Origin of the sequence: Sphingomonas gei (assembly GCF_004792685.1) — a bacterium.
Classification (GTDB): Bacteria; Pseudomonadota; Alphaproteobacteria; order Sphingomonadales; family Sphingomonadaceae; genus Sphingomonas; species Sphingomonas gei.
In genome coordinates, this window is sequence record NZ_SRXT01000002.1 from 620,792 (window position 1) to 716,497 (window position 95,706).

Genomic DNA, 95,706 nt, shown 5'->3' on the forward strand with positions numbered 1-95,706 from the left:
CTCGCCAAAGCGGTGGCACCGAGAAGTCGGCTGGTTTTCATGTCTAAGGGCCCCTGGGGCTTAATGCCCGATTGGTCCCATGACGCCCCAAGCGGGCCTCTCTGCGCAAGGCAGTTTGTGAACTACAGATTAATTACCGGCGCGCCTGTTGCAGATATGCTACAGCTGTTTGCCTATTGTTGCGTCGTGTTGCGACGCAACGCAATTTTGTAATATTAGTGACTAACCGTACCAGCACAGCGCATCACCCTCGTCCGCGACTTTGCGACGAACGCCGGAAAAATCGCGATCAGACGTCAGCGCTCGATGCAGATCGCGATGCCCATGCCGCCGCCGATGCACAAAGTGGCGAGGCCTTTCTTGGCATCGCGCCTCTGCATTTCGTAGAGCAGGGTGGTGAGCACCCGCGCGCCCGACGCGCCGATCGGATGGCCGATCGCGATCGCGCCGCCGTTGACGTTCACCTTGTCGGCGTCCCAGCCCATATCCTTGCCGACGGCGAGAGCCTGTGCTGCGAACGCTTCATTGGCTTCGATCAAGTCGAGATCCTCGACCTTCCAGCCGGCCTTCTCGAGTGCCTTGCGGCTGGCGGGGACCGGGCCGATGCCCATGATCGACGGATCGACGCCGACGCTCGCCCAGCTGGCGATTCGCGCGAGGATCGGCGCGCCGCGCTTCTCGGCTTCCTCGCGGCTCATGAGGACCAGAGCCGCGGCGCCGTCGTTGAGGCCCGAGGCGTTGGCGGCAGTGACGCTGCCATCCTTCTTGAAGGCGGGACGCAGCCCGGCGATGCCCTCGACGGTGGCGCCGGCGCGGATATATTCGTCGTCCGCGACGATCGTGTCGCCCTTGCGTCCCTTGATCGTGACCGGCGCGATCTCGTCCTTGAAGCGGCCTTCGGCGCGCGCCTTCTCGGCGAGGTTCTGCGAGCGGACGGCGAAATTGTCCTGGTCGCTGCGCGTCACCTGATATTGTTCGGCAAGATTCTCGGCGGTGATGCCCATGTGGTAGCCGTTGAACACGTCGGTCAGGCCGTCCTTGATCATCGTGTCGACCAGACTGAGATCGCCCATCTTGGTGCCCGGCCGCAGCGACTGGGCGTGCGGGCTCATCGACATGCTCTCCTGGCCGCCGGCGACGACGATCGTCGCGTCGCCGGTCTTGATCGCCTGATAAGCAAGCGTGACCGCGCGCAGGCCCGAACCGCAAACCTGCTGGACACCCCAGGCCGGTACTTCCTTGGGCAAGCCCGCTGCCATCGAGGCCTGGCGCGCCGGGTTTTGGCCCTGCGCCGCGGTGAGCACCTGGCCGAGAATGACTTCGCTGACTTCCTCGCCCTTCACGCCGGCCTGCGCGAGCGCGGCCTCGATCGCGATTCGGCCGAGCTCATGCGCGGGCGTCGCGGCGAAAGCGCCGAGGAAGCTGCCGACCGGCGTACGCTTGGCGGCGGTGATGACGACGTCGGTCATGGGGAAGGCTCCTGCGCAGATATTTTGTCGTTGCGCGCTATCTAGGGGCGGGAAGGGCGGTTAGCCAGTCCGCAAGCGGCTGCCACAGCGCAGCGCGTGCGCGGCCGCCGACGATCATCCCGACATGCCCCATCGCAAGCTCGTGCACCGTGCCGATCCGCGCGGCGCTGGCGGCGGGGACGATGCGATCGGTGGTCGAGACGAACGAGAGGACTGGGACGCCGAGCTTCTCCGGTTCGACGTGCTTTCCGGCAATCTGCCAGCCGCCGCTGCCGGGCAGGTCGGCGACGAAGAAGTCGTCGAACATCTGGCGCCCCGCGCCGAAGCTGAGCGGCGCGCCGCCATTGGCCCAGTCCTCGAGCGTCACGAAGGCGCGCGCCTCTGCGCTGTCGGGTTCGAGGCGCGCGAAGCGCTCGAACTTGGCGACGGTGCGTTTGGGATCGAGCTGCCAGAAGCCCGATTGCAGCACTTCCATCGGCACCAGGCCCAATTGCTCGCAGGTCGCATGCGCCTCGTCCCACAATGCCGAGATCGGATCGAGCGCGTCGCCGTAGCCGGCGAAGTTCCACGGGGCGGCGATGGTCGCGAGCCCGGCGATCTCGGCGACGGCGGCCGCGGCGGTCGCCATCGTGCCGCCTAGGCAATAACCGACCAGCGCCGGCCGCCGATCGAGCGTGGCGAGCAGCGGGAGCAGCATCTGCTCGATATGCGCCGTCACGTCCTGCGCGCGATCGTCGGGAGTCGGCGTGCCCCAGTCGACGAGCAACGGGCGCAGGCCTCGCCTCGCGAGCCAGCGCAGCAGCGAGTTCTCCTGGGCAAGATCGAGCACGAGGGGCGGGTTGATCAGCGACGGCACGAATACGACCGGCAGGCCCCCGCCGCCATAATCGCGCAGCACCGCGCGGCCCGCGCTGGCCACCACCGGCATCGGCGCCCGGGCAGCGGGCCGCGAGGCTTCCTGATATGCGCGCAGCCCGGCAAGTGCTGCGGCGCGTCGCTCGGGTGATGCTGCAGTCTCGCTGCGCAACAGTTCGAGAAACAACGGCAGCGGCCGAGGCCCTTGTTGCGATGCGGCAAAGGATGTTAGGGTATCATCATTCACGCGCGGGGGTGTCCATGAAGAAAGCTGCTGCGGGCTCGGGTCCGGTGATCATCAAGAAGTACGCCAATCGCCGGCTCTACAACACCGAAACCTCGTCCTATATCACGCTCGATCATCTCGCTGCGATGACGCGCGAGGGCCGGGACTTCAAGGTGGTCGATGCCAAAAGCGACGAGGACATCACCCACAACGTCCTCACGCAGATCATCATGGAAGAGGAATCGCGCGGCACCTCGATGCTGCCGGTCAACTTCCTCCGTCAGCTGATCTCGCTCTACGGCGATTCGATGCAGGCGATGGTGCCGGGTTATCTGGAGGCGTCGATGGACAGCTTCCGGCGCAATCAGGAGCAGTTCAAATCAGCGGTCGAGGGCGCGTTCGCCAACTCGCCGTTCGCCGAGATCGCCAAGCGCAACCTGGCGATGTTCGAGGCGGCGGCGGAAGCGTTCAAGCCCGGCGCGGCCGGCGGCATCGCGCCTGCGGCGCCGGCACCAGCGCCCGCGCAAGAAGGCGGCGACGACGTCTCGGCGCTTAAGGCCGAGCTGGCGCGGCTGCAGGACAAGATCGAGAAATTGGGGAAGTGATCGTCGCTCCCCTCCCTGCAAGGGAGGGGCCGGGGGTGGGTGCGAGCGGAGTGAGCCCTTCGAGACGGCTGAGAAAATAGAAAGGGCCGGGCGTCGAGCCCGGCCTTTCTATACCCACCCTTAACCCCTCCCTTGCAGGGAGGGGATCACGCTTGTTCGCTAGATGCGCTTGCGCGTCCCGAATCCCCCGAGCGCGGCCTGGATCTCTTCCATGCTGATCATCTTCTGCTCGATCACGCAGCGCAGCCCCAACCCGTCGAAGTCGTGATAGCTGGCGGCGGTGGCGAAGGCGATCGTCGTGTCGGCGCGCGCCTCGGCGCCGCGGACGGCTTTGGCCGGCAGCGCGATCGTCTCGCCGAAGCGCGTGCCCGATGAGTCGGCGACGATTCGCGCGGCCTGGTCGATGATCGAAATGCGGGTGCGCGCCCACTCCTTCTCGCCGAACAGCGAGCGATCCGAGATTATTGCCGGAATGCGCTCTTCCCAGTCGAATTCGACGTAGAAGACCCCGGCGGGACGGCCCTCGCTACCGCGCGCGCGGATGCCGGTGACAAATACCAGCACTGCGCGATGATCGGACCACGGATTCTGCCAGACTTCGTCGGTGAACCATTGATCGTGATGCGCGCTGCCCATCGCCTTGAGGAATTGCGCGGCGTTGGCGACATTGGTCTGGCGGACGCGGGCGTGCGGGTTGGAGCAGATGATGATGCGGCCGTCGCGGTCGGCGACGAAGGCGTTGAGATAATAAGGCGATGTCTCGGTAAATACCGCGAGCCGCGCCTGTGCGGCGGCGACCTTCTCGGGCGTCGGATCCAGCGTGGCGGCGATCACTTCCGAGTCGGAGGCCATCAGCCGCAGGTCGACGCTGCGGCCGTAAAGATGCCGCGTGACGTTCTGGATCAAGGCCTGGGCGAGCTCGACGAGGCGGGTGCCTTCGATCTCGCCGACCATCTCGTCGGCGATCCCGGCGCCCATTGCCAGTCGCTCGCGGACTTCGGAGCGGAATTCGCTGCTGGCGTGACGCGCCTGCTGGGCGAGCGCCTTCACTTCCTGCGCGACCACCGAGAAACCGCGACCCGCTTCGCCCGAGCGGGCGGCTTCGATCGCTGCGTTGAGCGCAAGCAGATTGGTGCGCGCGGCGATTTCCTCGCTCGTGCTGGCGAAGCTGTCGACCTCGTCGCGAAGGACGGAGAGCAGGGAGCGGATCCGGCGTGGCACGGATCCGATTGCTATAGACGATTGGTTAATGGAGCGTGGAGGCTTCGCTACCGCAGCGATAAAATGTTCAGGGCTTCCTGAACTTTAGCGTCATCCGGTCGCTCTCGCCGATCGCCGCATATTTGGCGCGGTCGACGTCCTTGAGCTGGTAAGTCGGCGGCAGCGTCCAGACGCCGTTCGCCCACTCGGTGGTGTCCTTGGGATTGGCGTTGACTTCGGACGAGGCGACGAACTTGAAGCCTGCTTGCTCGGCAAGACGACGCACAGTGGACACCTTGATGTAGCCGCTGCTCTTCTCGCGCTCGGCGCTGGCGCTCTCTGGCAGGCGATGATCCTCGATGCCGAGCACCCCGCCGGGTTTGAGCATCGCGAACATCTGGGCGAACGCCTTCGGCGAATAATCGCCTTCCTGATTGCCCATCCGCCAATTGTGGACATTGCGGAAGGTGAGCACGACATCGGCGCTGCCGTCGGGCACCTTGGGCTGGCCTTCGGACCAGGGGAAAGCGGCGAACTTCACATGGCCATAGGCCTTGGCGTCCTTCGCCTGAAGGGCCTGCACGCCTTTGACGCCATTGGGCAGGGGCACCGCCGCCCAGAGCGCTCCCTTGCCCGCAGTGAGCGGGCCGAGAATCTCGGTATACCAGCCGCCGCCGGGCCAGATCTCGACCACCGTGTCTCCGGGCTTCACTCCAAAGAAGCTCAGCGTTTCGAGCGGATGGCGATATTCGTCGCGGGCGACGTTGGACGGGGTGCGCGTGGCGGCGGACACCGCGTCCTGGAGCGCATGGCGCTGGGTTCGCGGCTCGCCCGCGGCGACGCTGGCGACTGCAATTGCAGTGGTGAGAAGGCCGAGCACGGTCAGGGTCTGGCGCATCACATTTCCTTGCCTAGATGCGATCGGCATGTGGGAGTTTTTCGAGTCGATGCAACAACAATTATGGGGCGGCGCGGCGGTTGCGATCCTGCTCGCGATCGGCAGCGGCCTGGGCGAGCATCGCCGTCGTCGTCGTCGCGAGATGGACCAGGTGGGATTCATGCCGTGGACGTTGATTCAAGTGCTGGCGATGCTGATCGCCCTGATCCTGGCGAGCGTGGCGCTCAACCTGCGCTAGGATCGGGCTGGTGCGTGTGGCATCCCTCCGTTCGGCCTGAGCTTGTCGAAGGCCCCCTCTCACAGGCGATACGTTGCGGATAGCAGCCCTTCGACAAGCTCAGGGCGAACGGATGTGAGCGAACCCGGCTGAGACCGTTCTAATAGAAATCGCTGAGAGCAAGGCTGCGCTCGCTGCCGTCGCAAAGCTCCAATCGGACGACTCGGCCGGGCGCCCCGATCGTCCATTCGATCACGCCGTCCTTCGCGTCGTCGGGCACTGGAATGCCGTCGGCGGAGCAGATCTGCTCGCCGGCCCGCCACCCCCCGGTCGCCGCGGGGGAGCCGCGCATGACGTGGACGATGCGCAGCGCGGTTCCGGTGAACTCGACGAGCAGGCCGCTGGTCGAGCGCGGGATCGGAACCGCGAGCGCCTTGCCCGGCTGGAGGATCATCCGGCCCGCGCGCGGATCGAGCAGGACGCGATATCCGCGGAGCAGGCCGTTGCCGAGCCGTCCGGCTGCGCCTACCGACGCCGAGAAGCCACCTTCGCCTTCGATCCGCATTTCGGCCTCGCGCGGCCCCATGCCGGCGATCCACAGCGAAGGCACGACCAGCGTGTCGGTGACCACGGGTCCCCCCATGCCCCAGCCCAGGGTGGTCGTGATCCGCGCTGCGCGATAGCCGGTGGAGGCCCAGGCGGTGCGGCTGAGCGTCAGCGCGCCGCCGTCGCCGGTGTCGACGATGATCGGCTTGAGCAGCTTGCCGGCGACGCTGATTTCCGATTGGTAGACGCCGTTCGGGCTTTTGCGCCGCAGTGATGCGGTGCTGCCGGTGAACGGCATCCGGCCGCTGGAAAGGATGCGGAAGCGGCGCGCGTCATAGTCCAGGTCGAGCGCGCAGCAGCTGAGGACGTCGGCGCCGACCAATATGTCCGCACCGAAATGCATGCCCCCCGCCGGATCGGCGATGCCGACGCGTCCGTGACTGCGAGTGAGGCCACCAAAGCGGATCGAAGCGACGTCGGCCCAGCCGACCTCGACTCCGCCGCCGATGGCGAGCGCCTGCTGGCGCCGTGCCGCGATCAGCCCCGCGGCGCGCGCGAACCGGCTGGTGACGATCGTGTCGCTTAGGCCGGTGTCGAGGATAGCCCAGCTGGAATGGCCGTCGAGCTCGATCGGAAAGCGGATCTGGTTGTAGGCAGTGAGCTCGAAATCGACCCAGTGCGCCTCGGTATCGGGCGCGAGCGTGGTCGCGGGCTGCAGCTGGGCAAAAGCGAGGATCGGGGCGAGCAGAGCGAGCACGTACGCAGCCTTACCGCCGAAACCTTGGGCGCCGCCAGCAAAGCGTCAGAGGCACGCCTCGAGCATCGCATGGTCGAAGCCGTATTGGCGAGCCTTGTCGAGCGTGTAAGGGCGCAGCCCCATCGAGCGATACTCGCCGATGATCTTGCCGTCGGCGGACTCGTCCAAATACTCGAACTTGAACAGCTCCTGGGTGACGATCACCGGGCCTTCCATGCCGATCACTTCGGTGATGTTGGTCACGCGGCGCGAACCGTCGCGCAGGCGCTTGACCTGGATGATCAGGTCGACCGAGTCCGCGATCTGGCGCGAGATCGCTTCCTTGGGGACCTTGATGTCCGACATCATCACCATGTTCTCCATACGCGCCAGCGCCTCGCGCGGGGAGTTGGAGTGGAGCGTGCACATCGAGCCGTCATGGCCCGTGTTCATGGCGGAGAGCATGTCGAAACACTCGCTGCCACGAATTTCGCCCAGGATGATGCGATCCGGGCGCATACGCAGCGCGTTCTTGACCAGGTCGCGGATCGAGATTTCACCCTGACCCTCGAGGTTCGGCGGGCGGGTCTCCAACGGCAGCCAGTGCGGCTGCTGGAGGCGAAGCTCGGCGGCGTCCTCGATCGTCAGCACGCGCTCGCCCGGGTCGATCATCTTCGAGATCGCGTTGAGCATCGTCGTCTTGCCCGAGCCGGTGCCGCCCGAGATGACGATGTTGAAGCGGCTGGCGCCGGCGATCTTGAGCGCGGTGGCCATTTTCTGGCTCATCGAGCCGCCATTCGCCATCATGTCGAGCGTGATCGGCTTGGCCGAGAATTTACGAATCGAGATCGCGGTGCCACGCAGGCTCAGCGGCGGGACGATCACGTTGACGCGGCTGCCGTCCTTGAGACGGGCGTCGGCGAGCGGGGTGGTCTGGTCGACCCGGCGGCCGACCGAATTGCAGATCCGCTGCGCGATCTGGAACAGATGTTCCTCGTCGCGGAACTGGATGTTGGCGAGCTCGAGCTTTCCCTTGCGTTCGATATAGGTCTGCTCGGGGCCGTTGACCATGATGTCCGAGATCGCCGGATCCGACAACAATTCCTCGAGCGGCCCGAGCCCGAGCAATTCGTCGACCAGCACTTTCTCGAGCGCAAACTGCTCGCGGCGGTTGAGCGTGAGCTTCAGTTCGGCGAGCACTTCGCCGATGATCGGGCGGAATTCCTCGGCGAGTTCGTCCTTGGTCAGCGTCGCCGCGGCTTCGGGATCGACGCGTTCGAGCAGGCGCGGCAGCACCTGTTCCTTGATCCGGTGGATCGAGGCCTCGAAGCCTTCGACGCGCGAATTACCGGCCTCGCCCGAGGTTGCCTGGCGATCGGCAAGGCGCTGCATCGCCTCGCTATTGGCCGGATTGCCGCCGGCCGGATCGCGCTGCTCCATCGCATCGGGCGCGGAGGCCGCACCGGGAAGCGGCACGCTGTCCAGCGGCGGAAACTGTTCGCCGCCCACCGGCATCGGATCGGAGGGACGCGGTGCCGGGCCGGGGCCCTGCATCGGCCGCGCGACGCCGAAAGCCGGCCGCCCGCCCGTTGCCCCGCCACCCAATCCGTTGCGTCGTCCGAAAGCGCTCATCGGTAAACCTGTAATCCCCGCGATTGGGCAGGCTTAACCGGCAAGGCTTTAGAATTGCCTAACCAAATCAGCGGAGGCGAGGTTCGCGGCGGATCCGTCGGACTGCAATGGCGCGAATCAAACCGTCATCCCAGCGAAAGCCGGGATCTCAGGCCGCGTGCGGGATGCGCACGAGATCCCGGCGTTCGCCGGGGACGACGGCCTATTCGGCCTTTTCGGCGAGCACGGTGAGGCCGCGCTCGTTGACTTCGGCGAAGCCGCCTTCGATGCGGATCGTCTCGGGCGTCGTGGCGCCGGTCTTGTAGATTTCGAGATTGCCGTCGCGGATCGTCGACATCAAAGGCGCATGCCCTTCGAGCACGCCGAAATCGCCCTCGGTGCCGGGGACGACGACCATGTGTACGTCCTCGGAGCGGACGAGACGTTCAGGCGTGACGAGTTCGAAGTGCAGCATTTCATAAAACTCCACCCCTCCCTTCCAGGGAGGGGCAAGGGGTGGGTCCAGCGGCGGCGGGGGCTCGATGCCCCCGATGTCGCTTTTTGGGGATGGCGTAGGAGAGCTCGCTGCGCTCGCACCCACCCCCAGCCCCTCCCTTACAGGGAGGGGAGCAGTCCAGTTTTACGCCTCGTCGGCGAGCTTCTTGGCCTTCGCGACCGCCTGATCGATGCCGCCGACCATGTAGAAGGCGCTCTCGGGCAGGTGATCGTAATCGCCGTTCACCACCGCCTTGAACGACTTGATGGTGTCCTCGATCTGCACGAACGCGCCGGGGATGCCGGTGAACACTTCGGCGACGTGGAACGGCTGGCTGAGGAAGCGCTGGATCTTGCGCGCACGCGACACGGTGAGCTTATCCTCCTCGGAAAGCTCGTCCATGCCGAGGATCGCGATGATGTCCTGCAGCGACTTGTACTTCTGCAGGATCGCCTGGACGGCGCGTGCGGTCTCGTAATGCTCCTGGCCGACGACGCGCGGCTCGAGCACGCGCGAGGTCGAGTCGAGCGGATCGACTGCCGGGTAGATGCCCAGCTCCGAAATCGCGCGGTTGAGCACGGTCGTCGCGTCCAGATGGGCGAACGAAGTTGCCGGTGCCGGATCGGTGAGATCGTCGGCGGGGACGTAGACGGCCTGGACCGACGTGATCGAGCCCTTGTTGGTCGACGTGATCCGCTCCTGCAGCGCGCCCATGTCGGTCGACAGAGTCGGCTGATAGCCCACCGCCGAAGGAATACGGCCGAGCAGTGCCGACACTTCGGCGCCCGCCTGGGTGAAGCGGAAGATGTTGTCGACGAAGAACAGAACGTCCTGGCCTTCGACGTCGCGGAAATATTCGGCGATGGTCAGGCCCGACAGCGCGACGCGGGCGCGGGCGCCCGGCGGCTCGTTCATCTGGCCATAGACCAATGCGACCTTCGAGCCTTCGGACTGCGCGTTGCCGTCGGCATCCTTGGCGATGACGCCTGCGTCGAGGAACTCGTGATAGAGATCATTGCCCTCGCGGGTACGCTCGCCGACGCCGGCGAACACCGAAGTGCCGCCATGACCCTTGGCGATGTTGTTGATCAGTTCCTGGATGAGCACGGTCTTGCCGACGCCGGCGCCGCCGAACAGCCCGATCTTGCCACCCTTGGCATAGGGCGCGAGCAAGTCGATCACCTTGATGCCGGTGACGAGGATCGAGCTTTCGGTCGACTGGTCGACGAACAGCGGCGCGGGCGCGTGGATCGGCATGGTCAGCTCGGCATCGACCGGGCCGCGCTCGTCGATCGGCTCGCCGATGACGTTGAGGATGCGGCCGAGCGTCTTCGGGCCGACGGGGACGCGGATCTGCGAGCCGGTGTCGGTGACCTTCTGGCCGCGGGTCAGGCCCTCGGTGGCGTCCATCGCGATCGTGCGAACCGTGTTCTCGCCGAGATGCTGGGCGACCTCGAGCACGAGGCGATTGCCGTTATTGTCGGTCTCGAGCGCCGAGAGGATCGACGGCAGCACGCCGCCGTCGAACGACACGTCGACGACGGCGCCGATGACCTGCGAGATGCGGCCTACGTTATTGGTGCCCGTGGCGGGGCGGTCGAGTGCGGCGGTTGCCATCGTCTGCTTCCTTGCTTCTGATTCGACTTAGAGCGCTTCGGCGCCCGAAATAATTTCCACCAGCTCGGTGGTGATCGCGGCCTGGCGGGCGCGGTTATACTGGATCGACAGCCGCTTGATCAGATCGCCCGCGTTGCGCGTGGCGTTGTCCATCGCGGTCATCTTGCTGCCCTGCTCCGACGCGGCATTCTCGCGCATCGCGCGGAACAGCTGGATCGCGACGTTGCGCGGCAACAGGTCGGCGAGGATCGCTTCCTCGTCGGGCTCGTAGATCACCGCGGCAGGGGCGGCGGTGCTGGGCACCGTGCCCTCGGGCACCGAGCTCGGCGCCACCGGAATGATCTGCTGCTCGGTCGGCTCTTGCGTCAGCACCGACTTGAAGTGCGAATAGAAGAGGTGTGCGACGTCGAATTCGCCAGCTTCGTAGCGCGCAACCAGATCCTCGGCATAGCCGCGCGCGTCGGCGAAGGCGAGCTTGCCCAGGTCGCCGGGCTCGATCGAGTGGACGAAGCTCTTGGGGAACAGCCGGTTGAGCACCGCGCGGCCCTTGCGGCCGATCGTGTAGAACTTCACCGTCTTGCCCTCGGCGATCATCTCCTGCGCGCGGCGGCGGGCGAGACGGGCGATGTTGGTGTTGAACGCGCCGGCGAGGCCCTTGTCCGACGTCGCGACGACGAACAGATGGACCTGGTCCTTGCCGGTGCCGGCGATGAGCTTGGGGCTCGATTCGCTCACCGTCACCTTCGAGGCGAGGCTCGCGACCACGCTCTCGAGCCGCTGGGCATAGGGGCGCCCGGCTTCCGCCGCCTCCTGCGCGCGGCGCAGCTTGGCGGCGGCGACCATCTTCATCGCCTTGGTGATCTTCTGGGTCGACTTGACCGAGTTGATCCGGACCTTGAGTGCCTTGAGGCTCGCCATCCTGGTTTCTTTACTTCCTTAATCCGTCATCCCGGCGGAGGCCGGGATCCAGAGCCACGAGCCAATGCGCTTTTGGCTCTGGGCCCCGGCCTTCGCCGGGGTGACGGCTATTGGTTTGCTCGTCAGTGCTTACGCGAACGTCTTGCCGAACTCGGTCAGCGCAGACTTGAGCTGGTCGCGGACGTCGTCCTTGAGGTCCTTGCTGTCGCGGATCGCGGTCAGCACGCCGGCATGCTTCGAGCGCATCTCGGCGAGCATCGCAGCCTCGTAGCGCACCACGTCCTGCGTCGCGACCGAATCGAGGAAGCCCTGCGTGCCGGCGAAGATCGACACGGTCTGCTCCTCGAACGGCAGCGGGCTGAACTGCGGCTGCTTGAGCAATTCGGTCAGACGAGCACCACGATTCAGCAGCTTCTGGGTCGATGCGTCCAGGTCCGAGCCGAACTGCGCGAACGCCGCCATCTCGCGATACTGGGCGAGCTCGAGCTTGATCGAGCCGGCGACCTTCTTCATCGCCTTGGTCTGCGCGGCCGAGCCGACGCGGCTCACCGACAGGCCGACGTTGATCGCCGGGCGGATGCCCGCGAAGAACAGGTCGGTCTCGAGGAAGATCTGGCCGTCGGTGATCGAGATCACGTTGGTCGGGATGTAGGCCGAAACGTCGCCCGCCTGCGTCTCGATGATCGGCAGCGCGGTGAGCGAGCCCCCACCCTTGGCGTCCGACATCTTGGCGGCGCGCTCGAGCAGGCGGCTGTGGAGATAGAAGACGTCGCCGGGATAGGCTTCGCGGCCCGGCGGGCGGCGCAGCAGCAGCGACATCTGCCGATAGGCGACTGCCTGCTTCGAAAGATCGTCGAACACGATCAGTGCGTGCATACCGTTGTCGCGGAAATATTCGCCCATCGCAGTGCCGGTATAAGGCGCGAGGAACTGCAGCGGGGCGGGCTCCGAAGCGGTCGCGGCGACCACGATCGAATAGTCCATCGCGCCGTTCTCGGTCAGCGTCTTGACCAGCTGCGCGACGGTCGAGCGCTTCTGGCCGACCGCGACATAGACGCAATAGAGCTTCTTGCTTTCGTCGTCGCCGGCGTTGACTCCCTTCTGGTTGATGAAGGCGTCGATCGCGACGGCGGACTTGCCGGTCTGACGATCGCCGATGATCAGCTCGCGCTGGCCGCGGCCGACGGGGACGAGCGCGTCGATCGCCTTGAGGCCGGTCTGCATCGGCTCGCTGACCGACTGGCGCGGGATGATGCCGGGGGCCTTCACTTCCACGCGCGAGCGCTGGTCGGTGACGATCGGGCCCTTGCCGTCGATCGGATTGCCGAGGCCATCGACGACGCGGCCGAGCAGGCCCTTGCCGATCGGCACGTCGACGATCGTGCCGGTACGCTTGACGACGTCGCCTTCCTTGATCTCGGCGTCCGAGCCGAAGATCACGACGCCGACATTGTCGGCCTCGAGGTTGAGCGCCATGCCCTGGATGCCGTTGGCGAACTCGACCATCTCGCCGGCCTGGACATTGTCCAGCCCGTGGATGCGCGCGATGCCGTCACCGACGCTGAGCACCTGGCCGGTCTCGGAGACCTCGGCATCGGTGCCGAAGCTCGAGATCTGATCCTTGATGACCTTGGAAATTTCTGCGGCGCGGATATCCATCGTGTTAGCCTTCAGCCTTTCATCGCGTGCGCGAGGGAGTTCAGACGGGTCTTGATCGACGAATCGATCATCTGGCTGCCGATCTTCACGACCAGCCCGCCAAGGAGCGAGGGATCGACCGAAAGGTCGACAGAGACGTCGCGGCCGAGGCGCTGGCGCAGCTGCTGCTTCAGCGCGTCGACCTGTTCGGCATCGAGCGGATGCGCCGAGGTGACTTCGGCCGTGGTCTCGCCGCGATGGTTCGCCGCCAGCAGGCGGAATGCGCGGATGATCGCGGGCAGCTGGCTGAGCCGGCGGTTCTGCGCGAGCACGCCGAGGAAATTGGCGGTGGTCGCGTCGAGCTGCATCTCTGCCGCCACGGCCGCGACTGCCTTGGTGGCATCGCCGCGGCTGACCACCGGGCTCGCGACGAGCAGCCGAAAGGTCGGCGATTCGTCGAGCGCCTGGCGCACGCCGCCGAGGCTCGCCTCGATCTGAGGCAAGGTCTTCGAATCACGCGCAAGCTCGAACAGGGCGGTTGCATAGCGTCCGCTGAGACTGGCCTGGATACCGCCGGAATTCTCCACGCGTGTCGGTTCCTCTTGGAGGGTTCGGAATTGGCCCCATGCAAAAAAGGGGCACGCCGAGTGGGCGCCCCGATGGGTCGCGGCGCGGTTAGCATCGGTGTCACGGGGATGCAACCCGACTCCTCTGGACAACTGCGTTCGGAGATGATGCTCTACGGCTGGGGAATGCAAGCAGGGGGGAAGAAATGAAGCGAAGGGCGTTGCTCGTGGCCTCGGTGCTGGCGTGGGCCGGCGTCGCGCAGGCCGAGGTGCTGGAGATCACCGGGGAGTTCCCCGCAAACAATCGCGAGGCCAGTTTTCTCGAATCGATATCGGTCGATCGCTTCGGCGGCGGCGACGGCGCGGCGCTCCAGATCGCGATCGAGCGCGCGCTGGGCGGAAGCCAGTTTCAATTGCTCGCCGGGCGCACTGGGCGCGACACCGCCGAGGGCTCGATTTCGGGAAGCGTGTCCTCCGGAGTGGATGAAAGCAGCTTCACCAAGAAGGAAAAGCAGTGCGTCTCGAAGGACGGCGACGGCAAATGCACCAAGGAGGAGCAGGTCGAGATCCGGTGCAAGCGCCGGATCATCGACATCAAGGCCGACATCCGGATCGTCCGCAACACCGACGGCCGCATCGTCTATTCGCAGCCCAAGCCGTTCCGCGAGGAAGTGAGCTGGTGCCCGGGCGGCAATGCCGGCCGGACTGCGGAGGACGTGATCGAAGGCGCGATCCGCGACATCGCCGGATCGCTGCGCGGCGATCTCGTTCCACATGTCGACACCTACAAGATCCGCGTGCGCGAAAGCACCAAGGGGCTTTCGAAGGAGACGGCAAATCGATTCAAGGGATTGGTCAAGCTGACCAAGCGCGATCCGCGCGGCGCCTGCGCCGGCTGGGAAGCGATGCAGTCCGAGGCGCCGGGATATCCGTCGCTGCTGTTCAACCTCGGGCTCTGCGCCGAGCAGCGCGGCGAGTATGAGCAGGCGCTAAGCTTGTATCAGGATGCGGCGCAGGCCGGCGCGAATGAAGGCCGTGTCGGCTTCGAGCGCGCGACGCGGCTGGTCGAGGGCCGCGCCGACGCGCAGGAGCGGGCAAAGCGGCGGCGGGGGTAGGCGGCCAACGGCCCAGCCACCCGTTCGCCCTGAGCTTGTCGAAGGGCCGTTCTGCTTACTGCCCGTGCAGGCAAGTACAGGGCTTCGACAAGCTCAGCCCGAACGGGAGGGAATAGTCCGCAAAACGAGAGCGGGCGGCGGTGCATGATAGCGCCGCCGCCCGCTCCCGCTCGCTTCAGCGAAGCTTAGCGCCCGCGGCCGCCGGCACCCGCCGGACGCGCCGGGCGGGCGTGGAACTTGCCCTGGGGACGCGCATAGTTGCGGGGGGCGTCACCGGCGGGTCGATCGCCGCGCGGCGCATCGTTGCGGCGCTGCTCGCCCGAACGCTCGCCACCCTGTGCCGGACGACGCTCGCCCGAGGGCTGACCCTCGCGGCGCTGGCCCTGGCCCTGGCCGGGACGCTGGCCGCCGCCGGAGCGGCCGCCATGCTGCATCGCGCGGCCGTTGCGGCCGTTGGTTTCGTCGCGGCCCGCCGGCATCGGCGAGCGAGTCGACTTGATCTTGTTCGATTCGTTGATGAAGTCGGCCGGCAGCGGCTGGATCGCCAGCTTCTGGCGGGTCAGCTTCTCGATGTCCTTGAGGTACGGACGCTCGTCATCGGCGCAATAGCTGATCGCGAGCCCGGTCGCCCCGGCGCGCGCGGTGCGGCCGATGCGGTGGACATACTGATCGGGCACGTTGGGCAGCTCGTAGTTGAACACATGGCTGACGCCCGAGACGTCGATGCCGCGGGCCGCGATGTCGGTCGCGATCAGGATCTTGACCTTGCCGCTGCGGAACTCGCCGAGCGCGCGTTCGCGCTGTGGCTGGCTCTTGTTGCCGTGGATCGCGTTGGCGGCGACGCCGTTGCCTGCCAGCAGGCGGACGACGCGGTCGGCGCCATGCTTGGTGCGCGTGAAGATCAACGCGCGATCGACAGCCGGATCGCGCAGAGCGATCGTCAGCAGCGCCTGCTTCTCGGCCTGCGCCACGAAAGTGACGTGCTGCTCGACGCGCTCGGCGGTGGTCGCCTCCGGCGTGACCTTCACTTCGATCGGGTTCTTGATGAACTGGCCGGCGAGCTCGCGGATCGTCTTGGGCATCGTCGCCGAGAAGAACAGGGTCTGGCGCTTGGCGGGAAGCTCACGGACGATGCGCTTGAGGGCGTGGATGAAGCCCAGATCCATCATCTGGTCGGCTTCGTCGAGCACGAGGATCTCGATGCCGAGCAGGATCGCATAATGCTGATCGAGCAAGTCGACGAGGCGGCCCGGCGTGGCGACGACGATGTCCATGCCGCGCGCCAGATCGGTCTTGTTCTTGTGGATCGAAGTGCCGCCGAAGATGGTGCAGACCGAAAGCTTCGAGCCCTTCGAATATTCGCGGGCGCTTTCGGCGATCTGGCTGGCGAGCTCGCGCGTCGGCGCCAGGACGAGCATCCGGCAGCCGCGCGGCTGGGCGCGCTTGCCGCTGGCGATCAGGCGGTCGATCGAGGGAAGCATGAACGCGGCGGTCTTGCCGGTGCCGGTCTGGGCGATGCCGAGAAGATCGCGGCCTTCGAGCAGCGACGGGATAGACTGGGCCTGGATCGGCGTCGCCTCGGTGTAACCCTTGGTGGCAAGCGCAGCGAGAACGGTCTCCGAGAGACCGAGTTGATTGAATTGCATTATGGACCTTAAGAATACGGCCGGCGGGCGCGCACGGAAAATGGGCGCACGGAGGCGGGGTCAAAAAATTGACGACCCGCGTGACTAGGGAAGCCGTGGTTTAACCGAGGCAGAGCCGGGGCGACGACCCATGGGCCGTCGTCCGATCACGCTGCATGATGCCTCGCTGGCCGCCATATGGCAGCGAGACTGACCAAAGTCAATGCGCGCTGGCTCCGCCGGCTCCGGCTAAGGTACTTGCCTGCGGGTGCGGCGGAGGACTCTATCGGCAACGAGCACGAAGTTGCCATCGATCACTGCCACAGCAGCACGCCCGCGCGTGCGAGGATCGCCAGCGACACGAGCGCGAGCAGGAGCCTGGCGAGTCCAGTGAGGGCCACGAAATATCTCCTGACGGTTGAGGCTGCACTGCCCGGGGGCGAGGTCGTTCCGAGCGAAGGAAATCACTGGAGACGACAGTATTTCGGTTCCGCCAGATGATTCGGTTTCACCGGTGGAAACCCGGAAACGAAAGGAATTCTTAACCAATTGCCGCGTAGCCCGAACATTCCGATTATTGGGGAATTGGACTGTGCTCGTCGCGCGTCTGGAAGTGCTGGGGGAAGTCGATCCGCGTGGCGCGATCCGCTTTCATGTGGCCAGCGAGAGTACCCTGCGTGGTGCCGATGGACGGCCGATCGAAGTGCTGGTCGATAATTTCTCGCGCACCGGCTTCCTGTTCGTCGCCGACGAGGAGTTTCCGTCCGGTACTCTGATTGCAATCGGCCTGTCGGGGGCGGGATCGCGCGAGGCGCAAGTGGTGTGGCGCGAAGGCCGCCGCCATGGCTGCGAGTTCCTCGTGCCATTGCCGCAATCGAAGATGGCGCGCGCCTTCGAGGGGCAGGCCGATGTGCTCGCCAACCTCGAGGCCGAGCTTCGCAAGCGGCTGCCGCGGGCGGAGCCAGCAACCGTCCCGCCGCCGGCGACGACGCTACGCCCCGCGCCGGAGACCGCACCCGCGCGCAGCGCCCGCAAGAAAAAGCTGGTCGACGCCATCCGACAGTTCCTCGATAATTAAGCGCGGACTTTGACCGCAAGCCGCGGGATGTAGCGCCGGCCGGCCACGGCTATATCGGCTACATGAGCAATCAGCACACCATCAGCGACGACACCGCCTGGGCGGCATTCGACGCGCGTGACCGCGCCTATGACGGGCGCGTGATCGGCGCGGTGACCACCACGCGGATCTATTGCAAGCCGAGCTGCCCGGCGCGGCGGCCCAGGCGCGAGCATGTCGTCTTCTATCCGGATGCCGATGCCGCACGCGCCGCCGGCTACCGCGCCTGCCTGCGCTGCAAGCCCGATGAAGTCGGACGTGATCGAGTCGCTGTCGCCGAGGCGGTAGCGCTGATCGAGGCGGCCGAGGAGCCGCTGGGGCTCGAGGGGCTGGCGGCGCGGGTAGGTTATGCTCCGCACCATTTCCAGCGGCTGTTCAAGCGCGCGACCGGTGTGACTCCGGCCGCTTATGCCCGGGGGCTGCGCGCGCGCCGTGCCGCCGCCGCACTGACCGAGGAGGATCGCGTGACCGATGCCATCTACGAGGCGGGCTATGCCGCGCCGAGCCGTTTCTACGAGACCGCTAACGCGCGGCTCGGCATGACCCCGAGCGTATGGAAACGCGGCGGCGCGGGAGCGACCATTCGTTGGACCGCCGCGGAGACCAGCCTCGGCCCGCTGCTGATCGCGGCGACCGACAAGGGGCTGTGCCGCGTCGCTTTCGACGAGGACCAGTTCGCGCTCGCCCGGCGCTTCCCCGCCGCCGAGATCGCCCCCGGCGGCGCGGCGCTGGCGGAACTCGCAGCGCGAGTAGTGGGCGAAGTCGAGACGCCGGGACGCGACATGGACTTGCCGCTCGACGTTCAGGGCACGGCGTTTCAGGAAGCGGTGTGGCAGGCGCTGCGGGCGATCCCGCCCGGCGAGACGCGCAGCTATGCCCAGCTCGCCGCCGAAGCCGGAAATCCGCGGGCGGTGCGTGCGGCGGGAACGGCGTGCGGCGCCAACCATGTCGCGGTGCTGATCCCGTGCCACCGTGCCCAGCGCACCGACGGCAGCATGGGCGGTTACGCCTATGGCCTCGATCGCAAGCGGGTGCTGCGCAAGCGCGAAGGCGTAACCGAGGGGGAAAACAAATGAGCTATCGAATCCAGGGGCTGGATGCCCAACTTTTCCGCCACCTTTTCGGCCAATCGGATGCGGCGCTCGCTGCGCAGGGGGTGGTGCGGGTTCGCGCCGATGCCAAGCCGGGCTTTCCGTGTCGTATCACGCTCGAGGATGCCGAGCCCGGCGAAACGCTGCTGCTGCTGAACCATACGGATCACGCAGTCGCGACGCCCTATCGCAACAGCTATGCGATCTATGTCCGCGAAAATCCCGGCGATGCAGCCGCGCTCGCGGACAGTCTGCCGCCCGTGTTGCAAGGCCGGCCGATCGCGCTGCGCGGCTACGATTCCGCCGGCATGCTGCGTGGAGCCATGTTGAAGATCGGCGACGTCGAAGCAGGCATCGAAGAGCTCTTCGCCCGGTCCGAGATTGCCTATATCCATGCGCATAATGCGGCCTATGGCTGCTTCGCGGCCCGCATCGAGAGGGGCTGAAGCGGTTGCCGAGACGCGGGCGCCGTTGAGGACGAGAGCACCGGAGCCTGCGTCTCGGCAACCGCTTCGCGACCGGCAGTTACGGTCTGATGACGATTATTGCTCTTCTGCGGCCGGGGGCGGGCCCGATGCGGCCGGGCTGCAGCTGTAGACGAGCTTCTCGTTATAGAGCGGCGGCAGCGCCGCGCGGAGCAATTGCTGCTGGGTGGCGAGGTTGGCGCGCGCCGCCTGGTCGGCCGAGCAGGATTTGAGCGGCACGCCGGTGCGAAGCTGGCGCGCCTTCGTCATCTGGGCGGACGACAGCAAATAGCGCGTATTGGTATAGGTTCGCGTCGCCGGATCGTAGTCGAGCACAGAGACCGACTGTTCCTGCCCGGGAACGAGGATCCGCTGCCAGTGCGTGCCCGATTCGGCATATTGGGTGCGGCCGTTGATGCAGCCGTCGGCACCGATGTCGAGATCGACCTTGTCGATCGCAGTGACCGTGACTCGGCTGCGTTCGGGAATGAGCTTGCACACCATCCGCCCGAGCGCGGCCTGGTTGGGTACGGCCGCCAAAGCGCTCGCCTGCGGCACCGAAACGATCTTCGACTCGTCGAAATCGGGCCGGCTGAGGAACAGCGCCACTGCGCCGAGCATCAGCACCCCGCCGCCCGCCGCCATCCAGATCGCCTCGCGGCGACGATCGCGCGAAAGCAACAGCCCGGCTCCGCCGAGCGCCAGCGCACCGAGCACGAGCAGCACCGCCGCGCCCGCCATGTAATTCTCCCGCGCGACCACGTTGCGGGCACGCGCCTGGGAGATCGCATCCTCGCGCGCGCTGGCATTCTTCGCGGCGTCGGTGCGGGCCAGCGCCTCGGCGTCGAGCCGCGCTTTCTCCTCGGCGCTGCGCTCCTGCGCCATCTGCTCCTCGACGCTGGTGCACGGGACGCTCACGCTCGCGAACGGCTGCCGTGCGCCCTGCAGGAACGCCGCCAGCTCGCGCCCCGCAATCGCGAAGGCAAAGCTCGAATCGCCTTCGTCGCCGCGGGTGATCGCCGAATTGACGCCGAGCACGCGGCCGCAGCGATCGAGCAAAGGACCGCCCGAATTGCCGCGCGCGATGCTGGCGGTGTGGAGCAGCACGTTGACGCCCTGCAGCGTGCGGTTGCCGGCGAAGCCACCCTGCGAGCGCACCGGCGATTGCGGCGTGATGAAGTCCGCCGCCGAGCGCGCCGTCGCCAGATCGACATTGCCGGGATAGCCCAAGGCGATCAGCGCCTCGCCGTCGCCGGGCGCGCCGGTGAACAATGTCAGTGGCGCGAGTCGCAAGCCGCTGAACTCGATCAGTGCGAGATCGCGCTGCTGGTCGATCGCGATCAGCTTGCCCTGATAGGATTTGTCGCCTTCGGACGGCACGATGCCGATGACGACGTTGCCCGGATAGCGATCGGCGAGCTCGACGACATGCGCGTTGGTGACGATGCGGTTGGGCGCTACCGCGAAGCCGCTGCCATGGCCGAAGCCGACGACTTCGTCGTCTACCACGGCGATCGTGACGATCCGCACCACGCCGCGCGCCGACGCCGAGATGTCATCGGCGCGCGCCGCCTGCGGAAACGCCGCGAGCAGCAACAGAAACAGCCAGAACCGCGTCATCACCCTGCTCTCCGGCTCGCGCCGATCCATTGTCCCGTCGTGGCATAGGCACAGCGGGTCGCCGATGGAAAGAGTGTGCCGGCCCCGGGGCACCGCCGGCGCCGAACTATTTCGCCGCTTCGCCCTCGCTCCCGGCGCCGTCGGGCTTGGCATCGAGCGTTCCGAGCGCCTTGTCGATATCGCCCTTGTCGATCATCGCGATCAGCTCGGCAGCGACCTTCGCAAGGCCCTCTCCATGCGGCTGATAGGCGAGCGGCGCGAGCATCTCGCGCGCAATCGCCTTGTCACCGTGGCGCAGCACGATCGCGGCGGCATTGAACCGCAAGCCGGGATCCTGCGGCGCCAGCTCGAAAGCGCGCATCAGACCGCTTTTGGCATTTTCGGTCGGCGGGGTTCCGCTTTCGACGAAGCTGCGGAAATAGAGCATCAGCGGCTCGGGATCTTCGGGATCGATCTTGTTTCCCGTCGCGATGATCTTGCGGATGCGCGTCCAGGTCTTGGCAGTCGTGTCACCCGCCTTTGCAGCAACCGCCATCTGCGACATCGCCTTGTAGACATAGCCGTCGACTGCCTTCGGATCCGCGGCGAGCGCCCGGTCCGCCGCGGCTTCCGATGCCGCATAGTCGCCGGCGTCGTACGCCGCCTCGGCGAGGACCAACTGCGCACCGCGATCGTTCGGATACGGCGCCGCAGCTTTTTTGGCCCGCTCATAGGTGCCCGGCGCGGTCTTGGCATTGACCCCGACCTTGGAGCGGACGCGGACGTCCATCGTCGCGGCTTCCCCCGCGCTGAGCTTGCGGAGCGTCACCGCGCCGCTCGGTACCTTGCCCGCAGGGATTCGCGCGCCCCTGAACTTGCCCGTCTTGTACTTTTCCAGTTCGCGGTCGAGCTGCTTGAGGTCGCCGAATGCGGCCGCCGCCTCGTGCGCCGATTTCCCTTCGTTCAGCGCATTCAAATAGCGCGTCAGTTGGTCCGCGCGTTGCCCGGAGAACAGCAGATAATGCGACAGTAGCCAGCCGCGGCCGTAAAGCCCTTCACGCTGTTCGTTGGTCAGCTTGAGCGTGTCGGCGATCATCAGCTTGTCGACCGGCAGCCAGTTGCCGCTGAGCAACCCGTAGCCGCGATATTGCGGGGGATTGCCGAGCACGATCGCGCCGTCCTGCTCGAACTTGACGGTGGCGAGCGCCTCGGCAAATCCTTCGATGTACCAGGAGGGATAGACGGTGTTCGGCGAGAAGCTCCACATCAGATGGTGGGTATATTCGTGGAGCAGAATTGCCTGCGGACTGAGATCGTTGACGCTGGTCGATCGGCTCCTGCGCGGCACGATCGCGAGCGAGCCGCCGGCGCGCGGCACGTAGAAGCCGGCGACAAAGCTGTCCGACACCAGCTTGGCGACATCCTCGCGATCGTCGACCATGTAGATGGTGACTCGGTTGGCGGGGCCGATCGGCTCATCGGGGACTTTGCGCAGCAGCCGCATCGTGCCGTCGAAGCGCTCGAGCTTGTCGGCGAAATCCTTGAGCTTGTCGGGGTCGAGTTCGGAATAGACGACGAAGTGCCTGGTGCCCGCCTCGTACCACTCGGCGCTCGCAGGCGCGGCGGCCACGAGCAGCAGCAGCAATCCCAGCAGCATGCGAACCATCCCCAGCCCCCCTTTGCCACGCGATCCTATCGCGCTTTCCCGCGCCACATAGAATGGAATCGACATTTCATTGTCGATCTCCTGCTGGAATCGGGCCCCGGCCAACCGTTCGCCCTGAGCCTGTCGAAGGGCGCCATCCGGGGGCATACCGCCTGCGGCACAATGCCCTTCGACAAGCTCAGGGCGAACGGATTGGCTCAACCTGAGTGAAATCGACCCTACAGGAAGCTGTACGGATCGACGTCCACCGCGACGCGCACCTTGGCGCTCCATTCGAGCGCGCCCAGCCAGTCGCGGATCATGTCCTGGACGTCGAAGGCGCGGCGGGCGTGGACGAGCAGGCGGAAGCGGTGACGCCCACGCAGCATCGCCAGCGGCGCGGGCGCGGGGCCGTAGACGTGCATCTCGTCGCGTTGCGGCGCGGTGCGGCCGATCATCCGCGCGGTTTCCTCCGCCGCGGCCTTGTCCTCGCTCGACACGATGATCGCGGCATAGCGGCCATAAGGCGGCGCGCCGGCCTCGCGCCGTGCTTCGGTCTCGGCTTCGTAGAAGGCGGCGCTGTCGCCCGAGACCAAAGCCTGCATCACCCGCGCCTCGGGGGCGTGGGTCTGGATGAACACCTTGCCCGGCTTCTCGCCGCGCCCGGCGCGCCCCGATACCTGCATGATCTGCTGGAAGGTGCGCTCCGCCGCGCGCAGGTCGCCGCCGTCGAGCCCGAGATCGGCGTCGACCACGCCGACCACGGTCAGGTTGGGGAAGTGATAGCCCTTGGTGACGAGCTGGGTACCGACGACGATGTCGATGTCGCCGTGCTCCATCCGGTGGACGAACTCGGCCGCCTTGGCGGGCGACCACATCGTGTCGGACGTGACGATCGCGATCTTGGCGTTCGGCCACAGCAACGCCGCTTCGTCGGCGATCCGCTCGACTCCGGGGCCGCAGGCGACGAGGCTGTCGGCCTCCTCGCATTCCGGGCAGATCTCGGGGGTCGGTACGGTATGCCCGCAATGGTGGCAGGCGAGGCGGCGGATCAGCCGGTGCTCGACCATCCACGCGGTGCAGTTCGGACATTGGAAGCGATGCCCGCAATGCCGGCACAGCGTCAGCGGGGCATAGCCGCGCCGGTTGAGGAACAGCAAGGATTGCTCGCCGCGCTCGAGCGCCGCATCGATCGCGAGGATCAGCCGCGGGCTCAGCCAGCGCCCGCGATCGGGCGGCTCCTGGATAAGGTCGATCGCCTCGATGTCGGGGAGCTCGGCGAGGCCGAAGCGGCCGGGCAGCTTGAGTTCCTCATAGCGACCGAGCTCGACCTGGTGGCGGCTCTCGATCGCCGGGGTCGCCGAGGCGAGGATCACCGGGCAGTTTTCGAACCGTCCGCGCATCACCGCAACGTCGCGCGCGTGATAATGGACGCCTTCTTCCTGCTTGAAAGTGGTCTCGTGCGCCTCGTCGACGACGATCAGCCCCAGCTTGGGGTAGGGGAGGAACAATGCCGAGCGCGCGCCGACGGTGACCAGGGCCTCGCCGCTGGCGATTGCGCGCCACGCGCGGCGGCGCTGCGAGGTGCGTAGCCCCGAATGCCAGGCGACCGGCTCGCAGCCGAAGCGCGCGGCGAAGCGCGTGAGGAAGGGCTCGGTCAGCGCGATCTCGGGGAGCAACACGATCGTCTGCTGGCCCGCGGAAATCGCCGCGGCAATCGCCTCGAAATAGACTTCGGTCTTGCCCGATCCGGTGACGCCGTCGAGCAGGAAGGGCTGAAAGCGCGCCGCCTCCACCGACTGGCGCAGGATGCCCGCCACATCGGCCTGTTCGCGGCTGAGCTCGGGCGGGCCGAAAGCCGGATTTGGAAGCGGGTAGGGGCTGTCGGTATCGACCGTCACCGCTTCGATCGCGCCGACCTTGCACAGCCCGCGGATCACCCCTTCGGAGACGTCGGCGATCGTCGCGAGCTCGCGCACCAGTCCCTGCCGTTCGCCGATCCGCTCGAGCGCCTGCGCGCGCTGCGGAGTCAGCCGCTCGGGCACCACCCCGGTCGCGCGATATTCGGTGATCGTCGGCGCGCTCTCGAACGCCGCTGAGGTACGTACCGCCATCGCCAGCACGGCGGAGGGCGGGCTCAGATAATAATCCGCGGTCCATTCGACGAGGCGGCGCACCGGTTCGGGGATCGGCGGCGCGTCGGCGACCGCGATCAGATTGCGCAGTCGATTGTCGCCGATCTCCTCTTTCTCGGACGGCAGCCGCTCTGGCTCCCACACCACGCCGGGATATTGCCGCGGTCCGATCGGCACGACAACGATCGATCCCGGCTCGACCTGCATGCCCTGCGGCACGCGATAATCGAGCGGGCCGAGCGCGGGGTGGAGGACGAGAATGCGGGCGCGAGACGACATCGCGCCTCATGTAGGACCGGCTTCGGCGACGCGATAGCCTGCGCCTAGGGTCGATTTAATTCAGGTTGAACGCGCCCAACCGTTCGCCCTGAGCTTGTCGAAGGGCGGCTATCCGCGCGCGGATCGCTTGGGCAACGCGCCCTTCGACAGGCTCAGGGCGAACGGAAAAGAAAAGCGACTCCGTCAATCAAAGATCGACTCTAATCCCCGCTGCCGCCGATGCTCGCGACGTTGAACGACAGCGTAAAGGTGGCGGCGTGGTCCATCTGGTCGCGGCGGCCATCGCGGCCGAAGCGGTATTGGTTGAGATAGCCGACCTCGCCGCGCAGCTTGCCGCCGAGCCCGATCGACAGGCCGGCAGCGTTGCGCATCCGCTCATAGCCGCCTTGCTGGCCCCAGCCGGTGGTGTTGAGGTTGAGGAAATGCTCCTGCGTGGCGAAGAGCTTCAGGCCCTTGTCGTTGAGCGGCGTATCGAAGCCGAGCCGCGGGCGCAGCCGCACCCCGATTTCGCTGCCGCTGCTGTTGAACCGCTCTTCGAGCCGCAGCCGGCCCGAAAAGCCACTGCCCAGCGGCATCAGCACCATCTGCCGCAATCGCTCTTCGTTCGGCAACGCCACGCCGCGATTCCAGTCCGCGACATGCCGATAGCCGATCGACAGTTCGATCCCGCCCGCCGTCGTGTGGGTGAACAATGCGCCTGCCTCGGCGTGCGAGAAACCCTCGGCACGATCGCTGAACCGGCCGATCCCCTCCAGCGTGACCTTCTCGCGGCTGCCGATGGTGACGGTGCCGTTGGTCTGCAGCCAGAGCTGTCGGTCGACCTGCTGGGCATGCGCCAGCGTGGGGACGAGCAGCAGGGTTGCCGATAGAAGCGATAGGCGCAGCACGTCGATATCCCGCAGACGAATCCAGTCCCGGCGGCTCCTAGCAATATTGCAGCAACACTGTCACGGCTTCGCATCGGCCGCGATTGCCACGCGTCTGCGGTCCGCTTATGTTCCCCGCGGTCGGCAGGGGCCGGCAAGGGGGGGAATTGGCCATGTTGCTGACCGCGCTCGCACTGTCGCTCGCCACGCAAAGCTGCAGATCCTATGACACCGCGCTGCCGAGGTCGCTGCGCGGCTGGACGCGATCTGGGCGCGTGCTCGATACCGGCCATGCAGTGACGTTGCCGCGAACCGGCGATTCGATCCGCACCCTTCTGCGCATCCGCAAGGCGGGCACCTTCGGCATCGCGCTCAGCGAGCCGGGCTGGATCGATGTGTCGCCCGAACGCGGCAAGCCGCTCGACTCGGTCGCGCACGGGCATGGCCCGCAATGCTCGACGATCCGCAAGATCGTCCGCTACAAGCTCCGCCCGGGGACCTATCGCGTCACGGTCAACAAGCTTAAGGCGACCCGCGCACGGCTGATGCTCGTCAGCTACTGATTCGCCTGGGGACTGCCATGAAATTCTTCGCCGACACCGCCGACACTGCCGACATCCGCGACCTCGCCGATACCGGCCTGCTCGACGGCGTCACCACCAATCCGTCGCTGATCCACAAGGCCGGCCGCGACTTCCTCGAAGTGGTCGCGGAGATCTGCCAGATCGTGCCGGGCAAGCCGGTGTCGGCCGAAGTCGTCGCGCTCGATTTCGAAGGCATGATGCGCGAGGCGGAGATCGTCCGGAAGATCGCCGACAATATCGCGGTCAAGGTGCCGCTGACGATCGACGGGCTCAAGACCTGCAAGGCGCTCACCGACGACGGCACGATGGTCAACGTGACCCTGTGCTTCTCGGCGAACCAGGCGCTGCTCGCCGCCAAGGCGGGCGCGACCTTCGTCTCGCCGTTCGTCGGCCGCCACGACGATAATGGCTTCGACGGCATGGCACTGATCAGCGACATCCGGCTGATCTACGACAATTATGATTTCGCCACCGAGATCCTCGTCGCCAGCGTGCGCCATCCGATCCACGTGCTCGAGGCCGCGCGCATCGGCGCCGACGTGATGACTGCGCCGCCCGCGGTGATCCGCCAATTGGTCAAGCATCCGCTGACCGACAAGGGAATCGAAGGCTTCCTCGCCGATTGGGCGAAGACCGGCCAGAAGATCGGCTGATCGGCCGAGCGTGCCGGCCCGGTGGAGTTCACCGGACCGGCGCTGACGGTCAGGCGGCGAGCGTCACCTGGACATCGACATTGCCGCGCGTCGCGTTGCTATAGGGGCAAGTGCGGTGCGCGGCGGCGAGCAGCGCCTCGGCGGCTTCGCGCTCGATCCCGGGGATGGCCGCTTCGAGCGACACGGTGAGGGCGAAGCCTTCGCCCTTGCCCGGATCGATCGGGCCGATACCCACCTTTGCAGTGACCGTCGCCTCGTCGGCGATCGCCACCTTCTGCTGTCCAGCGACGAACTTGAGCGCGCTCAGGAAGCACGCCGCATAGCCGGCGGCGAACAGCTGCTCGGGGTTGGTGCCCGCGTCGCCCTGGCCACCCATTTCGCGCGGCATCGCCAGCGTGACGGTCAGCGCGCCGTCGTCGCTGCGGGCAGTGCCGGTGCGGCCGCCGGTGGCCGTCGCGCTCGTGGCATAAAGCGTTTTCATCGTCTTTCTCCTTGGTTCGATGGAAGGATATATCGCGCACGATATAATCGCACAAGACCTTAAATTCTGCCTGGGATACCCTATGTCGATGCGATGACACGCCAGGACCCCGCCAGCGCGCTGCTCGCGCTCGACAATCAGCTTTGTTTCGCGGTCTATTCGGCGGCGCATGCGCTCAATCGCGCCTACAAGCCGCTGCTCGCCCAATTGGGGCTGACCTATCCGCAATATCTGGCGCTGCTAATCCTGTGGGAGCGCGACGGGCAACGTGTCGGCGAGATCGGCGCCAGGCTGATGCTCGACACCAACACGCTGACGCCATTGCTCAAGCGGCTCGAGGCGATGGGGCTGGTCGCACGCCGCCGCAGCGCCGAGGACGAGCGCCAGGTGCTGATCTCGCTGACCGAAAAGGGCAGTGCGATGCGTGCGCGCGCGGCGGCGGTCCCGCCCGAGATCTTCGCCGCGACCGGCTGCTCGCTCGACGACATCGTGCGGCTGCGCACCGAATTGGCGGCGCTGCGCGAGCGGCTCGACGCAGGGAGCGACGCGCGCTGATGGCCGATCCGCCGCTTCCGCTCCTCTACGGCCAGCACCTTGCGCGCGACCGCCGCCGCTCGGTACACACCGTGCGCGCCTATGAAGCGACCGCGGTGCGGTTGATCGGCTTCCTCCAGTCGCATTGGGGCGAAGCGGTCACCGCCGAGCGGCTGGCGCGAGTCGAGACTGCGGATCTCCGCGCGTTCCTGGCGCATCGCCGCAACGACGGGCTGTCCAACGCCTCCGCCGCGCGCGAACTTTCGGCAGTGCGCGGTTTCCTCAAATTCGCCGCGGGCGACGGCGCCGAACTCCCCCGGCTGCGCGGCCCCCGCGTCAAGAAGGGGCTGCCGCGCCCGATCGCGCCGCACGAGGCGGTGGCGCTTGCCGAAACCGTCGCCGAGGAAGCCCGCGAGCCGTGGATCGGCGCGCGCGACTGGGCGGTGCTGCTGCTGCTCTACGGCGCGGGGCTGCGCATCGGCGAGGCGGTGGGCTTGACCGGCGCGGTGCTGCCGCTCGGGCCGACGATGCGCGTCACCGGCAAGCGCGCCAAGACGCGCACCGTCCCGCTGCTGCCGCAGGTCCGCGCGGCGATCGAGGCCTATGCGGCGCTCTGTCCCTACGGCGTGTCGCGCGACGCGCCGCTGTTTCGCGGCGCCAAGGGCGGGCCGCTGCCGCCGGGGATGATCCGCAAGGCCGTACGCTCGGCGCGAACCGGACTGGGCCTGTCCGAACGGACGACCCCGCACGCGCTGCGCCACAGCTTCGCGACGCACCTGCTCGGCCGCGGCGCCGATCTGCGCGCGCTGCAGGAACTGCTCGGCCATGCCAGCCTCAGCTCGACTCAGATCTACACTGCGGTCGATGCCGCGCATCTGCTCGACGTCTATCGCAACGCCCATCCGCGCGCTTAGGGTGTATTTCGGTCAGGTTTGAACCACCGTTCGCCCTGAGCTTGTCGAAGGGCACGCCCCAGGCGGTACGCTCTTGGATGGCCGCCCTTCGACAGGCTCAGGGCGAACGGATATTGAGCGCTCCGCAATAGAAATCGACGCTAGCGCTTGGCGCGGGGCTTCCACGTCGCGACGCGCCAAAGATAGCCGGCGGATGCGAGCGCGACCAGCGCGACGACTCCGGGCGCGATCCAGTGATCGATCGTCTCGAAGGTCGTGCCGAGCCAGAAGCCCACGCCGACCAGGATCGCGTTCCACACCAGGCTGCCGCCGGTGGTGTAGGCCACGAATCGCCAGAACGGCATGTGCATCAGCCCGGCGGGGATCGAAATCACCGTGCGCCCGATCGGCATGAAGCGGAACAGGAACACCGTCACCCCGCCCCAGCGATCGAAGAAGCGGCGCAGTCTCTCGACATCCTCCCATTCCATCGTCAGCCAGCGGCCCCAGCGATCGACCATCGGCTTGAGCCGTTGATAGCCGAAGCGCCGGCCGATTTCCCACCAGAACAGATTGCCCACCGTGCAGCCGAGCGTGCCGACCAGCACCAGCAGCGCGAAGTTCATCTTGCCCTGGCCCGCGGCGATCCCGCCGACCCCCATGATCACTTCGGACGGGACCGGAGGGATCACGTTCTCCAGCACCATCAGCAGGAAGACGCCGAGATAGCTCCAGTCGAGCCAGTTGATCATCCGCTCAGCCGGCGCGTTGGGCGACGCGGCGCTCGATCGCCTGCCAGATCAGCGCGCCGGTATCGGTACCGTTGAACTTGTCGATCGCGACGATTCCGGTGGGCGACGTGACGTTGATCTCGGTCAGCCATTCGCCGCCGATCACGTCGATCCCGACGAACAGCAGCCCGCGCTTCTTGAGCTCGGGGGCGAGCGCGGCGCAGATCGCCTTTTCGCGCTCGGTGAGCTCGGTCTTCGCCGCCGATCCGCCGACCGCGAGGTTCGAGCGGATCTCGCCTTCGCCCGGAATGCGGTTGATCGCGCCCGCGATCTCGCCGTCGACCAGCACGATCCGCTTGTCGCCCTGCGCCACCGAGGGGAGGAACGCCTGCACCATGTGCGGCTCGCGCCACGCGGTGTTGAACACTTCGATCAGCGCGGAAAGGTTGGCACCGTCGCTGCCGACCTTGAAGATCGCCTTGCCGCCATTGCCGTGGAGCGGCTTGATGACGATCTCTCCATGCTTCGCCAGGAATGCCCGCGCCTCGTCGAGGCTGCGGGTGATCAGCGTCGGAGGCATGAACTCGGCATAATCGAGCACGAACACTTTCTCGGGCGCGTTGCGGACGTTCGCCGGGTCGTTCACCACCACGGTGCGATCGGCGATCCGCTCGAGCAGATGCGTCGCGGTGATGTAGCCGAGGTCGAACGGCGGATCCTGCCGCATCAGCACGACATCGGCCTCGTCGCCCAGATCGAGGCTGACCGGATTCTCGAAGCGGAAATGATTGCCCTCGACGCGCTGGACGCTTACCGGATGCGCCGTGGTCCAGACCCGTCCGTCCGAATAATTGAGGTCCTCGGGCGCGTAATGGAACAGCCGGTGCCCGCGCGCCTGCGCCGACAGCATCAGCGCGAAGGTCGAATCCCCGGCGATGTTGATCGCATCGAGCGGGTCCATCTGCACGGCAACAACAAGCGACATTCGGCCTCCTCGAGACGCGATGTAGGTGACTTATAGAGATAAGTCACCCCATCCAGGCGTTCTCGATATGGCGAGGGAGCTTGCCGGGGGCAATGAGGATCACGTCGACGCGGATGTCTTCGCCCGGCCCGGCATAACGCGGCATCAGATATTCCGCGGCCGCCGCCACGCGGGCGAGCCGCCGCTCGTCGATCGCGAAATCGAGCTCGGCGGCGGTGGCGCGGGTCTTCACTTCGACGAACGCGACCAGATTGCCCTTGCGCACGACGATGTCGACTTCGCCCGCCGGGGTGCGCACGCGGCGATCGAGGATTCGCCAACCGCGCAGCCACAGCCACCACGCGGCGCGGCGCTCGCCTTGCCGACCCGCCGCTTCGGCGGCCTGGCGACTCAGCCGGCGGGGCACTTGATCAGCTTGCCGCGCGCGGGCGCCAGGATGCGCAGCGCATTTTTCCCGACGCGTACGAAGCGCATGACCTGCGGCTTGCCGCGCAGTGCCGGATCCCCGGTCCCGCCCGGCGAGAGCATCGTCTCGATCAGCCGATCGCCCTCGATGCGCCAATAGCCGCGCTCGTCCATGAAATTGTAGCTGCCATCGCGATCATAGGTCGCGTCGTGGTCGGAGCCACAATCGGTCCCGCGCTCGCCGGGGTTCTGCCAACCCCATGTCCCGACCATCCACGACGGGTGGGCATGGTCGGGAGCCGATGTGGCGAGCAAGGACGCGAGCAGCAGCAACATCGGCGTTTCTCCCTTCGGCGACTGTAGCCCGACTTCGCGTTGCGGCCAAAATCCGGCTGCAACGGCAGATTTGCGCGGTTTAGCGGGCGTCTGTCGTGCTGCGAGGCCGCTTCATCTGCACAAGGTCTCCCAAGGGGTTGGCGCCTGTGGATAACTTTGGTTAGTCTGCGCCATTCCGACTCAGAAGAAGCCGGGTCGCTGTCGTCACCGGGGGGTGCCGAGGACTATGGAATCGAACGAAAGCTATTACCGGCGTCGCGCCATCCAGGAGATCGTGGCAGCGCGAAATGCGATCACGGCCGACGCCAAGGCGCGCCGGCAATCGCTCGCCGAGAGCTATGTCCGGCGCCTTTCGGAACTGACCGGCACCGACGCGAGCTTCATGCTCAAGGCCAACCCGGCCCGCCTGCACGAAATCGCCTAGGGGTCGGCTCCTTTACCACGGATCCGTTCCCCTGCGAAAGCAGGGGTCCAGGGTCACAAGCGGTGCGCTCTGGGCTCTGGGCCCCTGCTTTCGCAGGGGAACGGGCTTTGTTCAACGCGAGCCGAACTAGCTCCCCGCGGCAAGCTGCCAAGATTGGATGCCGGTTCTGCCTAAGTCTTGAGCGTCATGGCGCGGGCGTACAGCGCCTTGCGATCCAGCCCGAGTTTCTTCGCCACTTCGCCCGCCGCCTTGGAGGCTGGCAATCGAGTCAGCGCCTCGGCCAGTGCCGCGTCGCCATCTTCGATGCTGGCGGGCGGCGCTTCGCCGGGCGGGGCGACTACCACCACGATCTCGCCCCTCGGCGGCGCATCGGCATAACGCGCGGCGAGTTCGCCGAGCGTTCCGGTCACGCATTCCTCGAAGCGCTTGGTGATCTCGCGCGCAACCGCCGTCTCGCGATTCCCCAGCCCCTCGGCCAATGCCGCGAGGCAGGCGGAGAGGCGCGGGCCCGATTCGTACAGCACCAGGGTCGCGCGGATCGCGGCGACTTCGGCAATGGCTTCGGCGCGCGCCTGTTGCTTTGCCGGCAGGAAGCCGAGGAAGAAGAAGCGATCGGTCGGCAGCCCGGCAAGGGTAAGCGCGGCGATCGCGGCACAAGGGCCGGGAATCGTCGTCACGACATGCCCGGCGGCCCGCGCGTCACGGACCAGCTTGAAGCCCGGATCGGAAATCAGCGGCGTGCCGGCATCGGAAACCAGCGCCACCGCCTCGGTCGCCATCCGCGCGATCAGCCCGGGGCGGACGGCATCGGCATTGTGATCGTGATAGGGCAGCATCCTGCCCTTGGTGCCGAGATGGCGGAACAGCCCGGCTGTCACACGCGAGTCTTCAACCGCAACCACATCGGCTCTGGTCAGTATTTGTGCAGCGCGTGGAGTGAGATCGCCGAGATTGCCGATCGGCGTCGCGACGATGTAGAGGCCGGGCGAGAGTATCAGATCATCCATCGGGGAGAGTCATGGCAGACGCCAGAGCAACAGCGCAACCTGGGCTGACAAACATGCCGCGCGCCGCCGCGCTCGGCGTGACGTTGTTTCTCGCCGCGTGCGCCAGCGGTCCGCGGATCGTGCCCGAGGCCGAGCGCCCGGTGCCGACCGCGCGCCCGACGCCGGTTGCTCCCCGCCCGATCCAGCCCGGGCTGCCGCAGGACGTCCAGCGCCACCGCATCGCGTTGCTGGTGCCGCTCAGCGGTCCCAATGCCGGCGTCGGACGTTCGCTCCAGAACGCCACCCAGCTCGCCGTGCTCGACACAAAGAGCGACGCGCTGCGGATCACCACCTATGATACCGCCGCACCCGGCGGTGCGGCCGCTGCGGCGGCGCAGGCGATCAGCGACGGCAACCGGCTGATCCTGGGACCGCTGCTCGCCGAGGAGGCGCGCGAAGTCGCGCCGATCGCGCGGCGCGCGCGTGTGCCGGTGCTGAGCTTCTCGAACGATGCCGGGGTGGCGGGCAACGGCACCTATATCCTCGGCTATGTCCCGGCCCAGTCGATCGAGCGCGTGGTCAATTACGCCAAGCGTTCGGGGATCACCGAATTTGCCGGCCTCATCCCCAGCGGCCTGTATGGCGAGCGGGCGTCGACGGCGTTCCTCCGCTCGGTCGAAGATGCCGGCGGGAAGGTCAATGCGCTCGAAACCTATGACGGCCGTCCCGGGTCGGTGGCCACTGCGGTCGCCAAGATCGGCCGTTCGCCGTTCCAGGCAGTCCTCGTCGCGGGGAGCGCCGACGGCGCCGTCGTTGCCGCGCCGCTGATCCGCCGCCAGGCCAGCGGCAAGGCCGCGCGGCTGCTCGGCACCGAATTGTGGAACACCGATTCGGCGATCGGCGGCAGGACGGCGCTGTCGGGCGCGTGGTTCGCCAGCGTGCCGGACAATTATTACCGCCAGTACGCGACCAAATATCGCGCCCGCTTCGGCGCCGCGCCGTATCGGCTGTCGACCCTGGGTTATGACGCCGTGCTGCTCACCGTGCGGATCGTGCGCGATTGGAAGCCGGGCGACGAATTCCCCGAGCGCCGGCTGGTCGAGCGCGAAGGCTTTGCCGGGCTCGACGGCGCGTTCCGCTTCGGCCGCGACGGCGTCGCCGAGCGGGCGCTGGAGGTGCAGGAGATCCGCGGCGGCACGGCTGCCACGGTCTCCCCCGCGCCGCCGAATTTCAACGCGAATTGAGCCTCTCAGAGGAAAACGCGCCTTTTACCCGTCACCCCCGCGAAAGCGGGGGCCCATCTCCGGTAGGTGCCAGGCATACCGCCGCTGTCGTCTGCGGATCGCGTGCAGGAGATGGGCCCCCGCTTTCGCGGGGGTGACAAAGGGGGATCAAGCAACCACCAACGCGCGCAAGATCGCCTCGAGCACCGGCATGCCCGTGTCGGTGACGCGCAGCCTGCCGGCGTCCACGACGATCAATCCCTGATCGCGCAGACCCGTAAGCGCGCTGGGCTCCAGCGGCGCTTCGCCTCCGGCAAGCGCAGCGACGCGCGCGAGATCGACGCCCTCGGGCAGTCGCAGTCCCATCACCAGCGCCTCCACCGCGCGCTCGTGGCCGGTCAACGCCTCCTCGATCTGGAGGCCGTTGCCGTTGCGCGCCACCGCGCCGATCCAGTTTTCGGGCTTCTTGTGGCGCACCGTGGCGAGCCCGCCGCGCCGGCCATGCGCGCCGGGGCCGATCCCGGCATAGTCGCCATAGCGCCAATAGGTCAGGTTATGGCGGCTCTCGGCGCCGGGACGGGCATGGTTGGAGATTTCATATGCCGGCAGCCCCGCCGCGGCGGTGATCGCGCGCGTCGCTTCGAACAGGTCGGCCCCCGCGTCGGGGTCGAACGCAGCGAGCTCGCCTTTCTCGAACAAGGTGGCGAAGCGCGTGCCCGGCTCGATGGTCAGCTGATAGAGCGAGAGATGCTCGGTGCCGAAGCCGATCGCGCGGCGGAGCTCGGCTTCCCACGCGGCGAGGCCCTGGTCGGGACGGGCATAGATCAAGTCGAAGCTCACACGCTCGAACACCGATTGCGCCGTCTCCAGCGCGGCCAGGCCTTCCGCCACGCCATGCGCGCGGCCGAGGAAGCGCAAGGCGTCGTCGTCGAGCGCCTGGAGCCCGAGCGAGACGCGGTTGACTCCGGCGGCGGCGAGATCGGCGAATCGCGCCGCCTCGACCGAGGACGGATTGGCCTCCAGCGTGATCTCCACGTCGGGCGCGAAACCCCAATGCCGCCCGGCCGCGTCGATCACCGCGGCGACGGTCTCGGGCGGCATCAGCGAAGGCGTGCCGCCGCCGAAGAAGATCGAGCCGAGGCGGCGCCCGGGCAGCTGCGCCACTTCATGCGCCAGATCGGCGAGCATCGCGCTGCGCCACGCCGCCTGGTCGACGCTTTCGCGGACATGGCTGTTGAAGTCGCAATAGGGGCATTTCGACACGCAGAACGGCCAGTGCACATACAGTGCGAGCGGGGGGGTGTCGTTGGTCATGCGCTTGGGCGGCTTGGAGCGGGTAACGGGAATCGAACCCCGCGCGTAGCCCCTCGGGGCGTAGCGCCACGAGAAACACGGGTTCGCAGGACGTGGCTTGGAGCGGGTAACGGGAATCGAACCCGTGTATTCAGCTTGGAAGGCTGCTGTACTACCATTGTACTATACCCGCGAGCCGGCTGCGCGCCTGCCACAACCCGCGGCTATCGGTCAACCTTCTCCCACAAGGAAGCCCTGTTTTCGGCGAAAGCCGTCAGCGGCGGATCCCCGCGACGGGGTTGTTCCCCCATAATTGCTCGTACTTCCACCCCGACAGGTCCTCGACGATCGCGCGCGCCTCGGGGGTGGGCGCACTGGTGTCACCCGCCTTGAGCCGGTCGATCTCGGCCATCAGCACGTCGTGCGTCGCCGAACTCAGCCGGAAGCGCAGCGAGACGAGGATGCCGCAGAACAATACCACGATCGTGCCGATGCCGAGCACCGATGCGATGGTGTGGATCGCCTCGGGGCTCTGCGTCTTGGCGCCCGAGACGAAGCCACCCCAGCTCATGATCGCGCCGACGCCGGCGACCGCGGCGGCCTGGGTGAGCTTACGGACGAAGGTCATCACCCCGGCGAACGCGCCTTCGCGGCGGCGCCCGGTGACGATCTCGTCGACATCGGCCATGTAATTATAGGTCGCCCAGGGGATGTAGTTGAGCGCGCCGCGGCCCAGCCCGGCGAACACGATCGGCACCCACAGCAAGGCATCGCCCGAGCGCACGCCGGCGTTCCACATCAGCAGCAGGGTGATCACCCCGATCGCGAAGCTCACCGCCGCGAACTGATAGGCGCGCGCCGGCGAATTGCGCAGCGCGACGTTGATCGCGATCATCACTGCGATGAACTGGACGATGTACATCGTGCCGAGCAGAGTCGAGGCGACGCTGATCGAGCCGAGCAACGCGAACACCACGAAGAACGTGAATGCCGCGTTGAACACGTCCTGGCTGATATAGCCGCCCAGATACATTCCGAGATGCAGCCGGAACGCGCGGATGCGGAAGGTCGAGAACAGGTTCCGATAAAGGTTGCGGATCGCCGAGCCCACCGTCGGCTTGGCATCTCCCTTTGGCCGCAGCGCCGCGACTTCGGAAGGCGACCGTTCCCAGCTGAACAGATAGAGGAAGGTCGCGGTCAGCATGAACAGGATCGAGAACAGGATCCCCATGTAGAGGAAGGTGTCGGGACTGTCCTTGCCCAGCCATTCGATCAGCCATTTGGGCAGGAAACCGGCGAGGATCGCGCTGGCCTGGGCGAAGAGGATGCGAACGCCGGCGAACTTGGCCTTGGTCTTGTAGTCCTTGCCCATCTCGGCGGCGAGCGTCTCGTACGGGATGATCACCGCCGCATAGACGAGTTCGAACGCCACGTAGGTGACGAGATAATACCAGAAGCTCTGCCCGGCGACCCACATGATCGCGAAGCTCGGCAGCAAGGGGATCGCCGCGAGGATGAAGAAGCGCCGCCGGCCGAAGCGCCGGCCGATCGCGGTATCCCCCATATTGTCCGAGATGTGCCCGATCACCGGCGAGGCGATCGCGTCGAGCACCCGCGCGACCATGAAGATCAACGCCGCCTGCCATGCCTCCAGCCCGCAAAACTGCGTGTAGAAGATCATCACCCAGCCCGAGATCACCGCCATCGAGCCCGCGCCGAGCACGTCGTTCGACCCGTAAGCGAGATAATTGATCAGGCGGACGGGGCGCGGCTGGGAGATCGGCGCAGTGGCCATGCAGGTTCCTCTCGGACGACAGGCCAAGCCTGTTCTTTACTCCATATTTTGAACGGCTATCATGATATGTGGAACGACATCAAGTCGGCGGGAGAGAGAGGATGCGGCTGGGACACGCAATTTGCCAGAGCCTTGCGGCGCTGTCGCTGGTACTGGCGCCGGCCGCGATGGCCGACCCTGCGGCGCAGTGGGTCGACCCGCTGACCGGGCACAAGGTGATCCGGATCAGCCGCGAGGCGGGGACCGCGAGCCTCTATTTCCACCAGAACAGCTATACGCCGCAGGGCGACAAGATGGTGCTCTCGGTGCCCGGCGGCATCTCGGTGGTCGATCTCAAGACGTGGACGGTGAGTCCCCTGGTCAGGGAGAAGGGCGCCGTCCTGCTGTTCACCGGGCGCAAGACACGTACGGCCTATTACCAGCGGCGCGGGCCCGATGGCGGGCCTTCGGCGATCTTCGCCGTCGATATCGACAGCGGCAAGGCTCGGAAAATCGCCGAGATCAAGGAGGGGTTCATCGGCTCGATCAACGCCGACGAGACCTTGCTGCTCGGCCAATGGGCGGAGACCGACAAGCCGCTCCAGCCCGGCGCGAAGCCCGCGGACAGCAACAAGTTCGGCCAGGCGCAATATGCCGCCAACTGGCCCGATGGCCGGCCGATGACCTATGCCGAGGCCAAGGAAGTGCGGCTCGACGAACGGCTCGAGGCCAAGATCCCGATGGAGATCTTCACGATCGACGTGAAGACCGGCGCGCGCAAGGTGGTCACTGCCTCGACCGACTGGCTCAACCATATCCAGTTCTCGCCCACCGACCCGCAGCAGATCCTCTATTGCCACGAGGGCCCGTGGCACAAGGTCGACCGGATCTGGACGATCCGCGCCGACGGCACCGGGAAACAACAAATCCACAATCGCACGATGAACATGGAAATCGCCGGCCACGAGTTCTTCGGCCCCGACGGCAAGACGATCTGGTACGATCTGCAGACTCCGCGCGGCGAAGTGTTCTGGCTGGCGGGCTACGATTTCGCGTCGGGCAAGCGCCGCTGGTACAATGTCGAGCGCAACGAATGGTCGGTGCACTTCAACCAGTCGCCCGACGGCACGCGGTTCTCGGGCGACGGCGGCGACAGCGAGATGGTCGCGCACGCGCCCGACGGCAAATATCTCTATCTCTTCACCCCGAAGGACATTCCCGATGTTGCGGGAATCCATGCGCCCGGTGCCGACGACCTGATCGCGCCGGGAACGCTCGACGCCGAAAAGCTCGTCGACATGCGCAAACACGATTATCGGCTCGAACCCAACATGACCTTCACGCCGGACGGCAAATGGATTGTGTTCCGCGCCAATTTCGAAGGCGCCAACCATGTCTATGCCGTCGAGCTGGCCAAGGCGGCCGTCAAATGATCCGCGCCGCGTTCGCGCTGGCGCTGGCCTGCTGGGCGGTCCCCGCTGTCGCCCAGCCGACCGAGCGCATGTCGCTCGACCGCGACTGGCGCCTGGCGATCGGCGACCGGGCCGATGGCATGGCGCCCGCGCTCGACGACAGCGGCTGGAAGCAAATCGACGTCCCGCACGACTGGGCGATTGCCGGTCCGTTCGAAGAAAAGGCGCGCGCCACCGGCTCGGGCGGCTGGCTGCCGACGGGCGTAGCCTGGTACCGCAAGCATTTCGCGCTGCCTGACAGCGCACGCGGACGTCGCGTCTTCGTCGAGCTCGACGGCGTGATGGACCGCGCCGGGGTGTGGATCAACGGCCGCCATGTCGGTTATCGCCCCAACGGCTATTCGAGCGTCCGCTACGAGCTGACTCCGTTCCTCAGCGCCGACGGCGACAATGTCCTCGCGGTGCGCGCCGACACCTCGGCACAGCCTGCTTCGCGCTGGTATGCCGGCGGCGGCATCTACCGCCACGTGCGTCTCGCGATCAGCGGCGACGTCCATTTCGAGCAATGGGGAGTCGCCATGCGGCCCTCGAAAGTGACGCGCGAAGGCGCCGAGGTTGCGATCAGCGCCAGCATCCGCAACGCCGCCGACAAGGACGCACGCGGGCGCCTCCTAGTCGCCATCCGCGATCCCGACGGTCGCATCGTCGCGCGCGGCGAGAGCAAGGCGGGGGCGCTCGCCGGCGCCGCCACCGGCGAACTCGAAGCGCAGCTTCGCGTCGCCAATCCGCGCCTGTGGGACACCGGGGATCCGGCGCTCTATACTGCCGAAGTCACCCTCGCTGCCCCCGACGGCACGGTGCTCGACCGCCGGACCGAGGCCTTCGGCATCCGTGACGCGCGCTTCGAGGCGGCGACCGGCTTCTGGCTCAACGGCCGCAATTTGAAGCTCAAGGGAGTCGCGATCCACGCCGATGGCGGCGCGTTCGGCATGGCGGTGCCGCTCGCGATGACCGAGCGGCGGCTGCGCGGGCTGATGAAGCTGGGGGTCAACGCGATCCGCACCGCGCATCATCCCTTCGCGCCTGAATTTCTCGATCTGTGCGACCGGCTCGGGCTGATCGTGATGAACGAGGCGTTCGACATGTGGACGGTCGCCAAGAATCCCGAGGACTATCACTTGTTCTTCACCGACTGGTCGTCGCTCGACGCGCGCGATTTTGCTCGTCGCGACCGCAACCATCCCAGCGTGGTGATCTGGTCGATCGGCAACGAGATCCACGACACGCCCTATCCCCTGGTCGCCAAGTCGATCGTCGCGCGGCTGATGAAGATCTTCCACGAAGAGGATCCGACCCGCCCGGTGACGATGGCGCTGTTTCGCCCCAACACCACCAGGGATTACGAGAACGGCCTCGCCGACATGCTCGACGTGGTCGGCCAGAATTACCGCGAGAACGAGCTGGCCAAGGCGCATGCCGACAAGCCGAGCCGGAAGATCCTCGGCACCGAGAACAGCAAGAACCGCGGCGGCTGGCTGATCGTGCGCGACGATCCGGCCTACGCCGGCATGTTCCTGTGGACCGGAGTCGATTATCTCGGCGAGGCCGACCGTGCCGGCTGGCCGGTGATCGGCAATCCGTCGGGACTCGTCGACCGCAGCGATTTCGTCAAACCGATCGGCTGGGAACGCGCGAGCTGGTGGGCAGAGAAACCCGTGGTGAAGATCGCGCGCCGGGTGACCGACGTGATCGACACCAGCGAGCTGCCGACGATGGTCGGCGTGGCGATGCCGCAGCCGCGCGGGCCCGGCGCGCTGATGGACTGGTCGCCGGAGAACCGCGCGCCGCACCGGGAGGCAGTCGAGATCTACAGCAACGCCGCGAGCGTCGAGCTCCTGCTCAACGGCCGCTCGTTGGGCACCAAGTCGCGCCCGGCCGACGACAGCGCGCGCCGCTGGGACGCGCCGTTCGCGGCGGGCACGATCCGCGCGGTAGCGCGCGATGCCGGCGGCAGGACCGTCGCGACCGACGAGCTGCGCACCGCCGGCAGACCCGCGGCGATCCGGCTCATCGCCGAGGCACCCGCAATGGGCAGCGACTTCGACCATGTCGGCTTCGTCCGCGTAGAAGTGGTCGACGCCAAGGGTGTCGTCGTGCCCGGCGCGGCGAACCGGGTTCGCATCGCCGTCGAAGGGCCGGGCAGGCTGGTCGCCTATGACAATGGCTCGCCGACCGAGCACATTCCGTTCGCCGCGGCCGAGCGGCCGGTATTCGGCGGGCACGCGGTGGCGATGCTGCGCGGGACCGGGCCGGGGACCGTCCGCGTCCGCGCGTCAGCGGCAGGGCTAAGGGCCGGAGCAACGACGATCGTGGTGCGCTGATCTCCCGTTGCGATAGGGCCGATCGTCGATTGCAATGTAGGATTTCGCGTGTTTGCCTCGCGCGGTCGGCTTGCCGCTCGCTCTTTGATTCGTCCGATCGATCTCTCACCGTTCGCGGCAAGGCCGGCGCGTTGGCGCCGCGTTGGCGCCGCGTTGGCGCCGCGTTGGCGCCGCGTTGGCGCCGCGCCGATGCCGCGTAGGTGCCGCGCCACCGCCGCGTAACCGGCGCCTCGGGTCAGGCTAGCTCGGCACGAATGTCATTAAATCAAAGGGTTGCTGATTTTGACTCGGCGACGAAACTGGAATCAAGTCAAGCAAGTCAAGCAAGTCAAGCGGGCGGCTTTCCATGCAGGCGGCAAAGCCGGCTTGCGGGTCGCGCCGCCCGCAGCATCAGATATAGGTTCGCAGAAACTCGCCCAATGCGCAGATCGCGAGGCTCTGGCCATAAGGCATCGAAGTCAGGCGGATGTCCTTGTAGAATTGCAGCGTGTCGCCCATCGCGGTGCCGAAGCTGACTTGCTGGAGCTCGCCGCTCGCGTCGATATTGTCGAGCACGCCGCGCACTGCCTTGATCCCCACCGCCTCATATTCCCGCGGCAGATAGCCCTTCCGCACCCCCTTCAGGATGCCATAGGCGAAGCCCGCGGTCGCCGACGCTTCGAGGTACGAGGTCGGATCCATGATCAGCGTGTGCCAAAGCCCGGTCTCGGCATCCTGCGTCTCGGCTAGCGTCTTGACCTGCGCCGCCAGCGTGTCGACCAGGAATGCCCGGAACGCATCGCCCTCGGGCAAATCGAGAATCTCGATGATCTCGGGGATCGCGATCGTCACCCAGCAATTGCCGCGCGCCCAGAGCGCTTCGGCGAAATTATGCCGCCCGTTGAAATCCCAGCCGTGGAACCAGAGCCCGGTCTTCTTGTCGAACAGATATTTGATGTGGACGAGGAACTGGCGCTTGGCCTCCTCGACATAATGCGGCCGGTTCAGCAGCAGCCCGATCTTGGCGAGCGGCAGCACCGACATCATCAATGTGTCGTCCCACATCTCGCCGGGATTCTCGTCGTTGAAGACGATGTGCTGGAAGCCGCCTTCCTCGGTCTTGGGCAGACCGTCGGGCGCCATCAGCCATTCGGCCCAGGTGTCGAGATAGGGCAGGTAACGCGGATCGGGCTCGTGCTCGTAGAGATAGGCCAGTGTGATGAACGGCGCCATCGTGTTGATGTTCTTGGTCGGCGTGCCTTCGGCGAAGCGATCCTCGAACCATTGCTTGATGATGTGCAGTGCCTGTTCGTCGCCGGTCTGCTCGTAATAGCGCCACATCCCGAACAGCCCGACGCCATGGGTCCATTCCCAGCCGGCCCAGCCCTTGGTGTCGATGACTCGGCCGTCCTCGAGATGGAGCAGGAACTCGCCGGTCTCGTCCTTGATGTTGACCAGATTGTCCATCAGCAGGTCGATCTTGCCGGTGATCGCGCTGCGCGGGATGTCGTGGGTGAGGGCGGCCATTAATCTACCTGTTTGAGTTCGGAAGGAGTGGAAGGCGCGGCGACCATGCGGACGCGAATCCCGCCGCGGACGTTTCGAAGCGTGACGAGCTTCACTTGTTCCAGCGCGTTACCGCGGACACCGTCGGCTGTCACCGCGAGCGCGATATGGTTGCGGCCGCGATGGTTGAGGATGCCCTCGGGGATCGGGAAGACGCGCTGCGGGCCGACATGCGCGATGAACTGGCCCATGTTCCAGCCATTGACGAAGATCAGCACCCGATAGGCGACCGGCGAACGCGGCTTGCTCCTGTCGCCGAATGCGAGGCCGATCGTCGCGTCCTGACCCTTCGGCACCGCAAGGTCGAAGCCCGCGCGATACCAGAGCGTACCGGACGGCGCCTGCGATCCCGGAACGGTGCCCGCCTTCCAGCCGCGATCGTCGAAGCCGGGCAAATGCCAGCCGCGGCGCTCTCCGTCGAGACCGCCATTGTTCGCTACGCCGCGCACCGGATCGGCTAGGTCCTCGCCCCCGGCGCGGCCCTGGATCTTCCAGGCGATCGGCACCGAGAAGCTCGGCCCGGCAACAGGCTCGACCGAGGCCGAGACGAGCCCGCGCGCTTCCTTGTGGAAGTCGTCGGCGTCCAGATCCCAATTATGGCCGTTGTTGCGCACCATCACCGACAGGACATGCTCGCCCGGCGCCCGCGCGGCGTCGGGAAGCGCAAAGCTCGGCGCACCGGTGGTGATCGGGCGCGGCAGCCCGGCGGGGATCTCGTCCTGGCCGACCAGATTGCCGTCGAGGAACACCTGCACCAGCCCCGCGCCTCCGGCGCCATAATGGAGCCGCAGCCGCTGCGCGTCGGGGGTTCCGCCGAAGCGCCCGCGATACCAGACATCGCCTTCGTGGAAGCCATAGGCGTCCATCAGCATGTTGGGCTGGCCATCGGCGCGCGCGGTGATGCTCGCATACGGACGGTTGTCGATCTTCGCCCAGTCCCGGTCGTCATAGCCGGGATTGGCCTCGGGCGAACCCGGCGCGACGCGCCAGTCGGTCAGCGCGGGCAGGGGGAAGTCGGCCGGGCCGGGAAGGCTGGCGCCAGCGCTCACTTTGACTCCATTCCAGGTGATGTTCCGAACGCTGGCCGGTGCCCAGATTTCGAGCGGCGTCGCCTCGCGGGTGTCGCCGGTGAGCGCGAGCGAACTGCCCTTGATCTTCGCACTACGCACCAAAGCCGGCCCACGCACCAGCACCTCGCCGACATGCCAGAACCTGGCGCCCGCGGCTTCGTCGCCGATCAACAGCAGCAGGTCCGGCCGACCGCCACCGCTGATCCGCACACGCGTCAGCCCGCGATGCGCGTAACTGAGCTTGAGGTCGCCCTTGGCCGCATCGAACGCCGAAGTCGCGCCGCCTTCGAGCACGGTCACCTTGGGCGCGCTGGCATAGCGCAGCACGGTCTCGCCCGCTTCGCTATCGCGGCCGTAGACCAGTGCAATGTCGCGCCCGTCCTGCTTGAGAATGGCCTGCAGTTCGGAGGTCGAATAGACCAGCCGCTGCCCACCCAGATTGACCCCCGCGACCAGCCACTTAGCATCGAACCCGTCGAGCTGCATCGGCAGCGTGTAGCGCCCGTCGGGCAAGTCCGCAGTGAAGCTGAAGCGATCACTGGTCTGGCCGTTAGAGGGCTTGTGCGTGACGAGCAGGAAGCGCGCGTCGGTCTCGGGGCTCTTGTTGTGATACACCTGCACCTTGTCGCTCGAGATCTGCACCGGCCCCGCCGGCACCATTCCGGCAAGGTCCGGCACAGCCGCGATCAGCCCGCCGAGCTGCTTGAGCTCCTCGGCCTTGGGCCGCAATTCGCGCGTTTCGGACAGCGCCGCGCCATAATCATAGCTGGTGAACACCACCGGCGCCGGCAGCCAGCCCCAGCTCGTGCCGCCATAGCCCATGTAGAAGCTCTGGATATGGATGCCGTTGGCCAGATTGGTGCCGTAGAACACCCGCTGGAAGCGCTTGCCGCGCTGGATCGCGTTGCATTCGTATCCGCCGTTCGAGCCCCAATAATCGAACCAGCCGCCACCGAACTCGGCGAGGAAGCCCGGCGTATTGGGCGAGGCCGAAGCGCCGCCCTTGGCGCCACCCGGGCCGTAATAGCCCCAGTCCGGCGCCGCCGAGCCGCGCGTCGGCTTGCCGTTCACGGTGCAGGTGCCACCGGGATAGCCGTCGAACGCGTACATGTCGTTGGGGCCAGGCACGGTCTTCTCGACCTTGCTATCCTCCGGTACCCAATAGCCGTTGCGGCCCTGATCGTTGTGGAACAGCGGCACGGTGATGCCGTCGGCGCGCGCCTTGGCGTAGAGATGGTCCATATAGCGGCGCTGTGCCGGCGTGGTCAGCGCCAGCTCGTTTTCGATCTGGTGGAGGATGACATTGCCTTGATGGCCCTTGCCGTCGCCGTTGATCTGGTGGCGCGCGATGATCGCATTGATCCGGGTCAGCCACTCGTCCGATGCGGCGAGATATTCGGGGTCGTCGGTCCGCGCGCGGCCGCGCTGGTTGACCAGCCATCCGGGGAAGCCGCCCCGGGTCAGCTCGGCATTCACATAAGGCCCGGCACGAGTGATGACCCACAGGCCTTCTTCCTCGGCCATCGTCAGCAGCCGGTCCACGTCGCGGATGCCGCTGAAATCGTAGACGCCTTGTTTGGGGCTGTGGAAGCCCCAGTCGAAATAGAAAGCGACGGTGTTGAACCCGCTCGCCTTCATCTTCTGCAATATATCGCGCCACAGATCGGGCGAGGGCAGGCGGAAGGCATGCATCTCGCTCGACCAGATGATCGTGCGCTTGCCGTCGATCATCAGCGAGCGCGCGTCGTACGAGACGCGGCCGAAGCTCTTGACCGGCGCGCTGAAATTGGCGGTCTGCCGTGCTTCCTGCGCGGCGGCGGGGACGGCGAGCAGCGCGGCGGCGACCACGAGCGCGGCGCGCATCACACCTCCCCCGTTCGCCCTGAGCTTGTCGAAGGGCGCCGTGCCGCGGGCGCCCGGCATCGTGGAGAGGCGTGCTTCGACAAGCTCAGCACGAACGGATTTAAGAGCGCGGACTAGGATCATGCTAGGTAAAACACCGGCTCGAGCGCCCATTCCTTCGGCTTGTTGCCCGGTTCGACGTGCATCAGCGGCGCCATGTAATTCCACCATTTCTGCATCACCGGATGCTTGGAAAGCGTCTCGTGGCTATTGTCGTCGGTGAGCTTGAGCACTGCGAACAACGAGAGCGTCTCCTCGTCGAGGAAGATCGAATAGTCGCGGATGCCGCTATGGTGGAGCAGTTCGGCGAGCTCGGGCCAAATCGCGTCGTGGCGCGCTTTATATTCGTCCATGGCGCCGGGCTTCAGCTGCATCCGGAATGCGTGAATCCTCGTCATGCCCTCTCCTGGCACCCATTATATGGGATTGTAGTGCATTATTTGGATAGTCGACGGATGCTGCTGCGTCAAACCGCGTTAGGCCAATATTGCGCATCTTCGGCCCGCGCGTGGGCGTCGTCGAGCAGTACGGGCGGGCGAGGATCGCCACTTTCGCGCGACAGCCGCAGTTTGTGGACCCCGAGCCCGATCACGTGCCGCGCCCAGAATCCCCAGGCTGGCGTCGGCCCGAACATGCTCGGCTCGGGATAGGCGTCGGCAAGCTCCGGTCGGTCCGTCGGCAGGACTTCCGAAAAGCCGCCCCGGAACGACAAATCGATATCGCGCAACTGCACGCATTCGATCAGGTGATTGGGCAGCCCCGCGAGGATCGCGGCGAAGCGCGGATCGATTCCGGTCGCCTTCAACCCGCGCACTTCGATATTGCGCATCGCCCCGATTTTCGTGCCTTCCGGCCCGCGCAGCCGCGCGCCGAGGCGAAGGAACAACGGCGCGGTGGTCACCTCCACCATCTCGATATTCTCGGCAAGAACGTCCTCGATCGTCCCGCCGTCGACCGTTTCGATCGCCAACCCGCGACTGCGCTCGAACTGGCAATTGGCGATGCGAATGCGACGGAAGTCGCCGTTGCTCTCGGTGCCGAGTTTGATCCGCCCGGTGACGCGGTCGCGGTCGGGCGACAGCTCCTGGGTTTGCTGGCGCGAGCCGTCAAGCATCGTGCCGAGATCGAAGCCCGAAACGGTGCAGTCGCGGATCGTGATGTCCTCGCACGACGAACGCCTGCCCAGCCCGAGGCTGGTCTTGAGCACGATGGCGTCGTCATTGGGCGTGTTCACCCGACAGCGCTCGACTCGCGCATTGCGGACGCAATCCAGGTCGATCCCGTCGCGATTGGTGTCGATGTCGAGGTTGGTGATGCCGAGCCCGTCGACTTCGCTGGCCAAAACCGCGAAATGCCCGCCCTTGAAAATGCTGAAGCCGTCGAGCTTCACGCGCTTGCAATGTGCCAGCGCGATCGCCTTGTTGCCCATGCCCTGCATCGCCGCATGGCTGCGCTCGAGCTTGCCGATATCGGCCGCAGGCATTACGGCCATCGATAGCGGACGCTCGCCCGCCTGCTTGCTCCACGGCGTACCGGGACCGTTGCGGGTGAGGCCGAGGCCGAGGATCCGGCCCTTGCCGACGATCGCGACATCCTCGGCATGCTCGGCCCAGATCAGGCTGTTATGCCAATGGCTATGGCCGAAATCCTGATAGAGCTGCGGGCCGCGTTCCTCGGGCAGATCATAGCTGCCGAGCGGTCCTTTCTCGGCGGCGATCAGAGTGGCGTCTCGTTCGAGTACCAGCGTCACGCGGCTCTTCAGGCGAAGCGAGAAGCTGAGATACTTGCCCGGCGGCAGGACGACCATCCCGCCGCCCGCCGCCTCGGCCGCGAGGATCGCGGCATTGATCGCAGGGGAGTCGAGCGCCACGCCGTCGCCGCGTGCACCGTGATCGCGAACGTCGAAGGTGGCGCCGGTGCGCATTCAGTTCCTTGCCGGCCGAACGTCGCTCTCGGCGAGGCTCGTTGCGATCAGGCCTTCGGCGAGATCCGGGTTCGCTGCGTCGAAACGCCGCGCCGCGGGCTTGAGATGCGCCGCCAGCGCCGGCACCTTCGCGGCGATCTCGGCCGCGACTGCGCGGGCGAGGAACCATGCGCCGGGATTATTATGATGCGTCCGGTCCTTGCCGCCGTCGTTGAACAGCTTCGCGGCCTCGGTCTCGCCGAGTGCCTCGTACAAGGTGACCGTCCGCTCCTGCAGGTCGAGCACCGGCAAATTCTCCTCGCGCGCAACCTTGCGCACCGCCTCGCCATATTCGGCCAGCGTCCGCCGCACCTTGCCGCCCTCGTAATTGCGCCGCTCGGGCGACGTCACCAGCACCGGATACGCCCCGCACCGCCGCGCCTCGGCGACATAGGTGCGCAGCCAGGCGGGGTAGGTGATTGCGGGATCGGCATAGGTCTGCGGCCAGTTCGTCTTCTGATCGTTATGCCCGAACTGGATCAGCAACCAGTCGCCGGCCTTGATCTGCGACAGCAATTTGTCCAGCCGCAATTCGGTGACGAACGACTTCAACGTCTCGCCCGATTCCGCATGGTTTGCGACCGCCACGTCCGGACCGAATAAGGCCGGCAGCATCTGGCCCCAGCTCGCGGCCGGCTCCGAACGTTGGTCGGTCACCGTCGAATCGCCGGTGAGGAATATCGTCGGCAGCTCGACCCGCTCGATATCGATCGAAGCGACGCGCGGGTCGCCAAGGAATTCGAGCGTGAGCTTGTCGTCCCACGTGTAGCTCCCCGCCTCACGGCTCTTGAGCTTCACCCGGCTTCCACCCGGCGCATTGGCGGGGGGCGGAGCGAGTTGGGCGTTGCGGACATTCACGACGAAGCTCGCGGTGACGTATTGGCCCGGCTTCGTGGTGATGTCGCGCAGCATTAGCCGGCGCGATTCGGCTTTTACCGTCACCCGTCCGCCGAGACGGACGGTCACCCGATAATTGCCCTCGGGCACCGCGGCGGAGAACAGGAATTCCTTGCCGCGCCGCTGGGGCTCGTAACCGTACCCGCCCGCTTCGAACGCCTTGTCCGCCGCCACGGAGACGCGCCCACTGGCGCGCTTCGGCGGTTCCAGGTCGAAGCGCAGCACCGTGCTCGTCGCCATCAGCATCGCGGCCAGCAGCATCGTCTCACTTCGCCCCGACGAAGTAGGACGTGTGCGGCGGCTGGTTGTACGCTGTATTCTGCCATGCCACCCCCAGACGATAAACCGGGTCATGCATCAGCGTCACGATGCGTTCGCCAGTCGGGATCGGCGTCGCATAGATACGCAACTCGCGGCTACCCGCGCTCGGCACAACCAGTTCCTCGCGCCAGTCGCCGAAGATATCGGCGGAGAGCGACGGGTTGGCCTTGGTGCCGTTGTTCGAGACGACGCCTGCGGGATCGAGCAGCATCTGCTCGGCGCCGTTGTTCCAGTCCCATTTGGAAATCCGCTTGCCGTCGAGCAACTCGCGCAGCCGATCGCCATCCCACCAGATGCCGAAATTGGCCGCGCGCGGATGTCCCCCGGGGATGACATTGCCCTTCGCGTCGTAGAGGTCGCGCGAATTCGAGGCCCAGGCTTCGGCGCCGGGATGACGCGGGTCGATGTCGATCGCGATACCGCGCCCGGTGTCCTTGTCGGCCTGCGTCGACCACAGGATCGCGCCGGTCCTCGCGTCGAGCATCGCGGCGCCGCGATTGCCGCTCATCCGCATATTCTCATGGACGCCGAACTTCTCCAGCCCTGGCCGGGTCGGGTCGAGGTCCGAAAGGTGCATCGCGTCGCCATGGCCGAGCCCCGACGACCACAGCCCTTGGCCGGTGTCGTCGATCACCATCGATCCATAGAACACCTCGTCGCGGCCGTCGCCGTCGACGACCGAGAGCTGGTGATTGCCTTGGCCGCCGAACTTCTCGTTGCCGGGCGTCGCGCTGTCGAACAGCCAGCGCATGCTGAGCTTGCCGCCCCGATAGTCCCATGCCGCCACGGTCGAGCGCGCATAATATCCGCGCCCGAAGATCAGACTTGGTCGATGCCCATCTAGATAGGCGACACCGCCAAGGTAGCGTTCGGAGCGGTTGCCATAGCCGTCGCCCCAGACTGCCTTCATCTGGTCGTCGCTTGGGTCGTTTCCGCCTGGATCGCGGGAGGGAGCATAGGGTGCGGTTGCCAGCGCCCGGCCGGTTCTGCCGTCGAACACAGTGAGGTACTCGGGGCCTTTCAGGATGCGTCCCTTGAGCTCGGAGACCTTCTTTCCGTTGGGCAGCACCTTGGCGCCGGTCCGGTCGTCGATATCGACTTCGCCCTCTCGGCTCACCCAACTGGCGTGCGAGTCGCCGATCATCCGGTTGGTGCCGTCGACCGTTCCGTCGGCGGTCTTCATCGCGATCTCGGCCTTTCCGTCGCCGTCGAGGTCATAGACCATGAACTGGGCGTAATGCGCGCCCGAGCGGACATTGGGCCCGAGGTCGATCCGCCACAGTTTCCTGCCCTCCAGCGTATAGGCATCGATCAGCGTCGTGCCGCTATAGCCGGAGAACGCATTGTCCTCGGCGATCGTCGGAACCCATTTGACGATCAGCTCGTAGCGTCCGTCGCCATCGAGATCGCCGACCGAGGCGTCGTTGGCGGCGTAGCTATAGCGCTCGCCGTCCGTAGTCCGCCCATCCGCAGGCCTGTCGAGCGGGATCGGAAGATAGCCGTCGGTCCAGGCAGTCGCGCCTGGGCTGCGCGCCGTGAGCGAATAGCGTGAAGTCGCGGTCCCGGTTCGATCGAGATAGCTCGTCGCCTGATTGCCCGTGACCCGGGCGAGGGCCTTGCCGCCGCGGTACAGCGTGAAGCGAATGTTTCTGGCGTCGGTGGCGAGCAGGCGCCACGAGACGTGGTTGCCGCCGGCTGCGGCGGGGACTGCGATCAGCGCCCGGTCGAGACGTTCGACTTGCCGTCCTGCGACGATCGGTGCCGCCTGCGCCGAGATCGCGGATGCAGTGATGAATGCCGCCAGCATGAACCTCTCCCGCGATTCTTTTACGACGAAGCTGCTCCCGGAGGCGACCGAGTCAAATTGTTCCCCAAATAATGGGATGATCGTTTACATTCCGGTATATCGCTTGCGGCCGCTGGGTGTTGTCCGCGCAAGATGTGGGTCGCCGCGAACGGCGACCCACAAGCGCGGCAGGCCTCAGAACTGCGCGTTGAGGCCGAAGGTAAAGGTCCGGCCGATGCGCGTCTGGAACAGCGTGTCCTGGCGAACGCTGTCGACGTAGAGCGTGTTGCGCGCATCGGTGATGTTCTGCGCTTCGAGGATCAGCTTGAAGTTCTCGGTGATCTTGTACGAGGCCGATGCATCCACGAAAGTGTTCGACTGATTCGCACGGATATCGCTGCCGTTCGCCGCGATGATGGCGCGGGTGTAGCGGTCGCGATAGCTGGCCGTGCCGCGGATGCTGAAGCGATCGTCTTCGTAATAGAGCGTGCCGCTTGCCGAATTCTTCGAAAGGTCGATCAGGTCCGAAGTGAAGATCCCGCCGGTGCCCGTGACATAGTCGATCTTCGACGTGACATGGGTGTAGCTTCCCAGCGCGCCGAAGTGCGAGAGGAAGCTCGGCAGGAAGTCGAACTGGATCTGGGCATTGACCTCGAAGCCCTTGAGCGGGCCGCCAGGCGTGTTGACCGGGCGACGCACGGTGAAGATCTCGGTCGGCGTGGTGTTGGTACCGGCCAGCAATGCGTCCGGCAGGCCGAGCTGGTTGAACGGGATCTGCTCGCTCTTGCTCTGGATGTAGGTTTCGATGTTCTTGTAGAAATAAGCGACCGACAGCAGCGATCCGGGCCGGAAATACCATTCCAGCGCCAGATCGAGTGTGTTGGCGCGGATCGGGTCGAGGAAGGGATTGTTGGTGCTCGCGTTGCGGGTCGTCGCCGTGATCGTCGGCGAACCCGGAATCATGACGCCGAGTTCGGGCCGAGACATGACTCGCGCGACCGACGCGCGCACAAGGAGATCCGGCGAGATCTCACCGACGACGTTCGCGGACGGCAGGAAGTCCTCATAATCGCGATCGACCGTGTTGGCCGTCGCCGTCACACCGGTGGGGCTGCTGGCCAGCGCGCTGGTGATGAAGCCCACTGCGCGCATGTCGGTCTTGATATAGCGCACGCCGGCATCGCCGCGCAGCGTGAAGGGGAGTGTTGTCGAAGTGTCGAAATTGACCATCAGATAGCCGCTGGTGATCCGCTCGCGGATCCGCGAGGTGCCGACGCCACACGACGCCTCGGTGCAGAAGTCGAATGCGTCCGGAAAGTTGAACGTCTGGCGCCACTTGTCCGGATCGATCGCCGCCCAGCTCGCCGGCGCGCCGTTGCCGAAGATCTCGTCGACGCCGGTGATCTGGCGGGTGATGCTGGCCAGGCTGGTGCCGGCGGGCAGTGCCTTGGTCACGTTCTGCCCGGTATATTGCGTGGCGCCGCGCGCGCTATAATCGCTCTCGCGGAACTGGCCGCCCGTCTTGACCGTGAAGCCGGGCGTCACGTCCCATTTGGTGTTGAGCTCGAAGGTCTTGTTCCTGGTCTCGTTGCGCGACGGTTTGCCCTGGGTGCTGAAGCCGCCGAGGAAGGTCACCCCGCCGTCGGGGCTGGGCGCATAGGAAAAATTGGCGGGGTTGGAGACGTCGATGCCGTAGCCGATCTTCGGATTATAGCCCCCGTCGCGGAAGTCGATCGTCACTCCGTCCGCGTCGATCGCGTCGATAAACGTCTGCAGCCGCTCGCGGCCGTCCCACAAAGAGTTCGAGACACCGGCCAGACCGGAAATCTCGAAGCTGTCGGAGAAGCGGTGACGGAAGTTGAAATTGGCCTGCTTGAAGGTCGATACGAAGGTATCGACCAGGCCCTCCGAGCGGATGTCGACCCCGTCGAACAGCCCGTAGACGAGCGAGCCGTTCTTATCGAACTCGATATCGCGCACCGAAACCATCGGCTGGCCGTTGTTGCTGATCGAGCGGCCGAACGAGAGCAATGCGATGTAATTGTCGCGGCGCTCGACCTTGAAGCGCGAATAGAGGCCATCGATCGAGATGTCGGTATCCTCGGTCGGCTTCCATTGGATGGTGGCCGTGGCGCCCAGGCGTTCATTGTCCTGCTCGGAGTTCACGTAGCGCGGGATACGCGGGAAGAACGCGCCGCTGCCCGGCGTGTTGGGCGCAGCCGGGCTGCGCAGCGCCAGGATCGTATTGTACGCGGCGATCGTGCCGGTGCGGGGATTGCCGGTGCTGCACATCGTCGCCGTGGCGCCGCGGTTGGCATTGGCGACGGGCGAGGGGCTGATCGGCGTGAAGCCGATCGGCGTGCAGAATGGCTGCGCGGCGGCGCCGGTGCCGAGCTGGTTGCCGCCCAGGGTCGACGACAGGATGTCGACTGCCGAATAGCCGGCCTCGCGCATGTGACGCTTCTGATAGGCGATCGAACCGAGCACGCCGAAGGTGCCGTCGGCGAATTGCTTCGAGACGATCGCGGAAGCGCGCGGGTCGAGCTTCTTGCTGACTTCGTTGTACACGCCGCGGGCGGTCGCGCTCAGCACGAAGTCCTTTTTATAGTCGAGCGGATGTGGCGCCTTGAGATCGACGGTGGCGCCCAGCGAACCCTCTTCGACATCGGCCGAAGGCGTCTTGCGCACCGCGAGCGACGAGAAGATTTCGGTCGGGAAGGCATTGAAGTCGAAGCTGCGGCCGGAGTTGCCGGCGCCATAGATGTCCGACGAGCCGGTCTGCGAGGTGCCCTCCATCCCGTTGATGCGGACGCGCGTGAATCCGGCGCCAAGGCCGCGCACCGAGATGTTGCGCCCTTCGCCGCCATCACCGCGCGACAGCGCCACGCCGGGCACGCGCTGCATCGATTCGGCGAGGTTGGAATCGGGGAACTTGCCGATGTCCTCGGCGACGATCGAATCGACTGCGGCAGTCTCCTCGCGCTTCTGGTTGAGTGCGGTGTTCAGCGATGCGCGGAAGCCCTGGACGACAATCTCGCCTTCGTCGGTCGTCTCGGCAGTCTGCTGGCCGGCCGGATCGCCGCTGGGCGCGTTCTGGGCCATTGCTACCGGTGTCCATGCCAGCGCCAATATCAGCGCCGCGCTCGAAAACCCGATGCCCTGGGCACGCGAATACGTCGAAGCCTTCATGCTCATCCCCTCCTCTGATGCCACCCGACCACGCTTTGCGCGTTGATCGGTCTCATTTCTTGTTCTGATTTCCCAATATATATGACGCAACGAAGGCGTCTCGCCAATCCCCCTTTTGGGATTAGCCCGGGCATGTGGGGTTTCAGTCACACTTCAGACACAAGCGGCAGTCGGGCACAGCAAAACGCCGCCGCGCGCCGCTGCATCCGACGGCGGTCGAGCCTGTCCACCGGTGTCAGTTCAGTGGCAGGCAGAGCTGCCGAGCGGCTTGTGGCGAGTCAGGTCGGGACGATCGGCGAGGACCTTTTCGGCGACGGGCAACTTCAGCCCCTTGAGTTCCTGCGCCACCAGATTGGCCATGGCGCGCGCGCCGAGTTCGCTGAAATGGGTGTCGTCGGCGATGCCTTGCGGGAAGGCGGCAAGCTTGTCGAAGGGTGTATAATGGAGATAATATTTCTTCGATCCCGCCTCGCCGGCACGGCTGACCAGATCGAGCGAGCGCGCCTCCAGATCGATCAGCGGGGTGTTGGTGCTTACGACGAGTTCGCGCTCCACTTGTGAATATGCCGCAAAGTCGGCCTTCGCACGGGGTCCGTCGAATGAGCGGCGGGCAGGGGGCGTGACCAGTACCGGGATCAGCCCGCGGCCGCGCGACTCCCAGATCATCCGTAACAGATTGTCGCGATAGAGCGTAGCGGCGGGCGCATAGCGTTCGGGGCGCGACACGCTGGCGTCGTTGTGGCCGAACTGGATCAGCACCACGTCACCGGGCGTCGCTTCGGCAAGCAAAGCATCCCATTTGCCCTCCGAGAGGAACGTGCGCGTGCTGCGTCCGCCCACGGCTCGGTTGATCACCTCGACGTCGGGCGCCAGGCCGCACTTCAGCATCATCCCCCAGCCGGTCTGCGGATATCTGTCCGCGCCGTAATTGGCGGCGGTCGAATCGCTGGCGATCAGGATGCGCTGCGCGAAAGCGGGCGGAGCGATGGCGAGAAGCGCCACACTCGCCCCAAGCAGCGCTCTCATTGCAGGTTAACGAAGGCGCCGCCGTCGACCAGCAACGCCGCGCCGGTGACATAGGCAGCCATGTCCGAGGCGAGAAAGACGATCGGGCCGGCGAGATCCTCCGCCTGGCCGAGCCGGCCGAGCGGGATGCGGCCTTCCATGTACTTGCGCTTTGCCTCGTCGGCGAGATCGTCCTTGTTGATCTCGGTGAGGATCGTGCCGGGGAGCACCGAATTGCAGCGGATATTGTATTTGCCGAGCGCGATCGCAGTCGACTGCATCAGCGAATGGAGCCCCGCCTTGGTCGGGGTATAGTGCGTCTGATATTCGCCGCCGACCAAAGCCGAGATCGACGAGACTGCGATCAGCGCGCCGCCATGGCCCTGCGCGACCATCTGGTTGGCGGCCGCCTGGCACATGAAATAGCCGCCGAGCAGATTGACCTGCATGGTCCGCTGGACAGTCTCGACCGGCATGTCGAGAAAGCTGTGGAACGGGCAGATCCCGGCGTTGGAGACCATCACGTCGACCTTGCCGAACGCCTCGACCGCCTTGGCCACGAATTCGGTCGCAGTCTCGGGCGCGGCGACGTCGCCCTTGATTGCCAGCCCGCGCTGGCCGGCGGCTTCGATCTCGGCGATGCAGGCCGCGGCGTCGTCGTCGCGGCTGTGATAGTTGATCACGACGTCCGCGCCGGCTTTCGCTGCGCCCACCGCGGCGGCGCGTCCGATGCCCGTCGATGCGCCCGTGACGAGCACGGTCTTGCCATCCAACAACTTCACTTGGCTCTCCTGAGGCTATCTGCGCGAGCGGCGCAGCGGCCGCACGTCGGGGCTCCAGCCCAGATCGGTGCTGATCTTCTGCGCGGTTTCGCGGACTTCGGCGCTCAGCGACTCCATCCGCGCGTCGTCCATATATTGCGCGGCGCTCGATACGCTGATCGCCGCGACGATTTTGCCCGAAACGTCGCGCACCGGGGCGGCGACGCAGCGGATCTGGTCCTCATTCTCCTCGAGGTCATAGGCATGGCCGGCATCCGCATAGCTCCGCATCCGCTCGAACCATGTCTCGCGGTTCGCGCGCGGCGCGCCATGCGCCTGGTCGGCCTCGAACAGCCGGGTCCACTCGGCTTCGCTGCTGTCGACCAGCAGCGCCTTGCCGAGCCCGGTCGACGTCAGCGGCTGGCGGTCGCCGATCCGGCTCGAGATCTCCACTCGGCGCCGGCCCGGAATCTTGTCGAGATAGAGCGCGAGATCGCCGTCCATCCGGCCGAGATGCACCGTGTCCTCGGAGGCGGCGGCCAGCTCTTCCATTCGCGGGCGCGCGATCTGGACGATGTCGGCTTGACTCTGCGCGAGGAAACCCAGCTGGATCAGCTTCGGACCGAGCTGATAGCCGTCGCGCGGCAGGTAGGTGAGGAAGCCCCGGTCGATCAGCGCGTTGGCCAGCCGGTGCGTAGTCGAACGGGTAAGGCTCATCCGCGCCGATAGCTCGGCAAGCTTGACCGGGCCGTCGATCACCTTGTCGAGCATGTCGAGCCCACGGATCAGCGTCTGGCTGCCCTGCACCTTGGGGCCCGCCTTCTTGGCCGCAGGTTCCGATTCAGCGTTTGACGTGTCGCGTCTCATCTCGTAACATCCTATCCCATAAAGTGAGAAAGTAAAGCATCAGGAGGGGTGCGCAGCGGCGGAGCATTTGAGCTCCCGGCAGACCCTTTCAACAGGCATAGCGGCGAAACGTATCACATGCTGGTATGTCTTGCTCGCGATTTTTCACATTATCGGGTCACGTGTCCAGATGTGGTATGGGCGCGGCAAAGAGGATCAGAGACGTGGCGGCAGCCGGCCTTTCCAAGATCAAGCACGTCCGTGCCTTCACCGTCCGCGGCGGTGGTGCCGATTATCACGATCAGGGCGAAGGCCATTGGATCGACAATCACATCGCCACCCCGATGGCGCGCTATCCCGAATATCGCCAGTCGCGCCAGAGCTTCGGCATCAATGTGCTCGGCACGCTGATCGTCGAGATCGAGGCGGAGGACGGCACGATCGGCTTCGCGGTAACCACCGGCGGCGAGCCGGCCGCGTTCATCGTCGAGAAGCACCTCGCGCGCTTCCTAGAGGGGCGCGACCCGCGCGAAGTCGAGAAGATCTGGGATCAGATGTATTTCTCGACTCAATATTATGGCCGCAAGGGCCTCGTCGTGAACGCGATTTCGGGCGTCGATCTCGCTTTGTGGGACCTGCTCGGCAAATTGCGCGGCGAGCCGGTCTATCAGATGCTCGGCGGCGCGGTGCGCGACGAACTGCAATTCTACGCGACGGGCGCGCGTCCGGACGTCGCCAAGGAGCTCGGCTTCATCGGCGGCAAGCTGCCGCTGCATCATGGCCCGGCCGAGGGCCTTGAAGGCCTGCACCAGAACATCGCCGAGCTGGCGGACATGCGTGCCAAGGTCGGCGACGATTTCTGGCTGATGCTCGATTGCTGGATGAGCCTCGATCTCGACTATGCAACGCGGCTCGCCCACCGCGCCTATCAGGAATGCGGGCTCAAATGGATCGAGGAGGCGCTCAGCCCCGACGATTACTGGGCCTATGCCGCGCTCAAGAAGAACGCCCCCAAGGGCCTGCTCGTCACCACCGGCGAGCATGAGGCCACGCGCTGGGGCTTCCGCATGCTGATGGACATGGAATGCTGCGACATCATCCAGCCGGATGTGGGCTGGTGCGGCGGCGTCACCGAGCTGATCAAGATTGCCAATTACGCCGACAGCAAGGGCGTGATGATGATCCCGCACGGCTCCAGCGTGTACAGCTATCACTTCGTCATAACCCGGCATAACAGCCCGTTCGCCGAGTTTCTGATGATGCATCCGGGGCCGACCGAAGTCGTGCCCATGTTCCACCCGCAATTGATCGGCGAGCCGGTGCCCGTAAACGGGCGCCTGCACGTGAGCGCGCTCGACAAGCCCGGCTTCGGAGTCGAGCTCAACCGCGAGCTGCCGATGCACCGCCCCTACCCGCATTGAGAACGAGAGACCTGATCCCATGAAACTCTGCCGTTTTGGACCCGCCGGTAGCGAACGCCCCGGCCTGATCGATGCCGACGGCGCGATCCGCGACTTGTCGGGCGTCATCGCCGATGTCGGCCCCGCCGAAATCTCGCCCGAGGGGCTGGCCAAGCTCGCCGCGATCGACCCGGCCTCGCTGCCCAAGGTGGATGGCAATCCGCGCTACGGCGCCTGCGTCACCGGCACGCGCCAGTTCGTCGCGATCGGCCTCAACTTCGCCGATCACGCGGCCGAATCGAACCTGCCGATTCCCGAGGAGCCGGTGGTCTTCCAGAAATGGGTGACCTGCATCCAGGGGCCGAACGACCCGGTGACGATCCCCAGAGATTCGAAGAAGACCGATTGGGAAGTCGAGCTCGGCGTGATCATCGGCAAGCGCGCTTCCTATGTCGAGGAGGCCGACGCGCTGAACCACGTCGCCGGCTATTGCGTGGTCGACGACGTTTCCGAGCGCCACTGGCAGACCGAGCGGGGCATGACCTGGGACAAGGGCAAGGGCTTCCCGACCTTCGGACCCGTCGGCCCCTGGCTGGTCACCGCCGACGAGGTCGGCGATGTGCAGAACCTCAAGATGTGGCTCGACGTCAACGGCGAGCGCAAGCAGGACGGCTCGACCAGGACGATGATCTTCACCGTCGCGCAGATCGTGGCGTATCTCTCGCAGTTCATGATCCTCGAGCCCGGCGACATCATCACCACCGGCACCCCTCCCGGCGTCGGCCTCGGCCAGAAGCCCGAACCCTGGTATCTCAAGGCGGGCGACGTCGTCACGCTCGGCATCGAAAAGCTCGGCGAGCAGCGCCAGGAATTCGTCGCATGGGTGGCCGAATGACCGTTTATTCCGGTCGTTTCGAAGGCCGCACCGCAGTCATCACCGGCGGCACCGGGGGCCTCGGCCTCGCAGTGGCGCGCCGCTTCATCGCCGAAGGCGGCCAGGTCGCGCTTTGGGACATGAATGCCGAGGCGCTTGCCCAGGCCGCCGGCGAGATCGGCGCGAAGCACCTCGTCGCTCTCGACGTCTCGGATCCTGCGGCAGTGGCGCAGGCCGCCAGGGACACCGCGGCGGCACTCGGTCGGATCGACGTTCTGGTAAATTCGGCGGGCATCACCGGGGCGACCGCGCCGGTGCACGAATATCCGCTCGACAGCTGGCAGCGCGTGATCGACATCAACCTCAACGGGCTGTTCTATTGCTGCCGCGAAGTGGTCCCGGTGATGCTGGCGAACGGCTATGGCCGCATCGTCAACGTCGCCTCGGTCGCCGGCAAGGAAGGCAATCCCAACGCCTCGGCTTACTCGGCCTCCAAGGCGGGCGTGATCGGCCTCACCAAGTCGCTCGGCAAGGAGCTGGCCGGCAAGGGCATCATCGCCAACGCGCTGACTCCGGCGACGTTCGAGAGCCCGATCCTCGATCAGCTTCCGCCGAGTCAGGTCGATTACATGCGCTCGAGGATTCCGATGGGCCGGCTCGGCGAAGCCGAGGAAAGCGCCGCGATGATCCTGTTCATGGCGAGCGAGGAATGCAGCTTCACCACCGCTTCGACCTTCGACACCTCGGGCGGGCGGACGACGTACTGACAACCGTCATCCCGGCGAAAGCCGGGATCTCAGGCGGCAAGCGAACGGCGTGCGGCACGAGATCCCGGCTTTCGCCGGGACGACGATAAGGAGAGGGGAAAATGGCGCGCGATCTGCCGTTCATCGATGCCCATGTGCATCTCTGGGATCTGGATCGCATCGCCTATCCCTGGCTGACGCCGCCCTTCGCCGATGACGGCCCGAACGGCAGCGTCGAGCCGATCGCCAGGACCTACCTCCTCGACGATTATCTCGCCGACGCATCGGGCTGGGACGTCCGCGGCATCGTCCATGTCGATGCGGGCGCCGAGGCCGGCGCCGCGCTCGCCGAAACCGAATGGTTGCAGGGCATCGCTGTCGATCGCGGCATGCCCAATGCGATCATCGCCTTCGCGGCCCTCGATGACCCGAACGTCGAGGCGCTGCTCGAAGCGCACGCCGCGCATCCCAACGTCCGCGGCATTCGCCACATCGTCAACTGGCACGCCGATCCGCGCCGCAGCTACACTCCGCGCGACGTCACGCAGGACGCGGCGTGGGAGAAGGGCTTCGGACTGCTCGCCAAATATGACCTCAGCTTCGATCTTCAGGCCTATCCCGGCCAGTTCCCCGGTCTCGCGAGGCTGATCGCGCGGCACCCCGAAACGCAGGTCGTGATCAACCACACCGGCATGGCCGTCCCCGGCGAATGGGACCAGTGGCGCACCGGCATGAGCGCACTCGCGGCGCTGCCCAATGTCGCCACCAAGCTCTCGGGCATGGGTTTCACGCATCGCCCGTGGTCCCTGGATCAGGCGCGAGCGTACGTCTTGGAGGCGATCGAACTGTTCGGCGACGACCGCGCAATGTTCGCCAGCGACTTCCCGACCGACAAGCTCTTCGGAAGCTTCGCGCAGCATCTCGACGCCTATGCCGAGATCACCTCCGATTTCAGCGAGTCCGAGCGCCGCGCGCTCTGGGCGCGCAACGCCAACCGCATCTACCGGCTCGGGCTGGACGTCTAGAGGGACATATGAGCGACACCCAGGACCATAAGTGGCGCAACACGATCCTCGCGGGGCTCGCCAATTATATCGACGCGGGCTCGATCGTCGCCGGCTCGGTGGCGCTCGGATTGTGGAAGCAGATCTACGGCCTGTCGGACGGCTTCATCGGGCTGATCGGCGCGTTCAGCGCCAATGCGATATCGGCGGGCATCGGCGCGCTGATCGGCGGCATCCTGTGCGACAAGTTCGGCCGCAAGAAGATCTACCAGTTCGACATGATCTTCTACGCGTTCGGCATGCTGTTCCTCGTCTTCGCCTCGGCGCCGTGGATGATCGTGTTGGGCTTCGTGCTGGTCGGCCTCGCGGTCGGCGCGGACATCCCCGCGTCCTGGTCGCTGATCGCCGAGCAGGCGCCCGACGACAAGCGCGGCGCGCATTCGGGCGTCGCGCAATTGCTCTGGTATCTGGGGCCGGTGGCGGTGCTCGTCGCGGCCTATTTCCTCCAGCCATGGGGGATCACCGGCGTCCGCTGGATCTTCGCGCACCTTGCAGTGCTGGCGATCGCGCTGACCTTCCTGCGCTCGCGGATGCGCGAGTCCGAGCGCTGGGAGGAGGCGCAGGCCGCCGCGGTCGGCCAGCCGGCGAGCCGCGGCTGGCGCGAATTGTTCAGCCCGCGCTATCTCGGCGCGATCCTGTTTCTCGCGTCGATGTATGGCTTCTGGAACCTGTGGGCAGGCTTCAACGGCTTCTTCACGCCGTATCTGGTCAAGGAGCACAACCTGCCCGAATGGGTCGCGACGATCGTGCCGGCGGCCTATTTCCTGATCGGGATGATCTCGATCCTCACGATCTTCATGACGCTGTCGGACAAGGTCAATCAGCGCCTGCTGTTCGGCATCTCCGCGGCGCTGCACGTCGTCGGCATGGGGATCCTCGCGATCTTCGGCTTCACGCTCGAAGTCTACATCCTCCATGTCGTCATCATGGGTGTCGCCGGCGGCTTCGGCGCGCAGAGCTTCTTCCAGCTCTGGTCCGCCGAACTCTTCCCGACCACGATCCGCTCCACCGCACAGGGTCTGACCTTCGCGATCGTGCGCATCAGTCTCGGCATCTGGAGCTTCTTCGTGCCCTGGCTCGCCTCCTACGATTATACCACGCTCGCCTGGATCCTCACCGGGTTCCTGATCGCCTCGGGGGTGATCGGACTGGTCTGGGCGCCGCGCAACGAAGGCAAGTCGCTCGAGGAGATCGCGGCCGAGCGGGCGTGAAGGGAAGGAAGAGCATGCAGCTCCAGCACCTGTTAGCCGCGCTCGCCGTCCTCCTCACGACGCCCGCCGCCGCGCAGCAGAAACCCGCCGAGGCGCCGCTGCTGCTGCCCCAGATGCAGCTCCACGACCCCTTCATAGTCGCCGACAAGGCCAGCCGGACCTATTACCTGTTTACCCGCAACGAGACCGCAATGACCGGCGATCGCCGGCTCGGTACGATGGTCTACACCAGCAAGGATCTCAAACACTGGACTCGCCCGCGCGTCGCGTTCGCACTCCCCGAGGGAACTTGGGCCAAGAGCGGTTCCTGGGCGCCCGAAGTGCATGCGTGGAAAGGCAAATACTACCTCTTCACTACCTTCCACGACGAGGCCGCGACGCTGCCACCGGCGGGCAGCCGCAAGCCCTATCGCCGCGGCACTATCCTCGCGGTCGCCGACAAGGTCGATGGCCCGTATCGCGTGGTCCGAAACGGTGAGCCGATCGCGCCGAAGGAGCGCATGACCCTCGACGGGACGCTCCACGTCGATGCCGCGGGCAAGCCGTGGCTCGTCTACGCGCACGAGTGGCTCCAGACCAGGGTCGGCACGATCGAGGCGATCCCGCTCGACGACAGTCTCGCCGCCGAGGGCCCGCCGCGCATCCTGTTCCGCGCCAATCAAGCGCCCTGGGCCAGGGGCCAGCGCCAGCCTGATGGCGACACCGTCTGGGTCACTGATGGCCCCGAATTCTACCGCACCGGCACCGGCGCTTTGGTGATGCTGTGGTCGAGCTATGGCGAGCGCGGCTATGTACAGTCGATCGCGCGCTCGAAATCGGGCGGCCTCGAAGGTCCGTGGGAGCAACTCGATCCTCTGGTCCGCCGCGACAGTGGCCACGGCATGCTGTTCCGCGCGTTCGACGGCCGCCTGATGATGGTCCTCCACCGGCCGTTCACGCTGGCGCTCGGCAAGCTCTACGAGATGAAGGACGCCGGCGACCGCGTCGAAGTCGTTCGCGAGGCGACCGAGTTGGATCTCGAGGCCTATCCGACGCACCCCTGTATCCAGCCGCACACCCCGAGCGAACGAAAGGTAGAGTGCTGAGAAGACTCGGGGCACTAATTCGGCGGTATCAGTCGAGCTTCAAATCCGCGACTGCGGTTGCCGCGAGCAGGAACGCGCCGACGCCGTAATATTGCGTGTCGGTCGCCAGCACCTGTTCGGGCCGATCGCTGACCTGCTGCACCCAGCCGAGCCGGCCGTCGGGCTGGATCGAGCGGGCGAGCGCAACCCAGCCTTTCCGCACCGCCGGCGCATATTCGGCGCGCGGCAGCAACCCCGCCTTGATGCCCCAGGCGAGTCCAAAGGTGTAGAACCCCGTGCCGCTCGATTCAGGCGGCGAATCCTCGGGCGCGAGCAGCGAAGGCGCCCAAAACCCATCGGCCTTTTGTGTCGCCTTTACCTTGCCCGCCATTTCGACGAACAATGCCTCGAGCTTCCTCCGGTCGGGATCGCCCTTCGGCAGCTTGGGGATCATCAGCGCGAGCCCGGCGAGCACCCAGCCATTGCCGCGACTCCAGAACATCTTTCGGCCTTTGGCATCGCGCCGGTCGAAGAAGCGGCTGTCGCGATAGAAGAGCCGCTCCGCCGGATCGTAGAGGAAGTTGACCGTCGCCCAGACCTCGCGCAACGCATAGTCGCGGTAGCGCCGGTCACCGGTCTGGTTCGATAGCTCGAGCATCGCCGGCGGCGCCATGAACAGCGCGTCGCACCAGCACCAGCGTGCGAGGCACTCGGTGGCGCCGTATCCCCCCTTTTCCGGAACCACGAAGGCGAGGGTGACGCGCGGGGCGTTATCGACGACATTGTCGAACACGCGGCGCACGGGGCGCAACGCATCGGGGTCTGCGCCGTGCTTCGCTGCCCAGAGATAGCTCTGGGTGATTGCGTGATCGTCGGCGAAAAAGGGCAGGCGGCCTGGCTGCCATTGATTGGCGCGCCCCATATCGAGGATCGCCTTGCCGATGTCCGCCGGCGCTCCGTGATCGGCGAGCGCGGTCATGCCCACCCAGAACGCCGCCTGCTCCCATGCCCGCGGGTTGCCCGTCTCGCCGCCGGCGCGCGAGATGTGGCTGGTGTCGCGCATCCGCGCCAACTGCCAGCGGGCGAGCTTCGTCGCCGCATCGACCGCCGCACGCGGGCTCACCTCGGCAGCGGCTTGGGCAAGCGCCGCGCCAGGCAAAGCACCGATTGTAGCCAGCAGAAGCAGCGCATTGCGCAGCGACATTCCGGGATCCCCTCCTTAGTGGTTGCAAGGGGTCATAGCAAAGCCGCGCCGGAAAAGAAGAAGGCCGAGGAACTTGCGTCCCCCGGCCTCCCGCGCAGCCCTCCCTCAAAGGAGGGCGATGCTTAAAAGGCGAACGGTGCCATAATCCGGCGCTCGGCCATCATGAAGGCGTCGGCTACGATCTGCAGCGGGCGAACGTCGACATCGCTTTCGCCCGCGGCGACCAGCTCGGCAAATCGGGCATAGAGCCGGGGATATTCGCGGTCGGGCGCCTTCTGCTGTTCTTCGCCCGGCAGGTGCAGGATGCTGCCGCCCATGCCCAGCCGCAGCGTGCCTGTGTCGGTGTCGACTTCGATGTCCCAGGTCTGCGTCCCCGTCTGCAGGAAATCGAGCACGACATCCACGCTCGCATTGCCGCTGCGCATCTTGAGTTCGGCGGCGAGCGGCGAGCCGCCGCCCTCGGGCACGTCCATCCACCCCGAATCGAGCAACAGCGGATCCGGCAGGATCTTCGTTGCGATCGAAAGCGCGTTGATGCCGGGGTCGAACACACCGAAGCCGCCCGCGGCGAGGATCCATTCCTGCCCGGGATGCCAGCGGCGGATGTCTTCGCGCCAGGTGATCCGCACCGCGTCGACGCGCTTGCCCTGGAGCCATGCCTTGGCCGGCTCGACGCCCGCGGCTTCGCGCGAATGCCAGGTAGTGAACAGCACGACCCCCTTCGCCCGGGCGCGATCGGCCAGCGCCGCGATCTCGGTCAGTGTCGTCGCGGGCGGCTTTTCCAGCATCACGTGGAGCCCGGCATCGATCGCGATCACCGCCTGCTCGTAGCGCCCGTCGGGGGGCGTACAGAGCGAAACCGCATCGAGATCATGCCCACCGGCGATCATTGCGGCGACGTCGGGATATCCGGGGACGTTGTCGAGTTGTGCATTACGGCTGGCGGTCGCCGTCAGTTCGAAGCGGTCGTCGGCCGCGAGGGCAGGGAGATGCTGATCGCGTGCGATCTTGCCGATCCCGACCAGCCCGAGCCGGATCCGCTGCGAATTGGTCTCCGCCATCCTCTGCCTTCCTTTTATAAGATATATATGCTCTTCCTATTGCCCGAGACTGCCGGTATCAAGCCCGCAAGCACCGCTGGGGCCAACAAAAGCGGTGCTTCTGTAAAGACAATTACCCCACCGGAGAGGTGAATGAGCGACGCGGAAAACGGTTCGAATGGCGGTCGTCCGCCGCTGAGGTCGCGCGCCTGGTTTGACAATCCTGCCAATCCCGACATGACTGCGCTGTATGTCGAGCGCTATCTCAATTTCGGCATCAGCCTCGACGAGATTCAGTCGGGCCGGCCGATCATCGGCATCGCGCAGACCGGCAGCGATCTCTCGCCGTGCAACCGGCATCATCTCGTGTTGGCGGATCGCTTGCGTGAGGGCATTCGCGACGCGGGCGGGATCGCGCTCGAATTCGGTACGCATCCCATCCAGGAGACCGGCAAGCGCCCGACCGCCGGACTCGATCGCAACCTGCAATATCTCAGCCTCGTCGAAACGATCTATGGCTATCCGATGGACGGTGTCGTGCTGACCATCGGCTGCGACAAGACGACCCCCGCTGCGCTGATGGCGGCGGCGACGGTCAACATCCCGTCGATCGCGCTGTCGGTCGGCCCGATGCTCAACGGTTGGTTCAAGGGCGAGCGCACAGGCTCGGGCACGATCGTGTGGAAGGCGCGCGAGATGCTCGCTGCGGGCGAGATCGATTATCAGGGATTCCTCAAGCTGGTCGCCTCTTCCGCGCCGTCCACCGGCTGGTGCAACACCATGGGCACCGCGACGACGATGAACTCGTTGTGCGAGGCGCTCGGCATGTCGCTGCCCGGCTCGGCGGCGATCCCCGCGCCCTATCGTGACCGGCAGGAAAATGCCTACCGTACCGGCCTGCAGATCGTCGAGATGACGCTCAATGACCGCAAGCCCAGCGACATCCTGACCCGCACGGCGTTCATGAACGCGATCCGAGTCAATTCGGCGATCGGCGGCTCGACCAACGCGCCGATCCACTTGAACGCGATCGCGCGCCATATCGGCGTCGAACTCAGCCTGACCGATTGGGAAGCGCACGGGTCGGATATCCCGCTGGTGGTCAACCTCCAGCCCGCCGGCAAATATCTCGGCGAGGATTTCTATCGCGCCGGCGGCGTGCCTGCGGTGATGGGGCAATTGCTCCGCGCCGGGCTGATCGACGGCAGCGCACTGACGGTCAACGGCAAGACCGTCGCGGACAATGTCGCGACTGCCGAGAGCGAGGACACCGACGTGATCTTCCCGCTCGACGCACCGATGAAGCCGGCGGCGGGCCTGACCGTCCTCAAGGGCAATCTGTTCGACAACGCCGTGATGAAGCTCAGCGTGATCTCGGACGAGTTCCGCAGCCGCTATCTCAGCAATCCCGACGATCCCGAAGCGTTCGAAGGCGTCGCGGTCGTATTCGACGGCCCCGAGGACTATCATCACCGCATCGACGATCCCTCGGTCGGCATCGACACCAATTCGATCCTGATCATGCGCGGCGCGGGCCCGGTCGGCTATCCGGGCGGCGCCGAAGTCGTCAACATGCGCCCGCCCACCGCGCTGATCCAGGCGGGCGTCCACGCATTGCCCTGCCTCGGCGACGGCCGCCAGTCCGGCACCAGCGGTTCGCCCTCGATCCTCAACGCGGCGCCCGAAGCCGCGGTCGGTGGCGGGCTCGCTTTGGTCCAGACCGGCGATCGCATCCGCATCGATCTCAGGAACCGCACCGCGAACATGCTCGTCGACGATGCCGAGATCGCCCGCCGCCGCGAAGCGCTCGCGGTGGATTACGTGCCCGAGGCGCAGACGCCGTGGCAGGAAATCCATCGCAACCTGGTCGGCCAGTTCGATACCGGCGCGGTGTTCGAGATGGCGGTAAAATATCAGCGGATCGCTCAGACCAAGGGCATTCCGCGCGACAGCCATTGACCCGGCACTGATCAAAACAAAAAATCGAGGGAGAGAGACGATGAAGACCTTCGCAGCTTTGGGAGTAGTCGCCGCCATGGCTATCGCCGCTCCCGCCGACGCCGCCACCGCCAAGCGCGGTACCTTCGGCAAGCTTCCCGACGGCCGCACCATCGATGCGGTTTTGCTCACCAATGCGCGCGGCGTATCGGCGAACATCATCGCCTATGGCGCGTCGATCCAGTCGCTGGTGCTGCCCGATCGCGCCGGCAAGAAGGCCGATATCGCGCTTGGGCATGATACGATCGGCGACTATCTGAAATATCCCAACTTCATCGGCGCCACGGTCGGCCGCTTCGCCAATCGCATCGACGGCGGCCGCTTCAAGCTCGACGGCCGCGACTATCAGACCCCGCTCAACGACGGCGTCAATTCGCTCCACGGCGGCAGCGCCGGCTTCGACAAGGTGTTGTGGCAGGTCGTCTCGGTGAAGAACGGCCCGACCGCGTCGGTGACGTTGCGCTATGTCAGCCCCGATGGCGATCAGGGCTATCCCGGCACGCTGACCGTCGACGCGACCTACGCGCTCGACGAGGCGAACAACCTGACGATCGAATATGTCGCGACCACCGACAAGGCGACGATCGTCAACATCTCGAACCACGCATATTGGAACCTGTCGGGCGAGGGCTCGGCCAACGGCGCGATGGGGCACATCGTCACCATCCCGGCGGACTCGATCACCCCGGTCAACGAGACGTTGATCCCGACCGGCGTGTTCCGCCCCGTCGTCGGCACCGTGTTCGATTTTCGCAAGCCGCGCGCGATCGGCGACCGCGTCCGCGACGCCAGCGACAAGCAGATCGTCTATGGCCGCGGCTACGACCATAATTGGGTGATCGGCCGCAAGGTCACCAACACCCAGCATCTGATGTCGCGCGTTTCCGATCCGGTCTCGGGCCGCAGCTTCGAATTGTGGTCGAACCAGCCGGGGCTGCAATTCTATTCGGGCAATTTCCTCAACGGCACCTTCTCGGGCAAGGCCGACAAGATCTATCGTGAGGGCGACGCGATCGTGATGGAGCCGCAGATCTTCCCCGATGCGGTCAACCAGAAGGGCTTCCCCGAGGCGCGGCTCGAGCCCGGCCAGACCTATCGCAACATCATGACGTACAAGTTCGGCAGCGGCGCCACCGCCGCGCGCCGCTGATCCGGGGGAGAGACCAGATGATCCGTCGTAGCTTCCTTCTCTCGGCGACCGCGCTCGCCTTCGTCGCGGGCGTTTCCCCCGCCGAGGCCCGCGATCAGTGGACCAAGGCGCAGGCCAATAAATGGCATGCGACGCAGCCCTGGCAGGTCGGCGCCAACTACACGCCGGCCACCGCGATCAACCAGCTCGAGATGTTCCAGGCCGAAACCTGGGATCCCAAGCGCATCGACCTCGAGCTCGGCTGGGCCGAGGCGATGGGGATGAACGTGATGCGGGTGAACCTGCACCATCTGCTCTGGGAGACCGATGCCGCCGGCCTCAAGCGCCGCATGGACGAATTCATGACGATCGCGGCCAGGCACAAGATCAAGACCTTGTGGATCTTCTTCGACAGCTGCTGGGATCCCAATCCGGTCGCCGGCCCGCAGCATCCGCCGATCCCCGGCGTCCACAATTCGGGCTCGCTGCAGTCGCCTGGCGCCGATCGCCTCAAGGACGCGTCGCAATACGGCAAGCTCGAAGCCTATGTGAAGGACGTCGTCACGACGTTTGCCAAGGACGATCGCATCGTCGGCTGGGACGTGTGGAACGAGCCCAACAATGGCGGCGGCGGCAATTACAAGCCGACTCCGGACAAGAACAAATATGTCGCATTGCTGTTGCCCCGCCTGTTCGACGCCGCGCGCGCCGCGAACCCCGTCCAGCCGCTCACTTCGGGCGTCTGGATCGGCGAGCATTGGGACGATCTGAACAAGGTCGACGCCGTCGAGAAGATCCAGATCCGCGAGTCCGACGTGCTCAGCTTCCACGATTACAGCTGGGCGGAGACGTTCGAGAAGCGCGCACGCCAGATGCTGAGCTATGGCCGCCCGGTCTGGTGCACCGAGTACATGGCGCGCGGCAACGGCTCGACCTTCGACAACACGCTGCCGATCGGCAAGAAGCTCAACATCGCGATGTACAATTGGGGCTTTGTCGACGGCAAGATGCAGACCCGCCTGCCGTGGGACAGCTGGAAGAAGCCCTACACCTATGAGGAGCCGACGATCTGGTTCCACGACATCCTCTACTTCGACGGCAAGCCGTATCGTCAGGCCGAAGTCGATTTGATCAGGCGCCTCGCCACTTCGCCGCGCGGGATGGTCCCCGCAGCGGGCAAGTGATGCGCGGCTTGTTGTTCGCGGTGCTGCTGGCGGGGATTCCGTCGGCAGCATCCGCGCAGGAAGTGAAGTCGGTCTTCGCCGGCGCCGATCCCGACATCGAGGTGTCCGACGGGCAATATTGGATCTATACCACCGGAGGCGACGAGAGCCTGTCGGTCTGGTCCTCGCCAGACAAGGTCAAATGGACGCGCGGCGAGCCGCTGGTCCGCCTCAAGGACGTGGCCTGGGCGGATGACGATCGCGTACGCCATTTCCTCTGGGCGCCCGACATGGTCCAGGCGAACGGCAGCTGGCATTTCTATTATTCGGTCGGGCCGCAGAACCCGACCCCGAGCCGAATTGGCGTTGCCACGTGCAAGGGCCCGGCGGGGCCCTGCACCGATAGCGGCAAGCCACTAGTCACCGGCGGCAACGGCTTCGAAGCGATCGATCCTGCGGTGTTCGTCGATCCGAAGACCAAGACACCCTATCTCTATGCTGGCGGCAGCGCCGGCGCGAAGTTGCGGGCCTGGGTGCTCAAGCCCGACATGGTCAGCATCGACCATGAAGTGAAGGTGGAAACCCCGCCCAACTTCACCGAAGGCGCGTTCATGCACTATCGCAAGGGCATCTATTATCTGTCCTATTCGGCGGGGCGATGGAACGATGCGAGCTATCAGATCCACTACGCCGTAGCGCTGTCGCCGACCGGGCCGTGGCGTTATGGCGGACCTTTGCTCGTCGGCGACAAGCGCTATCGCGGGCCGGGGCACCACAGCTTCTTCGAGGACCCGAAGGACGGCAAATGGTACATCGCCTATCACCGCTGGGAAGGGCAGATCGGCGACGGACCCTATAACGGCGAGCGCCGCGTCGCGATCCAGCCGATCCAGTATCGGGACGACGGGGTGATCGATACGATCAGGATGAAGTGACCAGTCTTTCCTCGCGAGGCGGGGTAGGATTTGAGAGCGGGCCTTCTTGCACTCTGTTCCCCGACGAAGGCCGGGGCCCAGTATCGGCGAACAGGCAAGGGCATCCCGCCGGCGCGAATTGTCGGCAACTGGGGCCCGGCCTTCGCCGGGGAACAGAGGGTTCTAGAACGACGCCCAGTCGCCGCCGCCGTTCGCCATTGCAGTGACGGGAAGCGCCCGCACCGGCGAGACATAGCCTGCAGCCTTGGCTGCGGGCTTCGCCGGGGCGCTCGCGCGTACCGTCACCGGGCGCACGCCGCCACCAACGTTGAACTTGGACGCCTGCTCGCTGAGCGCGGCGACTTCACCGCTCAGGTTGCGCGCCGCCGCCGAGGTTTCTTCGACCATCGCGGCGTTCTGCTGAGTCGACTGGTCCATCGTCCCGATCGCGATCGAGATTTCGGTGATCGCAGTCGACTGGGCCTGGTTGTCGCTGGCCATCTGGCCGAGCAGCGCATGGACCTCGCTCACGTCGCCCGAGATGTCGGCGAGCGCATGGTCTACCTTGCTGACCATCTCCACCGCCGCGACGATATCGGTCTGCGTGGCGGTCAGCTGATCGCGCGCGCGTGCTGCTTCCTCTTCGGAGCGCATCGCGAGTGCGGAGACAAGGTCCGCGACTACTGCAAATCCGCGGCCCGCTTCGCCGGCGCGGCCGGCTTCGACGGCGGCGTTCATCGCGAGAACCCGCGTCTGGAATGCGATCTTGTCGAGCCCCTCGATGACCGAATCGATGCCCTTGGCACCGTCCGCGACGCGGCCCATCGCCTGCACCGCCTGGTCGGCGATCGCGCGGCCGCCGGAGACCGTGGCGATCGCGCCGTCGGCACGCTCGACGGTGCGGCCGGCGGAAGCCGCGGTCGCCTTGAGGCGTCCGTCCATCTGCGTCACCGCCGCCGAAGTCTGTTCGAGGCTCGCGGCATTGGCTTCGGTGCGGCGCGCGAGATCCTCCGAGGCCTGGGCGATCTCGCCCGAGCCGGTGCGGATCGTCATCGCGCTCTCCATCACCGTGCCGATCAGGTTGCGCAGCTCGGACGCGGCGGCATTGAAGTTGACCTTGAGCGATTCATAGGTCGGCGCGAACGCCTCTTCGATCTCGCTGGTCAGGTCGCCCTGCGCCAGCCTGCCCAGATTGGCCTCGAGCGTTTCGATCACGCGCTGCTGTTCGGCGTCCGCGATCTTCTTGGCCGCGTCGGTCTTCTGCTTGTCGACAGCCGCCTCGCGGAACACGAGCACTGCCTTGGCCATCGCGCCGATCTCGTCGCCGCGCGTCGTACCGGGAATATCCACGGCATTGTCGCCGCTGGCCAGCTTGTTCATCACGCCGGTCATCTGCGCCACCGGCGCCGCTATGCCGCGCGAGAGCAGCCAGCCGAGCAGTATCGCGAGCGCCACTGCGAATGCGCCGCCGATCCAGATCGCCCAGGTGGCTGAAGCGACGGCCGCGTCCTCATGTGCAATCTTTTCCTCGACGCGCTCTTCCTGCGTATCCGCGATTTCCTTGATCAGCGGACGAATCTCGCCGAGCATCTTGACGCCGGAAAGTTCGCCCGCCTCGCCGCGCGTCGCGGGATTGCGTGCGAGCCGGATGATGTTGTCGAGCTTCTCGCGCAGCGTCTTCACGTTGACGATCAGCCGATCGGCGCGATCATGCTGTTCCTTCGACGTCGAATATTCCTTGAATTCGTCGACCGTCTTGAAGAATTTCTCGCCATTCTCGGTATAAGTTTTGAAGAACTCGTCCTTGCCCAGGATGGCGAAGCCGCGCGCAGCATTCTGTTGCTCGAGCACGCCGGTGAGCAGCTTCTGGCTGATCTCCAGCGCGCGAAGCGAGCGTTCCTTTTCGTCGCCCGCGCTGGCCAGCGTGGAGAGGTTGACGAATACGATCGCGCCGACGCCGGCGAAGATCACGATCAGCGCGGCGAAGGCGCCGGCGAGCTTTCGCGAAATGGGGATGTTCTGCAACGACATCAAAGGCTCCGTACCTATGGTCCCGGCAGAGCACCCGCCGAGCCGGCCGCCGCGAACCCGTCCCTCGCCCCCGCGGGTCCGACGCGTCGGTCATCAAGCCATCATAGGAGAAGTCGAAGACGGTTAAGCGCCGGAAACCGCATATTATTCTGCGGGTCTGGTGGCGTGTGCCCCGGCCTGATGCGCTTCCCGCGCCATTTCTGCCCCTTAGCGTCCATCCTTGGTAGAGGTTGGCTGAACCAGCCCTTGCGCGCAGGGCCGGCAGGCCGCGACGCGAAGGTTCAGCCCTCTACCGTCCGCGCTTCGACATCGTCGATCAGATCGAGCACGTCGCCGATCAGCGCGCGCATCGCGGCGCGTGCCGCGTCGGGATCGTGCGCCGCGATCGCGTCGCGGACCGCGGCATGATCGGCGACGTTGGCGCTGCGGCCCTTGAGGCGGTTGGTGAAGCGGATCGAAGTGCGCAGCGCGGTGCCGACGACATCCCGGAACTGTGCATAAAAGGGATTGCCGGAGGCGCGCAGGATCGCGACGTGAAAGGCGATATCGGCCTCGAGCGTATCCTCCAGCCCCTGTTCGGCGGCGACCATCCGCTCGAGCCCCTGGGTGATCCGCGCTAGCTCGTCGGGGGTGCCGACGCGCGCCGCCAGCGCCGCCGCTTCGGGCTCGATCGCGACGCGGAGCTGGTTGAACTGGCGCAGCAGATCGATCGAGAATTGCCGCTCGAGCAGCCAGCGCAGCACGTCAGTGTCGAACAAATTCCAGTTGGTCGCCGGCTGGACCACCGTGCCCTGGCGCGGGCGGGCGCTGAGCAGCCCCTTGGCAGTGAGCATCTTGACGGCCTCGCGCGTCACCGATCGGCTGACGCCGTGCTGCTTGGCCAGTTCGGCCTCGGTCGGGAAGGCTTCGCTCTCGTAACGGCCGGTGACGATTGCGCGTCCCAAGCTGTCGAGCATGCCATACGTGAGGTTGCGGCCGAGCTGGGGCCGCGCGTCCTCCGCACCTAGAGTCGGATAGTTGACTGCCATCCCCCGTCGCCTCTCGATCGGCCCAGACAAGATGTCGGGACCCCTCCTCGTCATTGTTTGACCCACGTTAGCGGAGTGCCGGCGCTGGACAAGTCCAATAAATACGATAAATGAACCACGTCGCCGCTGAAGGTGGCGCGGCGGGCAGAAAGCGCGGCACGAGCCGCCGGCGCTCGGGGGCAGGGAGGAAGCTGGATGACGAGTCTCTCGCAGATCGATCTCATCGTCGTGATCGTCTACGCTATCGGTATTTTCGGTCTTGCCCAGTGGGTTAGTCGAGAAAAAGCCGGGCATTCCAAAGACACGTCGGACTATTTTCTTGCCTCCAAATCCCTGCCCTGGTGGGCGATTGGCGCGTCGCTGATCGCGGCCAATATTTCCGCCGAGCAGATCGTCGGCATGGCCGGATCGGGCTATGCGATCGGCCTCGCGATCGCGTCCTATGAGTGGATGGCGGCGCTGACCTTGCTGATCGTCGGCAAGTTCTTCCTGCCTATCTTCCTCAAGAACGAAATCTACACGATGCCGCAGTTCCTCGAGCAGCGGTTCGGCCGCGTGCTCCCGGTGCTGATGGCGGTGTTCTGGCTCGCGCTCTATGTCTTCGTGAACCTCACGTCGATCATCTGGCTGGGCTCGATCGCGGTCAACAAGGTGGCGGGCGTCGACCAGACCGCGGCGCTGATCGCGCTCGGCGGCTTTGCGCTGCTCTATCAGCTGTATGGCGGGCTCAAGGCGGTCGCGCTCACCGACATCGTCCAGGTGACGCTGCTCGTGCTCGGCGGCCTCGTCGTCTCCTATCTCACGCTCAACCAGATCGGTGGCGATCGGGGCGTTCTCGCCGGCTTCGGCGTGCTGACCGAACGCGTCCCGAGCCATTTCGACATGATCCTCGCGCAGGACAATCCCTTCTACAAGGATCTGCCGGGCATCGCCGTGCTGGTCGGCGGCATGTGGATCGCCAACCTGTCTTACTGGGGCTTCAACCAGTACATCATCCAGCGTGCGCTTGCCGCGAAGAACCTCGGCGAAGCGCAGAAGGGTGTGGTGTTCGCCGCCTATCTCAAGCTGCTGATGCCGGTGATCATCGTGCTGCCCGGCATCGCCGCGGTGGTGCTCGCCCCCGAACTCGCAAAGCCCGACGAAGCCTATCCGACGATGATGAAGCTGCTGCCGCCGGGGCTGCTCGGCCTGGTCTTCGCGGCTTTGATCGCGGCGATCATCGCGTCGACTGCATCCAAGATCAATTCGATCGCGACGATCTTCACGCTCGATCTCTATGCCAAGGCGCGCGGCATGAAGACGCGCGGCGAGGACGGCATCGCCGTGGTCGAGGGGCAGGAAAAGCATCTCGTCCTCGTCGGTCGCATCGTCGCCGCGATTGCGGTGGTGATCGCGATCATCGCCGCCAGGCCGCTGATCGGCCAGTCCGACCAGGCCTTCCAGTTCATCCAGGAATTCTCGGGCTTCTTCACGCCGGGGATCACGGTGATCTTCCTGCTCGGCCTGTTCTGGAAGCCCGCTACCGAAGCCGGCGCGATCGTCGCTGCGGTCACGTCGGTGCTGCTATCTTACATACTGAAGAAAGGCATCCCGTCAGACTTCCTGCCCGACGCGCTGAACGACTATCTCTTTCCGTTCATGAACCGGATGATGTTCGTTTTCGTCGTCAGCCTGTTCCTCGCGATGGTCGTATCACTGGTCTTCCGCGGCCGCGGCGACGCCAACCGAGTGCGGATGGACGGCGTCAGCTTCCGCACCACCGGCGCGTTTAATATCGCCAGCGTCGGCGTGATCCTCATCCTCATCGCATTGTACGCGACCTGGTGGTGAGTTTCGGCAGCCGCTTCCTCGCCGTCGACTGGGGCACGACCAATCGGCGCGTGTTCCTGATCGACGGCGGCGCGGTCGCGCGGACCGAGCGGGACCATCACGGCGTTACCGCGGTCGAGGACTTCGCGGCGGAGGCCGCGGCGATCCGCGAGCGGTTCGGCGACCTGCCGATGCTGCTTGCCGGAATGGTCGGCTCCAACATCGGCTGGCGGCCGGCTCCCTATGTCGCTGCGCCTGCCGGCGTGGCCGAGGTGGCGGCGGGGCTGCTGTGGATCGATGGCCGCACCGCGATCGTCCCCGGTATCTCGACCCTGGTCGGCGGTCGGCCGGACGTCATGCGCGGCGAGGAAGTTCAGCTTCTCGGCGCAGTCGCGGCGGGGCTGGTTCCGGCAAGTTCGCTGCTCGCGCAGCCTGGCACCCATTGCAAATGGGTGGAGATGGAGCACGGCAGGATCGCCGATTTCGTCACCGCGATGACCGGCGAGTTGTTCTCGCTGCTGCGCACCCACGGGTTGCTGGCGGCGCAGCTGGACGGCGACGTCACGCTCGGCGCCGCATTCCTCGAAGGCGTGGAGGAAGGCAAACGCCGGGATCTCGCGGCTTCGCTGTTCGGTATCCGGGCCGCAAAGCTGCTGGGCCGACGCGACGATGCTGACGCCACCTCCTATGCCTCGGGCTTGCTGATTGGCACCGATGTCGCCACGCGGCTTGCCACCTCGGGGCACGACACCGTCCATATCCTTGCCGATCCAGCGCTCGGCGGCCTCTATTCGGCGGCGATCGAGGCCAATGGCCGCGCCGCGCGTTTGATCGACAGCCACGCCGCGTTCGTCGCGGGCATCAACGAGATTGTGAAGCAATGAGCCATATCGCCGCCTTCGACGCCGCCTTTGCGCGCTGCCCGCTGATCGCCATCCTGCGCGGCGTGAAGCCCGACGAAGTCGAAGGCATCGGCGACGCGCTGGTCGACGCCGGCTTCACGCTGATCGAAGTGCCGATGAATTCGCCCGATCCGCTCGACAGCATCGCCCGGCTCGCCCGCCGGTTCGAAGGCCGGGCAGTGATCGGTGCCGGCACCGTCCTGCGCGAAAGCCAGGTCGAGCAGGTGCGCGCGGCGGGGGGCACGATGATCATCTCGCCCAACGCGAACATCGCGGTCATCGCCGCCAGTGCAAGCGCCGGCATGGTGTCGCTGCCCGGCATCGCCACGCCGAGCGAGGCCTTCGCCGCGATCGACGCGGGTGCGACGGCGCTCAAGCTGTTCCCGGCGGAAGGATCGAGCCCCGGCATCCTCAAGGCGATGCGCGCAGTGCTGCCAAAGGACCTGCGGCTGCTCCCGGTCGGCGGTGTGGCCCCCGACAACATGGCTCCCTGGCGTGAGGCCGGCGCCGCCGGGTTCGGTCTGGGCTCGGCGCTGTACAAGCCCGGCCTGACCGCCGCCGAGGTCGGCGAGCGGGCACGCGCGTTCGTTTCGGCGCTGGCACGCTGACCCGGTAATCGCCTACACCCGCCCCCGGAGGGGAGCGAAGTGAATCAGCCACGCAAGAAAGTGATCGTCGTCGGCGGCGGCACCGCCGGCTGGATGGCCGCATCGGCGCTCGCCAGGCTGTTGCCGCACGCGGCCAGCGTCGAACTGATCGAATCCGCCGAGATCGGCATCGTCGGAGTCGGTGAGGCGACGCTCCCGCACCTGCGCGCCTTCATTCAAACGCTCGGGCTCGACGAGGCCGAGTTCATGGCCGCCACCCACGCCACCTACAAGCTCGGTATCGAGTTCCGCGATTTCGGCAAGCCGGGCGACGCCTATCTCCATCCGTTCGGCGATTTCGGACGGCCGCTCAATGACGTCCCGTTCCTCCACTGGTGGCTGCGGATGCACGCGAGGGGCCAGGGCGGCGACATCGGCGATTACTGCGTCGCCAACGTCATGGCGGCGCAGCGGCGTTTTGCGCCGCCCGCCGCCGATCCGGACTCGCTGCTGTCAGCGTATAGCTATGCCTATCAATTCGACGCGACGCGCTTCGGACCCTTTCTGCGCGGCTTCGCCGAGAAGCATGGCGTCAAGCGTACCGAGGGCCGCATCGTATCGGTCGAGCGCGACGCCGAAACTGGCGACGTCGCCGCATTGCTGCTCGAAAGCGGCGCGCGGATCGAGGGGGATTTGTTCGTCGATTGTTCGGGCTTCCGCAGCCTGCTGCTCGGCGCCGCACTCGGTGAGGATTGGGAAGATTGGTCGCACTGGCTGCCCTGCGACCGCGCGATGGCGCTGCCTTGCGCATCGCCGCCGGGCGAGATCGAACCGCTCACCCGCGCCACCGCGATGCCGGCCGGATGGCGCTGGCGCATTCCGCTCCAGCACCGAATCGGCAACGGCTATGTCTATTCGAGCACGCATCTCTCCGACGAGGATGCAGCGGCCGCGATCCTCGCCGCAGTCGAGGGCGATCCGCTCGCCGATCCGCGGGTGCTGCGCTTCCGTGCCGGTCGGCGCAAGCGCAGCTGGTCGCACAACGTAGTCGCGGTCGGGCTTGCGTCGGGCTTCCTCGAGCCGCTCGAATCGACCAGCATCTATCTGGTCCAGGTCGCGATCCAGCAGTTGATCGACCTGTTCCCGATCGGCGCGATCGAGAATTCCGACCGCGACGAATTCAACGCGCAGGTCGATTACGAATATGATCGGATCCGCGACTTCCTGATCCTCCACTACCATGCCAGCACGCGCGACGATTCGGCCTTCTGGCGCGAAGCGCGGCACATGCCGATCCCCGACAGTCTTACCGAAAAGATCGAACTGTTCCGCCGCGCCGGGCGCATCCAGCGCTACAGCCGCGGCCTGTTCTTCGCGCCGAGCTGGATCGCGGTGCTGATCGGCCAGGGCGTGATGCCCGAGAGTTGGGACCAGCGCGTCGACGCCGCCAATCCGCACGAACTCGGCCACGCACTCGATCGCCTGCGCGCGCAGATCGCCCGCGACGTGGCGACGCTCCCCGGCCATGGCGCCGCACTGGGCTTGCAGGAACCGGCATGAGCGATCGCGCGATCCGCAGCATTGCCATCCTCGGCGGCGGCATCGTGGGTCTGTCCGCCGCGGCCGCCTTTGCCCGTGCGTTGCCGCAGCTCGCAATCACCGTGATCGAGACACCCCCCGATCCCGCTGCGCTCGCCGATCGCCTGCCCGGCAGCACGAGCGCGATCCACCGCTTCCACGCCAGTATCGGTCTCGAAGAGCAGGCGCTGCTCCGCGCCGGGGCCGCGGTCCCGCGGCTCGGTCTCCGCTTCCGGAATTGGCCGGCCGGCGCGGAGACCTGGTACCATGTCCATGGCGAGCACGGTGCCGCTGCCGGCAAGGTCGCGTTTCATCAGCTCTGGGCGCGCGCGCGGCGCGAGGGCCGTGCCGATGCCTGGCACCTTTACGCCGCCGCCGGCGTGCTCGCCGAAGCGGGCAAGTTCGCGCATCCGCAGCCCGACACGCCGCTCGCCGCATTCGACTATGCGCTGCGCCTGGAGCCTGGGCGCTATCGGGAAACCCTCGCCACGCTCGCCGACAGGCTCGGCGTCACGCGGCGATCCGGTACGTTCGGAAGTGCCGAGCAGCGCGAGGATGGCGCCGTTGCAGCTCTGCTGCTGGTCGACGGCCAGCGCATCGCGGCAGATTTGTACCTCGACGCTTCGGGTCCCGCTGCCCCGCTGGCAAATCTAATGTCCCAGGGCTTCGAAGATTGGGGCAGCATGCTTCCCTATCATCACGTGGAGATCGGGGAGGGGCCTGCCAGCGCCGCCGATCCCAACGACACGATCATCGGCGGCGCGCAGGGCTGGCAGTTCGCATCCCCGCTGGGAGCCAGGACCTTTCTTGGAAGCGTCCACGCATCGCCGGCGACAATCGACGCGCATTCCGTCGCGATCCGCCCCGGCCGGCGCAGCGAACCCTGGTGCCGCAACGTCCTCGCGCTCGGCGATGCGGCGGTCGCGCTCGATCCGCTGCATTGGCCCAATCTTCACCTGGCGCAGAGCGGCATAGCACGCGCGATCGAGCTGCTGCCGGGCCGCGACTGCCACCCGGTCGAGATCGCCGAATATAATCGCCGCGCACGCGCCGAGGCCGAGCAGATGCGCGACTTCCAGGTGCTGCATTATCTCCGCACGGGCGCGAACACCGAAGTGCCGCACAGCTTAGCGGCGATGCTCGAGCAGTTCGAGCGGCGCGGACGGTTCGTCCACCAGGATGAGGACAGCCTGCTCGAGGAGGTGTGGATCTCGGCGCTGTTTGGACTGGGGGTGTTGCCGCGCGACATCGACCCGCTCGCTGCGGCGGTACCTGCGGATTCGGCTGCAGCGGGGATGGCGGGGATGCGCAGCCAACTCGCTCGGTTGCCTGCCGGCCTGCCTAGTTTCGGCGACTATCTCGCGCGCGGCGGAGCGCCTGCCCCACCTCGTTCGTGCTGAGCCTGTCGAAGCACGGCTCCCCCAGCATGTCGGGTGAAGTATGGGGCCCTTCGACAAGCTCAGGGCGAACGGAGGTTAGGGCTGAGTAGCCGCCGCTTCCGGTCCCTGCGGCGTAGCCCGCAGCAGCGAATCCCCGCCCAAAGTCCGGTACAAGGTCACCAGATTGCTCGCTTGCACCAGCCGGGTGTTCACCAGCGTACGCCGCGCCGAATAGAGCGAGCGTTGCGAATCGAGGCTTGACAGGAAGGTGTCGATCCCGCCGCGATAGCGGGCTTCGGCGAGCCGGAAAGTGTCGGCCGCGGCATCGGTCTGCGCCTGTGTCGCGCGGAGCTGCTCGGTAATCGTCCCGCGCCGCGCCAGCGCATCGGCGACTTCGCGGAACGCCGACTGGATCGCGCGCTCATAGGTCGCGATCGCCGCCTCGCGCTGCGCCTCGGTCAGCCGGACATTGGCGCGACCCGCTCCTGCGTTGAAGATCGAGTAACTCGCATCGGCGCCACCCGACCAATTGAACCCGCCCCCGCTGAACAGCCCGGTCAGCGCATTGCTCGCCAGCCCGAGCAGCCCGGTCAGCGAGATGCGCGGGAACAAGGCAGCGCGTGCCGCACCGATCCCGGCATTGGCGGCACGCAGCGAATATTCGGCCTGCACCACGTCAGGCCGGCGCAGCAGCACGCTCGAATCCACCCCCGCCGGCAATTCGGCGATCGTCGGTGCGGCTTCGTCGAGCGAGACGGGGAGGAGCGTCAGATCCACCGGCGCGCCGATCAGCAGCTGAAGCGCATTGATATCCTGCGCCAGCGCGGTGCGCTGCTCGGCCAGATCGGCGCGTGCGCCTTCGAGCACTTGTTCGGCTTGGCGCAGGTCGGTGCGCGGCGCGACTCCGCCCTGCAGCCGGGCGCGGGTCAGCCGCACGCTGTTCTCGGCATTGCCTGCGGTATCCTGCGCGATCTGCAGCAGGCTGGCATCGGCGGCGTAGCGCAGCCAGGCATCTGCGATGTCGCCGACCAGCGTCAGCCAGGTCGCACGCGCCCCTGCTTCGGTAGCGAAATAGCGGTTCTGCTCGGCGCGGGTGAGCGATGCGACACGACCGAACAAGTCGAGCTCGAAGCCGGTGATGCCGACATCGGCGGAGAAGCTGGTTCGCGCACCCGTCCCGCCGCTGTTCGTACCGGTCGAACTACGTTGTCCGCTGGACACTGTAGCGCCGGCGCTCGTGCCGATCTCGGGCAGGCGGTCGGCGCGCTGGATACGATATTGCTCGCGCGCCGCGCGGATGTTGGCCGCGGCCACCCGCAGGTCGCGATTCTCGATCAAAGCCCGGGCGATCAGCGCCTGCAGTCGGGCATCGCGGAAGATGTCGCGATAGGTGACTGCGGGCAGGGTGGCTTCGCTGTTCGCCAGATAGGCGTCACCCACCGGCCAGGACGGCGGAACCGGTGCCGCCGGCTGAAGGTATTTCGGCTCCATCGAGCAGCCCGCGAGGGCAAGCGCGAGCAGGGCGGCGCCCGCCCGTATCGTCATCCCGGCCTTGAGCCGGGATCCATCGTGCGGCCAGGTGAAAGGGAAGAGAAGATAACCTTTCGATTGCGGCACGCTGGACCCCGGCACTCCGGCCGGGGTGACGGAATAGACGGCGCGGCTCACGCTGCAACCTCCGGCGGATCGTTCCGCCGGCCCCGTTCGCGGATCGCCTTCAGCCCGTCGCGCACCCCGCGGCGGACCAGCACGAAGAACAAGGGGATGTAGAAGATCGCCAGGATCGTGGCGGTCAGCATCCCGCCGATCACCGCCGTGCCGATCGCGATGCGGCTGTTGGCGCCGGCGCCGGTCGAGATCGCCAGCGGCATCACGCCGAAGATGAAGGCGAGGCTGGTCATCAGGATCGGGCGCAAGCGGATACGTGCCGCCTCGATCGCCGCGTCGATCACCCGCTTGCCTTCCTTCTCGGCGCGTTCGGCGAATTCGATCATCAGGATCGCGTTCTTGGCGGCGAGCCCCATCGTGGTGAGCAGCCCGATCTGGAGATAGACATCGTTCTGCAAGCCGCGCAAAGTCACCGCGAACACCGCGCCGACCAACCCCAGCGGGATCACCAGCAGCACCGCGAGCGGGATCGACCAGCTTTCATAGAGCGCGGCGAGGCACAGGAACACGACGAGCAGCGACACCGCATAGAGATACGGCGCCTGCCCCGAGGACAGCCGCTCCTGGAAGGACAGCCCGGACCAGGCAACGCTGGTCCCCGGGATCTGCGCGGCGAGCTCCGCCATCCGCTGCATCGCGTCGCCCGAGCTCTTGCCGGGCGCTGCCTGGCCCTGGATCTCGAATGCCGGAATGCCCTGGAAGCGCGACATCGTCGTCGGCGCAGTCGCCCAGCTGGTCCGCGCGAACGAGGAGAAGGGCGCCATCTCGCCGCTGCGCGTGCGGACGAACCACTCGTCGATATTGTCCGGGCTCGCACGATATTGCGCGTCGCCCTGGACATAGACGCGCTTTACCCGGCCGCGGTCGATGAAGTCGTTGACGTATCGGCCGCCCCAGGCGGTCGACAGCGTCGAATTGACGTCGCTCTGGCTCACGCCGAGCGCGGCGAGCTTTTGCTGGTCGATGTCGATCTTGAGCGTCGCCACGTCTGGCAGATCCGACAGGCGCACCTGCGCCAGTTCGCCATCGGCGTTGGCGGCGGCAAGCAATTTGTCGCGCGCGGCGAGGAACTGCTCGCGCGGCATGCCGCTGGCGTTCTGGAGCTGCATCGTGAAGCCGCTCGACTGGCCAAGGCCGCGGATTGCCGGCGGCACCAAGGCGAAAACCTGCGCGTCGCGGAAGTTGTGGAACGCGCCCGACGCGCGCTGGACGATCGCCTCGGCGCCATTCTCCTTGCCCTTGCGATCCGACCAGTCGGCGAGGTTGACGAAGCCCTGGCCGGTATTCTGGCCGCTCGCACCACCGCCGCCCCCGCCGCCGGTGACGGTGAACATCACCGAGGTGTTCTTGGCTTCCTGCTCCGTGAAATAGCGCTCGACTGCGCGCTGCACTTCCTGCGTGCGGCTCTGCGTGGCGCCGGCGGGCAGGCGGAACTGCACCGACGCCGCGCCCTGGTCCTCGGTCGGCAGGAAGCCGGTGGGCAGGCGGGTGAACATCAGCACCAGCAGCAGGCAGACGCCGGCATAGATCAGCAGGTACAGCCATTTACGGTTGACCACCGTGGTGACTGCGCCGGCATAACGCTCGACGCCGCGCTCGAAATTGCGGTTGAAGCCGTCGCGTGCGCGGCCGAAGAACCGGCCGACTGCAGGGAAACGCCGCTCGATCCAGCCGCCCTTATGCTCGCTCTTCTTGAGCAGAGTCGCGGTCAGCGCGGGGGTGAGGATCAGCGCGACCAGCACCGACAGCACCATCGCCGAGACCATCGTCACCGAGAATTGCCGGTAGATCACCCCGGTCGAGCCGCCGAAGAACGCCATCGGCAGAAACACTGCCGAGAGCACCAATGCGATGCCGACCAGCGCCATCTGGATCTGCTCCATCGACTTGATCGTGGCGTCGCGGGGGCTGAGGTCGGGATCCTCCTCCATCAGCCGCTCGACATTCTCGACCACGACGATCGCATCGTCGACGAGCAGGCCGATCGCCAGCACCAGCCCGAACAGAGTCATCGTATTGATCGAGAAGCCGAGCGCGTAGAACACCGCGAACGTGCCGAGCAGCACCACCGGCACCGCGACGAACGGGATCAGGGTCGCGCGCCAGCTCTGCAGGAAGACGAACATCACGATCACGACGAGGATGATCGCCTCGATCAGCGTCTTGACCACTTCCTCGATCGAAAGCTTGATGAACGCAGTGGTGTCGTTGGCGAAAGCGAATTTGAAGCCGGCGGGGAAGCCGCGCGCGATCTCCTCCACCCGCGCTTTGACCAGTTCGGCCGTTTCGAGCGCGTCGGCGCCGGGGGCGAGGCTGACTGCGATGCCTGCGCCGGGATGGCCGTTGACTCGGCTGACCGCGTTGTAGCTCTCGGCGCCGAGCTCGACGCGCGCGACATCCTTGAGCAGCACGTTGGCGCCGCTGGTCTCGGTCTTGAGGATGATCTTTTCGAACTGCGCGGGAGTTTGCAGCCGCGACTGCGCGGTGACCGTGGCGTTGAGCATCTGCGTGCTCGGCTGCGGCTGGCCGCCGATCTCGCCCGCCGCGACTTCGGTATTCTGGTTGGTGATCGCGGTGATCACGTCGCTCGGCATCAGCGCATAGCTGGCCAGCCGATCGGGGTTCAGCCAGATCCGCATCGCATAAGGCGCGCCGAACACGTTGGTGTCGCCCACCCCCGGGGTGCGTGCGAGCTGGTCCTGCATGTTCGACGCCATCCAGTCCGAAACGTCCTGGTTGGTGCGTTTGTCGGTCTCGTCATAGACGCCGACGATCATCAGAAAGTCGGGGTTGGATTTGGTGACGCGCAGCCCCTGCTGCTGGACCTGCTGGGGTAGGCGGGACAGCGCCTGCTGGACCTGGTTCTGGACCTGGACCTGCGCGATATCCGGATCGGTGCCCTTCTCGAACGTCGCCGAGATGTTGACCGCGCCGCGCGAAGTCGAGGACGAGCTGAAATAGATCAGCCCGTCGATCCCGGTCAGCTGCTGCTCGATCACCTGGGTGACCGAATTCTGCACGGTCTCCGCCGAGGCACCCGGATAGGAAGCGCGGATGTTGACCTGGGGCGGTGCGACGTCGGGATATTGCGCGATCGGCAGCGACAGGATCGCGCCGACGCCCAGCAGCATGACGATGATCGCGATCACCCAGGCAAAGATCGGGCGATCGATGAATATGCGGGACATGCGCGGTCAGCCGCCCTTCTTGGCGGTGGCGCCTTGCGCGCCTTGGCCTTCTTGGGGCGCCTCGATCTTCTGCGGCGTAGTGACGGGGACCGGACGGATCTCGGCGTCGGGACGCAGATTGGCGGTGCCCTGGACGATCACCTTGTCGCCCGGCGCAAGGCCCTGGGTGACCACCCAGTTCGCACCAATCGTGCGCTCGGCGACGACGGTGCGCGCGACCGCGCGGTTACCCGGGCCGACGACATAGACCGTGGCGTTACCACGCGGATCGCGCGACAGCCCGGCCTGCGGCACGAGGAAGGCCTGCTTGTTGATCGCCTGCGAGAAGGCGGCGCGGGCGAACATGCCCGGCAGCAATATGCCCTCCGGGTTCGGGAAGCGCGCACGCAGCGTCACTGTCCCGGTATTGGCGTTGACCATCACTTCGGCGAACTCGACCGTCCCGGTCTGACCATAGTCGCTGCCGTCCTCGAGCTTGAGGCGGACGACGGCGCTGGCCGGGGCAAGCCCGCCCTGCGCGAGCGACTTGCGCAATGCGAGCATGTCGGCACTCGATTGCTGGATATCGACATAGATCGGGTCGAGCCGCTGGATCACCGCGAGCGGGTCGGTCTGGTTGGTGGTGACCAGTGCGCCTTCGGTGAACAGCGAGCGGCCGATCCGGCCGGTGATCGGCGCGGGCACCTTGGTGAAGCGCAAATTGATCTGCGCGGTGCGCAGCTGGGCATTGTTCTGCGCCACAGCAGCCGCCGCCTGGCGCGCCTGGGCTGCGGCGTCGGTATAATCCTGCTGGCTCACCGCCTCCATCTTGGCGAGCGGGCGATAGCGATCGGCGCGGATCCGTGCCGCCTCCGCCGTGGCGCGTGCGCTTTGGAGGTTGGCTTCGGCCTCGGACGCCTGCGCCTGATAGAGGCTGGGATCGATCTGGTAGAGCGTCTGGCCCGCGCGGACGATCGATCCCTCGGTGAAGAATCGCCGCCGGACGATGCCGGCGACCTGGGGCCGCACTTCGGACATCTGGAAGGCGGTCACCCGGCCGGAGAGCTCGGTGACGACCGGGACGCTCGTCGGCTGCACGACGACGAAGCCGACCTGCACCGGGCCGGTCTGCTCGTGGCCGCCCTTTTTCTGCGCGCCGCCGCCGCCGCAGCCGGTGAGCAGAAGCGCCACAGCAAGCGCGGTGGCCGATAGGCCGGAGAGGTTCAAAGGTTTCAGATTCAATTCGCAGACCCGCTCGTAGCGCCTTGGAGGCGGCGCAGTTCAGTTCCGAAACTCGCCCATAGGACAGCTGGTTGCGCGGCGACTAGGGAAGAAATGTATCAGAGTGTGTCAGACACAATCCGGATACACGATAGGTCCGGATACACGAAAGGCCGTTTCCCCGCGGGGAAACGGCCTTTCCATTGTCAGTCGCTGCGGCGAGCGACCATAATCAATGCCTCAGCAAGCGGCTCCGACGAAGCCGACCGAACCCTGAGTGCGCGCCGCAGACGGCGTAAGACAATGAGACATTCGATCACCTCCTTCCATGTTGTTGAACTCGAACGGGAATATGGGCGGATCGCGACGCGTTTAAAGGGAGTGGCGCAAATTTTCTGAACGCCCTAGAAACCCGGCCGAAATGGCACGTATCGAAACCCCCAAGCGCATCCGGGGCACCCAGGACATTTTCGGCGACGAGCAGCGGCGTTTCGCCACGGTGCTCGACACGTTCGATCGCGTCAGGCGGCTCTATTGCTTCCAGCGGCTCGAGATTCCGATCTTCGAGGCGACCGGTGTATTCGCCCGCTCGATGGGCGAGACCAGCGACGTCGTCTCGAAGGAGATGTACACGTTCGAGGACCGCGGCGGCGATTCGTTGACCCTTCGCCCCGAATTCACCGCCGGCATCGCCCGCGCCTACATCACCGAGGGCTGGCAGCAATATGCGCCGCTCAAGCTCGCCACATCGGGCCCGGTGTTCCGCTACGAACGCCCGCAAAAAGGCCGTTTTCGCCAGTTCCACCAGATCGACGCCGAGATCATCGGCGCGGCCGAGCCGGCGGCGGACGTCGAATTGCTCGTGCTGGCTGACCAGCTGCTGAAGGAGCTCGGCATCGCCGAGGGCGTGACGCTCCAGCTCAACACCTTGGGCGACGCCGAGACCCGCGATGCATGGCGCACGGCTCTGGTCGCGCATTTCGAAGCGCACCGCTATGCGTTGTCCGAAGACAGCCAGGTCCGGCTCGACAAGAACCCGATGCGGATCCTCGATTCGAAGGACCCGCGCGACCGCCCGATCGCCGACAGCGCGCCCGATATCGACGCCTATCTTACCGAGGAGGCCGCGGCCTTCTTCAAGGCAGTCACCGACGGCCTCGACGCGGCCGGGGTGCAATGGACCCGCAACAGCCGCCTCGTCCGCGGCCTCGATTATTACCGCCACACCGCCTTCGAGTTCGTCACCGATCGGCTCGGCGCACAGGGCACGGTCCTTGCGGGCGGACGCTATGACGGCCTGATCGGCTCGCTCGGCGGTCCCGAAACGCCAGGCGTGGGCTGGGCAGCCGGTGTCGAGCGGCTGGCAATGCTGATTGAAGAGCCGGCGATCGAGCAAACCGACATAATCCTCGTTATCGAAGAAGATCCGGCGTTGAATGTCGGCTTTCGAGCGCTGAAGCTGTTTCGCGAAAACGGGCTCTCCGCTGAAATGATCGCCACCGGTTCGCCGCGGAAAAGATACGACAAGGCACTGAAAGTCGGGGCGAAGGTTATCGTCTCCATTCGCGGAGATGGTGACTCATCGAATATCAGCACGCGGGCGGACACGGGCGTCCAGGAGCATGTGCAGGTCAAGGAATTGATTTTGCGGTTGGTCGGCGCATGATCTCCATCCCCGCCGACCGCATCGCCGCGATCGAGGCACGCCGCGACGAGTTGCAGGCGCAGATGGCGACCGGCGAGTTGCCGGGCGACAAATACGTCCAGGTCTCCAAGGAATATGCCGAGCTCGAGCCGGTGGCGCAGGCCGCAGGCGAAGTCCGCCGGCTCCGCGCCGAGGCGGGCAGCCTCCAGCACATGACGCAGGATGCCGACGAAGAACTGCGAGCGATGGCAGTCGAGGAACTGCGCGCCAACGACGCCGCGCTGGGCGCCGCCGAGCGGTTCCTCGCGCTGGCATTGCTGCCCCGCGACGCTGCCGACGAGCGCCCCGCGATGCTCGAGATCCGCGCCGGCGTCGGCGGGGACGAGGCGGCGTTGTTCGCCGGCGATCTGCTGCGCATGTACCAGCGTTATGCCGATCGCATGGGCTGGCGGATCGAGCTGATCACCGCATCCGAATCGGAATATGGCGGCTATAAGGAAGTCGTGCTCAGCGTCACCGGCGTCGGCGTGTTCGCCAAATTGAAGTTCGAGAGCGGCGTCCACCGCGTTCAGCGCGTGCCCGCGACCGAGGCCGGCGGGCGCATCCACACTTCTGCGGCGACGGTAGCGGTGCTTCCCGAAGCCGAGGAAGCCGACATCAAGATCGACGACAAGGACCTCCGGATCGACATCTATCGCGCCTCGGGGCCGGGCGGGCAGGGGGTCAACACCACCGATTCGGCGGTGCGGATCACGCATATTCCGACCAACACCGTCGTCATCCAGCAGGACGAGCGCTCGCAGCTCAAGAACAAGACCAAGGCGATGAAGGTGCTCCGCACGCGGCTGTACGAGGCCGAGCGCGAGCGGCTGAATTCGGCACGGGCGGGTGCGCGCCAGACGATGGTCGGCTCGGGCGACCGCTCCGAGCGCATCCGGACCTATAGTTATCCACAGGGCCGAGTGACCGATCACCGCATCAACCTGACGCTCCACCGCCTGCCCGAAATCCTCGAAGGCGAGCTCGACGAACTGATCGGAGCGCTGACCGCGCAGGATGAAGCTGACCGGCTGGCCCAGCTGGATGGGTGACGGGCCGCTTTGATACGGGTAGCCCTCGCAGAAGCGGCGCAACGCCTCTCGGCCGTCACCGATACCCCCCGTCTCGACGCCGAACTCCTCATGGCCCACGCTCTAGGCATCCCGCGCCAGGACCTCCTCCTTCGCCACCTCGACGATGCCGTGCCGGCCACCTTCGAACCTCTCGTTCAGCGCCGCCTCACCCACGAGCCGATTGCCTATATCACCGGCACCCGCGCCTTCTGGACGATCGAGCTGCAGGTCGGTCCCGGCGCGCTGATCCCGCGGCCGGATAGCGAGACTCTGATCGAGACCGCGATCGACTATTTCGACGAGCGCGCGCCGACGCGAATCCTCGATCTCGGCACCGGCCCCGGCACCCTGTTGCTCGCTGCGCTCGATCAGTGGCCCGAAGCGCGCGGGATCGGCGTCGACTCGTCGGAGCGGGCGCTGGAATATGGGCGCAGCAACGCCGATCGCCTCGGCATGGGGCACCGCGCCGAATTCCGCCTCGGCGACTGGGCGCTCGGCATCGACGGCCAGTTCGATCTCATCCTCGCCAACCCCCCTTATATCGGCACGCAAGAGCAGCTCCCGGCCGAGGTTCGCGACCATGAGCCGGCCTCGGCACTGTTCGCCGGTGTCGATGGTCTCGACGACTATCGCCGCATCATTCCCGCGCTCCCCGATCTTCTCCTTCCAGGCGGTGCGGCGCTCCTCGAGATTGGCTGGACCCAGGCCAAAGCCGTTTCCGCGCTGGGGCTCCGGAGCGGGCTGTTGCCCGCGGTCCATAGCGATCTTGGAGGACGTCCCCGCGTGGTACTACTTACTTGAAACCGAAGTACCGGTGCCCCATATTTCCTCTTGGAGATTGGTGCTCCACGGGCTAAGACAGCGCCGGGGCGAGGCACTTTCAACCAAGTTGTTGAAACATAGGGCTAAGGCTCACTCCATGGTCATGTGTGCCGCTGCAGTCCGGCGGCCATGGCGAGCGGAAGTGCCGGGATCGGCGCTGTCCGCAATTGCAACGCGCATCCGGGACCCCGATGGATCGACGGACGGCTTTAGTAGACAGGACATACAGACCTTGATGAACAATCGTCAGGCTAATAACGGTCGCCGTCGCGGCCGTGGTGGTCAACAGCGCCAGGGTGGCGGCGGCAGCAGTCCCAACCAGGGCAATGGCAACCGGATCGACAATCGCGCCCGCGGCAACGCCGCGCAGCTGCTCGAAAAATACAAGAACCTTGCGCGCGATGCGCAGATGCAGGGCGATCGGGTCAACGCCGAATATTATCTCCAGTTCGCGGATCATTATTTCCGGGTGCTGAGCGAAACGCGCACGCGCTTCGAAGAGGCGAACCCGAACCAGCCGCAGCAGCGCCGCCCGAGCAACGACATCGACGGCGACGACGAGGATTTCGACTTCGAGGCCGAGGGCAACCGCAGCGACGAGCCGCAGCGCGACGATCGCCCGCAGCAACGCGACGACCGTCCGCAGCAGCGCGAGCCACGCTACGAGCGCGAGCCCCGCCAGGACCGCGAAGCGCGTCCCGATCGCGAGCCGCGCCCGGATCGCGAACCGCGTCAAGACCGTGAAGCGCGCCCGGATCGCGAGCCCCGCCCGGACCGTGAACCCCGCCAGGACCGCGAGCCGCGCGAGGGTCGTCGCGACCGTCGCCCGAACGCCAACGGCGTCAATGGCCATGGCAACGGTCTTCAGGCTGAGGCACCGCAAGCCGCGGCCCCCGAGCTCTTCGCCGAGCAGCGCGAGCCTGCCGAGGAGCGTCCGCGCGCCACGCGCGGTCGCGGTCGTCCGCGTCGCGAAGACAGCGTCGAGGCCGATGCGCCGCAGGGCATCGACGCCGCCATCCTGCCTCCGGCCTTCGGCATCGAGGCGATTGCCGCCAACGATGCCGAGGAAGCGCCAAAGAAGCCGCGCCGCCGCCGTGCCAAGGCCGACGACGTGGAAGTGCCGCCGGCTGCCTGATTTCTAATCCGCGTCGGGCTAGCCCTTCGCGACCAACCTGCTAGCATCCTCCCTCGGAACAGACCGGGGGAGGATGCTTTGCGTTGGACGGCTCTTATCGTGGCGGCCACGGCTCCGCTTGCCGCGCACGCCCAAACCCAGCCGGCATCGGTGCCCGCGCCCGACCAGACCGCGCAGGGGGATGTCTCGGTCACCATTTATCAGAACGGCCAGTCGCTGGTGCAGGACGTGCGCCGGCTCGATCTGCCCGCCGGCCGCACGCGGCAGGAATTCGCTGACGTATCCGCGCAGATCCGCTCGGAGACGGTCACGCTCTCGGGGCCCGGCCTCGGCATCGTCGAGCAGAATTTCGACTATGACCTGCTGTCGCCCGACAAACTGATGGAAAAGGCAGTAGGATCGGTCGTCACCATCGTGCGCACCAATCCGGCGACCGGCGGCGAGACGCGCGAGCAGGCGCGGGTGCTCGCGGCCAATGGCGGCATCGTCCTCCAGATCGGCAACCGCATCGAAGTGCTGCGCGACGACGGGCTGCCGGTGCGGGTGATCTTCGACAAGGTCCCCGAGAATCTGCGCGCCCGTCCGACTTTGTCGGTGACGCTGCAGGCGGCGGCTGCAGGGCGCATTCCCGCGACGCTGACCTATCTCACTCCCGGCCTCGGCTGGACCAGCGACTATGTGATGCTGTTCGACGAGGCCAAGAGCGCGATCGACATGCAGGGCTGGGTGACGCTGACAAACAACACCGGCACCAATTATCGCAACGCCGACGTGCTGCTCGTCGCCGGCAATCCCAATCAGAGCTTCTCGCAGCTCGGCGATTCGACGATCGAGCAAGCCGGCACCGAAACCAGCCAACGCGAGAAACTGGGCGACTATTACCTCTATCCGCTCGGCGAGCGGACGACGATCGCCAATGCCCAGCAGAAGCAGGTCAGCTTCCTCGACGTCAAGAACACGCCGGCCCGCAAGACCTACGAATGGATCAACGGCTGGCTCGAGACTCAGTCCGATCCGCGCAGCGCGTCGACCGTGCTCAAATTCTCGACCTCGCGGAATGGCGGGCTGGGCGATCAGCTGCCGTCGGGAGTGATCCGGGTCTATATGCGCGATGCGCGCGGCGACCCGCAGTTCATCGGCGAGAGCCGGGTGGCTGCGGCGCCGATGGGGTCGGCGATGTCGATCCGCACCGGCGAGGCATTCGACGTCAAGGGCGCAGCGGTGCTGGTCGAGCGCAAGCGGCTGTCCTCGTCGCGCTGGCGCACTTCGATGCGCTATGATTTCACCAACGCGCGGCCGGCGCCGGTGACGGTCGATCTCGCCCAGAATGGGTTGTGGGGCGACGTCCGCCTGGTCGAGCAGAGCCTGGTGGGCGAGCGTGTCTCTGCCGAAAGGATGGAGTGGAAGGTGCCGGTGCCCGCCAATGGCAAGGCGTCGGTGACCGTGGTGTTCGACACGCGCTACTGATGCGTCGCCTCCTCCTCGTCCTCTCGCTGCTGTCCACCGCTTCGCCCGCGGCGGCGCAGGCTTTGGTCGAATCCGACAGGATCGATGCGGTTTCGGTGACGCTCTATCGCGATCCGGGCCGCGGCGCGGGCGCGATCCCGGCCGGGGGCTGGCCCGGCGGCTATGCCCTGGTCACCGAGACCCGGACGATCCGCGTGCCGGCGGGCAAATCGGTGATCCGCTTCGTCGGCGTGTCCGAAGGGATGATGCCCGAGACCGCGATCGTCACCGGCCTGCCGCAACAGGTCGGCGAGAAGAACCGCGATGCGCGGCTGCTGTCGCCCGCGGCGCTGATCGATGCGTATCTGAAACGGCGCGTCACGATACGCCGTACCAACCGCGCGACCGGCAAGGTCACCGAAGGCGAGGCGATCATCCAGTCGGGGCCGGGCGGCGGCGTGCTGCTCACCACCGAGTCCGGAGTCGAAGCGCTGGGCTGTTCGGGGCTGCCCGAGGCGCTGCGTTATCCCGGAGTGCCGGCGGACCTGTCTGCGAAGCCAACCTTGTCGGTCACGACAGACAGCGCGGCGGATGCGACGGTAACGGTCCAGCTCTCCTATCTCGCGCAGGGGTTCGACTGGTCGGCCAATTATGTCGCGCAGGTCGCCGAGGATGGCGAGACGCTCGACCTGTTCGCCTGGCTGACCGTCGCCAATGGCGGCAGCCAGGGCTTTGCCGGCGCGCGCGCCAATGCCGTGGCGGGTGCCCCCAACAAGGAAGCCGCCGCGGTTCTGCCGAAAGGCCCCGTGCCCGAACTTCACCTGCGCTGCTGGCCGATGGATACTACCAGCACCTATCCGCGCTGGAGCGTCGAACGGATGCCGCCAACGGTCGATGGCATTATGGCCGAGGATGTCGGCAGTTTCGATGATATCGTCGTCTCGGGCATGCGACGAAGAGCGCCGATGATGGTGGCGGCACCCGCACCGGCGCCGGTACCGGTGATGATGGCGCAGCAGGAAGAGCTCGGCGACCTCAAGCTCTACCGCATCCCCGAGCCCGTCACCGTCGCCGCGCAGAGCCGCAAGCAAGTCGCGATGATCGACCGCAAGAAGGTGGGCTTCGCGCGCGTCTATACCGGCGTTTTTCGCCAGTTCGGATACAGCCCGTCCAGCGGTGTCGCTCCGAATTTCGAGGCCGCGCGAATTCTGCGCACCCGCAATGTCGACGAACAGGGCCTCGGGCTTCCGCTGCCCGCCGGCAGGGTAGCGGTCTTCGAGCGCGCGCGCGAAGAAACGCTGCTGGTCGGCGAGAGCAATCTGGGCGATCGCGCGATTGGCGAGGAAGTCGAGTTCGCTACCGGCCAAAGCAGCGATCTGCGCTACACGATCGTCCCGCGTCCGCCTTCGAAGAAGCGTCAGCCGTTCGTCGTCGAAGTCACCAATGCGCGTGCCACTCCCGAGACCTTCGAGATGCCGATCCCCTATAAGCTGGCCACTGATGCGACGCTGATCGAACGCAAGGGCGTCAAGACATGGCGGGTGGTGGTTCCGGCCAACGGCACCGCCCGGCTCGAATTCGCGCTCAGGCTGGAGCGCTAGGACGGGTCCATTTCGACTGCTTCGTTCCCCTGCGAAAGCAGGGCCCCAGGTCACAAGCGGTGCGCTCTGGGCTCTGGGCTCTGGGCCTCTGCTTTCGCAGGGGAACCGAATTGCTTCAATGAAACTGGAACAGACTCTAATCGAGATCGATCTCGCCCTTGAGCCGGTCCTCGACGCGTTCGTCATGGCCGCTGCCCGAGCTGAGGAACATCAGCCCCATCAGCGCCGCGGCGAGCATCATCGTCAGGAACACGCCGAGAAAGGTCGCGCTGGCAGTGACGAAATTGAGCTCGCCGAGCGACCGATACAGTAGCAGCTCCGCCGCCCCGGCGGTCACCAGAGAGACCAGCGCCATCCATTTGAGGATGCGCCTGTAGCGCCCCCAGGCGAAGGCGGCATAGTCCGGATCGTCAAGATCGTGACGCGTGCCCATGGCTTTGCAATTGGGTGCGAATCATGGGAGAAACAACCGCCTGAACCCGAAAGCGGAGATATGCGATGACCATCGCGGCAATCCTGGGGGGAAAAGGCCATGACGTGGTGTCGATCGCGGGCGATCGCACCGTGGCCGAAGCAGTGGCCTTGCTCGCCAGTCGACGGATCGGCGCCGTTCCGGTGATGGACGGCGACGAAGTAGCGGGCATCTTCTCCGAGCGCGACGTGATCTACAGCCTCGAACGCGAGGGCGCCGCGGCGCTCGATCGCAAGGTGCGCGAAGTGATGACCGCGCCGGCGCTGACCGTCACTCCCGACGAATCGGTGCTCGGTGCGCTCGCGCTGATGACCAGGCGGCGAATCCGTCATTTGCCGGTGGTCGACCGCGACCGGTGCATCGGCTTCATTTCGATCGGCGATCTGGTGAAGTACCGGATCGAGCGCATCGAATCCGAGGCGGACGCGATGCGCGTCTATATCCAGACAGTCTAGCCGCGGCGGTTGCGGACCAAAGCGACCACTTCATCGAGCGTGTCGCGCGCGAACAACGCCAGCCAGCCGCCATAGACTGCGACTCCGGCAGCGCCGAGCAAAGCCACTTGCGCCAGCGCCGGCAGAGGCGGCAGCAATCGCGCGAGCAGCGACACGATCAGCGCCATGCCGGCCGCTGCGATTACCGGCGCCGCGAGCCCGTCGATCAGATCGCGCAGTCGCACCCCGATCACCGGCAGCGTCCGCCATGTCGAGATCGCCAGATACAGCGGATAGGCGGCAAACCATGCCGCGACCAATCCCATCAATCCCCAATGCACGCCGATCAGGAACGCCGCGGGGAGCAACAGCGCGCCGGTCGCGCCGTTCTTGGCGCTGATTCCGGGGCGGCCGCAGGCGTCGCTCGCCGGCGCGAACAAGGTCTGCAAGGTCATCATCGGCATGGCCAATGCCAGCCAGTGGACCACCGGCGCCGCCTCGAGCCATTTCGGCCCGAGCACCACTTCGACCAGCGGCCGCGCGGTGACGGCGAGCCCGAGATAGAAAGGCATCGCCACCACGAAGATCACCCGCGCCGACTTGACGAATGCGGCGGCGACCGCGGCGCGATCGTCCTTCATCCGGGCATAAGCCGAAAAGGCGACTTCGTTGAGCGGCGGCACGAACTTCGAGACGAAGATCTGGGTGAGGAACAGACTGGTGGTGTAGATGCCCAGCATGTGCGGATCGAACAGCCGCCCGGCGATGAACACGTCGGCCTGGCTCTGCAGGAACCAGAAGATCTGCCCCGTCGCCATCACGCCGCCATAGCGGGCGATGTCGCCGGCACCGCGAAAGTCGAAGCTCGGCCACATCAACGCATTGGCCGCCCAGGTCATCCCGATCGCCCGCACCGTGAACAAGGCGATCGGCGCGGCGACCAATGTCCACACCCCGAGTCCCGACCAGGCGCCGGCCAGCGCGGTCGCTGCGCCTGCGATCCCCGAGGCCAGATTGACTTGCGCCTGTTTGCGGAAATCGAGCTCGCGGGCGAGCAGGGCGTAGGGCAGGGCGATGAATGGAGTCGCGATATAGAGCAGTGCCTGCACGCGCAGCAGATCGGCAACCATCGGCTGGCGGTAATATGCCGCGGCGAACGGCGCGCAGCCAAACTGGATCGCGGCGAGCACGAGGTTGAGCAGGATCAGCATGCCGAACAGCTGGCGCTGGGCGCGGCGACTGGCATCGCCGCGCTGGATCAGGGCACTGGCGAGACCATAGCCGTTGAGCATGTTGAGCAGCACCAGCACGACCTGGGTCATCGCGAAAAGCCCGTAATCGGAAGGGCTGAGCACCCGGATCACGATGAAGGTCGATGCCCAGGTGAGCAATTGCCCTAGAATCTGCGTGCCCGAACGCCAGATCACGGCGCTGCGGACCTGGTCCTTGAGCGAGTCGAGGCGGTGATTCGGATTCGGGGCGGTTGATTCGGTCACCGAAGCGTCATGGACCGCCACCTGTTGAGATGGCGTAAAGCACGGTTTTCCGTGGCTTTCAGAGGTGTGTTTCGGGAAAAAGACAGAAAGTTCCAAAACGCTGTTGACCGAATCGGAAGCCGCGCATAGAAGCCACTCCACCGCAGCGATGGTCCACACGGACCGCCGAGGCAGTCATCAAAAACCAGGCGCACAGGTCGTCCCGAGAAAAAGGGATAGGCCGGGGCGTCGGTCTTTTGCGCTCTTTGACATAGTGATTTAGATGAAGGGACATGTGGGCGGCGGCTCCGGGTCTGGACGGCTTCAAGGCGTTCGGTACTCGGTTAAAGCCAAGCTGCTCTAAACATGTCCTGTCACGTTTCCATACGTAATTGGTTTTGTGCAGAGCGGCTCCTTGAGATGCTGTTTTGGCTGGGGGATTCCACCTCGGTTATAACAGTCATAAACTTGAG

80 protein-coding genes and 1 tRNA gene (1 of these 81 running past the window's edge) are annotated in these 95,706 nt (G+C 66.1%); 36 read left to right on the forward strand and 45 right to left on the reverse strand.

The features are described from left to right. The 3 genes from E5A73_RS06880 to E5A73_RS06890 form a co-directional block, all read right to left on the reverse strand. A protein-coding gene (locus tag E5A73_RS06880) for a TonB-dependent receptor domain-containing protein (protein ID WP_135963037.1) crosses the window boundary here: on the reverse strand, window positions 1-41 show its start. The gene continues 3,295 nt to the left of window position 1, outside the view; the window shows 41 of its 3,336 coding nt (coding positions 1-41); the start codon lies at window positions 39-41; its stop codon lies beyond the left edge, outside the window. A 255-nt stretch (window positions 42-296) separates the two neighbouring features. Continuing rightward, the gene (locus E5A73_RS06885) at window positions 297-1,469 is read right to left on the reverse strand and encodes an acetyl-CoA C-acetyltransferase (protein ID WP_135963038.1); all 1,173 of its coding nucleotides are present in this window, start codon (window positions 1,467-1,469) and stop codon (window positions 297-299) included. Between the two features lie 37 nt (window positions 1,470-1,506). Beyond that, entirely contained in the window at window positions 1,507-2,517 is a 1,011-nt protein-coding gene (locus E5A73_RS06890) for an alpha/beta fold hydrolase (RefSeq protein ID WP_135963164.1), read from the reverse strand. A 68-nt stretch (window positions 2,518-2,585) separates the two neighbouring features. Here E5A73_RS06890 and phaR point away from each other — a divergent pair, with 68 nt between their 5' ends. Continuing rightward, complete coding sequence (gene phaR / locus E5A73_RS06895; protein ID WP_135963039.1) at window positions 2,586-3,155, forward strand: polyhydroxyalkanoate synthesis repressor PhaR; 570 nt, start codon at window positions 2,586-2,588, stop codon at window positions 3,153-3,155. A gap of 159 nt (window positions 3,156-3,314) precedes the next feature. On the opposite strand, the gene E5A73_RS06900 is transcribed toward phaR, so the two are convergent. After that, window positions 3,315-4,376, reverse strand: a complete 1,062-nt coding sequence (locus tag E5A73_RS06900) for a methyl-accepting chemotaxis protein (RefSeq protein ID WP_135963040.1) — start codon at window positions 4,374-4,376, stop codon at window positions 3,315-3,317. A gap of 67 nt (window positions 4,377-4,443) precedes the next feature. Beyond that, window positions 4,444-5,253, reverse strand: a complete 810-nt coding sequence (locus E5A73_RS06905) for a class I SAM-dependent methyltransferase (RefSeq protein WP_135963041.1) — start codon at window positions 5,251-5,253, stop codon at window positions 4,444-4,446. A gap of 28 nt (window positions 5,254-5,281) precedes the next feature. On the opposite strand from E5A73_RS06905, the gene E5A73_RS06910 reads away from it, so the two are divergent. Further along, entirely contained in the window at window positions 5,282-5,491 is a 210-nt protein-coding gene (locus tag E5A73_RS06910) for a hypothetical protein (protein WP_240700066.1), read from the forward strand. Window positions 5,492-5,630: 139 nt separating this feature from the next. Here E5A73_RS06910 and E5A73_RS06915 read toward each other — a convergent pair whose 3' ends face one another. The 7 genes from E5A73_RS06915 to E5A73_RS06945 form a co-directional block, all read right to left on the reverse strand. Further along, on the reverse strand, window positions 5,631-6,773 hold the full coding sequence (locus E5A73_RS06915; RefSeq protein ID WP_135963042.1) for an aspartyl protease family protein: 1,143 nt from the start codon (window positions 6,771-6,773) through the stop codon (window positions 5,631-5,633). A gap of 45 nt (window positions 6,774-6,818) precedes the next feature. Continuing rightward, on the reverse strand, window positions 6,819-8,384 hold the full coding sequence (locus tag E5A73_RS06920) for a TadA family conjugal transfer-associated ATPase (protein WP_135963043.1): 1,566 nt from the start codon (window positions 8,382-8,384) through the stop codon (window positions 6,819-6,821). 202 nt (window positions 8,385-8,586) lie between these two features. After that, on the reverse strand, window positions 8,587-8,838 hold the full coding sequence (locus tag E5A73_RS06925; protein WP_135963044.1) for an ATP synthase F1 subunit epsilon: 252 nt from the start codon (window positions 8,836-8,838) through the stop codon (window positions 8,587-8,589). Between the two features lie 165 nt (window positions 8,839-9,003). Beyond that, window positions 9,004-10,476, reverse strand: a complete 1,473-nt coding sequence (gene atpD / locus E5A73_RS06930; protein WP_135963045.1) for a F0F1 ATP synthase subunit beta — start codon at window positions 10,474-10,476, stop codon at window positions 9,004-9,006. A gap of 27 nt (window positions 10,477-10,503) precedes the next feature. Continuing rightward, window positions 10,504-11,394 carry a F0F1 ATP synthase subunit gamma gene (locus E5A73_RS06935; protein WP_135963046.1) on the reverse strand — a complete coding sequence of 297 codons (891 nt, stop codon included), beginning with the start codon at window positions 11,392-11,394 and terminating at the stop codon, window positions 10,504-10,506. A 129-nt stretch (window positions 11,395-11,523) separates the two neighbouring features. Next, window positions 11,524-13,053 (reverse strand): F0F1 ATP synthase subunit alpha, encoded by a 1,530-nt coding sequence (atpA, locus tag E5A73_RS06940; RefSeq protein WP_135963047.1) that lies wholly within the window; start codon window positions 13,051-13,053, stop codon window positions 11,524-11,526. An 11-nt stretch (window positions 13,054-13,064) separates the two neighbouring features. Then, window positions 13,065-13,619: a F0F1 ATP synthase subunit delta gene (locus E5A73_RS06945; RefSeq protein WP_135963048.1), complete on the reverse strand. Its 555-nt coding sequence runs from the start codon at window positions 13,617-13,619 to the stop codon at window positions 13,065-13,067. A gap of 185 nt (window positions 13,620-13,804) precedes the next feature. On the opposite strand from E5A73_RS06945, the gene E5A73_RS06950 reads away from it, so the two are divergent. Further along, window positions 13,805-14,713 carry a tetratricopeptide repeat protein gene (locus E5A73_RS06950; RefSeq protein ID WP_135963049.1) on the forward strand — a complete coding sequence of 303 codons (909 nt, stop codon included), beginning with the start codon at window positions 13,805-13,807 and terminating at the stop codon, window positions 14,711-14,713. A gap of 185 nt (window positions 14,714-14,898) precedes the next feature. Here E5A73_RS06950 and E5A73_RS06955 read toward each other — a convergent pair whose 3' ends face one another. After that, entirely contained in the window at window positions 14,899-16,359 is a 1,461-nt protein-coding gene (locus tag E5A73_RS06955) for a DEAD/DEAH box helicase (protein WP_135963050.1), read from the reverse strand. Between the two features lie 571 nt (window positions 16,360-16,930). Between E5A73_RS06955 and E5A73_RS06960 the strand changes: the two genes are divergently transcribed. From E5A73_RS06960 to E5A73_RS06970, 3 genes are all read left to right on the forward strand, one after another. After that, entirely contained in the window at window positions 16,931-17,416 is a 486-nt protein-coding gene (locus E5A73_RS06960; protein ID WP_168355844.1) for a PilZ domain-containing protein, read from the forward strand. 62 nt (window positions 17,417-17,478) lie between these two features. Continuing rightward, window positions 17,479-18,531 carry a bifunctional DNA-binding transcriptional regulator/O6-methylguanine-DNA methyltransferase Ada gene (gene ada, locus E5A73_RS06965; protein ID WP_135963052.1) on the forward strand — a complete coding sequence of 351 codons (1,053 nt, stop codon included), beginning with the start codon at window positions 17,479-17,481 and terminating at the stop codon, window positions 18,529-18,531. After that, window positions 18,528-18,992 carry a DUF1203 domain-containing protein gene (locus E5A73_RS06970; protein ID WP_135963053.1) on the forward strand — a complete coding sequence of 155 codons (465 nt, stop codon included), beginning with the start codon at window positions 18,528-18,530 and terminating at the stop codon, window positions 18,990-18,992. The genes ada and E5A73_RS06970 overlap by 4 nt, the downstream gene beginning before the upstream one ends. A 96-nt stretch (window positions 18,993-19,088) precedes the next feature. On the opposite strand, the gene E5A73_RS06975 is transcribed toward E5A73_RS06970, so the two are convergent. The 4 genes from E5A73_RS06975 to E5A73_RS06990 all read right to left on the reverse strand — a co-directional run bounded on the left by E5A73_RS06975 (window position 19,089) and on the right by E5A73_RS06990 (window position 25,555). Further along, entirely contained in the window at window positions 19,089-20,630 is a 1,542-nt protein-coding gene (locus tag E5A73_RS06975) for a S1C family serine protease (RefSeq protein ID WP_135963054.1), read from the reverse strand. A 106-nt stretch (window positions 20,631-20,736) separates the two neighbouring features. Further along, window positions 20,737-22,275, reverse strand: a complete 1,539-nt coding sequence (locus tag E5A73_RS06980) for a hypothetical protein (RefSeq protein ID WP_135963055.1) — start codon at window positions 22,273-22,275, stop codon at window positions 20,737-20,739. A 218-nt stretch (window positions 22,276-22,493) separates the two neighbouring features. After that, window positions 22,494-24,668: a primosomal protein N' gene (locus E5A73_RS06985; protein WP_135963056.1), complete on the reverse strand. Its 2,175-nt coding sequence runs from the start codon at window positions 24,666-24,668 to the stop codon at window positions 22,494-22,496. A gap of 200 nt (window positions 24,669-24,868) precedes the next feature. After that, window positions 24,869-25,555 (reverse strand): DUF2490 domain-containing protein, encoded by a 687-nt coding sequence (locus E5A73_RS06990; RefSeq protein WP_168355845.1) that lies wholly within the window; start codon window positions 25,553-25,555, stop codon window positions 24,869-24,871. 152 nt (window positions 25,556-25,707) lie between these two features. Between E5A73_RS06990 and E5A73_RS06995 the strand changes: the two genes are divergently transcribed. After that, window positions 25,708-26,097: a hypothetical protein gene (locus E5A73_RS06995; protein WP_135963058.1), complete on the forward strand. Its 390-nt coding sequence runs from the start codon at window positions 25,708-25,710 to the stop codon at window positions 26,095-26,097. Window positions 26,098-26,114: 17 nt separating this feature from the next. Beyond that, window positions 26,115-26,771, forward strand: coding sequence for a fructose-6-phosphate aldolase (fsa, locus tag E5A73_RS07000; protein WP_135963059.1), 657 nt, complete (start codon window positions 26,115-26,117; stop codon window positions 26,769-26,771). A gap of 49 nt (window positions 26,772-26,820) precedes the next feature. On the opposite strand, the gene E5A73_RS07005 is transcribed toward fsa, so the two are convergent. Then, window positions 26,821-27,252 carry an organic hydroperoxide resistance protein gene (locus E5A73_RS07005; RefSeq protein WP_135963060.1) on the reverse strand — a complete coding sequence of 144 codons (432 nt, stop codon included), beginning with the start codon at window positions 27,250-27,252 and terminating at the stop codon, window positions 26,821-26,823. 93 nt (window positions 27,253-27,345) lie between these two features. Here E5A73_RS07005 and E5A73_RS07010 point away from each other — a divergent pair, with 93 nt between their 5' ends. Together E5A73_RS07010 and E5A73_RS07015 are read left to right on the forward strand one after the other, a co-directional pair. Continuing rightward, window positions 27,346-27,807 (forward strand): MarR family winged helix-turn-helix transcriptional regulator, encoded by a 462-nt coding sequence (locus E5A73_RS07010; RefSeq protein WP_135963061.1) that lies wholly within the window; start codon window positions 27,346-27,348, stop codon window positions 27,805-27,807. Next, window positions 27,807-28,700 (forward strand): tyrosine recombinase XerC, encoded by an 894-nt coding sequence (locus E5A73_RS07015; RefSeq protein WP_135963062.1) that lies wholly within the window; start codon window positions 27,807-27,809, stop codon window positions 28,698-28,700. The genes E5A73_RS07010 and E5A73_RS07015 overlap by 1 nt, the downstream gene beginning before the upstream one ends. Before the next feature lie 140 nt (window positions 28,701-28,840). Here the strand turns inward: E5A73_RS07015 and E5A73_RS07020 are convergent, their stop codons facing one another. Genes E5A73_RS07020 through E5A73_RS07035 form a run of 4 tightly spaced genes read right to left on the reverse strand, consistent with a single transcriptional unit; the run spans window position 28,841 to window position 31,136 of the window. Then, window positions 28,841-29,431 (reverse strand): DedA family protein, encoded by a 591-nt coding sequence (locus tag E5A73_RS07020; RefSeq protein WP_135963063.1) that lies wholly within the window; start codon window positions 29,429-29,431, stop codon window positions 28,841-28,843. Between the two features lie 4 nt (window positions 29,432-29,435). Next, the gene (gene gshB, locus E5A73_RS07025) at window positions 29,436-30,395 is read right to left on the reverse strand and encodes a glutathione synthase (protein WP_135963064.1); all 960 of its coding nucleotides are present in this window, start codon (window positions 30,393-30,395) and stop codon (window positions 29,436-29,438) included. A gap of 43 nt (window positions 30,396-30,438) precedes the next feature. Further along, window positions 30,439-30,789, reverse strand: coding sequence for a YraN family protein (locus E5A73_RS07030; RefSeq protein WP_135963166.1), 351 nt, complete (start codon window positions 30,787-30,789; stop codon window positions 30,439-30,441). After that, complete coding sequence (locus E5A73_RS07035; RefSeq protein ID WP_135963065.1) at window positions 30,786-31,136, reverse strand: hypothetical protein; 351 nt, start codon at window positions 31,134-31,136, stop codon at window positions 30,786-30,788. Before E5A73_RS07035 ends, E5A73_RS07030 begins: the two co-directional genes overlap by 4 nt. 226 nt (window positions 31,137-31,362) lie before the next feature. Between E5A73_RS07035 and E5A73_RS07040 the strand changes: the two genes are divergently transcribed. Next, the gene (locus E5A73_RS07040) at window positions 31,363-31,560 is read left to right on the forward strand and encodes a hypothetical protein (protein WP_135963066.1); all 198 of its coding nucleotides are present in this window, start codon (window positions 31,363-31,365) and stop codon (window positions 31,558-31,560) included. A 170-nt stretch (window positions 31,561-31,730) separates the two neighbouring features. Here the strand turns inward: E5A73_RS07040 and rsmI are convergent, their stop codons facing one another. Continuing rightward, a complete protein-coding gene (gene rsmI, locus E5A73_RS07045; RefSeq protein WP_135963067.1) occupies window positions 31,731-32,567 on the reverse strand; it encodes a 16S rRNA (cytidine(1402)-2'-O)-methyltransferase in 837 nt (278 codons plus the stop codon). A 53-nt stretch (window positions 32,568-32,620) separates the two neighbouring features. Here rsmI and E5A73_RS07050 point away from each other — a divergent pair, with 53 nt between their 5' ends. Beyond that, window positions 32,621-33,790 carry a penicillin-binding protein activator gene (locus tag E5A73_RS07050; RefSeq protein WP_240700067.1) on the forward strand — a complete coding sequence of 390 codons (1,170 nt, stop codon included), beginning with the start codon at window positions 32,621-32,623 and terminating at the stop codon, window positions 33,788-33,790. Window positions 33,791-33,937: 147 nt separating this feature from the next. On the opposite strand, the gene hemW is transcribed toward E5A73_RS07050, so the two are convergent. The 3 genes from hemW to E5A73_RS07065 form a co-directional block, all read right to left on the reverse strand. Continuing rightward, a complete protein-coding gene (gene hemW, locus E5A73_RS07055; protein ID WP_135963069.1) occupies window positions 33,938-35,083 on the reverse strand; it encodes a radical SAM family heme chaperone HemW in 1,146 nt (381 codons plus the stop codon). A 98-nt stretch (window positions 35,084-35,181) separates the two neighbouring features. After that, window positions 35,182-35,255, reverse strand: a tRNA-Gly gene (locus E5A73_RS07060). Between the two features lie 81 nt (window positions 35,256-35,336). Beyond that, window positions 35,337-36,857 (reverse strand): MFS transporter, encoded by a 1,521-nt coding sequence (locus tag E5A73_RS07065; RefSeq protein ID WP_135963070.1) that lies wholly within the window; start codon window positions 36,855-36,857, stop codon window positions 35,337-35,339. 101 nt (window positions 36,858-36,958) lie between these two features. Between E5A73_RS07065 and E5A73_RS07070 the strand changes: the two genes are divergently transcribed. Then, complete coding sequence (locus E5A73_RS07070) at window positions 36,959-38,269, forward strand: oligogalacturonate lyase family protein (protein ID WP_135963071.1); 1,311 nt, start codon at window positions 36,959-36,961, stop codon at window positions 38,267-38,269. Continuing rightward, the gene (locus E5A73_RS07075) at window positions 38,266-40,629 is read left to right on the forward strand and encodes a glycoside hydrolase family 2 TIM barrel-domain containing protein (RefSeq protein WP_135963072.1); all 2,364 of its coding nucleotides are present in this window, start codon (window positions 38,266-38,268) and stop codon (window positions 40,627-40,629) included. The genes E5A73_RS07070 and E5A73_RS07075 overlap by 4 nt, the downstream gene beginning before the upstream one ends. A gap of 390 nt (window positions 40,630-41,019) precedes the next feature. Here the strand turns inward: E5A73_RS07075 and bglB are convergent, their stop codons facing one another. The 10 genes from bglB to E5A73_RS07125 all read right to left on the reverse strand — a co-directional run bounded on the left by bglB (window position 41,020) and on the right by E5A73_RS07125 (window position 55,935). Continuing rightward, on the reverse strand, window positions 41,020-42,135 hold the full coding sequence (gene bglB, locus E5A73_RS07080; protein ID WP_135963073.1) for a beta-galactosidase BglB: 1,116 nt from the start codon (window positions 42,133-42,135) through the stop codon (window positions 41,020-41,022). Continuing rightward, window positions 42,135-45,107 carry a glycoside hydrolase family 35 protein gene (locus tag E5A73_RS07085; RefSeq protein ID WP_135963074.1) on the reverse strand — a complete coding sequence of 991 codons (2,973 nt, stop codon included), beginning with the start codon at window positions 45,105-45,107 and terminating at the stop codon, window positions 42,135-42,137. Before E5A73_RS07085 ends, bglB begins: the two co-directional genes overlap by 1 nt. Before the next feature lie 119 nt (window positions 45,108-45,226). Then, the gene (gene rhaM / locus E5A73_RS07090) at window positions 45,227-45,544 is read right to left on the reverse strand and encodes an L-rhamnose mutarotase (RefSeq protein ID WP_240700068.1); all 318 of its coding nucleotides are present in this window, start codon (window positions 45,542-45,544) and stop codon (window positions 45,227-45,229) included. A 68-nt stretch (window positions 45,545-45,612) separates the two neighbouring features. Then, window positions 45,613-47,070, reverse strand: coding sequence for a rhamnogalacturonidase (locus E5A73_RS07095; RefSeq protein WP_135963075.1), 1,458 nt, complete (start codon window positions 47,068-47,070; stop codon window positions 45,613-45,615). Next, on the reverse strand, window positions 47,071-48,267 hold the full coding sequence (locus tag E5A73_RS07100; RefSeq protein WP_135963076.1) for a rhamnogalacturonan acetylesterase: 1,197 nt from the start codon (window positions 48,265-48,267) through the stop codon (window positions 47,071-47,073). 4 nt (window positions 48,268-48,271) lie between these two features. Beyond that, window positions 48,272-50,134: a rhamnogalacturonan lyase gene (locus tag E5A73_RS07105; protein WP_168355846.1), complete on the reverse strand. Its 1,863-nt coding sequence runs from the start codon at window positions 50,132-50,134 to the stop codon at window positions 48,272-48,274. Window positions 50,135-50,308: 174 nt separating this feature from the next. Continuing rightward, complete coding sequence (locus tag E5A73_RS07110; protein ID WP_135963077.1) at window positions 50,309-53,302, reverse strand: TonB-dependent receptor; 2,994 nt, start codon at window positions 53,300-53,302, stop codon at window positions 50,309-50,311. Window positions 53,303-53,542: 240 nt separating this feature from the next. Continuing rightward, window positions 53,543-54,328: a rhamnogalacturonan acetylesterase gene (locus E5A73_RS07115; protein WP_135963078.1), complete on the reverse strand. Its 786-nt coding sequence runs from the start codon at window positions 54,326-54,328 to the stop codon at window positions 53,543-53,545. Next, on the reverse strand, window positions 54,325-55,089 hold the full coding sequence (locus tag E5A73_RS07120; protein WP_135963079.1) for an L-rhamnose 1-dehydrogenase Lra1: 765 nt from the start codon (window positions 55,087-55,089) through the stop codon (window positions 54,325-54,327). The genes E5A73_RS07115 and E5A73_RS07120 overlap by 4 nt, the downstream gene beginning before the upstream one ends. A gap of 15 nt (window positions 55,090-55,104) precedes the next feature. After that, on the reverse strand, window positions 55,105-55,935 hold the full coding sequence (locus tag E5A73_RS07125) for an IclR family transcriptional regulator (RefSeq protein ID WP_135963080.1): 831 nt from the start codon (window positions 55,933-55,935) through the stop codon (window positions 55,105-55,107). Window positions 55,936-56,138: 203 nt separating this feature from the next. Between E5A73_RS07125 and rhmD the strand changes: the two genes are divergently transcribed. The 6 genes from rhmD (at window position 56,139) to E5A73_RS07155 (ending at window position 62,294) form a co-directional block, all read left to right on the forward strand. Next, entirely contained in the window at window positions 56,139-57,335 is a 1,197-nt protein-coding gene (rhmD, locus tag E5A73_RS07130) for an L-rhamnonate dehydratase (protein WP_240700069.1), read from the forward strand. 19 nt (window positions 57,336-57,354) lie between these two features. Continuing rightward, window positions 57,355-58,209, forward strand: coding sequence for a fumarylacetoacetate hydrolase family protein (locus tag E5A73_RS07135; RefSeq protein ID WP_135963082.1), 855 nt, complete (start codon window positions 57,355-57,357; stop codon window positions 58,207-58,209). Beyond that, window positions 58,206-58,955 (forward strand): SDR family NAD(P)-dependent oxidoreductase, encoded by a 750-nt coding sequence (locus E5A73_RS07140; protein WP_135963083.1) that lies wholly within the window; start codon window positions 58,206-58,208, stop codon window positions 58,953-58,955. The genes E5A73_RS07135 and E5A73_RS07140 overlap by 4 nt, the downstream gene beginning before the upstream one ends. A 101-nt stretch (window positions 58,956-59,056) precedes the next feature. Continuing rightward, window positions 59,057-59,959, forward strand: a complete 903-nt coding sequence (locus E5A73_RS07145) for an amidohydrolase family protein (protein ID WP_135963084.1) — start codon at window positions 59,057-59,059, stop codon at window positions 59,957-59,959. Between the two features lie 8 nt (window positions 59,960-59,967). After that, window positions 59,968-61,209 carry an MFS transporter gene (locus E5A73_RS07150; RefSeq protein WP_135963085.1) on the forward strand — a complete coding sequence of 414 codons (1,242 nt, stop codon included), beginning with the start codon at window positions 59,968-59,970 and terminating at the stop codon, window positions 61,207-61,209. Between the two features lie 14 nt (window positions 61,210-61,223). Further along, window positions 61,224-62,294, forward strand: coding sequence for a glycoside hydrolase family 43 protein (locus E5A73_RS07155; RefSeq protein ID WP_135963086.1), 1,071 nt, complete (start codon window positions 61,224-61,226; stop codon window positions 62,292-62,294). A 28-nt stretch (window positions 62,295-62,322) separates the two neighbouring features. Here E5A73_RS07155 and E5A73_RS07160 read toward each other — a convergent pair whose 3' ends face one another. Further along, a complete protein-coding gene (locus E5A73_RS07160; RefSeq protein ID WP_135963087.1) occupies window positions 62,323-63,477 on the reverse strand; it encodes a glycoside hydrolase family 88/105 protein in 1,155 nt (384 codons plus the stop codon). Window positions 63,478-63,599: 122 nt separating this feature from the next. Continuing rightward, window positions 63,600-64,538 carry a Gfo/Idh/MocA family protein gene (locus E5A73_RS07165; RefSeq protein ID WP_135963088.1) on the reverse strand — a complete coding sequence of 313 codons (939 nt, stop codon included), beginning with the start codon at window positions 64,536-64,538 and terminating at the stop codon, window positions 63,600-63,602. A gap of 132 nt (window positions 64,539-64,670) precedes the next feature. On the opposite strand from E5A73_RS07165, the gene E5A73_RS07170 reads away from it, so the two are divergent. Genes E5A73_RS07170 through E5A73_RS07185 form a run of 4 tightly spaced genes read left to right on the forward strand, consistent with a single transcriptional unit; the run spans window position 64,671 to window position 69,742 of the window. After that, the gene (locus E5A73_RS07170; RefSeq protein WP_135963089.1) at window positions 64,671-66,476 is read left to right on the forward strand and encodes an IlvD/Edd family dehydratase; all 1,806 of its coding nucleotides are present in this window, start codon (window positions 64,671-64,673) and stop codon (window positions 66,474-66,476) included. 40 nt (window positions 66,477-66,516) lie between these two features. Further along, window positions 66,517-67,665 carry an aldose epimerase family protein gene (locus E5A73_RS07175; protein ID WP_135963090.1) on the forward strand — a complete coding sequence of 383 codons (1,149 nt, stop codon included), beginning with the start codon at window positions 66,517-66,519 and terminating at the stop codon, window positions 67,663-67,665. Window positions 67,666-67,682: 17 nt separating this feature from the next. Further along, on the forward strand, window positions 67,683-68,828 hold the full coding sequence (locus E5A73_RS07180; protein WP_135963091.1) for a cellulase family glycosylhydrolase: 1,146 nt from the start codon (window positions 67,683-67,685) through the stop codon (window positions 68,826-68,828). Beyond that, on the forward strand, window positions 68,828-69,742 hold the full coding sequence (locus E5A73_RS07185; RefSeq protein ID WP_135963092.1) for a family 43 glycosylhydrolase: 915 nt from the start codon (window positions 68,828-68,830) through the stop codon (window positions 69,740-69,742). Before E5A73_RS07180 ends, E5A73_RS07185 begins: the two co-directional genes overlap by 1 nt. Window positions 69,743-69,904: 162 nt before the next feature. Here E5A73_RS07185 and E5A73_RS07190 read toward each other — a convergent pair whose 3' ends face one another. Beyond that, on the reverse strand, window positions 69,905-71,752 hold the full coding sequence (locus E5A73_RS07190; RefSeq protein ID WP_135963093.1) for a HAMP domain-containing methyl-accepting chemotaxis protein: 1,848 nt from the start codon (window positions 71,750-71,752) through the stop codon (window positions 69,905-69,907). A 281-nt stretch (window positions 71,753-72,033) separates the two neighbouring features. Beyond that, window positions 72,034-72,780 (reverse strand): FadR/GntR family transcriptional regulator, encoded by a 747-nt coding sequence (locus E5A73_RS07195; RefSeq protein WP_135963094.1) that lies wholly within the window; start codon window positions 72,778-72,780, stop codon window positions 72,034-72,036. A 195-nt stretch (window positions 72,781-72,975) separates the two neighbouring features. Between E5A73_RS07195 and E5A73_RS07200 the strand changes: the two genes are divergently transcribed. From E5A73_RS07200 to E5A73_RS07220, 5 genes are read left to right on the forward strand one after another with little or no spacing between them, the layout of a single operon-like run. Then, window positions 72,976-74,610: a sodium:solute symporter family transporter gene (locus E5A73_RS07200; protein ID WP_135963095.1), complete on the forward strand. Its 1,635-nt coding sequence runs from the start codon at window positions 72,976-72,978 to the stop codon at window positions 74,608-74,610. Next, on the forward strand, window positions 74,601-75,473 hold the full coding sequence (locus tag E5A73_RS07205) for a 2-dehydro-3-deoxygalactonokinase (protein ID WP_135963096.1): 873 nt from the start codon (window positions 74,601-74,603) through the stop codon (window positions 75,471-75,473). The genes E5A73_RS07200 and E5A73_RS07205 overlap by 10 nt, the downstream gene beginning before the upstream one ends. Next, window positions 75,470-76,099 carry a 2-dehydro-3-deoxy-6-phosphogalactonate aldolase gene (locus E5A73_RS07210; RefSeq protein ID WP_135963097.1) on the forward strand — a complete coding sequence of 210 codons (630 nt, stop codon included), beginning with the start codon at window positions 75,470-75,472 and terminating at the stop codon, window positions 76,097-76,099. The genes E5A73_RS07205 and E5A73_RS07210 overlap by 4 nt, the downstream gene beginning before the upstream one ends. A 39-nt stretch (window positions 76,100-76,138) precedes the next feature. Continuing rightward, on the forward strand, window positions 76,139-77,638 hold the full coding sequence (locus E5A73_RS07215; protein ID WP_135963098.1) for a tryptophan halogenase family protein: 1,500 nt from the start codon (window positions 76,139-76,141) through the stop codon (window positions 77,636-77,638). Further along, entirely contained in the window at window positions 77,635-79,056 is a 1,422-nt protein-coding gene (locus E5A73_RS07220) for a tryptophan 7-halogenase (protein ID WP_135963099.1), read from the forward strand. Before E5A73_RS07215 ends, E5A73_RS07220 begins: the two co-directional genes overlap by 4 nt. A gap of 75 nt (window positions 79,057-79,131) precedes the next feature. On the opposite strand, the gene E5A73_RS07225 is transcribed toward E5A73_RS07220, so the two are convergent. The 3 genes from E5A73_RS07225 to E5A73_RS07235 all read right to left on the reverse strand — a co-directional run bounded on the left by E5A73_RS07225 (window position 79,132) and on the right by E5A73_RS07235 (window position 85,061). After that, complete coding sequence (locus E5A73_RS07225; RefSeq protein ID WP_135963169.1) at window positions 79,132-80,580, reverse strand: efflux transporter outer membrane subunit; 1,449 nt, start codon at window positions 80,578-80,580, stop codon at window positions 79,132-79,134. 119 nt (window positions 80,581-80,699) lie between these two features. Then, window positions 80,700-83,891, reverse strand: coding sequence for an efflux RND transporter permease subunit (locus E5A73_RS07230; protein ID WP_135963100.1), 3,192 nt, complete (start codon window positions 83,889-83,891; stop codon window positions 80,700-80,702). 6 nt (window positions 83,892-83,897) lie between these two features. Beyond that, the gene (locus E5A73_RS07235; RefSeq protein WP_420822562.1) at window positions 83,898-85,061 is read right to left on the reverse strand and encodes an efflux RND transporter periplasmic adaptor subunit; all 1,164 of its coding nucleotides are present in this window, start codon (window positions 85,059-85,061) and stop codon (window positions 83,898-83,900) included. Window positions 85,062-85,512: 451 nt separating this feature from the next. Here E5A73_RS07235 and hisS point away from each other — a divergent pair, with 451 nt between their 5' ends. The 6 genes from hisS to E5A73_RS07265 all read left to right on the forward strand — a co-directional run bounded on the left by hisS (window position 85,513) and on the right by E5A73_RS07265 (window position 92,852). Next, the gene (gene hisS, locus E5A73_RS07240; RefSeq protein WP_135963102.1) at window positions 85,513-86,757 is read left to right on the forward strand and encodes a histidine--tRNA ligase; all 1,245 of its coding nucleotides are present in this window, start codon (window positions 85,513-85,515) and stop codon (window positions 86,755-86,757) included. Continuing rightward, window positions 86,754-87,827, forward strand: coding sequence for a peptide chain release factor 1 (gene prfA / locus E5A73_RS07245; protein ID WP_135963103.1), 1,074 nt, complete (start codon window positions 86,754-86,756; stop codon window positions 87,825-87,827). Before hisS ends, prfA begins: the two co-directional genes overlap by 4 nt. 9 nt (window positions 87,828-87,836) lie before the next feature. Further along, window positions 87,837-88,649: a peptide chain release factor N(5)-glutamine methyltransferase gene (gene prmC / locus E5A73_RS07250; protein ID WP_135963104.1), complete on the forward strand. Its 813-nt coding sequence runs from the start codon at window positions 87,837-87,839 to the stop codon at window positions 88,647-88,649. 40 nt (window positions 88,650-88,689) lie between these two features. After that, window positions 88,690-89,805 (forward strand): DUF4167 domain-containing protein, encoded by a 1,116-nt coding sequence (locus E5A73_RS07255; RefSeq protein WP_338112854.1) that lies wholly within the window; start codon window positions 88,690-88,692, stop codon window positions 89,803-89,805. A gap of 96 nt (window positions 89,806-89,901) precedes the next feature. Further along, complete coding sequence (locus tag E5A73_RS07260; RefSeq protein WP_135963171.1) at window positions 89,902-91,272, forward strand: DUF4139 domain-containing protein; 1,371 nt, start codon at window positions 89,902-89,904, stop codon at window positions 91,270-91,272. Continuing rightward, the gene (locus tag E5A73_RS07265; RefSeq protein WP_135963105.1) at window positions 91,272-92,852 is read left to right on the forward strand and encodes a DUF4139 domain-containing protein; all 1,581 of its coding nucleotides are present in this window, start codon (window positions 91,272-91,274) and stop codon (window positions 92,850-92,852) included. Before E5A73_RS07260 ends, E5A73_RS07265 begins: the two co-directional genes overlap by 1 nt. 136 nt (window positions 92,853-92,988) lie before the next feature. Here E5A73_RS07265 and E5A73_RS07270 read toward each other — a convergent pair whose 3' ends face one another. After that, window positions 92,989-93,285, reverse strand: coding sequence for a hypothetical protein (locus E5A73_RS07270; RefSeq protein ID WP_135963106.1), 297 nt, complete (start codon window positions 93,283-93,285; stop codon window positions 92,989-92,991). Window positions 93,286-93,350: 65 nt separating this feature from the next. Here E5A73_RS07270 and E5A73_RS07275 point away from each other — a divergent pair, with 65 nt between their 5' ends. Continuing rightward, window positions 93,351-93,779, forward strand: a complete 429-nt coding sequence (locus E5A73_RS07275) for a CBS domain-containing protein (protein ID WP_135963107.1) — start codon at window positions 93,351-93,353, stop codon at window positions 93,777-93,779. On the opposite strand, the gene E5A73_RS07280 is transcribed toward E5A73_RS07275, so the two are convergent. Continuing rightward, window positions 93,776-95,254 carry a lipopolysaccharide biosynthesis protein gene (locus E5A73_RS07280; RefSeq protein ID WP_135963108.1) on the reverse strand — a complete coding sequence of 493 codons (1,479 nt, stop codon included), beginning with the start codon at window positions 95,252-95,254 and terminating at the stop codon, window positions 93,776-93,778. The two genes, E5A73_RS07275 and E5A73_RS07280, sit on opposite strands and share 4 nt — an antisense overlap. Window positions 95,255-95,706 lie beyond the last annotated feature (452 nt).

Coding starts and splice junctions, on each gene's coding strand:
- E5A73_RS06885 (WP_135963038.1), bottom strand. CDS start 1,469: ATGACCGACGTCGTCATCACCGCCGCCAAGCGTACGCCGGTCGGCAGC.
- phaR (WP_135963039.1), top strand. CDS start 2,586: ATGAAGAAAGCTGCTGCGGGCTCGGGTCCGGTGATCATCAAGAAGTAC.
- E5A73_RS06905 (WP_135963041.1), bottom strand. CDS start 5,253: ATGCGCCAGACCCTGACCGTGCTCGGCCTTCTCACCACTGCAATTGCA.
- E5A73_RS06910 (WP_240700066.1), top strand. CDS start 5,282: ATGTGGGAGTTTTTCGAGTCGATGCAACAACAATTATGGGGCGGCGCG.
- E5A73_RS06920 (WP_135963043.1), bottom strand. CDS start 8,384: ATGAGCGCTTTCGGACGACGCAACGGATTGGGTGGCGGGGCAACGGGC.
- E5A73_RS06925 (WP_135963044.1), bottom strand. CDS start 8,838: ATGCTGCACTTCGAACTCGTCACGCCTGAACGTCTCGTCCGCTCCGAG.
- atpD (WP_135963045.1), bottom strand. CDS start 10,476: ATGGCAACCGCCGCACTCGACCGCCCCGCCACGGGCACCAATAACGTA.
- E5A73_RS06935 (WP_135963046.1), bottom strand. CDS start 11,394: ATGGCGAGCCTCAAGGCACTCAAGGTCCGGATCAACTCGGTCAAGTCG.
- atpA (WP_135963047.1), bottom strand. CDS start 13,053: ATGGATATCCGCGCCGCAGAAATTTCCAAGGTCATCAAGGATCAGATC.
- E5A73_RS06950 (WP_135963049.1), top strand. CDS start 13,805: ATGAAGCGAAGGGCGTTGCTCGTGGCCTCGGTGCTGGCGTGGGCCGGC.
- E5A73_RS06955 (WP_135963050.1), bottom strand. CDS start 16,359: ATGCAATTCAATCAACTCGGTCTCTCGGAGACCGTTCTCGCTGCGCTT.
- ada (WP_135963052.1), top strand. CDS start 17,479: ATGAGCAATCAGCACACCATCAGCGACGACACCGCCTGGGCGGCATTC.
- E5A73_RS06970 (WP_135963053.1), top strand. CDS start 18,528: ATGAGCTATCGAATCCAGGGGCTGGATGCCCAACTTTTCCGCCACCTT.
- E5A73_RS06975 (WP_135963054.1), bottom strand. CDS start 20,630: ATGACGCGGTTCTGGCTGTTTCTGTTGCTGCTCGCGGCGTTTCCGCAG.
- E5A73_RS06980 (WP_135963055.1), bottom strand. CDS start 22,275: ATGGTTCGCATGCTGCTGGGATTGCTGCTGCTGCTCGTGGCCGCCGCG.
- E5A73_RS06985 (WP_135963056.1), bottom strand. CDS start 24,668: ATGTCGTCTCGCGCCCGCATTCTCGTCCTCCACCCCGCGCTCGGCCCG.
- E5A73_RS06995 (WP_135963058.1), top strand. CDS start 25,708: ATGTTGCTGACCGCGCTCGCACTGTCGCTCGCCACGCAAAGCTGCAGA.
- fsa (WP_135963059.1), top strand. CDS start 26,115: ATGAAATTCTTCGCCGACACCGCCGACACTGCCGACATCCGCGACCTC.
- E5A73_RS07005 (WP_135963060.1), bottom strand. CDS start 27,252: ATGAAAACGCTTTATGCCACGAGCGCGACGGCCACCGGCGGCCGCACC.
- E5A73_RS07010 (WP_135963061.1), top strand. CDS start 27,346: ATGACACGCCAGGACCCCGCCAGCGCGCTGCTCGCGCTCGACAATCAG.
- E5A73_RS07015 (WP_135963062.1), top strand. CDS start 27,807: ATGGCCGATCCGCCGCTTCCGCTCCTCTACGGCCAGCACCTTGCGCGC.
- E5A73_RS07020 (WP_135963063.1), bottom strand. CDS start 29,431: ATGATCAACTGGCTCGACTGGAGCTATCTCGGCGTCTTCCTGCTGATG.
- gshB (WP_135963064.1), bottom strand. CDS start 30,395: ATGTCGCTTGTTGTTGCCGTGCAGATGGACCCGCTCGATGCGATCAAC.
- E5A73_RS07035 (WP_135963065.1), bottom strand. CDS start 31,136: ATGTTGCTGCTGCTCGCGTCCTTGCTCGCCACATCGGCTCCCGACCAT.
- E5A73_RS07040 (WP_135963066.1), top strand. CDS start 31,363: ATGGAATCGAACGAAAGCTATTACCGGCGTCGCGCCATCCAGGAGATC.
- rsmI (WP_135963067.1), bottom strand. CDS start 32,567: ATGGATGATCTGATACTCTCGCCCGGCCTCTACATCGTCGCGACGCCG.
- E5A73_RS07050 (WP_240700067.1), top strand. CDS start 32,621: ATGCCGCGCGCCGCCGCGCTCGGCGTGACGTTGTTTCTCGCCGCGTGC.
- hemW (WP_135963069.1), bottom strand. CDS start 35,083: ATGACCAACGACACCCCCCCGCTCGCACTGTATGTGCACTGGCCGTTC.
- E5A73_RS07065 (WP_135963070.1), bottom strand. CDS start 36,857: ATGGCCACTGCGCCGATCTCCCAGCCGCGCCCCGTCCGCCTGATCAAT.
- E5A73_RS07070 (WP_135963071.1), top strand. CDS start 36,959: ATGCGGCTGGGACACGCAATTTGCCAGAGCCTTGCGGCGCTGTCGCTG.
- E5A73_RS07075 (WP_135963072.1), top strand. CDS start 38,266: ATGATCCGCGCCGCGTTCGCGCTGGCGCTGGCCTGCTGGGCGGTCCCC.
- bglB (WP_135963073.1), bottom strand. CDS start 42,135: ATGGCCGCCCTCACCCACGACATCCCGCGCAGCGCGATCACCGGCAAG.
- E5A73_RS07085 (WP_135963074.1), bottom strand. CDS start 45,107: ATGCGCGCCGCGCTCGTGGTCGCCGCCGCGCTGCTCGCCGTCCCCGCC.
- rhaM (WP_240700068.1), bottom strand. CDS start 45,544: ATGACGAGGATTCACGCATTCCGGATGCAGCTGAAGCCCGGCGCCATG.
- E5A73_RS07095 (WP_135963075.1), bottom strand. CDS start 47,070: ATGCGCACCGGCGCCACCTTCGACGTTCGCGATCACGGTGCACGCGGC.
- E5A73_RS07100 (WP_135963076.1), bottom strand. CDS start 48,267: ATGCTGCTGGCCGCGATGCTGATGGCGACGAGCACGGTGCTGCGCTTC.
- E5A73_RS07105 (WP_168355846.1), bottom strand. CDS start 50,134: ATGCTGGCGGCATTCATCACTGCATCCGCGATCTCGGCGCAGGCGGCA.
- E5A73_RS07110 (WP_135963077.1), bottom strand. CDS start 53,302: ATGAAGGCTTCGACGTATTCGCGTGCCCAGGGCATCGGGTTTTCGAGC.
- E5A73_RS07115 (WP_135963078.1), bottom strand. CDS start 54,328: ATGAGAGCGCTGCTTGGGGCGAGTGTGGCGCTTCTCGCCATCGCTCCG.
- E5A73_RS07125 (WP_135963080.1), bottom strand. CDS start 55,935: ATGAGACGCGACACGTCAAACGCTGAATCGGAACCTGCGGCCAAGAAG.
- E5A73_RS07135 (WP_135963082.1), top strand. CDS start 57,355: ATGAAACTCTGCCGTTTTGGACCCGCCGGTAGCGAACGCCCCGGCCTG.
- E5A73_RS07140 (WP_135963083.1), top strand. CDS start 58,206: ATGACCGTTTATTCCGGTCGTTTCGAAGGCCGCACCGCAGTCATCACC.
- E5A73_RS07145 (WP_135963084.1), top strand. CDS start 59,057: ATGGCGCGCGATCTGCCGTTCATCGATGCCCATGTGCATCTCTGGGAT.
- E5A73_RS07150 (WP_135963085.1), top strand. CDS start 59,968: ATGAGCGACACCCAGGACCATAAGTGGCGCAACACGATCCTCGCGGGG.
- E5A73_RS07155 (WP_135963086.1), top strand. CDS start 61,224: ATGCAGCTCCAGCACCTGTTAGCCGCGCTCGCCGTCCTCCTCACGACG.
- E5A73_RS07160 (WP_135963087.1), bottom strand. CDS start 63,477: ATGTCGCTGCGCAATGCGCTGCTTCTGCTGGCTACAATCGGTGCTTTG.
- E5A73_RS07165 (WP_135963088.1), bottom strand. CDS start 64,538: ATGGCGGAGACCAATTCGCAGCGGATCCGGCTCGGGCTGGTCGGGATC.
- E5A73_RS07170 (WP_135963089.1), top strand. CDS start 64,671: ATGAGCGACGCGGAAAACGGTTCGAATGGCGGTCGTCCGCCGCTGAGG.
- E5A73_RS07175 (WP_135963090.1), top strand. CDS start 66,517: ATGAAGACCTTCGCAGCTTTGGGAGTAGTCGCCGCCATGGCTATCGCC.
- E5A73_RS07180 (WP_135963091.1), top strand. CDS start 67,683: ATGATCCGTCGTAGCTTCCTTCTCTCGGCGACCGCGCTCGCCTTCGTC.
- E5A73_RS07185 (WP_135963092.1), top strand. CDS start 68,828: ATGCGCGGCTTGTTGTTCGCGGTGCTGCTGGCGGGGATTCCGTCGGCA.
- E5A73_RS07190 (WP_135963093.1), bottom strand. CDS start 71,752: ATGTCGTTGCAGAACATCCCCATTTCGCGAAAGCTCGCCGGCGCCTTC.
- E5A73_RS07195 (WP_135963094.1), bottom strand. CDS start 72,780: ATGGCAGTCAACTATCCGACTCTAGGTGCGGAGGACGCGCGGCCCCAG.
- E5A73_RS07200 (WP_135963095.1), top strand. CDS start 72,976: ATGACGAGTCTCTCGCAGATCGATCTCATCGTCGTGATCGTCTACGCT.
- E5A73_RS07210 (WP_135963097.1), top strand. CDS start 75,470: ATGAGCCATATCGCCGCCTTCGACGCCGCCTTTGCGCGCTGCCCGCTG.
- E5A73_RS07220 (WP_135963099.1), top strand. CDS start 77,635: ATGAGCGATCGCGCGATCCGCAGCATTGCCATCCTCGGCGGCGGCATC.
- E5A73_RS07225 (WP_135963169.1), bottom strand. CDS start 80,580: ATGACGATACGGGCGGGCGCCGCCCTGCTCGCGCTTGCCCTCGCGGGC.
- E5A73_RS07230 (WP_135963100.1), bottom strand. CDS start 83,891: ATGTCCCGCATATTCATCGATCGCCCGATCTTTGCCTGGGTGATCGCG.
- hisS (WP_135963102.1), top strand. CDS start 85,513: ATGGCACGTATCGAAACCCCCAAGCGCATCCGGGGCACCCAGGACATT.
- prfA (WP_135963103.1), top strand. CDS start 86,754: ATGATCTCCATCCCCGCCGACCGCATCGCCGCGATCGAGGCACGCCGC.
- E5A73_RS07265 (WP_135963105.1), top strand. CDS start 91,272: ATGCGTCGCCTCCTCCTCGTCCTCTCGCTGCTGTCCACCGCTTCGCCC.
- E5A73_RS07270 (WP_135963106.1), bottom strand. CDS start 93,285: ATGGGCACGCGTCACGATCTTGACGATCCGGACTATGCCGCCTTCGCC.
- E5A73_RS07275 (WP_135963107.1), top strand. CDS start 93,351: ATGACCATCGCGGCAATCCTGGGGGGAAAAGGCCATGACGTGGTGTCG.